The sequence below is a fragment of the Amycolatopsis sp. NPDC045836 genome, from assembly GCF_056431745.1.
Genome location: NZ_JBWKKF010000025.1, coordinates 1 through 102864, shown reverse-complemented (window position 1 = coordinate 102864; position 102864 = coordinate 1). Strand labels below are relative to the sequence as shown.

The 102864-nt window shown below is 71.2% G+C and carries 102 protein-coding genes; 38 read left to right on the top strand and 64 right to left on the bottom strand.

What is annotated here, in order from left to right:
* Positions 1–120: 120 nt before the first annotated feature.
* The 3 genes from AC07EG_RS34250 to AC07EG_RS34240 all read right to left on the bottom strand — a co-directional run bounded on the left by AC07EG_RS34250 (position 121) and on the right by AC07EG_RS34240 (position 2930).
* Positions 121–1599: a hypothetical protein gene (locus tag AC07EG_RS34250; RefSeq protein WP_478257397.1), complete on the bottom strand. Its 1479-nt coding sequence runs from the start codon at positions 1597–1599 to the stop codon at positions 121–123.
* Positions 1600–1610: 11 nt separating this feature from the next.
* Positions 1611–2015: a hypothetical protein gene (locus AC07EG_RS34245; protein WP_478257396.1), complete on the bottom strand. Its 405-nt coding sequence runs from the start codon at positions 2013–2015 to the stop codon at positions 1611–1613.
* A 132-nt stretch (positions 2016–2147) separates the two neighbouring features.
* The gene (locus AC07EG_RS34240) at positions 2148–2930 is read right to left on the bottom strand and encodes an ESX secretion-associated protein EspG (protein WP_478257395.1); all 783 of its coding nucleotides are present in this window, start codon (positions 2928–2930) and stop codon (positions 2148–2150) included.
* A 117-nt stretch (positions 2931–3047) separates the two neighbouring features.
* Here AC07EG_RS34240 and AC07EG_RS34235 point away from each other — a divergent pair, with 117 nt between their 5' ends.
* Positions 3048–3293, top strand: a complete 246-nt coding sequence (locus tag AC07EG_RS34235; RefSeq protein WP_478257394.1) for a hypothetical protein — start codon at positions 3048–3050, stop codon at positions 3291–3293.
* 138 nt (positions 3294–3431) lie between these two features.
* Here the strand turns inward: AC07EG_RS34235 and AC07EG_RS34230 are convergent, their stop codons facing one another.
* The gene (locus tag AC07EG_RS34230) at positions 3432–5393 is read right to left on the bottom strand and encodes a glycosyltransferase (RefSeq protein ID WP_478257393.1); all 1962 of its coding nucleotides are present in this window, start codon (positions 5391–5393) and stop codon (positions 3432–3434) included.
* An 85-nt stretch (positions 5394–5478) separates the two neighbouring features.
* Positions 5479–5913: a GtrA family protein gene (locus AC07EG_RS34225; protein WP_478257392.1), complete on the bottom strand. Its 435-nt coding sequence runs from the start codon at positions 5911–5913 to the stop codon at positions 5479–5481.
* A gap of 106 nt (positions 5914–6019) precedes the next feature.
* On the opposite strand from AC07EG_RS34225, the gene AC07EG_RS34220 reads away from it, so the two are divergent.
* From AC07EG_RS34220 to AC07EG_RS34200, 5 genes are read left to right on the top strand one after another with little or no spacing between them, the layout of a single operon-like run.
* Positions 6020–7402 (top strand): FAD-binding protein, encoded by a 1383-nt coding sequence (locus AC07EG_RS34220; RefSeq protein ID WP_478257391.1) that lies wholly within the window; start codon positions 6020–6022, stop codon positions 7400–7402.
* A complete protein-coding gene (locus tag AC07EG_RS34215; RefSeq protein WP_478257390.1) occupies positions 7399–8154 on the top strand; it encodes a decaprenylphospho-beta-D-erythro-pentofuranosid-2-ulose 2-reductase in 756 nt (251 codons plus the stop codon). The genes AC07EG_RS34220 and AC07EG_RS34215 overlap by 4 nt, the downstream gene beginning before the upstream one ends.
* A 1-nt stretch (position 8155) precedes the next feature.
* The gene (locus tag AC07EG_RS34210) at positions 8156–8632 is read left to right on the top strand and encodes a YbaB/EbfC family nucleoid-associated protein (RefSeq protein WP_478257389.1); all 477 of its coding nucleotides are present in this window, start codon (positions 8156–8158) and stop codon (positions 8630–8632) included.
* Positions 8633–8642: 10 nt separating this feature from the next.
* Positions 8643–10124 carry a WXG100 family type VII secretion target gene (locus tag AC07EG_RS34205; protein ID WP_478257388.1) on the top strand — a complete coding sequence of 494 codons (1482 nt, stop codon included), beginning with the start codon at positions 8643–8645 and terminating at the stop codon, positions 10122–10124.
* Entirely contained in the window at positions 10117–11361 is a 1245-nt protein-coding gene (locus tag AC07EG_RS34200) for a hypothetical protein (protein WP_478257387.1), read from the top strand. The genes AC07EG_RS34205 and AC07EG_RS34200 overlap by 8 nt, the downstream gene beginning before the upstream one ends.
* Positions 11362–11500: 139 nt before the next feature.
* Here the strand turns inward: AC07EG_RS34200 and AC07EG_RS34195 are convergent, their stop codons facing one another.
* From AC07EG_RS34195 to glf, 6 genes are all read right to left on the bottom strand, one after another.
* The gene (locus tag AC07EG_RS34195) at positions 11501–12424 is read right to left on the bottom strand and encodes a WXG100 family type VII secretion target (protein WP_478257386.1); all 924 of its coding nucleotides are present in this window, start codon (positions 12422–12424) and stop codon (positions 11501–11503) included.
* Between the two features lie 169 nt (positions 12425–12593).
* Entirely contained in the window at positions 12594–14156 is a 1563-nt protein-coding gene (locus tag AC07EG_RS34190) for a hypothetical protein (RefSeq protein WP_478257385.1), read from the bottom strand.
* Positions 14157–14220: 64 nt separating this feature from the next.
* A complete protein-coding gene (locus AC07EG_RS34185) occupies positions 14221–15741 on the bottom strand; it encodes a hypothetical protein (RefSeq protein ID WP_478257384.1) in 1521 nt (506 codons plus the stop codon).
* Between the two features lie 68 nt (positions 15742–15809).
* Positions 15810–16811 carry a decaprenyl-phosphate phosphoribosyltransferase gene (locus tag AC07EG_RS34180; RefSeq protein WP_478257383.1) on the bottom strand — a complete coding sequence of 334 codons (1002 nt, stop codon included), beginning with the start codon at positions 16809–16811 and terminating at the stop codon, positions 15810–15812.
* Positions 16808–17365: a phosphatase PAP2 family protein gene (locus AC07EG_RS34175; protein WP_478257382.1), complete on the bottom strand. Its 558-nt coding sequence runs from the start codon at positions 17363–17365 to the stop codon at positions 16808–16810. Before AC07EG_RS34175 ends, AC07EG_RS34180 begins: the two co-directional genes overlap by 4 nt.
* Entirely contained in the window at positions 17358–18584 is a 1227-nt protein-coding gene (glf, locus tag AC07EG_RS34170) for a UDP-galactopyranose mutase (protein WP_478257381.1), read from the bottom strand. The genes AC07EG_RS34175 and glf overlap by 8 nt, the downstream gene beginning before the upstream one ends.
* Positions 18585–18663: 79 nt before the next feature.
* On the opposite strand from glf, the gene AC07EG_RS34165 reads away from it, so the two are divergent.
* Positions 18664–20628, top strand: a complete 1965-nt coding sequence (locus AC07EG_RS34165; RefSeq protein ID WP_478257380.1) for a DUF6541 family protein — start codon at positions 18664–18666, stop codon at positions 20626–20628.
* Positions 20629–20906: 278 nt separating this feature from the next.
* On the opposite strand, the gene AC07EG_RS34160 is transcribed toward AC07EG_RS34165, so the two are convergent.
* A complete protein-coding gene (locus tag AC07EG_RS34160) occupies positions 20907–21800 on the bottom strand; it encodes an LLM class flavin-dependent oxidoreductase (protein ID WP_478257379.1) in 894 nt (297 codons plus the stop codon).
* Between the two features lie 79 nt (positions 21801–21879).
* Here AC07EG_RS34160 and AC07EG_RS34155 point away from each other — a divergent pair, with 79 nt between their 5' ends.
* Positions 21880–22695 carry a Cof-type HAD-IIB family hydrolase gene (locus AC07EG_RS34155; RefSeq protein ID WP_478257378.1) on the top strand — a complete coding sequence of 272 codons (816 nt, stop codon included), beginning with the start codon at positions 21880–21882 and terminating at the stop codon, positions 22693–22695.
* Between the two features lie 116 nt (positions 22696–22811).
* Here the strand turns inward: AC07EG_RS34155 and AC07EG_RS34150 are convergent, their stop codons facing one another.
* Entirely contained in the window at positions 22812–23546 is a 735-nt protein-coding gene (locus AC07EG_RS34150) for a lysophospholipid acyltransferase family protein (RefSeq protein WP_478257377.1), read from the bottom strand.
* Between the two features lie 45 nt (positions 23547–23591).
* Positions 23592–25247 (bottom strand): hypothetical protein, encoded by a 1656-nt coding sequence (locus AC07EG_RS34145; RefSeq protein WP_478257376.1) that lies wholly within the window; start codon positions 25245–25247, stop codon positions 23592–23594.
* Between the two features lie 221 nt (positions 25248–25468).
* Here AC07EG_RS34145 and AC07EG_RS34140 point away from each other — a divergent pair, with 221 nt between their 5' ends.
* Together AC07EG_RS34140 and AC07EG_RS34135 are read left to right on the top strand one after the other, a co-directional pair.
* Positions 25469–27439, top strand: coding sequence for a DUF6541 family protein (locus AC07EG_RS34140; RefSeq protein WP_478257375.1), 1971 nt, complete (start codon positions 25469–25471; stop codon positions 27437–27439).
* 65 nt (positions 27440–27504) lie between these two features.
* Complete coding sequence (locus AC07EG_RS34135; protein WP_478257374.1) at positions 27505–29427, top strand: DUF6541 family protein; 1923 nt, start codon at positions 27505–27507, stop codon at positions 29425–29427.
* Positions 29428–29685: 258 nt separating this feature from the next.
* Here AC07EG_RS34135 and AC07EG_RS34130 read toward each other — a convergent pair whose 3' ends face one another.
* The 8 genes from AC07EG_RS34130 to AC07EG_RS34095 all read right to left on the bottom strand — a co-directional run bounded on the left by AC07EG_RS34130 (position 29686) and on the right by AC07EG_RS34095 (position 37053).
* Positions 29686–30657 carry a lysylphosphatidylglycerol synthase domain-containing protein gene (locus AC07EG_RS34130; protein WP_478257373.1) on the bottom strand — a complete coding sequence of 324 codons (972 nt, stop codon included), beginning with the start codon at positions 30655–30657 and terminating at the stop codon, positions 29686–29688.
* Positions 30658–30686: 29 nt separating this feature from the next.
* Positions 30687–31934, bottom strand: a complete 1248-nt coding sequence (locus AC07EG_RS34125) for an acyl-CoA reductase (RefSeq protein WP_478257372.1) — start codon at positions 31932–31934, stop codon at positions 30687–30689.
* Positions 31931–32983: a LuxE/PaaK family acyltransferase gene (locus tag AC07EG_RS34120; RefSeq protein WP_478257371.1), complete on the bottom strand. Its 1053-nt coding sequence runs from the start codon at positions 32981–32983 to the stop codon at positions 31931–31933. Before AC07EG_RS34120 ends, AC07EG_RS34125 begins: the two co-directional genes overlap by 4 nt.
* On the bottom strand, positions 32980–34377 hold the full coding sequence (locus tag AC07EG_RS34115) for an AMP-binding protein (protein ID WP_478257370.1): 1398 nt from the start codon (positions 34375–34377) through the stop codon (positions 32980–32982). The genes AC07EG_RS34120 and AC07EG_RS34115 overlap by 4 nt, the downstream gene beginning before the upstream one ends.
* Positions 34374–35117 carry an SDR family NAD(P)-dependent oxidoreductase gene (locus AC07EG_RS34110; RefSeq protein WP_478257369.1) on the bottom strand — a complete coding sequence of 248 codons (744 nt, stop codon included), beginning with the start codon at positions 35115–35117 and terminating at the stop codon, positions 34374–34376. The genes AC07EG_RS34115 and AC07EG_RS34110 overlap by 4 nt, the downstream gene beginning before the upstream one ends.
* Positions 35114–35353: an acyl carrier protein gene (locus AC07EG_RS34105; protein WP_478257368.1), complete on the bottom strand. Its 240-nt coding sequence runs from the start codon at positions 35351–35353 to the stop codon at positions 35114–35116. Before AC07EG_RS34105 ends, AC07EG_RS34110 begins: the two co-directional genes overlap by 4 nt.
* A gap of 66 nt (positions 35354–35419) precedes the next feature.
* Positions 35420–36004: an HAD family hydrolase gene (locus AC07EG_RS34100; protein ID WP_478257367.1), complete on the bottom strand. Its 585-nt coding sequence runs from the start codon at positions 36002–36004 to the stop codon at positions 35420–35422.
* A complete protein-coding gene (locus AC07EG_RS34095; protein WP_478257366.1) occupies positions 35983–37053 on the bottom strand; it encodes an ATP-grasp domain-containing protein in 1071 nt (356 codons plus the stop codon). Before AC07EG_RS34095 ends, AC07EG_RS34100 begins: the two co-directional genes overlap by 22 nt.
* Before the next feature lie 198 nt (positions 37054–37251).
* Between AC07EG_RS34095 and AC07EG_RS34090 the strand changes: the two genes are divergently transcribed.
* Positions 37252–38358: a DegT/DnrJ/EryC1/StrS family aminotransferase gene (locus AC07EG_RS34090; RefSeq protein WP_478257365.1), complete on the top strand. Its 1107-nt coding sequence runs from the start codon at positions 37252–37254 to the stop codon at positions 38356–38358.
* Positions 38355–39317 carry a Gfo/Idh/MocA family protein gene (locus AC07EG_RS34085; RefSeq protein ID WP_478257364.1) on the top strand — a complete coding sequence of 321 codons (963 nt, stop codon included), beginning with the start codon at positions 38355–38357 and terminating at the stop codon, positions 39315–39317. The genes AC07EG_RS34090 and AC07EG_RS34085 overlap by 4 nt, the downstream gene beginning before the upstream one ends.
* A 356-nt stretch (positions 39318–39673) precedes the next feature.
* Here the strand turns inward: AC07EG_RS34085 and AC07EG_RS34080 are convergent, their stop codons facing one another.
* The 8 genes from AC07EG_RS34080 to AC07EG_RS34045 form a co-directional block, all read right to left on the bottom strand.
* The gene (locus AC07EG_RS34080; RefSeq protein ID WP_478257363.1) at positions 39674–40309 is read right to left on the bottom strand and encodes an acyltransferase; all 636 of its coding nucleotides are present in this window, start codon (positions 40307–40309) and stop codon (positions 39674–39676) included.
* On the bottom strand, positions 40309–41508 hold the full coding sequence (locus AC07EG_RS34075; protein ID WP_478257362.1) for a glycosyltransferase family 4 protein: 1200 nt from the start codon (positions 41506–41508) through the stop codon (positions 40309–40311). The genes AC07EG_RS34080 and AC07EG_RS34075 overlap by 1 nt, the downstream gene beginning before the upstream one ends.
* 38 nt (positions 41509–41546) lie before the next feature.
* On the bottom strand, positions 41547–42494 hold the full coding sequence (locus AC07EG_RS34070) for an NAD-dependent epimerase/dehydratase family protein (protein ID WP_478257361.1): 948 nt from the start codon (positions 42492–42494) through the stop codon (positions 41547–41549).
* Positions 42495–42532: 38 nt separating this feature from the next.
* Positions 42533–43672 carry a DegT/DnrJ/EryC1/StrS family aminotransferase gene (locus AC07EG_RS34065; protein WP_478257360.1) on the bottom strand — a complete coding sequence of 380 codons (1140 nt, stop codon included), beginning with the start codon at positions 43670–43672 and terminating at the stop codon, positions 42533–42535.
* A 106-nt stretch (positions 43673–43778) separates the two neighbouring features.
* Positions 43779–44507: an ESX secretion-associated protein EspG gene (locus tag AC07EG_RS34060; RefSeq protein WP_478257359.1), complete on the bottom strand. Its 729-nt coding sequence runs from the start codon at positions 44505–44507 to the stop codon at positions 43779–43781.
* A 12-nt stretch (positions 44508–44519) separates the two neighbouring features.
* Positions 44520–45740 (bottom strand): hypothetical protein, encoded by a 1221-nt coding sequence (locus tag AC07EG_RS34055; RefSeq protein ID WP_478257358.1) that lies wholly within the window; start codon positions 45738–45740, stop codon positions 44520–44522.
* On the bottom strand, positions 45737–46327 hold the full coding sequence (locus AC07EG_RS34050; RefSeq protein ID WP_478257357.1) for a DUF3558 domain-containing protein: 591 nt from the start codon (positions 46325–46327) through the stop codon (positions 45737–45739). Before AC07EG_RS34050 ends, AC07EG_RS34055 begins: the two co-directional genes overlap by 4 nt.
* Before the next feature lie 8 nt (positions 46328–46335).
* Positions 46336–46659: a hypothetical protein gene (locus tag AC07EG_RS34045; RefSeq protein ID WP_478257356.1), complete on the bottom strand. Its 324-nt coding sequence runs from the start codon at positions 46657–46659 to the stop codon at positions 46336–46338.
* 275 nt (positions 46660–46934) lie between these two features.
* On the opposite strand from AC07EG_RS34045, the gene AC07EG_RS34040 reads away from it, so the two are divergent.
* The 4 genes from AC07EG_RS34040 to lhgO all read left to right on the top strand — a co-directional run bounded on the left by AC07EG_RS34040 (position 46935) and on the right by lhgO (position 52733).
* The gene (locus tag AC07EG_RS34040; RefSeq protein WP_478257355.1) at positions 46935–47564 is read left to right on the top strand and encodes a DUF4360 domain-containing protein; all 630 of its coding nucleotides are present in this window, start codon (positions 46935–46937) and stop codon (positions 47562–47564) included.
* A gap of 160 nt (positions 47565–47724) precedes the next feature.
* Positions 47725–48357 (top strand): DUF4360 domain-containing protein, encoded by a 633-nt coding sequence (locus AC07EG_RS34035; protein WP_478257354.1) that lies wholly within the window; start codon positions 47725–47727, stop codon positions 48355–48357.
* Between the two features lie 84 nt (positions 48358–48441).
* Positions 48442–51525 (top strand): ATP-binding protein, encoded by a 3084-nt coding sequence (locus AC07EG_RS34030; protein ID WP_478257353.1) that lies wholly within the window; start codon positions 48442–48444, stop codon positions 51523–51525.
* Entirely contained in the window at positions 51522–52733 is a 1212-nt protein-coding gene (lhgO, locus tag AC07EG_RS34025) for an L-2-hydroxyglutarate oxidase (RefSeq protein WP_478257352.1), read from the top strand. Before AC07EG_RS34030 ends, lhgO begins: the two co-directional genes overlap by 4 nt.
* A 25-nt stretch (positions 52734–52758) precedes the next feature.
* Here lhgO and AC07EG_RS34020 read toward each other — a convergent pair whose 3' ends face one another.
* The 7 genes from AC07EG_RS34020 to AC07EG_RS33990 all read right to left on the bottom strand — a co-directional run bounded on the left by AC07EG_RS34020 (position 52759) and on the right by AC07EG_RS33990 (position 58459).
* Positions 52759–52938, bottom strand: a complete 180-nt coding sequence (locus AC07EG_RS34020) for a hypothetical protein (RefSeq protein WP_478257351.1) — start codon at positions 52936–52938, stop codon at positions 52759–52761.
* A gap of 57 nt (positions 52939–52995) precedes the next feature.
* The gene (locus tag AC07EG_RS34015) at positions 52996–53955 is read right to left on the bottom strand and encodes a DUF3558 family protein (RefSeq protein ID WP_478257350.1); all 960 of its coding nucleotides are present in this window, start codon (positions 53953–53955) and stop codon (positions 52996–52998) included.
* A gap of 4 nt (positions 53956–53959) precedes the next feature.
* Positions 53960–55225 (bottom strand): serine--tRNA ligase, encoded by a 1266-nt coding sequence (gene serS / locus AC07EG_RS34010; RefSeq protein WP_478257349.1) that lies wholly within the window; start codon positions 55223–55225, stop codon positions 53960–53962.
* On the bottom strand, positions 55218–56147 hold the full coding sequence (locus tag AC07EG_RS34005; RefSeq protein WP_478257348.1) for a haloalkane dehalogenase: 930 nt from the start codon (positions 56145–56147) through the stop codon (positions 55218–55220). The genes serS and AC07EG_RS34005 overlap by 8 nt, the downstream gene beginning before the upstream one ends.
* Before the next feature lie 33 nt (positions 56148–56180).
* The gene (locus AC07EG_RS34000; protein WP_153036696.1) at positions 56181–56630 is read right to left on the bottom strand and encodes a DUF350 domain-containing protein; all 450 of its coding nucleotides are present in this window, start codon (positions 56628–56630) and stop codon (positions 56181–56183) included.
* Positions 56631–56694: 64 nt separating this feature from the next.
* Complete coding sequence (locus tag AC07EG_RS33995) at positions 56695–57858, bottom strand: glutathionylspermidine synthase family protein (RefSeq protein ID WP_478257347.1); 1164 nt, start codon at positions 57856–57858, stop codon at positions 56695–56697.
* A 1-nt stretch (position 57859) separates the two neighbouring features.
* The gene (locus AC07EG_RS33990) at positions 57860–58459 is read right to left on the bottom strand and encodes a hypothetical protein (protein WP_478257346.1); all 600 of its coding nucleotides are present in this window, start codon (positions 58457–58459) and stop codon (positions 57860–57862) included.
* 97 nt (positions 58460–58556) lie between these two features.
* On the opposite strand from AC07EG_RS33990, the gene AC07EG_RS33985 reads away from it, so the two are divergent.
* The 5 genes from AC07EG_RS33985 (at position 58557) to AC07EG_RS33965 (ending at position 62771) form a co-directional block, all read left to right on the top strand.
* Positions 58557–59654, top strand: coding sequence for a septum formation family protein (locus tag AC07EG_RS33985; RefSeq protein WP_478257345.1), 1098 nt, complete (start codon positions 58557–58559; stop codon positions 59652–59654).
* Positions 59654–60004 (top strand): metallopeptidase family protein, encoded by a 351-nt coding sequence (locus AC07EG_RS33980; protein WP_478257344.1) that lies wholly within the window; start codon positions 59654–59656, stop codon positions 60002–60004. The genes AC07EG_RS33985 and AC07EG_RS33980 overlap by 1 nt, the downstream gene beginning before the upstream one ends.
* Positions 60005–60067: 63 nt before the next feature.
* Positions 60068–60538, top strand: a complete 471-nt coding sequence (locus tag AC07EG_RS33975; protein ID WP_478257343.1) for a YkvA family protein — start codon at positions 60068–60070, stop codon at positions 60536–60538.
* A 153-nt stretch (positions 60539–60691) separates the two neighbouring features.
* Positions 60692–62287 carry an alkaline phosphatase D family protein gene (locus tag AC07EG_RS33970; RefSeq protein ID WP_478257342.1) on the top strand — a complete coding sequence of 532 codons (1596 nt, stop codon included), beginning with the start codon at positions 60692–60694 and terminating at the stop codon, positions 62285–62287.
* Positions 62288–62360: 73 nt separating this feature from the next.
* A complete protein-coding gene (locus AC07EG_RS33965) occupies positions 62361–62771 on the top strand; it encodes a hypothetical protein (protein ID WP_478257341.1) in 411 nt (136 codons plus the stop codon).
* On the opposite strand, the gene AC07EG_RS33960 is transcribed toward AC07EG_RS33965, so the two are convergent.
* A complete protein-coding gene (locus AC07EG_RS33960; RefSeq protein ID WP_478257340.1) occupies positions 62768–63391 on the bottom strand; it encodes a DUF4232 domain-containing protein in 624 nt (207 codons plus the stop codon). The genes AC07EG_RS33965 and AC07EG_RS33960 overlap by 4 nt on opposite strands.
* An 81-nt stretch (positions 63392–63472) precedes the next feature.
* On the opposite strand from AC07EG_RS33960, the gene tenA reads away from it, so the two are divergent.
* Positions 63473–64156, top strand: coding sequence for a thiaminase II (gene tenA / locus AC07EG_RS33955; RefSeq protein WP_478257339.1), 684 nt, complete (start codon positions 63473–63475; stop codon positions 64154–64156).
* Position 64157: 1 nt separating this feature from the next.
* Here tenA and AC07EG_RS33950 read toward each other — a convergent pair whose 3' ends face one another.
* Together AC07EG_RS33950 and pheA are read right to left on the bottom strand one after the other, a co-directional pair.
* Positions 64158–64772, bottom strand: coding sequence for a histidine phosphatase family protein (locus AC07EG_RS33950; protein WP_478257338.1), 615 nt, complete (start codon positions 64770–64772; stop codon positions 64158–64160).
* Positions 64769–65677, bottom strand: coding sequence for a prephenate dehydratase (gene pheA, locus AC07EG_RS33945; protein WP_478257337.1), 909 nt, complete (start codon positions 65675–65677; stop codon positions 64769–64771). Before pheA ends, AC07EG_RS33950 begins: the two co-directional genes overlap by 4 nt.
* A gap of 86 nt (positions 65678–65763) precedes the next feature.
* Between pheA and AC07EG_RS33940 the strand changes: the two genes are divergently transcribed.
* The 3 genes from AC07EG_RS33940 to AC07EG_RS33930 all read left to right on the top strand — a co-directional run bounded on the left by AC07EG_RS33940 (position 65764) and on the right by AC07EG_RS33930 (position 67924).
* Entirely contained in the window at positions 65764–66375 is a 612-nt protein-coding gene (locus AC07EG_RS33940) for a macro domain-containing protein (protein WP_478257336.1), read from the top strand.
* Positions 66376–66530: 155 nt separating this feature from the next.
* Positions 66531–67463, top strand: a complete 933-nt coding sequence (coaA, locus tag AC07EG_RS33935) for a type I pantothenate kinase (RefSeq protein ID WP_478257335.1) — start codon at positions 66531–66533, stop codon at positions 67461–67463.
* 326 nt (positions 67464–67789) lie between these two features.
* On the top strand, positions 67790–67924 hold the full coding sequence (locus AC07EG_RS33930) for a hypothetical protein (RefSeq protein ID WP_478257334.1): 135 nt from the start codon (positions 67790–67792) through the stop codon (positions 67922–67924).
* A 3-nt stretch (positions 67925–67927) separates the two neighbouring features.
* Here AC07EG_RS33930 and AC07EG_RS33925 read toward each other — a convergent pair whose 3' ends face one another.
* From AC07EG_RS33925 to AC07EG_RS33910, 4 genes are read right to left on the bottom strand one after another with little or no spacing between them, the layout of a single operon-like run.
* Positions 67928–69415: a hypothetical protein gene (locus AC07EG_RS33925; protein WP_478257333.1), complete on the bottom strand. Its 1488-nt coding sequence runs from the start codon at positions 69413–69415 to the stop codon at positions 67928–67930.
* Between the two features lie 31 nt (positions 69416–69446).
* Positions 69447–70601, bottom strand: coding sequence for a hypothetical protein (locus tag AC07EG_RS33920; RefSeq protein WP_478257332.1), 1155 nt, complete (start codon positions 70599–70601; stop codon positions 69447–69449).
* Positions 70602–70644: 43 nt separating this feature from the next.
* A complete protein-coding gene (locus tag AC07EG_RS33915) occupies positions 70645–71367 on the bottom strand; it encodes a class F sortase (RefSeq protein ID WP_478257331.1) in 723 nt (240 codons plus the stop codon).
* A 1-nt stretch (position 71368) separates the two neighbouring features.
* Entirely contained in the window at positions 71369–71842 is a 474-nt protein-coding gene (locus AC07EG_RS33910; RefSeq protein WP_478257330.1) for an excalibur calcium-binding domain-containing protein, read from the bottom strand.
* A 119-nt stretch (positions 71843–71961) separates the two neighbouring features.
* On the opposite strand from AC07EG_RS33910, the gene AC07EG_RS33905 reads away from it, so the two are divergent.
* Positions 71962–72279 (top strand): nucleotide pyrophosphohydrolase, encoded by a 318-nt coding sequence (locus tag AC07EG_RS33905; RefSeq protein ID WP_478257329.1) that lies wholly within the window; start codon positions 71962–71964, stop codon positions 72277–72279.
* Here the strand turns inward: AC07EG_RS33905 and AC07EG_RS33900 are convergent.
* The gene (locus tag AC07EG_RS33900; protein WP_478257328.1) at positions 72257–74905 is read right to left on the bottom strand and encodes an AAA domain-containing protein; all 2649 of its coding nucleotides are present in this window, start codon (positions 74903–74905) and stop codon (positions 72257–72259) included. The two genes, AC07EG_RS33905 and AC07EG_RS33900, sit on opposite strands and share 23 nt — an antisense overlap.
* A gap of 191 nt (positions 74906–75096) precedes the next feature.
* On the opposite strand from AC07EG_RS33900, the gene AC07EG_RS33895 reads away from it, so the two are divergent.
* Positions 75097–75759 (top strand): DUF4328 domain-containing protein, encoded by a 663-nt coding sequence (locus AC07EG_RS33895; RefSeq protein ID WP_478257327.1) that lies wholly within the window; start codon positions 75097–75099, stop codon positions 75757–75759.
* 9 nt (positions 75760–75768) lie between these two features.
* Positions 75769–76398: a response regulator gene (locus tag AC07EG_RS33890; protein ID WP_478257326.1), complete on the top strand. Its 630-nt coding sequence runs from the start codon at positions 75769–75771 to the stop codon at positions 76396–76398.
* Here AC07EG_RS33890 and AC07EG_RS33885 read toward each other — a convergent pair.
* The 5 genes from AC07EG_RS33885 to cutA form a co-directional block, all read right to left on the bottom strand.
* The gene (locus tag AC07EG_RS33885; RefSeq protein WP_478257325.1) at positions 76395–77528 is read right to left on the bottom strand and encodes a GAF domain-containing sensor histidine kinase; all 1134 of its coding nucleotides are present in this window, start codon (positions 77526–77528) and stop codon (positions 76395–76397) included. The two genes, AC07EG_RS33890 and AC07EG_RS33885, sit on opposite strands and share 4 nt — an antisense overlap.
* A gap of 13 nt (positions 77529–77541) precedes the next feature.
* A complete protein-coding gene (gene cydD / locus AC07EG_RS33880; RefSeq protein ID WP_478257324.1) occupies positions 77542–80778 on the bottom strand; it encodes a thiol reductant ABC exporter subunit CydD in 3237 nt (1078 codons plus the stop codon).
* A 29-nt stretch (positions 80779–80807) separates the two neighbouring features.
* The gene (gene cydB, locus AC07EG_RS33875; RefSeq protein WP_478257323.1) at positions 80808–81815 is read right to left on the bottom strand and encodes a cytochrome d ubiquinol oxidase subunit II; all 1008 of its coding nucleotides are present in this window, start codon (positions 81813–81815) and stop codon (positions 80808–80810) included.
* Between the two features lie 241 nt (positions 81816–82056).
* On the bottom strand, positions 82057–83574 hold the full coding sequence (locus AC07EG_RS33870; protein ID WP_478257322.1) for a cytochrome ubiquinol oxidase subunit I: 1518 nt from the start codon (positions 83572–83574) through the stop codon (positions 82057–82059).
* 71 nt (positions 83575–83645) lie between these two features.
* Entirely contained in the window at positions 83646–83966 is a 321-nt protein-coding gene (cutA, locus tag AC07EG_RS33865) for a divalent-cation tolerance protein CutA (RefSeq protein WP_478257321.1), read from the bottom strand.
* A 150-nt stretch (positions 83967–84116) separates the two neighbouring features.
* Between cutA and AC07EG_RS33860 the strand changes: the two genes are divergently transcribed.
* Together AC07EG_RS33860 and AC07EG_RS33855 are read left to right on the top strand one after the other, a co-directional pair.
* The gene (locus AC07EG_RS33860; protein ID WP_478257320.1) at positions 84117–84716 is read left to right on the top strand and encodes a TMEM165/GDT1 family protein; all 600 of its coding nucleotides are present in this window, start codon (positions 84117–84119) and stop codon (positions 84714–84716) included.
* 134 nt (positions 84717–84850) lie between these two features.
* Positions 84851–85435 carry a DUF998 domain-containing protein gene (locus AC07EG_RS33855; RefSeq protein WP_478257400.1) on the top strand — a complete coding sequence of 195 codons (585 nt, stop codon included), beginning with the start codon at positions 84851–84853 and terminating at the stop codon, positions 85433–85435.
* On the opposite strand, the gene AC07EG_RS33850 is transcribed toward AC07EG_RS33855, so the two are convergent.
* Together AC07EG_RS33850 and AC07EG_RS33845 are read right to left on the bottom strand one after the other, a co-directional pair.
* Positions 85416–86042, bottom strand: coding sequence for an IclR family transcriptional regulator (locus tag AC07EG_RS33850; protein WP_478257319.1), 627 nt, complete (start codon positions 86040–86042; stop codon positions 85416–85418). The two genes, AC07EG_RS33855 and AC07EG_RS33850, sit on opposite strands and share 20 nt — an antisense overlap.
* Positions 86043–86049: 7 nt before the next feature.
* Positions 86050–86904, bottom strand: a complete 855-nt coding sequence (locus AC07EG_RS33845) for a hypothetical protein (RefSeq protein WP_478257399.1) — start codon at positions 86902–86904, stop codon at positions 86050–86052.
* Positions 86905–86988: 84 nt separating this feature from the next.
* Here AC07EG_RS33845 and AC07EG_RS33840 point away from each other — a divergent pair, with 84 nt between their 5' ends.
* Together AC07EG_RS33840 and AC07EG_RS33835 are read left to right on the top strand one after the other, a co-directional pair.
* Positions 86989–88161, top strand: a complete 1173-nt coding sequence (locus tag AC07EG_RS33840) for a homogentisate 1,2-dioxygenase (protein ID WP_478257318.1) — start codon at positions 86989–86991, stop codon at positions 88159–88161.
* Between the two features lie 59 nt (positions 88162–88220).
* Positions 88221–89009 (top strand): DUF2470 domain-containing protein, encoded by a 789-nt coding sequence (locus AC07EG_RS33835; protein ID WP_478257317.1) that lies wholly within the window; start codon positions 88221–88223, stop codon positions 89007–89009.
* Positions 89010–89013: 4 nt separating this feature from the next.
* Here the strand turns inward: AC07EG_RS33835 and AC07EG_RS33830 are convergent, their stop codons facing one another.
* Genes AC07EG_RS33830 through AC07EG_RS33820 form a run of 3 tightly spaced genes read right to left on the bottom strand, consistent with a single transcriptional unit; the run spans position 89014 to position 91068 of the window.
* Positions 89014–89505: a hypothetical protein gene (locus AC07EG_RS33830; protein WP_478257316.1), complete on the bottom strand. Its 492-nt coding sequence runs from the start codon at positions 89503–89505 to the stop codon at positions 89014–89016.
* Positions 89502–90560 carry a DNA polymerase III subunit beta family protein gene (locus AC07EG_RS33825; protein ID WP_478257315.1) on the bottom strand — a complete coding sequence of 353 codons (1059 nt, stop codon included), beginning with the start codon at positions 90558–90560 and terminating at the stop codon, positions 89502–89504. The genes AC07EG_RS33830 and AC07EG_RS33825 overlap by 4 nt, the downstream gene beginning before the upstream one ends.
* Positions 90561–90600: 40 nt before the next feature.
* The gene (locus tag AC07EG_RS33820) at positions 90601–91068 is read right to left on the bottom strand and encodes a PPOX class F420-dependent oxidoreductase (RefSeq protein WP_478257314.1); all 468 of its coding nucleotides are present in this window, start codon (positions 91066–91068) and stop codon (positions 90601–90603) included.
* A gap of 37 nt (positions 91069–91105) precedes the next feature.
* Between AC07EG_RS33820 and AC07EG_RS33815 the strand changes: the two genes are divergently transcribed.
* Positions 91106–91906: a CPBP family intramembrane glutamic endopeptidase gene (locus tag AC07EG_RS33815; RefSeq protein ID WP_478257313.1), complete on the top strand. Its 801-nt coding sequence runs from the start codon at positions 91106–91108 to the stop codon at positions 91904–91906.
* Here the strand turns inward: AC07EG_RS33815 and AC07EG_RS33810 are convergent.
* On the bottom strand, positions 91903–92670 hold the full coding sequence (locus AC07EG_RS33810; RefSeq protein WP_478257312.1) for a DUF899 family protein: 768 nt from the start codon (positions 92668–92670) through the stop codon (positions 91903–91905). The two genes, AC07EG_RS33815 and AC07EG_RS33810, sit on opposite strands and share 4 nt — an antisense overlap.
* An 86-nt stretch (positions 92671–92756) precedes the next feature.
* Entirely contained in the window at positions 92757–93275 is a 519-nt protein-coding gene (locus tag AC07EG_RS33805) for a DM13 domain-containing protein (RefSeq protein WP_478257311.1), read from the bottom strand.
* Positions 93276–93418: 143 nt separating this feature from the next.
* On the opposite strand from AC07EG_RS33805, the gene AC07EG_RS33800 reads away from it, so the two are divergent.
* Positions 93419–94597, top strand: a complete 1179-nt coding sequence (locus tag AC07EG_RS33800; RefSeq protein WP_478257398.1) for an arginine deiminase — start codon at positions 93419–93421, stop codon at positions 94595–94597.
* Positions 94598–95212: 615 nt separating this feature from the next.
* Entirely contained in the window at positions 95213–95764 is a 552-nt protein-coding gene (locus AC07EG_RS33795) for a ferritin (RefSeq protein WP_478257310.1), read from the top strand.
* Between the two features lie 64 nt (positions 95765–95828).
* Here the strand turns inward: AC07EG_RS33795 and AC07EG_RS33790 are convergent, their stop codons facing one another.
* From AC07EG_RS33790 to AC07EG_RS33775, 4 genes are all read right to left on the bottom strand, one after another.
* A complete protein-coding gene (locus AC07EG_RS33790) occupies positions 95829–96677 on the bottom strand; it encodes a hypothetical protein (protein WP_478257309.1) in 849 nt (282 codons plus the stop codon).
* Entirely contained in the window at positions 96674–97186 is a 513-nt protein-coding gene (locus tag AC07EG_RS33785; protein ID WP_478257308.1) for a SigE family RNA polymerase sigma factor, read from the bottom strand. Before AC07EG_RS33785 ends, AC07EG_RS33790 begins: the two co-directional genes overlap by 4 nt.
* Positions 97187–97395: 209 nt before the next feature.
* On the bottom strand, positions 97396–97746 hold the full coding sequence (locus AC07EG_RS33780; protein WP_478257307.1) for a DUF952 domain-containing protein: 351 nt from the start codon (positions 97744–97746) through the stop codon (positions 97396–97398).
* Positions 97746–98627 (bottom strand): DUF5926 family protein, encoded by an 882-nt coding sequence (locus tag AC07EG_RS33775; protein ID WP_478257306.1) that lies wholly within the window; start codon positions 98625–98627, stop codon positions 97746–97748. The genes AC07EG_RS33780 and AC07EG_RS33775 overlap by 1 nt, the downstream gene beginning before the upstream one ends.
* A gap of 150 nt (positions 98628–98777) precedes the next feature.
* Between AC07EG_RS33775 and AC07EG_RS33770 the strand changes: the two genes are divergently transcribed.
* The gene (locus tag AC07EG_RS33770) at positions 98778–99956 is read left to right on the top strand and encodes a cytochrome P450 (RefSeq protein WP_478257305.1); all 1179 of its coding nucleotides are present in this window, start codon (positions 98778–98780) and stop codon (positions 99954–99956) included.
* On the opposite strand, the gene AC07EG_RS33765 is transcribed toward AC07EG_RS33770, so the two are convergent.
* Both AC07EG_RS33765 and AC07EG_RS33760 read right to left on the bottom strand, forming a co-directional pair.
* The gene (locus AC07EG_RS33765; protein ID WP_478257304.1) at positions 99940–100887 is read right to left on the bottom strand and encodes a DUF4328 domain-containing protein; all 948 of its coding nucleotides are present in this window, start codon (positions 100885–100887) and stop codon (positions 99940–99942) included. The genes AC07EG_RS33770 and AC07EG_RS33765 overlap by 17 nt on opposite strands.
* 2 nt (positions 100888–100889) lie before the next feature.
* Positions 100890–101225 carry a rhodanese-like domain-containing protein gene (locus AC07EG_RS33760; RefSeq protein WP_478257303.1) on the bottom strand — a complete coding sequence of 112 codons (336 nt, stop codon included), beginning with the start codon at positions 101223–101225 and terminating at the stop codon, positions 100890–100892.
* 88 nt (positions 101226–101313) lie between these two features.
* On the opposite strand from AC07EG_RS33760, the gene AC07EG_RS33755 reads away from it, so the two are divergent.
* Both AC07EG_RS33755 and AC07EG_RS33750 read left to right on the top strand, forming a co-directional pair.
* Positions 101314–101934 carry an L-2-amino-thiazoline-4-carboxylic acid hydrolase gene (locus AC07EG_RS33755; protein ID WP_478257302.1) on the top strand — a complete coding sequence of 207 codons (621 nt, stop codon included), beginning with the start codon at positions 101314–101316 and terminating at the stop codon, positions 101932–101934.
* The gene (locus AC07EG_RS33750) at positions 101931–102470 is read left to right on the top strand and encodes a PadR family transcriptional regulator (protein WP_478257301.1); all 540 of its coding nucleotides are present in this window, start codon (positions 101931–101933) and stop codon (positions 102468–102470) included. The genes AC07EG_RS33755 and AC07EG_RS33750 overlap by 4 nt, the downstream gene beginning before the upstream one ends.
* Here the strand turns inward: AC07EG_RS33750 and AC07EG_RS33745 are convergent.
* Positions 102433–102864, bottom strand: a 432-nt coding sequence (locus AC07EG_RS33745) for a sodium:solute symporter family transporter (protein ID WP_478257300.1), incomplete at its 5' end; no start/stop codon positions are given. The two genes, AC07EG_RS33750 and AC07EG_RS33745, sit on opposite strands and share 38 nt — an antisense overlap.

Genomic DNA, 102864 nt, shown 5'->3' with positions numbered 1-102864 from the left:
CCCGATCCCGGTCACCCCGGTCGTCTGCGACTGCGCCTGCGCGACCAGCGGATTGCTCATCCGTCCCCCTTCAGCGACACCTGAAGGGTACGACGGACGCGGCGGTGCCCCCGGTTCCCGCTACTCGCCGATCACCGGTGGCGCGGTGCGCTGATCGGTGCCGAAGATCTCGTCCGGGTCGCCTTCGAGCAGGTACGCGGGCCGCGTGTGCTCCTGGTCCTCCTCGCCCTGACCACCGCGGGCACCGGCACCACCCATGCCGCCGCCCATCCCGGCACCGCGGCCACCGGCGGCACCCGGGCCGCCGAGACCACGTCCGGCGGCCTCGGCCGCACCGACCCCGCCCGGCTTCGCCAGGCCCGCGCCGGACGAAGCACCGCCACCACCGGGGCCGAAGCCACCGCCCAGGCCGGACCCGCCACCACCGCGGCCGATCTTGCTGTTGTAGTCACCGGCCCCGCCACCACCCGGGCCGAACTGCCCCATGCCGCCCATCGGCATCGGGGCGTACGGGCTGGTGTTCGCCGGGTTGGGGTTGCCGCCACCGCCGGGGTTGAAGGTCGGCGGCTGGTAACCCGCCGGATTGGTGTTCGACGGCAGCGCGCCGGTGCCGATCTTCGAGCCGTCCTGCAGCTGCGGCGGGGTCGGCACGGACCCGCCGCCGATGCTGCCCGCGCCACCACCGCCGACACCGGAACCACCGCCCACCCCGGAGCCACCGGCACCGGGGATGCTGCCCGCCGACCCGCCGGTGTACCCGGAACCGCTGGTGCCGTCGTTGCCGTTGCCGCCGGGCGGGGTGACCGAGCTGCCGCTGCCGTCGTCGAACTTCGGCGGCTCGGCGAACACCGGCTGCTTCGAGGCGGCCTCGTACAGCTCCTTGTCGTAGGCCGCCATCACGCCGGCGGCCTCGGTGTGCGCCTGCTGGCTCTGGTTGTAGGTCTCGATCGACCGGTTGATGTTCGAGATCAGGTCGAGCGGGTTGCTGCCCCACTTCTGCATCTCGGTGTTCCAGTCGAACGGGATCTCCTCGGGCATCTTGTTCTTCGCCCGGGTGGCCGCGTCGGCCTGCTGGAACATCACCTCCGAGGCCAGCTTGGCGTTCTCGGAGTTGCCGTCCGACCAGGTCGCGAGGCTGCTGAAGTACTTGCGCGCGGCGCTGGCGCCCTCACCCTCCCAGGCGCCCATGGACTTGTTCACCGCGTCGCCGAGCGAGGTGGCGAAGTCCTTGAAGTCCTTGTGCAGCTGGTGGTAGGCGTCGGAGACCTGGACGATCTGCTCCGGCCTGAGGTTGTTGGTCACGTAACCGGTGAGCTGGGCGTGGTCGTGGCCGAGGTAGTCGGCGTCGGACGGCTTGAGGCCCTCGACGTACTGGACGTCGTTGTTGGCCGTCAGCGTCTTGACGTTGTTCTCGCCCATCTTGTCGGCTTCGCTCTGGGCCTTCATCCTGGCCTGCATCTCCAGGATCGGGCCGAGCAGCCAGCTGTCCTGCGGCACCCCGTTGGCGGCCTGCTCCTGCAGGTAGGCGTCGCGCTGCGAGGGCGACATCTCCTGCAGTTCCTGCGGTGTCTTCGGCGCTGCGGGGGTCGGCGTGGTCATCTCGGTTCCCCTCAGACGTTGTAGGTGGCCACGTCGGACTGGGCCGTCGACTCGGTCTCGTCGTAGATGCCCGCGGCCCGCTGCAGCGCCTCGGTGGCCTGCACGAGCACCTGGTCGAACTGCTGGAGCACCACGTTCGCCGAGCCGGCCTCGTTGTCCGCGCCCTTCTGGTCGTGCGCGGCCACCACGTGCCCGTAGTCGTGGCTGCCCAGCTGCGGCACCTGGCTCAGGGTGGTGTTGAAGACCATCTGCGCCTTGAGGCGGTCGCGCATCTTGGTGATCGAATCGATCATCCCGTGCACGGCGCCCTCTTCGATCTTGAACCCGCCCGACTTGGCCGCGTCGACCAGCTTCTGGGTCTCGGCCCTGGTGGAGGCGATCGCATCGGCGTTCATCGAGCCCGCGAGCGGTTTCATGCTCAAGAATGCGCCTTCAGCGGGAATCATCCTTGCCACAACTCCTCAGTACCGACAGCTTGCCCACCGGGATTCTACTCAGCACTCCGACGACGGTGAATCAAGAACGGTTCCGCGTGCAAACGAGCGCGCTCACAGGTAGCCCTCGAGCTGCTGGTAGAGCTGCTGGGCGATGCGCGCGTTGTCGGCCGGGGCGTAGGTCAGCCACTGCTGGCCGTCGGCGGCCTGGCGCATGGTGCTGAAGTACCGGCCGTCCTCGTTGTCGAACCAGGCGATCGGCGCCAGGTTGACCGGGGTGCCGTCCGGCGCCCGGACGAAGGCGGTGAACTGGCCGATCCGCTTCTTCGGCTTTTCGAAGATGCGCTCGACCGCACGCAGTTGCGGTGGTGCCGAGGAGTGCGACCGCGGCGCGGCCACCCCGGCGAACGGGTCGTAGCCGTCCTCGCCCTGCCGCGGGCGCCGCTGCCGGGGCGCGGGCTTGGCGATGGTCACCGACTGGCCGGGTCCCGGCGGGGTCATCGGCAGCAGGTCGACGATGGCGGGCACCACGCCGGTCGGCCGCGACTCCTCGAACACCAGCAGGTTCTCGTCCTGGCGCACGACCACGCCGAACTGGCCGTTGGACGCCGACCGGGCGAACAACCGCTTGCCGCCTTCGAGCTGCGCGGCCGCGGTGATCGCCACCGGCGAACGGACGAAGGTGCCCAGTGCCATCTCCACGTCCCCGTCCAGCCTGCCGCGGCGCAGGATGCCGCGGGATTCGAGGTCGCGGAAGACCGCGTCGCGGATCTGGGCGCGCTGGGTGTGCGTGGTGCCGATGTGCGGGACCTGGAAGGGGAAGGGCGCGCGGCCGAGGCGGGTGTGTTCGAGCAGGATGTCCACCGCCGCCAGCGACAGCGAGAACGAGTGGGCCATTTCCTCTTCCCCCGTGAGCGCGGAAACCGGTCGCCACAGCACGTTAGCCCACCCGCGCTCTCCGCTGTCAGCGAACCGCCTTGTCCGCGCCCGATCAACGCTGCTGTGCTGGGCGGCATGAGCGAAACCCGCCCCGCCCTCGTCGTCCACCTGGCCACCGGCGGCGAGCCGCTGGTCTTCGCCCTCGAACCGGAAACCGATCTGGTGGAGTTCCAGAAGCGGCTGCGGCTGCAGCTGGAGCACGGTTCGGTGGACGCGGTGAAGACCAAGGAGGGCACCACCGTTTTCGTGCACTACGGCAAGGTGGCCGCCGCCCACGTCGAAGACCTGCAGCGCAAGGGCAAGGTCTTCGGGCTGCACTAGCCGCGCGAGCCGCTGGGGGTGGTTCGCGCGGAGCACGCCGCCGCGCGTGCCGGGTACAGCAGTTCGAGGCCGGGCCCGCGCAAAAAATCGCCCATGGACTCATGGCTGACCTGAGTCCATGGGCGATAAAGCGCTAGCTCACAGCTCGTAGAGGCGGGTCCAGTTCTCGCGGCTGGTGAGTTCGGGCATGGCCCGCCGGTACTGCTCCTGCACCGCGGCGCCCTCCTTCCGCAGGCGCTGCAGCACCTTGATGCCGCGCTTGCCCAGCTCGAACATGCGGTCCCGGTCGTACTTGCGGACCCGCACGCCCTCCTGCGAGGCATCGGTGACCACGGCGGTGTCGAACAGCGAGATGTGCCACCAGTTGGCCTCGTCGTTCGGCACCGCGCCGAGGCCGAAGCGGTGCTTGCCGAGCAGCCGGTCGATGATGCGCTTGAGCAGGATGACCCGCTGCAGGCTCGGCCGCGGCGCGGAGTTGATGATGCCGATGTCCGCCGACGCGATGCCCGGCACCTCGGTCGCCTTGTGCCGCTTGGTCTCCGGGTACTCCTCGCGGATCCGCCGGATCTCCTTCATCGCCGCGACGCCGCCGTCACGCAGGATCTCCGGCCCCTCGAGGAAGTCCTCGACCGCCTTGATCAGCGTCGCCGACAGCCCGTACTGCATGCCCAGCAGGTACCGGACCAGCTGCGCCACCAGCACGCGCGAGAGCAGGTTCAGGTTGAACGGGCTGTGCAGCGCCGCGGTGATGATCGAGTTGCGCAGGTTGAAGTACCGGTGCCACTCGTCCCAGTCCTTCCAGCCGAAGTCGGCGTGCCAGACGCCGGCCCCGGGCAGGGTGACCGTCGGGAAGCCCTTGCCGCGGGCGCGGTAGCTGTACTCCGCGTCGTCCCACTGGAAGAAGAACGGCAGCGGGTAGCCGATCTCCTTGACCACCTCGTACGGGATCAGGCACGACCACCAGCCGTTGTACCCGGCGTCGAGGCGGCGCTCCTGCCGGTTCGGCTTGCCGGTCTCCTCGTCCACGCCGAGCAGGTCGGCGGTGTTCAGGGAGTGCTCCACCGGCTGACCGGGCTCCAGCGTGTTCAGCCGCGCGTACTCGGCGCCGACGTGCAGCTGGTCCGGGTGCAGCAGGTTGAGCATCTGGCCGCCGACGATGATCGGGTTGGCGGCGCGGTTGGAGAACGCGGTCAGCCGGATCACCAGGTCCGGCTCGAGCAGCACGTCGTCGTCCATGAACAGCACGTTCGCGTGCTCGGTCTCGGTGTGCCCGGCGACCTCGTACAGGCCGCGGGTGAAACCGCCGGCCCCGCCGAGGTTCGGCTGGGTGATGTAGTGCAGCTTGTCGCCGAGGTCCTTGACCACCTGGGCGAAGCCGTCGCGGGTCTCCACCCGGTCGGTGCCCTGGTCGGCGACGTAGATCGCGTCGAGGGTCTCCAGCGAGCTGAGGTCACCGGCCAGCGCCTGCAGGTTCGACAGGCAGTCGTCGGCGCGGTTCATCGTGCAGATGGTGACCGCGGTCGGGCGGATCCGCTCCGGCGAGTCGACCGTCCAGCGCACGCGCTCCACGGTCAGCCGCTGCCCGGCCTCGGTGGACAGGTCCAGCCACAGCGCGCCGCCGTCGTAGAACTTGTCGATCTTGGCTTCCAGGCTGACCGCGGTGCCGTCCGCGCCGGTGATCTCGCGGGCGGTGACCGTGCGGTGCTCGCCGTCGAAGTCGGAGGCGCCGATGGTGAGCAGGCCGTCACCGGTGACGGTGGCCTCCACCCGCACGGTGTCCGCGGTGGTCCAGCGCTGCCAGTAGCTGGCCGGGAACCGGCCGAAGTAGGTGTTGCCGGAAACCTTCGCCGACGGCTCCAGGGTGACCCCCGCGCGACGGCGGGCGGCCACGCCCAGCGTCACCTCGGCGTAGAGGTCCTTCGAGACCACGTCGGACGGGCCGGCGAACAGGCCGCGCTGCGCCAGCAGCCGATCCTGGGGTGCGCGCTCGGAGAACACCGTCTGCTCCTCACCGGAAGCGTTCGGGCGGGTGCCGTTCGGCGCCGCCGGGTCCTTGACCGCCGCGCCGCCGGGCTGTCCGGCTACTGCTTTACCGGGCATTAATCCTCAGTCCTCCAAGGGGATTCCAACACGCGGTCACAAAGTACAGGTTGAGTCTGTGAAGTTTTCACAGACGGTCATCGAGTCACGACTTCTCGCGAAACACGACCCACTTGAGCATCACGAAGTTGATCGTCGTCGCCATGGCCTGGGCGATCACCCAGGCCAGCGCGACCTGCCAGCGGAATTCGGGGAGCAGGGACAGCGCCAGCGCGTTCGCGCCGACGTTGACGAAGAACGTGACCGTGTAGAGCAGGACGAAGCCACCGAGCTGCCCCGCCCCGCCGGTACCGGCCGCGGTGAAGGTGAACTTCCGGTTCAGGAAGTACGCGGTGGTGGTGCCCGCGACGAAGCTCACGGCCTTCGCCAGGTGCACCCAGGTACCGGCCTGCAGCAGCAGCCAGTACAACCCGGAGTCGACCAGCGCGCAGAAGCCGCCGATCAGCACGAACCGGACCAGCTGGCCCAGCAGTCCGGGCGAGGCCGATCGGGCCGGGACCGCTTCGGGCTCGGTTGCCACCACAGCGCTACCTCATCGACCTGGGATCACGGACGCCCGCCAGTGTAGAAGCGGTTCGTTAAAGGGCCGTGATGGGGCGGTGACTACCCTGGCTACCCTGGTCCGGGTGAGCCAACCGAGCCCGAAACCCCAGACCGAGCGGCGGACCCTGACCGGCTGGGGGCGCACCGCGCCGACCGTCGCCGAAGTGCTCAGCACCCCCGACGCCGAGCTGATCGCGAAGGCGGTGGCCCAGGCCGGTGGCCGCGGGGTGATCGCGCGCGGGCTGGGGCGCTCCTACGGCGACCCCGCGCAGAACGCCGGTGGCCTGGTGGTCGACATGACCGCGCTGGACCGGATCCACTCGATCGACCCGGACACCGCGGTGGTCGACGTGGACGCCGGGGTGAACCTCGACCAGCTGATGCGGGCCGCGCTGCCGCACGGGCTGTGGGTGCCGGTGCTGCCGGGCACCCGCCAGGTGACCATCGGCGGGGCCATCGCCAACGACATCCACGGCAAGAACCACCACTCGGCCGGCAGCTTCGGCAACCACGTGCTGTCGATGGAGCTGCTCACCGCGGACGGCCAGGTGCGCACGCTCACCCCCGACGGCCCGGAGGCCGAGCTGTTCTGGGCGACCGTGGCCGGCATCGGCCTGACCGGCATCATCCTGCGCGCCAGGATCGCGATGAAGAAGACCGAGAGCGCGTACTTCCTGGTCGACGCGGACCGCACCGGCAACCTCGACGAGACGCTCGAGCTGTTCACCAACGGCTCGGACCTCAACTACGACTACTCGATGGCCGTGCCGGACCTGATCACCCGCGACGAGCGGATGGGCCGCGCCACCTTCTCCCGCGGCTCGCTGGCCAAGCTGGACGACCTGCCGCCGAAGCTGCGGGCCAACCCGCTGAAGTTCGACGCGCCGCAGCTGCTCACCCTGCCGGACGTGTTCCCGAACGGCCTGGTCAACAAGCTGACCACCACCTTCGCCGGCAACCTCTGGCACCGCACGGTGCCGAAGAAGGGCGCCCGGGGCAAGATCCAGAACCTGACGCAGTTCTACCACCCGCTGGACATGCTCAGCGAGTGGAACCGCGGCTACGGTTCGAAGGGCTTCCTGCAGTACCAGTTCTCCGTGCCGTTCGGCGCCGAGGACCAGCTCAAGGGCCTGTGCCGGCGGATCGCCGAGTCCGGCCACTACTCGTTCCTCAACGTGTTCAAGCGGATGGGCGAGGCCAACCCGGCACCGCTTTCCTGGCCGTCGCCGGGCTACATGCTCAGCGTGGACTTCCCCATCCGCGGTGATCTCGGCCGCTTCTGCACCGAACTCGACGAGCACGTGCTCGCCGCGGGCGGCAGGCTCTACACGGCGAAGGACTCCCGCACCACGCCGGAGACCTTCGCGAAGATGTACCCGCGCCTGGAGGAATGGCGCAAGATCCGCAATTCCGTCGACCCCGAGGGCGTGTTCGCGTCCGACATGAGCCGGAGGCTGGAACTTTGATCGACGCCGTGGGAAACCCGCAGTCGCTGCTGCTGCTCGGCGGCACCTCGGACATCGCGCTGGCGATCGCCGACAAGTACCTCGGCGCCGCCCCGTTGCGGGTGGTGCTGGCCGCGCGCCCGTCCGAGCGGCGGGAAGCCGCCGCCCAGCGGCTGAAGAACGCCGGGGCGCAGGTGTCCACCGTGGACTTCGACGCCAAGGACACCGGGTCGCACCCGGCGGTCATCGAGCAGGCGTTCGCCGACGGTGACGTCGACGTCACCGTGGTCGCCTTCGGCCTGCTCGGCGACGCCGAAGAGGTCTGGCAGGACCACGCGAAGGCGGTCGAGCTGGCCACGGTGAACTACACCTCGGCGGTCTCGGTCGGCGTCGCGCTGTCGGAGAAGCTGAAGCAGCAGGGGCACGGCAAGGTGATCGCGCTGTCCTCGGTGGCCGGTGAGCGCGTGCGCCGGTCGAACTTCCTCTACGGCTCCACCAAGGCCGGGTTCGACGGCTTCTTCCTCGGCCTCGGTGAGGCGCTGGCGCCGTTCGGCGTGCAGGTCACCGTGGTCCGCCCCGGCCAGGTCAAGACCAAGATGACCGAGGGCATGGCCGACGCCCCGCTGACCCAGACCGCCGAGCAGGTGGCCGGGATCGCGGTCGACGCGGCCCGGCGCGGCAAGGACCTGGTGTGGGCGCCGGCACCGTTCCGGTTCGTCATGTCGGCGCTGCGCCACGTGCCGCGGCCGATCTTCCGGAAGCTGCCGATCTGACATGGGTGACGCCGAGGCGCGGCTGGACGCCACCATCAGGGCCTTCGAGCAGCAGGCCGCGAAGGCGAACGAGGTCCAGCAGAAGATCGGCGAGCTGCGTGGCTCGGCCCGCAACGCCGACGGCTCGGTGACGGTGACCGTCGCGCCGTCGGGTGCGGTGCTGGGCCTGCAGCTGGCCCCGCACGCCATGCGGAAGTCGCACACCCAGCTCCAGCAGGAGATCCTCGGGGCCATCCGGCAGGCCACGCAGCAGGCCGCGGCGCTGCTGGAGCAGACCGTGGAGCCGCTCCTCGGCGACCAGGCGGACAAGTTCAAGGAGGCGTTCAACGCGCACGCCGCCGTGCCGCCGCTCGGCCCCGGCGACCCGCCACCGCCGGAGACGCTGGCCGGGCCGGCGCAGCGATCGGCTCCGCCCCGGAACCGGCCGCCCGCCACCGACGTCGAAGACGACGAATTCGGCGGGCCGATCTTGAGGTGACGGGGGACGTATGACCGCGATGCGGGTGCACAGCGAAGCGTTGGTCGCGCACAGCGAGGGGTCGCGCGACGCCTCGGACAACTTCGGGCAGCTGGCGAGCCTGCTCGAACAGGCCAGGGTCAGCGACGACTGCTTCGGCCCGCTCGGCGAGGTCATGGCGTTCAAGTACTTCGACGCCCTAGAGGAGTGCCAGGGCCTGGCCACCCAGGCGAAGTCCTTCCTGGACGAGATCTCCGGCAAGACCACCACCGCCGCGGAGATCTACCAGAAGAACGACTCGGCCACCAAGGACGCGCTGGCCAAGCTCAAGGCCGATGTGGACAGCGCACCCGGCCCCGGCAGCCTCGCCGACCTCAACAGCGCCGGTGACAGCACCCGCAAGAGCTACTTCGAGCAGCACTCCGGGTACGGCAGCTCGGTGCTCAGCGCGGTCGGCGACGCCAAGCGCGCCAGCAGCCCGCCGGACGTGGCGATCGCCGCGGTGAACGCCCGGATGGAGCAGCTCCAGCTGGTCACCAGCCCCGGTCAGTCCTTCGTGGAGAACGGGCTGGGCTTCCTGATCGGCATCGTGATCAGCCCGCTGGTGGAGTTCGTGCTCGAACCGGCGATCGGCGACCCCGAGCAGATGCGCAGCACCGCCAAGGGCTGGGAGCAGGTCGCCCAGTGGGTGGACGAGGCCGGGCAGCACGAGAAGCAGCGCGCCGACGCCACCGCCGAAGCGTGGCAGGGCGAAGCCGGGGACAAGTTCCGCCGGCAGATGGGCGAGTTCGGTGAGGGCGCCAAGGCGTTCGCGAACGACCTGCGCGGGCTCAAGCAGATCCTGGAGATCGCCGCCGACCTGTTCGACGCCTTCGTCGAGATCGTCATCGACATCATCGCCGAGCTGGTGATGGGCCTGATCATCGAGTGGCTGGCCGCGCTGGCCGCCTCGTGGATCACCGCGGGCGCGTCCGTGGCGGCGGCCGGTGCGGCCACCACCGCGCAGGTGGCAGGCACCGGCGCCCGGCTCGGCATGAAGGTCAAGATGCTGCTGGGCAAGCTCAAGCCGTTGATCGACAAGCTCGAGGACATCCTGCAGGCGCTGCGCAAGGGCCCGCTGAACGACCTGGTCCGGCGCACCGAGAACCTGCGTGACGGCAACTGGTTCCAGAAGCGGCTGGCCGACCAGATCGACAAGAACCCGCTGGCGAAGATCGTCACCAAGGCCGATCCGGTGACCGGGGCGTCGAAGACCGGCAACAAGTTCGCCGGTCGCTACGGCCTCGGGGACGGCTCGGACGCGCTGACCGCGAACCTGGCCGAAGCCGGGCTGCGGGCGGCTGGCATGTCGGGCACCACCGCGATCGGCAAGGCGGCCTTCCGCGGCACCGTGGAGAACGTGCCGGGGCTGGCGGTGGAGCAGGGCATCAAGTACGGCTACGACCAGGCGGCGGACCCGTCCAGCGAAGCGGAGCGCCGCGAGGCGACCGACCGCGGGTTCACCCTTGAGTAACTACCTGCACCGGGCGCTGGGCGCGGGCGCGCACGCCCGCGCCCTCGTCTGCCGTCCGGGGGAAACGCTGCTGTGGGCGGGTTTCGCGCACACGCACTACTACGACATCGACCGGCTTTCGCCGACCGGCGAGCCGGGTGGCGGGGCGTTCGGGCGCCGGATCGCGGACTTCACCGGGGACGTGGTTTCCGCGGCGCTCGGCGGTTCCGACGAGGGGCGGGACAAGCCGCCACCCGCCGACGTCGTGGTGTTCGGGCCGCGAGCGGGGTGCCTGGCGCACCAGCACCTGAGCGCGCTGCCGTCGATCAGCCGGGTGCTGCTGCGGTTGTGGGTGCTGACCTCGGACCGGCTGGTGGTGCTCACCGAACGGCCGCCCGTGGTCGAGAACGCCCCGCCGCCGCCGGACGAGTCGTTGCTGGGCAAGGCTTCGCGGTTCGGCCGTGGCCTGGCGAAGTTCGGCAAGGACGTGGCCGCCATCGTCGCCGACAACCGCACGAAGTTCGGTGACAACGTCGAGGGCGAACCGGTGGCGCTCAAGGATTTTGTGCCCGCCGTGGAGGTTCCGGCCGCGCAGCTCGCCGAGCGGGGGCTGCGGGTGTCCTTCGCGGATGGTTCGGGCTTCGAGTTCGTGCGGGGGGTGGCCGGTTCGAACTGGGAGCTGCCGACCGCCGAATCCGAGCTGAAGATCGTCACCAAGGAGGTCGGCGGGCACTGGCTGCGGCCGGGTGAGCGGCTGGTGCTGGCGTGCGCCCCGATCAACGGTTACACCGGCGTCCGCCTCGGCGGTGCACTGCGGTTGCCGCACGAACCGCTGGGCGAGGTGCCGGAGGTCGAGCTGGGCAAGCTGAAGTGGCCGCGCCCGGCGGAGTGGACCAGCCGGAGCGACGGCGCGGACTGGGCCGACGACCCGACCGTCGCCTTCTGGGCCCACGCCACGCACCCCGGTCAGGACGCCGTGCGCTTCGCCGACCACCTGTCCCACACCCGCGGCGACGCCCGGCTGACCCTGACCACCCACCGAGCCGCCGTCCTGTACCCGACACGGCTGCTCGCGGGCGCCGACGGCGGCCCCCCTTTCACCGCTTTCAGCGAGGTGGAGGCGTCGCGGGTCCGGGGGGTTTCCGCTGCACGGGTCGGGTGGAGCGTGCCGTCGAGCCCGGTCATCCGGGTGGACTTCACGGACGGGTCGGTGCTGTTCGTCCGGGACCCGCTGACCAACCGCCGCCTCGGCGGCTGACCGTGCTGAGCCGATCGCCGGGCCGGCCCGTCCTGGCGCGGGCCGTCGGCGGCCAGCCGACTGGGTTTCGCCGGCGGTTCGGCCTCGTTCGTCCGCGACCCCCTCACCGTCCGCCGTCGCGGGAGGTGGATGCGCAGGGTCATTCGCGCGCCAGACCGAGGAATTCGTTCTGCTCGCGGTCGTACCGCTGGGTGAGGCCGTTGCCGTAGCGGTCCCACCAGTTCTGCACCTGACCGCCCTGGCGGGTGGTGGTGTCGCCGTAGATCTCGCGGTCGTAGGCCAGGCGCGCGTCGCGGAACTGCTGCTGGAACTCCTCCGAGGACATGCCCTGGATGTGCTGGATGGTTTCCGGGGTGAGCGTGCCGCTGCGCACGATGTCCGCGCCCGCCATCGAGTTCAGGATGGCCTGCACGCCGCCGACACCACGCATGTGCGCCCCCGACATGATCGCCGCCTGGACCCCGGCATCGGTGAAGTTCAGCGCGCCCGCCTGCCGCGCGCTGTCCGACATGTGGCGGGTGACCACGGCGATCTCCTCCGGGCTGCCCTGCCCGTGCAACCGCCGCGCCTCCATGATCTCGCGGTAGGCGGTGCCGTTGCCCTCGCGGAAGCCGTACGCCTCCTGCCGCCCGCCCTGCTCGCCCGACGCGCCCTCGGACCGCATGATCGACTGCACCACGCGGGGGTCGAGCTGGTCGGGGTTGCCCCCCGCGGCGGCCCCTCCGCCGCCCTGGGCCTGCGCCAGCTGGACCTCGCCGTTGCCGCCGCCGTAACCCTGCGCCGTGGCGCGGTCGGCGTCGTCGTAACCGTCCACAGCGGACTTCAGCTTCTCGGTCAGGTCCTCGATCAGGTTGACGAACCGGCTCAGCCCGCTGACCAGCTGCTGCTGCATGTTCGCGTTGGCCCCGGCCACCGAGCCGCCGATCTGCGCGAACGCCAGCCCGTCGAGCACCAGGCGGTCGAGGTCACGGGTGGTCTCCAAGGCCGTCGACCCGAGTTCGCGCACCGTGCTGGTGATGCTGCGGACTTCGGCGGGCTCGATCCGGTACTCTCCTCCGGCCACGGCGACTCCTCTCGATCCGGCTGGGCACGGTCGAGAATTCACCAAATCCCCGCTTGGCCGGACGGCCGAATTACCCACCGGCGCGGCGGCACATCAACCGATCGGCTGCGGGCCGTTCCACCGCCTCCCGATGCTTCCCGGTCGAATCGGCGAACTGGACCACCGAAGGTCACCAGGGCTGGTCCGCCGGGCGGGCGTTGGCGGCGCTGACCAGGTAGAGCTGTTGCGTGCCCGACCACGGTGAGGTGATGGTCCAGCTGGCCAGGGCCGTCGGGGGCGGGGTTTCGTGGGTCACTTCGAGGACCAGGTCGGTGTCCGCGGGGGCGACGGAGTGGTCGAAGAAGCGGAAGTTCAGGTCGATCAGCGCCTTGCCGATGGCGCTCGCCCGGCTTTCGCTTTCGGCGATGGCCGGGCCGACGGCACCGCGGTCGGAGAACAGGTCGACGATGGGGCAGTCGCAGGCATAGGCCAGTGCCCCGATCTCCCCCGCGCTGTGCACCTTCCGGCCCTGCGCGACCTGCGCCAGCTGCTCCCCGATCTCCAGGTACTGCGCCGACGCGGCGTGGTTGCTGGTCAGCGGGGCGTACTGCCGCGGCAAGCCGGGCGCCAGGTACACCGCCACCGCCACCGCGGCCACCACCGCCGTGCCCGCCAGGCCGACGCCGGCCAGCACCCGCTGCCGGAACGCTTCGCCGTCGACCGAGGCGACGGCGGCGGCCAGGAACACCGTGGTGGCGGCGATGCTCGGACCGTAGTACCAGTGGTACGGCGGCACGTTCAGCCAGGTGTAGGCCAGGTAATGGGCGAAACCGGCCAGGGCGAGCACCCCGAACGGCTGGATCCGCCGGGCGGTCTCGCTGCCGCGGGCCAGCAGCGCCAGCCACAGCACGCACAGCACCAGGGCCAGCGCGACCGGCAGGAACGACAGCACGGTCTGCGCCGGGTAGTCCTGGAAGTACAGCAGCGGCCCGTTCGTGAAGCTCCACTCGCCCCACGAGCGCTGCAGCGTCTTGATGATCAACGTGTCCGGCACGGCCGAGCCGAGGGCGAACCAGCTGAGGGTGAACCACGGCCCGGCGACCGCCAGCGCGGCGAAGAACGTGCGCCAGATCCCGGTCCAGAACGACCGCCGCCCGGCGAAGACGACCAGGGCCATCACCAGCAGGTCCAGCCGGATCAGGGCGAGCGCGCCGACCACCAGGCCGAGCGCGACCGGGCGGCGTTCGGTGGCGAAGACCAGCGCCCACACCACCCCGGCCGCCCCGAGCGCGATCTCCAGCCCGATCGACGAGATCAGCAGCGGGTTGATCGTGGTCAGCGCGACCGCCAGCGGTGCGAACCAGCCCGGCAGGCCGATCCGGTCGCCGAGGCGGCGCAGCCCGAGCGCCAGCAGCACCTGCGCCAGCACGAACAGCACCGCCGCCGCGGCCACCGCATCCCGCAGCACCACGGTCAGCGCGGCCAGTGACAGCACGTTCAGCGGTGAGGTGGCGGTGTTGGCCACGCTGTCCGCGATCAGCCCCCAGTGCCCGTGCAGCGCGAGGTTCTTCGCGTACGACAGCGTGATGTAGGTGTCGTCGATCAGGTGCGGCTCGGCCAGCGCGAACACCACCGTGGACACCGCCGCCACGCCGGCCGGGAAGCGCCAGAACCGGAGCGTGCGCGGGCCCGCTCTACCGGCCGAGTCCGGCGTCGTGACGGACTCGGCGGCAACGGGGAAGGTGGTGTGCATCGCAGAAGAGTGTAACCCCTACTGTGACCGGTCCGTTATCTGCTCGATATCGAGTCCGCGCCGCCTACGGCCGAGTGGCCGGGACCAGCGAAAAGTGCCCGACGCCCTTCGCCGCCGAGTGCACCGTCCAGCTGTCCGGGCCGGTGGCCGGGCCGCCGGCGTAACGCAGCTCGTACTGGATCGGCTCCGGCTTGATCGACCGGTCGAAGAACAGGTAGTTCACCCGCAGCGCGAAGCTGGTGACCGGGTTGGCCTCGGCGATCCGCTTCTCCACCTTGTCCACCACGCGACCGCGGTCGGAGAACTCGTCGACGATCTTGCACTCGCAGTAGTAGGCCAGCGTGCCGATCTCACCGGGGCTGGACACCGTCGCGCCGTTCAGCCGCTGCCCCAGCGCCTGGCCGACCCGCGCGTAGTCCGGCGCGCTCGCCCAGTTGCCGAAGATCAGCGGCGACTCCCACGGCACACCCGGCTTGGCGACCACCGCGATGTTGCCCAGCAGCGCCAGCCCGACCAGGCCGAGCACCAGCGCCGGCGGCCGCGACTCCAGCCGCTCCTGCTCCCGCGAGCGGGCCAGCCAGAACGCCACGATCAGGATGCCGGACATGCTCAGCGAGACGATCGGCGCGACGAAGTACCAGTGGTACGGGCCGACGCCCATCAGGGTGTAAACGCCGTAGTACACCACCCCGCCCGCACCGAGCGCGGCCAGCGGGCCGATCTTCAGAACCTTTTCCCAGCGCACCGCGAAGCGCACCAGGAACCAGCTGACCAGCACGAACAACCCGGCCAGCGCGGGGGCGAAGGCGATCGCGGTGACGATCTTGCGGCCGGTGAAGTACATCACCGGGCCGGTGAAGAAGCTCCACTCGCCGAACAGCCCGCCCTGGAGCTGCTTGATCACCAGCGTGTCCGGCACCGCCGAGCCGAAGGCGATCCAGCTGAACAGGTACCAGGGCCCGGCCACGGCCACCGCCGAGAGCACGGCCTTGACCAGCCCCCGCCGGATCGCCGCGGTGGAGAACGCCAGGACGAGCACAAAAACGACCAGGTCGAGCCGGGTCATCACGGCCAGCCCGGAGACCACCCCGAACCAGACCGGGCGGCCCTCCACGGCGAACACGGTGAGCAGGATCAGCACCGCCGGGATCAGCAGCACCTCCAGCCCGATCGCGGAGAGCACGAACGGGTTGAGCAGCACCACCGCGATGCCGAGCACCCCGGCGAACGACGGCAGCCGCAGCGCCGCGACCAGGCGCATCCACGCCCAGCCGAGGACCGCCCCGGCCACCACGGTGACCAGGCCCAGCGCGAGCACCGGGTGCGCGTCACCGAAGATCCGGGTGAGCAGGGTGGCCAGCGCCAGCAGCAGGATGTTCAGCGGGGAGGTCGCCGAGTTGGCGTGCTCCCCGGCGATCAGGCCCCACTCGCCGTGCACCGCGAGGTTCTTCGCGTACGCCAGGGTGATGTACGCGTCGTCGGTGAGGCTGTCCTTGACCACCAGGAACAGCGCCGCGGTGGCGACCACCGCGAACACCGGCAGCCACCAGGCCGCCCGCACCCGATCGCGGACGGAGGTGGTCACCTCAGCTGCTGACGAACCCGCCGAAACCGGCTCCACCGTCTGCCCTATCGACATGTGCGTTCTTCCGTTTACAAGTAGTAGGCCAAGCCCAGCGTGACGACCCAGGTCACGCCGAGAACCTGCAGCACCCGGTCGCTGAGCGCGATCTCCTCCGGCTCACCGGCCTTGCCGCCGTCGACGTCGACGGCGTAGCGCAGCACCGCGACCACGAACGGCACCATCGAGACCACCGGCCACACCGAACCGTCGGCGCGCTCCCGCAGCTCGAACGCCCACAGGCTGTAGGACATGATCAGGATGGCGGCCGAGGTGGCCCAGACGAAGCGCAGGTAGCTCGCCGAGTACTTCTTCAGCGAGGACCGGATCTTCGCCCCGGTCCGCTCGAACAGCATCACCTCGGCGTACCGCTTGCCCGCCACCATGAACAGCGAACCGAACGCGGTGACCAGCAGGAACCACTGCGAGAGCGCGATGCCGGCGGCGACGCCACCGGCGATCGAGCGCATCAGGAAGCCCGAGCCGACGATGGCCAGGTCGATCACCGGCTGGTGCTTGAGCCCGAAGCAGTAGCCGAGCTGCACGGCCTCGTAGACCCCCAGCACGATGGCCAGTTGGGGGCTGGCGATGAAGGAGATCCCGAGGCCGGCGGCGAAGAAGCCCACCGCGGCGGCGTAGGCCACCGGCACCGGCACGATCCCGGCCGCGATCGGCCGGTTGCGCTTGGTCGGGTGGGCGCGGTCGGCCTCCACGTCGATCGCGTCGTTGACCAGGTAGATCGACGACGCCACCAGAGAGAACGCGACGAAGGCGATGGCCGCGTCGAGCAGCACACCACCGTTGCCGAACTGGGCCGCGGTGAACGGCGCGGCGAAGACCAGGACGTTCTTCACCCACTGGCGCGGGCGGGCGGTCTTCAGCACGCCGAGCGCGGTGCCCATCGGACCGCGGCCCTTGGCCGGCGCGACCGGCTCCGGTTCCGGCGCGTCCTCGGCCGTCTCCAGTTCCTCGGACAGGACCGGCTTCTCCTCGGTCTTGTCCTTCTCGTCGGTTCGCTCGGTTGCTTCACTCATCTTTGCTTCAGCTTCCGTCGGATGAGACCGCCGACGACCCCGCCCAGCGCCGCTCCGGCGAGCACGTCCGTCGGGTAGTGCACGCCGAGCACGAGGCGTGAGGCCAGCATCGGCGGCACGAGTGCAGGCACGAGGTTACGCCCGGTCAATCCGGAGTAGAGCACCGCCGCCGCCGTGGTGGAGGTGGCGTGCGAGGACGGGAAGCTCAGCTTGCTCGGGGTGCCGACCAGGACCTCGACGCTCGGGTCCTCCGGCCGCGGGCGGCGGACCACCCGCTTGACCGCGATCGACGCGGCGTGCGCACCGACCACGCCCGCCGCCGCGACCAGCCAGTCCTTGCGCCGGTCGCGGTCCACGGCGGCGCCGAGCAGGCCGAGCGCGAACCAGCCCGCGCTGTGCTCACCGAAGTGGCTCAGCCCGCGGGCGGCCTTCACCGTGGCCGGGCGCTTGAGCACGCCCTGCGCCCTGGCGAGCAGGGCCACCTCGGCGGCGGGCCGGTTGCGCGGGGCGTCCACCCGCGGGTCGGCCACCGACTCCGGCTGGTGCTCAAGCATCGAGCGACCCGTCGAGCGGGGCACCGTCGGTCAGGTGCGGGGCGATCTTGTTGTCGAACGCGGACAGCGCCGAACCGATCGCCATGTGCATGTCGAGGTACTTGTAGGTGCCGAGGCGGCCGCCGAAGAGCACGTTGCGCTCCTTGGCCTCGACCTTGGCCAGCTCCCGGTACTTCTCCAGCTTCTCGCGGTTCTCCGGGGTGTTGATCGGGTAGTACGGCTCGTCCTTCTCGTCGGCGAACCGGGAGTACTCGCGGAAGACCACCGTCTTGTCGGCCGGGTAGTGCTTGCGCTCCGGGTGGAAGTGCCGGAACTCGATGATCCGGGTGTAGGGCACTTCCTGGTCGTTGTAGTTGACCACCGAGGTGCCCTGGAAGTCACCGGTCGGCACGACCTCGGACTCGAAGTCGACCGTGCGCCAGGTGAACCGGCCTTCGGAGTAGCCGAAGTAGCGGTCGAGCGGGCCGGTGTAGACCGTGGGCGTGCCGGCCGGGATCTGCTCGCGCACGTCGAAGTAGTCGACGTTCAGCCGCACCTCGATGTTCTCGTGCTCGGCCATCTTCTCCAGCCACGCGGTGTAGCCGTCGACCGGCAGGCCCTCGTAGGTGTCGTTGAAGTAGCGGTTGTCGAAGGTGTAGCGCACCGGCAGCCGGGTGATGATGTTGGCGCCGAGGTTCTTCGGGTCGTTCTCCCACTGCTTCGCCGTGTAACCGCGGATGAACGCCTCGTAGAGCGGGCGGCCGATCAGCGAGATCGCCTTCTCCTCGAGGTTCTGCGCGGCCTCGGTGTCGAATTCCGACGCCTGCTTGGCGATCAGCTCGCGCGCCTCGTCCGGCGTGTGCGACTTGCCGAAGAACTGGTTGATCAGCGCCAGGTTCATCGGCAGCGGGTAGACCTGCCCCTGGTACTTGCCGAACACGCGGTGCTGGTAGCCGGTGAACTCGGTGAACTGGTTCACGTACTCCCACACCCGCTTGTTCGAGGTGTGGAACAGGTGCGCGCCGTACTTGTGCACCTCGATCCCGGTTTCCGGGTCGGGCTCGGAGTAGGCGTTGCCGCCGAGGTGGCTGCGGCGCTCGAGCACCAGCACCCGCTTGCCCAGCTGGGTGGCGGCCCGCTCGGCGACGGTCAGGCCGAAGAAACCGGACCCAACCACGATCAGGTCGTAACCGGCGAATTCGTGTTCAGTAACCTTGACGGGGTTCGTCTGCGCGCTCACGGGCGTCGAGGGTACTCACGTACCGGGGACGGACCTCGCCCCGCCCACGACCAGGGCCCGATGAGGACCGTAGGAAGCCGTGCCAACACCGGATACGTTCTGGACCTATCTCAGCACGATCAGTGTCTACCTGATCGTGCTGGCGGTGCCCGGCGGGTTGATCGGGATCGGCGCCGGCCTGCGGGGCTGGGCGCTCGCCGGGCTGGCCCCGGTGTTCACCTACTTTTCCCTCGGCTCGGCCGGGCCGTGGCTGTCGATGGCCGGGCTGCCCTACCACACCGCCACCGCCGCCGCCTTCTCGCTGCTGATCGCCGGGCTGGCCTACGGCGTGCGGGTGCTGGCGCGGGCCCGGGGCTGGGTGTCGGCGGCACCCGAGCCGAAGCGCCTGCACTGGACCAAGAAGGCCCACGCGGCGGTGGTCGCCTGCGTGCTGCTGGCCACCGCGTTGTCGATGATCGTGGTGCTCTCCGCGGCCGACGGCACCAACTCGGTCTTCCAGCGCTGGGACACCGTCTACCACGCCAACGGCATCCGCTACATCGCCGAGACCGGCGACGGCTCGCTGGTCGGCATGTCGACGATCAACTGGTACCCGGACGGCTCCTTCTACCCGAACGCCTACCACCTGGTCGGCGCGCTGGTGTACTCGATCACCGGGGCCACCATCCCGGCCGTGCTGAACGGCATCACCGTGCCGATCGCCGGCATCTTCGCGCTCGCGCTGGCCGCCACCATCCGCCAGTTCGGCGGGCGCGCGGCGTTCGCCGGCAGCGCCGCCATCGTGGCCGGTGCGGCCACCACCGGCGCCTACGAATCGGTGTCGAGCGGGCTGCTGCCGTTCGCGCTGGGCATCGTGCTGACCCCGCTGGCCGCGGTCGCGCTGCAGCGCTTCCTGACCCGGCCGGACGTGGAGTCCGGCATGGTGTTCGCGCTGACCGTCGTCGGCCTGCTGCTGGCGCATTCGAGCGCGTTGTTCGGCGCCGTGCTGTTCACCCTGCCGCTGCTGCTCCAGCGCTGGTTCCGGCGCGAGGGCGTCTGGTGGCGCGACCTGCTGCGGCTGGTCCCGGCCGGGGTCGCCGCCCTGGTGCTGGCGGCCCCGCAGATCCTCGGCGCGATCGCCTTCACCTCCAGCTCGTACCCGTACATCCCGTGGGCCTCGGACATCCCGGTGTCCTCGGCGCTGGCGCAGCTGCTGACCTTCCGGCAGGTGCTGCAGGAACCGCAGATGGTGCTGTGCGTGCTGCTGGTCGCGGGCATCCTGACCGCGCGGGCGCTGGGCTCGATGCGCTGGGTGGCCTTCTCCGCGCTGCTGCTGTCCGGCACCTTCGTGCTGGTCGCCTGCTACGGCGCCCTGCCGTGGGTGATCTCGTTCTCCCGGCCGTGGTGGAACGACCGGTACCGGCTGATGTCGCTGGCCGCCATTCCGCTGTGCCTGCTCGCCGCGCACGGGCTGGCCGAGCTGCAGCGGCTGCTGGCGAAGGTGGCGGCCGGCTGGGACTGGGTCAAGGCGCGGCCGCGGCTGCCCGCCCGGATCGGCGTGGCCAGCGCGGTGCTGCTGGTCAGCGTGCTGGCGGTGGGCACCAACGGCTTCTACACCTCGGCGAACGCGACCGCGGTGGCCTACGCCTACCACAACGGGCCCGAGTCGGCGGGCCGTCCGGTGCCGGTGACCGACTTCGAAGTCGACGCCATGCGGGAGATGGGCAAGTTCGCCGTGCCCGGCGAGAAGGTGCTCAACGACCGGCTGGACGGCACGGCCTGGCTGTTCGCCATCTCCGGGGTGCGGCCGGTGGCCGGGCACTACGACCCCGGCGTGGCCCCGCCGGACGCCACCTACCTGGCGAACCACTTCCGCGAGTACGACACGAACCCCGAGGTGCGGGCCGCGGTCGAGCGGCTGAACGTGCACCACGTGCTGCTGGGCTCCGGCACCATCAAGGTGGAGGTGATGCGGGCCCCCGGCCTGCGCGACCTCGACGGGCTGCCGTTCCTGGAGAAGGTCTACTCGAACCCGGACGCCTCGATCTACCGCATCCGGCGCTGAGGCCCGAGAGACCTCCGTGTGGCGGGCCGCCCCTTGCCCGTGGTGCCACACGGAGGTCACCTCGCCCCCATTCACCCCCGGGGTGGTCTCATCCGCTTGTACAGATGACTCCCGGGAGCGGTAATCGGTTTCCTCCTCGACCAAGTGTCACCCGATCGAGTGAATCTGATCAGGGCTCGGACAGCGTGGGTGTTCTTGAGCCGACGACGGCGGGAGGCCGCCTCCACCGGTGATCACGTGGTGTTCGGAGCCGGGCGGGCTCGATCGACCGGACCCGGTCAGGAGCTCTTCGCCTGCAGCACCGGCAGCACGTCCGCAGCGACCTCCTCGAGCACCGCTTCCCGGCCCTCGTACCAGCTGCTCGACCGCGGCCAGTGCGACACCACGTCGGTGAAGCCCAGTTCGCCCGCCCGCCCGGCGGCCTCGGTGAAGGCGTCCACGCTGGTCAGCGAGTACACCGGTGCCGCGTCGAGGCTCAGGTAGCGGTCGATCGAGTTCCGGTCGCGACCGGTCGCGTCCAGCGCCTCGTCGAACTTCGCCACCGCCTCGGCCACCGCCCGCCACCACTCGGCCTGGTCGCCGGTCTTGCGGCCGGTGGTCACCCAGCCGGAGCCGAACCGCGCGGCCACCCGCATGGTCCGCGGCCCGTTCGCGGCGACCAGGAACGGCAACCGCGGCCGCTGCACGCAGCCGGGCAGGTTCCGCGCGCCGCGGGCGGTGAAGTACTCGCCGGGGTAGTCGAACTTGTCCTGGGTGAGCAGGCCGTCCAGCGCTTCGACGAACTCGGTGAACCGGTCGGCGCGCTGGCGGTCGGTCAGCTCGGCCTCGCCGATGGCGACCGCGTCGTAGTGCGCGCTGGTCACCCCGGCGCCCACGCCGAGCAGCGCGCGGCCGTCGGAGATGTCGTCGAGGGTGATCAGCTCCCGCATGAACGGCACCGGGTGCCGGGCGATCGGAGAGGCGACGAGCGTGCCCAGCCGGATCCGCGAGGTGACCGTCGCCGCGGCGGTCAGCGTGGGGATGGCGCTGAACCAGGGGCCGTCCACCAGTTCGCGCCAGCCGAGGTGGTCATAGGTCCAGGCGTGGTCGAAGCCGTACTCCTCGGCCGCCCGCCACTTCGGCTCGGCCGCCCACCAACGATCTTCGGGAAGGATCACAATGCCTACTCGCACCAGCTCAGCGTAGGGGCGCAGCGGTGGGTGACCATGCCGGGTCGAGCCCGGATCAGGTGCCCTCTGGAAAACTGGCGGCGTGGAGAAACCCCTGCTGATCGCCTCCGACATCGATGGCACCCTGCTCTCGCCGCTGGCCGACCTCACCGCCCGCACGCTCGCCGCGATCCGGCGCGCCTCGGCGGACGGCGTGCCGGTGGTGCTGGCCAGCGGCCGTCCGCCGCGCTGGATCCCGCCGGTCGCCCACCCGGCCGGGCTGACCGGTTACGCGGTGTGTTCGAACGGTGCGGTGATCTACGACATCGGCAAGGACGAGGTGGTCGAGGTCCGGGGGCAGCTGGAGCCGGTGCAGCTGAACGACTTCGCGAAGGAACTGGAGAAGGCGATCCCGGACAGCCGGTTCGCCGCGGAACGCGTCGGCAGGCGGGCGGTCGACCCGGACACCCACAACTACGTCTACGAGACCGGCTACCACAACCCGTGGGGCGACGGGGAGGGCTTCTCCGTGCCGCGGGCGGAGACGCTGGGGCACCCGGCGGTGAAGCTGCTGGTGCGGCACGAGGGCATGACCTCGGGTGAGATGGCCGAAGCCGCCAAGGCGGTGCTGGGGGACGCGGTCGACATCACCTTCTCGTCGAACTCGGGGCTGATCGAACTGGCCGCGCCGGGCATGACCAAGGGCAGCGGGCTGGACTGGGTGATCGACCGGCTGAACGTGCCCGCCGAGCGCGTGATCGCCTTCGGCGACATGCCGAACGACATCGAGATGCTGCGCTGGGCCGGGCACGGCGTGGCCATGGCCAACGCGCACCCGGCCCTGCTGGAGGTCGCCGACGAGGTCACCGCCCCGAACTCGGAGGACGGGGTGGCCCAAGTCCTGGAACGCTGGTTCTGAGTCCTTGGTCTCGGCTCCGCCGAGACGGTGAGGTCGCTTTTGAGCCACTGACTGGAGCAGACACTGGCCGCGGCCGGGGGCCGAGTCCAGCGCCTGCTCCAGTCAGTGGCGCGACCTCACTCCCGGCGGGCGTCCAGTTCGGCGGCGGCTTCCGGGGTGGGGGCGGTGCCGCCGAGGTGGACGGGCAGCCACCAGCGGTCGTCCTCCGAGGCGGGTTGTTCCGGGTAGTCGGCCTGCACCCGTTCCAGCAACGCGCTCATCCGCGCCCGCAGGTCCTTGGTGAGCACCTCCGCGTCCTCCTCCGGCTTCGGCCGGAACGGCTCGCCCGCCCGGATCAGGATCGGCACGTGCCGCTTGGTCAGCGTCCGCGGCCGCCCCTTCGTCCACAGGCGGTGCGTGCCCCACAGGGCCATCGGCACCACCGGCACCCCGGCCTCCGCGGCCATCCGCACCGCTCCCGACTTGATCTCCTTCACGGTGAACGACCGGCTGATCGTCGCCTCCGGGAACACGCCGACCACCTCGCCCGCCCGCAGGCGCTCCACCGCCTCCCGGTACGAAGCGGCCCCGGCCGAGCGGTTCACCGGGATGTGGTGCATGCCACGCATCAGCGGTCCGGCCACCTTGTTCGCGAAGATCTCCTGCTTCGCCATGAACCGCACCAGCCGCTTGGCCGGTTGCGCGCCGAGCCCGCAGAAGATGAAGTCCAGGTAGCTCACGTGGTTGCAGGCGATCACCGCCCCACCGGTGGCCGGGATGTGCTCGGCCCCGTCCACCCGCAGCTTGTTGTCCAGCACGCGGAACATCAACTTGGCCGCCAGCACGACGGGCGGGTACACCAGTTCAGCCATACCGGCCAGGTTACGCGACCGTAGGTTACTTTCCGGTTCCGCCGGTCACGGGCAGGGCACGTAGGTGAACCGCGGGTCCACGTCCAGCCGCTCGATCAACCGCAGCGCCTGCTCGGCCCGCGGGTACACGGCGATCCACTGGTCGGTGCCCTCGCGGCGGAAGGTGGCCACCGTGTACAGCGCGGCGTAGGCGGGGTCGGCCCCGCAGCGCTGGCGGTCGGCGTAGCCGCTGCCGGTGGTCACCGCCAGCGCGGGGCGCCTGCCGTTGACCACGTAGTCGTAGTCGTTGGCGATGTGCCCGACCGGTCCGAGCGACTCGTCGCGGTGGCCTTCGCGGGCGATGTGCTCGTCGGTCAGCCCCAGCACGTCGACCACCACGATCTTGGTGCCCGCCCGGTAGGACAGCGCGCCGTTGGCGTAGGTGCTGATCACCGTGCCGGGCAGCAGCCGCTCCCCGAGCCACGAGCCGATCTCCTCCATCTGCGCGATCTTGTGGCGCCAGTCACGCATCAGCGGCAACGCCGCCGGGCTCGTCGCGGAAACCAGGAACGAGAGCAGGCACAGGCCGAGCGCGACCGCGGGCACCAGCTTCCCGCCCACCGGCTGGGTGCGCGGCCGCGGTGACGGCACGGCCCCGGTCACCACCCCGTACGCGGCGACGGCGGCCACCGAGAACAGCACCGGGACCGGCGCCAGCAGCCGCCACGCCGGCATCCAGTCCCCACCCGCGTAGGTCATGAACAGCAGGTACGCACCGCCGAGCGCGAAGATCAGCCACACCGAGGACCGGGCGCGGCGTTCGGCGTCGGGCAGCTCCCGGCGCCGCCGCAGCATCGCCGTCACCGCGGCCACCGCGATCAGCAGGTAACCCTGGTGCACCAGGCCGAACGAGGACAGGTAGTGCCAGCCCTGCCCCAGCTGCCAGCCGACCGAACCGCCGAGCTTGGCCGCGACCGCGTTCGGCACCAGGTGGCCGTAGTAGGTGACGCGCCAGGCCGTCCACGGCACCACCAGCACCAGCGCGCCCAGCGCGTACCCGGCCGGGCCCCACCAGTTGACCCGGCCGCGGGCGGCGGCGTTGACCAGCCACAGGCCGGCCACCACGGCCAGCACCAGGCCGTCCGGCCGGGTCATCGTGGCCAGGGCGACCACCACCCCGGCCACCACCGCGCGCCCGGCCGCCAGCGCGTGGCACATCAGCAGCACGAGCAGGATGAACAGCGGGGTCTCCAGGCCGGACGGGCCGTAGGCGGCCAGCCCGGTCGCACCGGCGGTGAGGATCGCGGCGGCGACGCCCAGCCCCGGCGTTTCGGCGACGATCCGGTTCACCGCGGCGTACGCGGCGAGCACGCAGCCCAGCGCGCAGAGCACACCGAGCACCGACGCCGTGTGCACGATGTCGAAACCGAACAGCGTCTTCGGGATGGCGACCAATACCACCCAGAGGAAGTTCGAATAACCCTCGACGCGTTCCCCGGCGTTGAACACCGGGCCGTGCCCTTCGGCGATGTTCTGCGAATACCGGAAACCGATGAACGCGTCCTCGGCAACGGTGGCGAACAGCAGTTGGTGAACCAGCGACAACGCGAGCGTCACGGCCAGCGCGGCGACCCGCCACGCCCTGACCGCGTTGATCCGCCGCCAGGCCGCGAGCACGCCGACGGCGAGCACCAGCCAGGCGCCGAGGACTACGTAGACCACCAGACCCTCACCCTCCGCGCTGCACCGCCCCCATCCGGTGGGTCACGTAAAGGTATCGAACAACAACCTGGAACGTTTCACATAACCCGTTCGAGGCAACCGCGTCACCCGCCCGAGCGTGAAGCAGGGGTATCGCCGGAGAAATCGGGGTGTTTCGGCGGACACTCGAATTTCCGTATCCCGCCGGACGCCCCGGCGGCCTCACCACGTGCGGGTGTGCTGTGCCCATTTCGACTTCGGCTTGGTCCACGGTGTGGCCGGTCTGCGGATTCCTGCTGGTGCTGGGTGCCCCCGGCCTGCTCATCGGCGCGGCGGCCGGCCTGCGCGGCTGGCGGCTGGCCGGGCTGGCGCCGCTGCTCGGGTACGCCGTCGGGGGTGTCTTCGGGCCGCTGCTGCCGCTGGTCGGCCTGCCGTTCAACGGACTCACCTTCGTCGCGGGCACGCTGCTGCTCACCGCGCCGGCCGCGGCGGCCCGGCGCTACCGCCGTCCGGAAGTGGTCCACGAACGGGTGTGGACCGCGCGGGCGCACGCGGGCGTCGCGGCCTGCCTGCTGCTCGCCGCCGGGATCAGCGCGTACGCGGTGTACACCGGTCTCGGCGGCATCAACGCCATCTCGCAGGGGTTCGACGCGCCGTTCCACGCCAACGGCATCCGCTACGTCGCCGAATCCGGCGACAGCGGCCTGTTCGGGCTGGGCTCGCTGCACTGGTACGACGACGGGTTGTTCTACCCGAACGGCTACCACCTGCCCGCCGCCCTGGTCCTCCAGCTCACCGGCGCCACCGTGCCCGCCGTGCTGAACGCGCACACCATGCTCACCGGCGGACTGCTGGCGCTGTCCACGGTGACCGTGGTCCGGCACTTCGGCGGCCGGGCGGTGCTGGCCGGGGCGTGCGCGCTGACCACCGTCGGGGCCACGATGGTCACCTACGGCGCGTGGAGCAGTCCGCTGCTGCCCTACACCCTGGCCGTCGCGCTGACGCCGCTGATCGTCGTCGCCGGGCACCGGTACCTGCTCCGGCCCGCGCTGGACACCGGACTGGTGCTCGCCGCGGGCGCGGTGGCGCTGCTGGCCATCCACTCCAGCGCGTTGTTCGGCGGCCTGCTGTTCGTGTTGCCGCTGCTCGTCCAGCGCCGGCGCACGGCCGGTCGCGACCTGCTCGCCCTGGTACCGGTGCTGTTCGGCGGCGCGCTGCTGGCGCTGCCGCACCTGCTCGGCGCCCTGCACCTGGCCGGGAACTTCACCTACACCGGCTGGACCGCGAACACCACGCCGACGCAGGCCGTCGGCGAACTCCTGCTGTTCTCCCACAATTCACTCGACCCGCAGGTGCTGCTGGCCGCCGCGCTGGTGGTCGGGCTGATCGGTCTCCGGCGGCTCGGTGAACTGCGCTGGATCGCCGGCTCGGCCGCCCTGTTCGGGCTGCTCTACCTGGTCGTGGCCACCTCGGACCACCCGCTGGTGATGGCGGTTTCCCGGCCTTGGTGGGACGACAAGTTCCGGCTGGTCGCGATGGCCGGTCTCGGCCTGTGCGTGCTCGCCGGGCACGGCATCGCCGAGGTGCAGCGGGGGCTGCGGGAGGTCGGCGGCCGGTTCGCGCCGCGGGTCGCCGGTGCGCTGGCCGCGGTGGTCGTGCTCGGCGGTTTCCTGGTGCTGTCGCAGGGTTCGTACCTGCGCAACAACGCCGACTACGTGGCGTTGACCTGGGGGAACACCGCCCGCCAGCCGAACGCCGTCGTGGTGGTCACGCCGAACGAGGCCGCCGCCATGCTGGAACTGGGCAAGCGCGCGCAACCCGGTGACTGGGCGATGAACGACTGGTTCGACGGCAGCGTGTGGACCTACGCCATCAGCGGGGTCCGCACGGTCATCGCGCACGACGAACGCGCCGGGCGGCAGGCCGACACCGAACTGCTCACCCAGCACTTCGGCGAGTACCGCACGAACGCCGAAGTCCGGGCCGCGGTCGACCGCCGCAACCTGCGGTGGGTGCTGGTGACGGCCAAGAGCCACGAGGCGAACTCGATCCCGCGTTCCCCCGGCCTCGCCGACCTGGACGGCCTGCCGTTCCTGGAGGTCGTCTACCGCAACCCCGACGCCACGCTGTACCGGATCCACCGCGGGGAGCAACCGGAGGAGACGGTCGCCGCGGCCGCATCCCCCGGTTCGGGTGAACCGGACGCTGGCTAGGCTCCACCGCAGATCCAGCGCGGAACCACCTAGCCGGGGGAAGTGTGCCCACCAGTACCAGCCCAGTGTTCGACGTCCTCACCATCGCGCTGTACGCGCTGGTCATCTTCCTGCCGGGGCTGCTGACCGGGTTCGCCGCCGGGCTGCGCGGCTGGGTGCTGGCGGGCCTGGCCCCGCTGTTCACCTACGCCATCGGCGGGCTGGCCGGGCCGTGGCTGGCGGCCATCGGGCTGCCGTTCAACGTGCTCACCTTCGTCGTCGCCACGGTGGTGTTCACCGGGATCGCCTTCGGCCTGCGGTGGCTGGTGCAGCGGCGGTCGCGGGTCGAGGCGGACGCGCCGTTGTGGGCCCGCGCCGGACACCTCTCGGTGCTCGCCTGCCTGCTGTTCGCGGTGGCCGTCGGCATCTTCACCGTCTGGCGGGGCCTGGTCGAACTGGACGCGATCTCGCAGGGCTTCGACGCCGTCTACCACGCGAACGCCATCCGGTACATCGCCGACACCGGCGACGGCAGCCTCTTCGGCACCAGCCTGACGAACTGGTACGCCGAGCGCGGCGGATTGTTCTACCCCAACGCCTACCACCTCGTCGGCACGGTCGCCTACCAGCTCACCGGCGCCTCGATCCCGGCCATCATGAACGCGAACACCCTGCTGCTGCCGGGATTGCTGGCGCTGTCGCTGGTCACCGTGGTGCGCGAGTTCCGCGGGCGCGCGGTGCTGGCCGGTTCGGTGGCGCTGGTGGCGATCGCGCCGACCGCGGTGATGTACCAGTCGATGTCCCGCGGGCCGCTGCTGCCGTTCCTGCTCGGGCTGGCGCTGACCCCGCTCGGCACCGTCGCGCTGCACCGGTACCTGGTGCGCCCGGCCATCGACACCGGCCTGGTCTTCGTGCTGGCGGCGGTCGGCTTGCTGACCGTGCACTCGTCGACGTTGTTCGCCGGGATCGTGTTCGCGCTGCCGATGCTCATCCAGCGGTGGCTGGTGGCGCGGCGGTGGCGGGCGGTCGGGCGGGACCTGCTGGCGCTGCTGCCGATCGGGGTGGCCAGCGTGGTGGTCGCGGCGATGCAGTTGTTCGGCGCGATCGGGCTGGCCAGCGGCGACGTGCCGTACTGGGGGTGGCCGAGCCAGGGCACCACCGGGTCGGCGCTGGGCACGCTGCTGAGCTTCCAGCACGACATGGCACGGCCGCAGATCTGGCTGGCGGGCGCGTTGTTCCTGGGGCTGGTGTTCTTCGCGCGGTTGAACGGGCTGCGCTGGATCGGCGGCACGGCGCTGGTCTCCGGGCTGCTGTACGTGGCCGTGTCCTCGTCGAACCACCCGCTGGTGATGGCGATCTCCCGGCCGTGGTGGGACGACCCGTACCGGTTCGTGTCGATGGCGATGGTGCCGCTGGTGGTGATCGCCGGGCACGGGCTGGCCGAACTGGCTTCCTGGCTGAAGGAGCGGATCGCCGGGTGGCGTTCGCCGTCGTGGCTGGCGCCGGTGACCGCGGTGGTGGTGCTGGCGGGGTTCGTCGGCATCACGAACGGCCTGTACACCGGGGCGAACACCGGCTGGGTGACGCCGGGGTACGGCAACGGACCGGGGGTGGACAAGCACAAGCTGGCGGTCAGCCCGGACGAGGCGCAGGCGATGCTGGAGCTGGAGAAGCGCGCGCAACCGGGCGACTGGGTGATGAACGACCGCTTCGACGGCGGTGCGTGGGTCTACGCGATCAGCGGCGTGCGGGGCGTGGCCGGCCACTACGACCAGGCCCTGCCCCCGGCCGACGCGCTCCTGCTGGCCGACCGCTTCCGCGACTACGACACCGATCCGGCGGTGCGCGCCGCCGTCCAGCGGCTCAACATCCGGTGGGTGCTGGTCGGCCAGTACGGTTACCCGCCGGAAGCCACGCGGCAGAAGGGGCTGGTGGGGCTGGACGGGAAGCCGTTCGTGCGGCTGGTCTACCGGAACGCGGACGCTTCGCTGTACCAGCTGGTCCCGTAGTCCGAGCCGGAGAGCCCTTCCGGGCGGAGCGGTTCGCTTCGCCCGGCTGGGGTAGCTCAGTTCGCGCCCGTGCTCCCGCCGCCGCGCCGGGGTCGCGGATGGGCAATTCCGCTGCCCGGATCAGGGGGCCATCCAGCCAACCCGGAGGACCTGCTTCCACCCGAGTTGTCCACAGGGGTGGGGATGGTTGGGGACAACTGGTCTCGCCTGGTCAGCGGCGGTATTCGGAGCCACCGGCAACCGAGTACCCCACAGGGGTCACACCGCGCGGCGGGCCTGGAGACGGGCGGTGAGCGCGGCACCGCCGGCGGTGATCAGGTCGGCCACGGTGAACATCACCCGGGAGGCGACGGCGAACGCCAGTGCCTGCGGGCCCGAGATCGCGGTGGCGGTGAGCACGGCGACCATGGCGAACTCCCGCGCCCCCACCCCGCTCGGCAGGATGAACGCGAAGGTGCCCGAGGTCATGGCGATCGCCATGGCGCCGATGCACAGCACAAAACCGCCGAAACCGGGGGCGCCCACCGAGTTCGCCAGCAGCCACAGGTGCAGGCCCTGCAGCGCGTACACCAGCACCAGCGCGCCGAAGACCTTGCCGATCAGCTTGTACGACAGCCGGTGGTCCAGCGGCGGGCGGCGCAGGATGCGCAGCACCAGCGAGGTGCCCCAGGTCAGCACGCGCGGGTGCAGCGCGGTGAAACCGACCGGCAGCAGCACCAGCAGCCACCAGGCGTACGGGCTGTTCGCGAACACCGCGGGCATCGCCAGGATCGACAGCACCAGCGCGGCCACCACGCCGACGCCCAGGTGGATCAGCGACGCGGTGAAGATGCGGGCCCGCGCCAGGCCGGCCTTGCGGCCCAGCTCCATCTGCAGCAGGTACGCCCACACCGAACCGGGGATGTACTTGCCGAGCGAGCCGACCAGGTTGATCTGCGCACCCCGCGCGTACCCGATCGGCTTGCCCAGCTCGTCGACGATGATCTGCCAGGCGTACACCCCGACCGCGATGCTGCTGACCAGCGCGACCAGCGAGAGCGCCGAGGACAGCCACGGGATGCCCTTCATGGTCACCCAGAACTCGTCCCAGCTGGTGATCAGCGAGCGGGCGGCGAAGAAGATGACCACGGCGATCGCCAGCCAGCGGGCCGCGTCGAGCAGCTTGGCCTTGGTCGACTTGGGGCCCTTGGCCACCTCGGCAGCGGTCTGTTCGGGCTCGACGGTCGTCATCGGTCGTCGTGTCTCCTCGTCGGGCGTGCTCACACCTGAACACTCACCAAGCGGCTGAACTCGGCCAGCAGGTCGTAACCGTCCCACACGGCGGAGAAGCTGAGCGCCGACCCGAACGGAACGATTCGGTCCACGCCGCGTCCCGCCAGTTCGGTCGCGAACTCAACCAATTCCTCGCGGCCGAACCCGAATTGGCTGACGGTTTGATCCTTGCGCACCACGATCGGCACCAAGTCGGAAAGGGTACGCACACTGGCCGAGCCGAACGTGCCCGCCCCCAGCCATTCCCGCGGCAGCGCGGAGGGCTCGGTCAGTTCCAGGGTGGCCACGGCGTTGCCGTCGAAGGTCATCCGGCTGATCAGGCCGTCGACCGCGGCACCGTAGGCCGACACCCGCTTCTGCACGGCCATCGCCGGTTCGGTGACGTGCTGCTTGGCCGCCAGCACCTCGCCGAGCAGCCGCCGGAACTCGACGCCCGCGGCCTCCGCCGCCGCGGCGTCGCCGACCCAGAACACCGCACGCGGTGACGAGCAGGCGGCCTGGTCGAACCAGTACGAGTCGTTGTAGAAGCCCTCCGCCGCCGCCCGGCGCTCGGCGTCCGAAGCCGCCTGCCAGCCCGCGACCGAGACCACCGCGAACGAGGACCGGTCCGGGAAGGTCAGGTCACGGGCGTGCGGTGCGAGCGGGTACTGCCGCAGCGCCTTCACCGAACCGTCGCCGCCCCAGATCACCCGCAGGTCGGCGGCCAGCGACAACGCGCCGCTGATCTCGTCGCTGCGGTCGTAGGTGATCATGCGCTGGGTCTGCGTGATCAGCCGCGCGGTGTCGGCGTCCACCTCGGACAACGCGGCGTTGAGAGCGGAGAGCACTTCTTCGGCTGCCCCGGCGGAACGCGACGAAACCCGGACCACGTTGGAATTGCCCGCCAACGCGGACAAAGCCCACGAATAGACGAAAATGGTGTCCACATTGGCCGGTGGCACGTGGAAGACCAGCCCGCGCGGGAAGCGCAGGGCCTCCCCGGGGCCCGCGTCGGACAGCCGCGCCAGCGCCTTCTGGATTTCGGCCTTGCGCAGGAAGAACCCGAGCGAAGCCAGTTCCGGGTAACGCCGGGCCACCGCGGGCGCGAGCAGTTTGCGCGCGAACTTGGTGAGGAATTCGATGACGCGCGGGTCGCCGACCTTCAGGCGGCCGCCGTCCGGCTCGGCCCGCAGGCGCGAGACCAGGTCACCGACGGCCACCGGGTCACCGAGCGGGAAGCGTTGCGTGAGGCTCATGCCGCCTGCCCCGAGAAGGTGTCCGAGCAGCCGCGGGCCTCGGCCTTGGGCAGCCTGCCCAGCACCGAGAAGTGCTTGCCGGGCCAGTCGCCGTCGTCGATGCCGTTGTACACGCCGAGGTCCTCGGTCAGCAGCACGTGACCGGGGTAGGAACGGGGCAGGGTGCTCACCACTTCGATGACGCCCGGTTTGCCGACCGGTTGCTCGGCCCAGGTCTCCGGATCGCGGATCACCACGTCGGCGAAGTCCGGGCAGTACAGCGAGCCACCGGACGGCCCCTCCAGGAACACCGTGCCGATCTGCTCGATCATGCCGTAGTAGTTGTAGATCCGGTGCAGGCCGGTGTCCTCCCGGAACCGCCTGCGGAACTCCTCGTTGTCCACCGAGCGGTCGATCAGCTTCTTCCAGCCGCCGGAGTGGATCAGGATGCCGTTGGACAGGTCGAGGCCGTGGTCCCTGGCCACCTCGTACAGGTAGAGCCAGACCATGAAGGTGAAGCCGAAGATGAGGAACGGCTGGTCGCCGTGGCGGTCCAGGAAGCCCTTGACCGCCTCGACGTCCGGCTGGTCGTGCTCGTCGAGCACGTAGACGTGCTTGCGGCCGAAGTTGGCCATGCCCAGCACCCCGGCCCCGCGGGCGGAGAACGAGCGGCGGTTCTTGATGATGCCGACGGTGTCCACCATCAGCATCGGCAGCCGCTCCCCGCCGAGCACCGTCTGGAGGGTGGCGCCGAGCTGCCTGGTCTGCGCGCCCGCGGCCTCCTTGTCCAGGTAGATGCGCGAAGCACCGGACCCGGTGGTGCCGGACGAGGTGAGCGTCTTGAACACCTCGGCGTCCGGCACGCTCTTGAGGTCGTGCGTCTTGAACATGCGGACCGGCAGCCAGGGCAGTTCGGCGATCGAGCCGAACTCGGCGTCGCGGGCGATGCCCAGCGAGGACAGGATCCGGTCGTACCCGGCCGAGTTGGCCCGGTGGTGGGCGGTCAGCTCGGCCAGCTGCGGCAGCAGCGTGGCCTCCCGCTCCGCCTGCGACAGGGTGAACACGCTCATACCTGGCTCTCCAGCGTCCGATAGTCGATCTTGCCGCTGGCCAGCAGCGGCACGGTGTCCAGAGGACGCACGTCGAAGCCGCTGGTGTGCAGGTGCAGCCGCTCCGACAGGGCGCGGGACGCCGCCTTGCAGGCGTCCCGATCGGCGCCTTCGGCGAAGAGCACGACCTTGTCCCCGGCCGCGACCGCCGCCACCACGTCGATCCCCACCGAGGCAGAACGCACCGCCTGCTCGAGATCATCCAGGCTGACCCGGTTGCCGAAGACCTTGCCGATCCGCTTGAGCCTGCCGGTGATGAACAGGAAGCCGTCGGCGTCGAGGTAACCGAGGTCGCCGGTGGCCAGCTCACCACCGCATTCGTCGCCCGCGGCCAGCTCGCCCTCGTTCTCCGCGTACCCCATCATCACGTTCGGCCCGCGGTAGAGGACCTCACCGACGATCTTCGGGTGCGTGGTCTCCTCGCCGTCGTCGCGGCGGATGGTGAACCTGCCGCCGGGCAGCGCCGGGCCGACCGAGCCGAGCTTCTCGGCGAGCCGGTCGGCGGGCACGGTGGAGATCCGCGGCGCGGCCTCGGTCTGGCCGTACATCACGTACATCCGGCCGCCGACCGCGCGGATCTTGTCGTTGAACTCGGTGATCAGCTCGCTGCGGAGCTTGCCGCCCGCCTGGGTCAGCGTGCGCAGGCTGGGGTAGCGCTCCGGGTCGAACTTCATCCGCCGCAGCATTTCGTAGTGGTAGGGCACCCCGGCCAGCGAAGTGCACTTGTGCTCGTTGACCGCGTCCCAGAAACCGCGGCCGAGCACCCCGGACGGCTCGACCACCACGGTCGCGCCCCGGACCAGGTGCGAGTTCAGCACGGACAGCCCGTAGCTGTAGTGCAGCGGGAGGCTGGTCGGCGCGACCTCGTCGGCGTCGATCTCCAGCACCTCGGCGATGGCCTCGGCGTTGGACAGGATCGCCGCGCGCGAGAGCCGGACGAGCTTCGGGTTGCCGGTGGACCCGCTGGTCGGCAGCAGCACGGCCAGGTGCGGGTGCGGTTCGACGCCGTCGAGCGCCTCCCGGACCCAGTGGCCGCCGGTCAGCGCGTACCCCGCGGGAGCCGGGGTGTCCGGCGCCTGCAGCACGGCGGCGGGCCGGAACCGGTCGACCAGCCCGGCCAGCACGTCGGCGTCCAGCGCCGGGTCGATCAGCGCGACCGCCCGGCCCGCCTCGAACGCGGCCAGGTAGCGGAGCACGCTGTCCACGTCGACCGAGGTGCGCGCGAACAGCACACCCGGCGGCAGCAGTTGCAGGCCGGCGGCGAGCCGCGCGACCTCGTCGGTGAGTTCCGGCCCGGCCAGCGTGCGGCCCCCGGCCGCGTCGACCAGCCGAGCGCCCGCACCCAGCAGCGTCACAGCACCAAGCCCCCGTCGATGCCCAGCACCTGGCCGGTGATGAACGAGGCCTCGTCGCCGGCCAGGAAGCGGATCGCCGCGGCGACCTCCTCGGCCCGGCCGAGCCTGCCCAGCGGGGTGTGCTCCGCGTTGGCCGCGCGAACCTCGTCGCTCAGGCTCTCGGTGAGCGCGGTCTCGATCACGCCGGGCGCCACGGCGTTCACCCGGATGCCGGAGCGGCCCAGTTCCTTCGCCGCCGACTTCGCGATGTTCGCCACCGCGGCCTTCGACGCCGCGTACACGGTCTGACCAGCGCTGCCGTACTCGCCGACGACGGAGGCCAGCACCACGATCGAGCCGGTCTTCTTCCGCATCATCGCGCGCGCGGCGGCCTGCACCGTGTGCAGCGTGCCCGCCACGTTCGTGGCCAGCGTGCGGTCGACGTCCTCGGCCCGGATCATGCCGAGCAGCCCGCCCTCCATGATCCCGGCGTTGGCCACCGCGATGTCGAGCTGCCCGTGTTCCTTGGCCACCCCGCGGACCAGCGAGGCGATCGCCTTCGGCTCGGTGACGTCCAGGGCGAGCCCGTGCACCTCGCCGTCCACCGAGCCGGCTGCTGCTGCGGCCTTCTTGGCGGCGGACTCGTCACGCCCGGTGAGCACCACGGTGGCGCCCGCCTCGGCGAGCGCCCGGACCGTGGCCAGCCCGATGCCGCGGGTACCGCCGGTGACCAGTGCGACCTTTCCCGAGAGCGTGCTCACGCCTGCTCCCGCAGCTCCTCGACCATGTCCACGGCCACCTTGAAGCTGCTCATGTCGATCACCTGGTCGGTGTCGAACTGCACGTCGAACTCGTCCTCGATGGCGGCGACCAGCGCCATGTGGCCGACCGAGTCCCACGCCTCGATGTCGCGGTACTTCAGGTTCTCGACGTCGACCCCGTCATCGAGCTGGAGCGCCTCGACGAAGACTTCCTTCAGCTTGTCCTGCACAGCCATGTCTACCTGGCACTTCCTTCTCGAACGGAGCCGATGACCACCGACGACGGTACCAACCCCGGCGGGTCAGCCCGCCAGCGCGGGCAGCAGCTCACTGAGCGTTTCGATGTAGGTGTCCGCGCCCTCCGGGCGGAACTTCAGCGACTCGTTGCGGACGATCACGCTGCGTGCTCCGGCGGCGTGCGCGGCCTCCACGTCGTGGTAGGTGTCGCCGACCAGCACGGCCCCGTCGGCCGTGACGCCGTAGTGCTCGAGCACGGCGTGCACGCCCTCCGGGTCCGGCTTGAGCCGGGCGACGTCCTCCCGTCCGATGACGAACAAGCCGTCCGCGAGGTTGCCCAGCGCGTCGAACACGCAGTGCCGTGAGTTGCGGGTCACGACCGCCAGCGGGTACCGGCCGGTCAGCGTTTCGAGCAGCTCACGGGCACCGGTGGTGAACTCCCCGCGCGGCACCGACTCGCGTTCGTAGCGCGTGACGGTGTCCAGCCCCTCGGTGTCGCCTTCGTCGAGGTACTGCTGGAACAGCGGCCCCAGCTTGGCGTCCGGGGCGAGCCCGAGGTCGGCCCGCAGGCCGGCGAAGTCGACCGGCAGCCGGAACAGCGTGCCGTCGAAGTCGAACGCGAGCGCGCTCAGATCTGCTTGGCGGCCCATTCGCCTTCCTTGACCAGCTGGTAACCCATGTCGATCATCCGGACCCAGTACAGGTCGTCCGGCAGCGGGTTGTGGACGGCGGGCTTCTCGGTGAGCTGGTTGCCGAGGCCGAGCTGGATGTACATGTCGGGCATGTTCAGCCCGGCGTGCGCGAAGAAGTTGCTGGTGGTGAAGAAGCGGCCGACGTTGATCTCGGTGACCATCGGGACGCCCTGGCCGTTCTCCTTCATGTCCACGCAGAACACCCCGCTCGGCTTGGCCGAGACCGCGCGGACGGCCGCCTCGCCGATCTTGTTCACGTCGTCGCGGTTGACCGTCTTGGCCACCGACGGCGAGCTGCTCTGCCCGCTGGGGGTGAGGTTGCCGAAGATGTACTCGATGCGCGAGCGGGCCTGCGAGGTGATCAGCTCACCCTCGTGCCACAGGCTCTGCCAGGCGAACTCCTCGCCGGGCAGGTACTCGCTGGCCATGAAGTCGCCGTAGTCGAGGCCGCGGAACCCGCGCCAGTAGTCGATCCAGGCGTCGCCCTGGTAGTAGGAGTTGATCGGCAGGCTGCCGCGGGAACCGGCGCCGCGAATGGCCCGCAGCCACACCCGCGGATTGATCTTGAGCAGTTCTTCCAGCGCGCCCTTGAGGTCGGCCTGCGAATCGATCTTGATCGCTTCCGGAACGGAAACGCCGTTGGCCTTCATGTGCGCGTTGAAGGCCATCTTGTCGTGGCACAGCGCGACCGCGCCGGCGTCCGGCAGGAACGTGGGCGCGTCCAGCCGGTCGCGGTTCTCGGCGAGGAAACCGACCTCGACGTCCGGCTGCGGGTGCACGAAGTCGATCTTCTCGGCCGCGATGACGCGGTTGATCGCGTCGGCGTAACCGGGGTCGGAGACCGGCGGCACCAGGTACTTCGCGTCGACGTCGAGCAGCTGGAGGTGGTACGGCTTGATGTCGGTGCCGACCACCGAGTACTCGTTCGGCGAGACGGCGAGCGCGTCGCGGAAGTTGTAGGCGGCGGAACCACCGGCGCCGGTGATCAGAATGCGTGCACTGCTCATTTTGTGTGTTTTCGCCCTTTAGTGTTCAGGCCCGCGCACCAGGGCCGAGGCGGCAGCGGGGAGCCACTTGCGACCGGCGGGTATCGTGACGCCCGCGTCAGTGCCAGCACCGGTGCCGACCCAGGGGGCTACTAGCCATGCCGAGGCACGACTGTACCTGACGCGCCGGAAGTGTCCGCCGAGGTGAAAGACTGCTGCATGATCCCCATTACCGTGGTCGACGTCCGCGATGCGGAGGACCTGGTCGTCGAAGTGCTGCGATCCGGCGCCATCGCGCAGGGCCCGATGGTGAAGCGATTCGAGGAAGCGTTCGCCGCCGTCTCCGGCACCAAGCACGCGGTGGCGGTGAACAACGGCACCACCGCGTTGGTCGCCTCACTGCAGGTGCTCGACCTGCAGCCGGGTGACGAGGTCATCACCTCGCCGTTCACCTTCGTCGCGACGCTGAACGCCATCCTGGAAGCGGGCGCGACGGTGCGCTTCGCCGACATCCGGCGGGACGACTTCGCCGTCGACCCGGACGCGGTGGCCGCGGCCATCGGCCCGCGCACCAAGGTGCTCATGCCGGTGCACCTCTACGGCCAGACCGCGGACATGGGCAAGCTGGCGCCACTGGCCGCCGAACGCGGGTTGCACCTGGTGGAGGACTCGGCGCAGGCCGTCGGCGCGAGCTTCGAGGGCCGCCGGTCCGGTTCGTTCGGGCTGGGCTGCTTCTCGCTGTACGCCACCAAGAACATCACCACCGCCGAGGGCGGCGTGATCACCACGGACGACGACGGGCTGGCCGACCGGCTGCGCGTGCTGCGCAACCAGGGCATGCGCGCCCGCTACCAGTACGAGGTCGCCGGGCACAACTACCGGATGACCGACCTGCACGCCGCCGTCGGCATCCCGCAGCTGGAGAAGCTGGACACGATCACCGCGGCCCGCCAGCGCAACGCCAAGCGGCTGACCGAGGGCCTGTCCGGCACCCCGGGCCTGGAGCTGCCGCAGGTGCTGCCCGGCCGCGAGCACGTGTGGCACCAGTACACCGTGCTGGTCGGCCCGCACGCGATGCTCTCGCGCGACGAGCTGGCCGCGGCGCTGACCGAGCGCGGCATCGGCAACGGCACCTACTACCCCAAGGTCGTCTTCGACTACGACTGCTACCGCGGGCACGCGCTGATCCCGGACGCGGACCTGGCGAGCGTGCCGGTGGCCAGTTCGGTGGCCGCGCAGGCGCTTTCGCTGCCGGTGCACCCGAAGCTGTCCGAGGACGACCTGGACAAGATCATCGAGACGGTTCGCGAGGTGCTGGGGGCATGACGCACCGCATCGCCCTGATCGGCACCGGCACCATGGGCTCGCTGCACGCCAGGGTGCTCTCGCAGAACGAGCGCGTGGAGCTGACCCGCGTGGTCGACCCGCGCGAGGACGTCGGCCGCGCCGCCGCCGAGCGCTTCGAAACCCGGTGGACGCCGGAGATCGGCGATCTGTCCGATGTGGACGCCGTGGTGCTGGCCGCGGCCACCGAGGTGCACCACCCGCTGGCGCTGGAGGTGCTCAACCAGGGCAAGCCGCTGCTGGTGGAGAAGCCGGTGTCGAACAGCCTGGAGGCTTCGCGCGAGATCGTCGAGCTGTCCGCGGCCAAGGACATCCCGCTGATGTGCGGGCTGCTGGAGCGGTACAACCCGGCGGTGATGACCGCGCGGGCGCTGGTGCAGGAGCCGATCCACCTGATGGCCAGGCGGCACGGCCCGTACGCCCCGCGCATCAAGACCGGGGTGGCCTGGGACCTGCTGGTGCACGACGTGGACATCGCCATCCAGTTCTTCGGCGGGCAGACCCCGGCGCGGGTCACCTCCGGTGCGGGGTACTTCCACCCGTCGTCGGTGGAAGGCGCCGAGGACACCATCGAAACGGTGCTGACCTTCCCGACCGGGCTGGCCACGGTGTCGGCTTCGCGGTTGGGGCAGCGCAAGGTGCGTTCGCTGGTGGTGTCCGAACTGGACCGGCTGATCGAGATCGACCTGCTGCGCCGCGACGTGACCATCTACCGGCACGTCTCGCACGACGCGGTCACCCCGGACGGCCTCGGTTACCGGCAGCAGACGGTGATCGAGATCCCGGAGCTGGTCACCGCCCGCGAGCCGCTGGCCACCCAGCTGGACCGGTTCGTCGACCTGCTCGAAGACAAGATCGACGCCAACGCCGAGCGCGACTCGATCCTGCCGTCGCACCAGGTGGTCGCCACGGTGAAGGACACCGCCTCCACCCCGGCCTGATCCCCCGTCGAGGGCCCTGCTCGCATCCGCGGGCAGGGCCCTCCTCTTGCCGTAGAACTGACTCTTCGGCGCGCGGGAGAACCCCGGCCGGGGTGGTTTGACCGGCGACGACGATTCCGCTGTTCCGAAGCGGAGGTTTCCGCCGGGCCAGGCGTGCGAGTGGGCGGGCGGTGGTGGCCAAGGTGCTGTGCGAAGGCAGCGAATCGGTGCCGTTCAGCGCGGTCACCGCCCACGGCTGGCCGGTGGAGGAGTCGGCGCTGTCCTGGGCCCGGCCGGCGAAACGCCCCACCGGCCCGGACGACCCCCCGCACGGCCGACCGCCCCCGCGAGCCGCTGACCGCGGAGGCGTTCGCTGGTTACTCCTGCGGGTCGCTGAAGTCGCCGGCGGGGGCGCCCCAGGGGCCCACCGCCATGCCGCGTTCTTCGGCCAGTGCGCGCCGTCGCTCGTTGTCCTCGCGGACCCGCTTGACCTCGCTCTCGATGTACTCGTCGTCGTAGCGCTGGAACACCCGCGCCGGGTTGCCCGCCACCAGCGAGCGCGCCGGCACGTCCTTGGCCACCACCGAGTTCGGCTGCACGGTGGCGAAGTCACCGATGGTCACCCCGGCCATGATCACCACCAGCCCGCCGATGAAGCAGCCCTTGCCGATCTTGACCGGCTTGCGCTCGATCAGGTCGCTGCCCGAGTGGTTCTGCAGCGTCATGTTCGCCAGCCAGCTGGAGTGGGTGAACACCAGCGTGTTCACCCCGATGCTGGTGTGCTCCCCGATCTCCATGCCACCGGAGGCGTCCAGGATGGCGCCCTCGCCGATCCAGCAGTGCTCGCCGATCTTCAGGTTCTCCGGGCTGACGATCTTCGCCCGCTGCCGGATCCGGGTGGTCTCCGGCAGGCCGAACAGCTTCGCCCGCTCGGCGTCGTTCATGTACTCCCCGACCAGTTCGGTCAGGATCTGCGGGCGCAGCCGGTTGCTGCGTTCGTCGTCGAAGAACATCAGGGGGTTTTTCCGCTCGACTCGGCGATGAGCTTCTCGAAGGTGCGCAGGTGCTCGTCGGTGACCACGTCGAGGCCGAAGTTGTCCCGGACCATCGCGCTCTGCCGCTTGGCCAGCTCGGCGCGCTTGACCGGGTCGTCCAGCAGGTCGATCACCGCTTCGCCGACCGCCTTGGCGTCGTCCGGCGGCACGATCAGGATGTTGTCGCCGTTGCGCAGCTCGATGCCGGGGTAGTTGTCCAGCGTGGTCGAGGTGATCGTCGCCGTGCCGGAGAGCATGGCCTCCAGCGAAGCCGTGCCGCAGCCACCGTTGAGGTCGTGCGTGACGATGTCGGCGGCGGCGAAGTACGACGGCACGTCGGCCTTGGGCACCGCGCCCTTGACGATGAACCGGTCGGCGATGCCCAGTTCCTCGGCGCGCTTGATGAACGCGTCGTGGTACACCCGGCCCACCACGATCACCTTGGTGTCCGGGTGCTTCTGCAGGATCGCCGGCATGGCGTCGACCAGCGGCATCCGGTCGCGCAGCGGGATCACGTGACCGAGCGAGACGATCAGCGGGGCGTCGCCGATGCCGTTCTCCTCGCGCACGTCCTTGGTCAGCGGCTTCTCGAAGTGCGCGGTGTCCACCGCGATCGGGAAGTAGTCCGAGTTCGCGTCGCTGGTGCCGTAGCGCTTGACGCAGTAGTCCACGCCCAGCTTGTCCAGGATCACGTACCGCGGCTTGATGACGCTCAGGATCGGCCGCACCAGGAGCGCGTCGAGCATCCGGAACACCGAGCTGTACAGCTTCTTGTCGCTGATCAGCAGGGTGTGGATGGTGACGACCACCGGGATGCCCCGGCGCCGCGCGTACAGCCCGACCATCCAGGACAGGTCGAAGAACTGCCCGTGCAGGTGGATCACGTCCGGCCGGAACGCGTCCAGCATCTTGAACAGCTTCCGCCAGTTGCCCGGCCGGACCGACGCGAAGGTCATGTCGAAGTCGATCGACAGGCCCAGCTGCGGCATCTTCATCGCCGGGAGGCGGACCACGCGGTAGCCGTCGCGCTCCTCCTCCGCCGGGGCGTCCTGGTAGGCGGCGGTGATCGCGAGCACGTTGTTGCCGCTGGCCGTGTACTGCTCGGCCAGCGACGCCGACATGTGCGCGCTGCCCCCCACCCGCGGCGGGAAGAAGTTGTTGACCACGACGATGTTCATCGAGCGCCCCTCTGCCGATCCGGCCGGTGGTAAGCCCATCAGCCGGCGGCCTGGCTCATGTGCAGCTTGACCAGGTCGTGCATGCCCTGCTCGACCGGGATGGTCGGCTCCCAGCCGAGCACCTCCTTGGCGCGGGTGATGTCCGCGGCCCGGCGGGAGACCAGCACGTCGCGCTCGTTGAACTGCGGCTCGACCTGCACGCCCACGGCGTCGATGAGGATCTTGGCCAGGGTGGCGATGGAGGTGTCGATGCCGGTGCCGATGTTGATCGGCAGGTTCGACCGCTCCGACTCCAGCGCGGCGACCACGGCACGGGCCAGGTCGTGCACGTGCACGAAGTCCATCGACTGCTCGCCCTTGCCGTCGATGATCGGCGGCTGGCCGTTGCGCAGGCGGGTGATGAAGTGGTTGATCACCGAGGTGTAGTACGCCTCGCTCTTCTGGCCGGGGCCGTACACGTTGAAGAAGCGCAGGGCGTTCCAGGACAGGCCCTTCTGCCGCTCGTAGAAGCCGAGCAGGTCCTCACCGGCGCGCTTGGTGATGCAGTACGGGGTGAGCGGGCGGAGCTTGTCGTCCTCGTGCATCGGCAGCCGCTCCGGGTCGCCGTAGACCGAGGCGGTGGAGGCGAACACCAGGCGCTGCACGCCCTCGTCCGCGGCGGCGGCGAAGACGTTGTGGTTGCCGGTCATGTTGATGTCCACCGACTCGTGCGGGTCGGCGATCGACTTGTTGATCGACACGGTGGCGAAGTGCACCACGTGCGTGCAGCCGCGCATGGCCTCGCGCACCGCACCGCCGTAGCGGACGTCCTTCTCGACCAGCTCGAGGTTGCCGGTGGCGGCCCACTCCTCCATGCGGGGGCGGTCGCCGCGGGTCATGTTGTCGAAGGCGCGGACGAAGTAACCGCGCTCCATCAGCATCGGGATCACGTGCCCCGCGATGAAGCCGCCGGCGCCGGTGAACAGGACCGTCTTCTTTTCGGACATGGTGTGCGATTTCTCCTGTGCTGGTTCGTCCGCTGGGATCAGGAAAGCTGGGTGACGACCTCGGTGACCGCCTCGATCACCCGGGTGACCTCGTCGTCGGTGAGGTTCGAGTGCATCGGGATGGCCAGGTGCCGCTTGAACGCGTCCGCCGACACCGGCAGCTGCTGGCGCTGCCCGTAGATCGGCTGGACGTGCGACGCGTAGGTACCGAAGTTGCAGCCGATCCCGCGCTCGCGCAGCCGCAGGGCGACCTTGTCGCGGCTGATCTCGGGCGCGATGGTCAGCACGTAGGCCTGCCACGGGTGCTCGCGGTCGGGCAGCTCGACCGGCACCTCGACGCCGTCCAGCGAGGCGAAGCCCTCGTGGTAGCGCTTCGCGGCCGAACGGCGCACGGACAGCAGGTTCGGCAGGCGGTCCAGCTGGACGTTCATGATCGCGGCCTGCACGTCCGACATGCGGAAGTTGTAGCCCAGCTCGTGGAAGGTCGGGATGGGCAGTTCGTCGCTGCCCTCGCGGCTGAACGCCGGCTCGATGCCGTAGGTGTGCAGCTTGCGCGCGTGCGCGATGAGGTCCTCGCGGTCGGAGACCAGCGCCCCGCCCTCACCGGCGGTGATGCCCTTGCGGCCGTGGAAGGAGAAGGCGGCGAGGTCGGCCAGGCTGCCCGCCGGGCGGGTCCGGTAGGTGGCGCCCGCCGAGCAGGCGGCGTCCTCGAACAACCACAGGCCGTGCTTGTCGGCGAGGGCGCGGTACTCGTCGAAGTCACCCGGCTGGCCGAACACGTCGACGGCCAGGATGCCGACGGTCTTCGGCGTGATCAGCGACTCGATCGAGGCCGGGTCGGCGCTCCAGATGTCCGGGCGGATGTCGGCGAACACCGGGGTGGCACCGGCCTGCAGCACGGCGTGACCGGTGGCCGGGAAGGTGTAGTCGCCGACGATGACCTCGTCGCCCGGCTCGACCCCGAGCACCTTCAGGCCGAGGAACAACGCGGTGCCGCAGTTGCTGGTCGCCAGCGCGTGCCGGGTCCCGACCGCGGCGGCGAAGCGCTCTTCGAACTTGCGGCAGGTGGGGCCAGCTCCGGCCAGCCATCCGGACCGGAAGACCTCCGCGACCGCGGCTAGCTCTTCCTCCCCGACGGTCGGCTGGCCAAGGACGATCGGATTGGAGCTGTCAGACATACCTCTCCCATTGCACGAGGACGGGTCGCAGTGTATTAGAGCGGTGCTCGACTGCTCGCAACCCCGTACCTCGACGCATCGAACCAGGGGAAGGTTGCCCGGAGTGTCACAGGTCGCGCCGGAGCTGGTCCAGCAGGCGGATGACGTCGGCGGCCGAGGCGGGGGCCAGTTCGATCCGCTCGTCCGAGGGCAGCGGGACGACCTTCATCGTCCACCGGCCGTCGGCGTTGTCGTAGACGCGGACCGGGTGCGGGCTGCGCCGCCGGGTGCCGCGCTCGCGGACCTCGGCGTAGAACTCGGCCACGCCGTACTGCGGCAGCGAGGCCACCCGCTGCGCGCGCCGGACCTCGGCGCTGGGCACGACCAGGTCGTTCACCGCCAGCAGCTCGCTGCGGAGCACGCTGATCGGCTGCTCGCGGGGTTTGCGCCAGTCGGAGAGCACGTCGGCGAGCAGGGCGCTGAGGTCCTCGCGCCAGAAGGTGCGGATCCAGACGTCCTCGTCCTCGCGGGCGGCGATCAGGCCGAACCAGGGGCAGCGGGCGGCGAGCACCCCCATCGGACGGCGCTCGCCGGCGTGCGAGACCCAGCCGTAGCGGGCTTCGGGTGGGGTGCTGAGCAGGGTGGCGACCGCGTGGAGGTCGGGTTCCTCCTGGTCGGGGCGGCCGCCGTAGCGGGCGCGCTCCTGGTCGAGCACCAGCTTCGCCCGGGCGCGCTCGGCGTCGTCCAGCCACACCGGTTCGGGCGCCAGCACCACGTGCGGCTCACCGCCGGTGACGTCGGTGACCAGCGCGGCGAGCCGGTCGGCGAGGAAGTGCTCTGGCTCGGCGAACCACACGGCAGACCCCGGTCAGCCGCCGATGACCGGCGGGGAGACCGGCAGGCCGGTGCGGGGATCGGTGATCTTCTCGCCGTCCTCGCCGGGCTGGAAGTGCTTGTCCTCGGGAACGCCGTAGCGGCGCTCGTGTTCCTCGTCGTCGTTGCCGCGAGCGGCGGCGGGGGTGGTGGCGATCGGCGTGACGCCCCTCGCCGGGCCGGTGGGCTGGGGGGCCGGTCTGCTGCCGGTGGGCTGGGGTGCTCTGGTGGCGGGCGCCGGGGTGGGTGGGGCGGGTGCCGGGCGTGGGCCTTGGCGTGGTCCTGGGCCTGAGCCCGGGCCTGGGCCTGGGCCCGGGGCCGGGGTGACCGTGGTGCCCGGGACCGGGGTGACCGTGGTGCCGGGGGCCGGGCTCGGGCTGCCGGGGGCCGGGGTGCCCGGGAGCGGGGTGCCCGGAAGCGGAGTGCCGAAGGCTGGGTTGCCCGAGGCTGGGTTGCCCGGGGCCGGGGTGGCCACGGCGGCCTGGGTGCCGGCCCCGGGGCCGGTCTCGGGAGCGGCGCCTCCGGTGCCATCGGACTCGGTGCCGCCGGGGGCGGCCGGGGTGTCGGGGGTGGACTCAGCCGGGCCGGGTGCCGGGGTGCCGCTGGGGTCAGCGTCCTCGGGGGTGTCCGCTGTGGAGGCTGCCTTGTCCACTTTGCCCGGTCCGGTGCCACCGGTCTCGGGAGCCAGGCTGATCGACACGGCCGGCGGGGCGATCTGGCCGTAACTGGTCGGCATCATCTCGGTGTTGTAGGCGCTGTGGTTGGCCCACAGCTCCATCGCCGCCACGTTGCGCTGCGCCACCGCGGAGGACTCGGTGACGAACTGCTCGTACCCGGCACCGGCCGAACCGAGGGTGATCACGTTCGCGATGCTCGACGGCGCGGGCGGGACCGGTGGTACCGGCTCGACGGTGTTCTTCACCAGCCAGAACGACTCCACCTGGCGGCGCAGCAGGTCCTGGGCGAGGTCCAGCGCCTCGGCCGCCGCCAGGTGCTGCTCGGCCAGCGGCCCGGCCCCGCGCTCCGCCGCCCCCGCCGCGTCCCCGGTCCACCCCTGCTCGAACGCCGCCGCCACCCCCGCGATGGCCGCCGCCAGCTCCCGGTACTCGGCCACCACCCCGCTCAGCACCTCCTGGGCCGCCACCAGCGACCCCGGCCCCGGCGCGTTGGCGAAGTGCTCGTAGATCTGCTGCCCGTTCATCGCGGTCACGGTCAAGCCCCCTCCTTGATCGTCTGCAGGATCGCTTCGGCCACGTTCTTCGCCCCGAGGCAAGCGTCGTTGTCTTCGGTCGTGTGCACCGAGACGTCGAAGAAGAGCTGGTCGGTGATCGCCACGGCGATGCCGCAGTCCCCCTCCGCACGCAGGTCGGTGATGTCCAGGTAGACGGCCGGATAGCCGTCGACCTCGGTGGGCTCGAAGTAGCCGTAGTCCCACCAGCCGACGTCGTTGAGCGCGTAGAGGTTGCTCAGCCCGGTGTTCACGCTGGTCAGGTAGGACACGCCGGGGCTGGTGTGACCCAGGCCCACGTTCCAGATGCAGCCGGTGCCCCTGTCGTCGCTGTTCACCCGGCTGGAGGTCACGTTGAACTCGGCCTGCTGGGCGGCGGTGAGGCTGGCGCAGGGGTCGTTGACGTACTTCGTCGCGTCGAGCGGTTCGGCCACCGGGGGCGCTTTGGTGTGTTCGCCCGCCGGGGCCTCGATGACCGGCCGCGCCTCGGGCAACGCGCGCCCGGGCACCGGCGTACCGCACGCCCCGACGGTGACGGCCGAGGCCAGGGCGAGCAGGCACCCGGCGTTTCGCACCCGCGAGTTCATTCCTCGAACACCGCTCCGGTGTTGTTCTCCTCGGCGAGGTAGTTGCCCGAGGCCGCCCACAGGTTGGTCACGTAGGTCGCGGCGTAGTCGGCCATGGCCGCGCTGTGCTGGGCGGCCGAACCGATCGAGAGCACCGTGGCTCTCACCTGCTCCCTCGCGGGGTCGTCGTCCGCGGGTGGCCCGATTTCCTGCTGCGCCCGGCGCAGCAGGTGCGACTGGCCGCGGATGCGGTCGCACAGGTTCTCGAATTGGCGGATCCGGTCGGCCATCGCTTCGGCGTCGAAGCTGTACCCGCCCGCCATCGTTTCCCCGCCCCTCAAGATCGAATTCTTGGAATTCGCTCGACTACCACAGGTGAACACACCATTACTGGGTTGTCAATTGCACTAGTCCCGAATTAATGCACGAACCGTTCATACGTACGTGAGATCCGGTGGACCACAGCGACACCCCCGAACGGCCGCGGTGGACATGATTTCGATGCACCAAGTGCAGAACATGGCCCCGTTCAGCGGAGTGCGCCGCGAACCGGCCCCGATACCCTGAACCACCGCCGCCACGATTAGTCGTTCAAGACGCATCAGAAGGGTGCATCATGTTCACTGCGCTGGCTGCCAGTGCCCTCGCCCTGTCGGCGATAACCACCCCGAGTTCCGCGGAGCCGGCGGACGCCCCGCCGGACCACGTGACCATCAGCATCGTGACGGTGAACGGATCGGGCTGCCCGGCCGGCACCTCCGCGGTCGCGGTGTCGCCCGACAACACGAACTTCACCGTCACCTACAGCGATTACCTCGCGCAGACCGGCGTCGGCGCCACGCCGACCGAATTCCGGAAGAACTGCCAGCTGAACCTCCGGGTGAACTACCCGCAGGGGTTCACCTTCGGCATCGCGCAGGCCGATTACCGCGGCTTCGCCCACCTCGCCAAGGGCGCCTACGGTTCCCAGCGCGCCAACTACTACTTCCAGGGCAATTCGGCCAATGCCACCGCGGTGCACCCCTACAGCGGCCCGTACAGCGACAACTGGCAGGCCACCGACAAGACGGACTTCGCCTCCATTGTGTACGCACCCTGCGGCGAAGTGCGCCACCTCAACGTGAACACCGAACTGCGGGTGAGCGTCGGCACCTCGGACCCGAAGGCCACCACCAGCTTCATGTCGATGGACTCCACCGACGGCAACGTCGACACCAAGTACCACTTCTCCTGGAAGAAGTGTTGAAAACCAACCCCTTCTGACCGAAGGCCCCACCCTGCCCATTTTCGAAACGGTGCCAACCGAATAAGAAAGGCACCCGTTTAGCGGAATTGCGGTAGCGGGACCGGCGCTAACATTCAGGAACCGCCGCCACCTGGAGTTGACTCCCCGGAAAGGTGTGCACATGTTCAGCGCGCTGGCCGCTACCGCATTGGCAATGTCAATCGTTTTTCCGCCGGGTGGTGCCCCCGGCACCACCCCACCGCCCGACCATTTCACGATCGACGTGGTCACCGTCAACGGTTCCGGCTGCCCGGCCGGCACCGCCGCCGTCGCGGTGTCCCCGGACAACAAATCATTCACCGTGACCTACAGCGATTTCCTGGCCCAGGTCGGGGTGGGCGCGGCGCCGACCGACTTCCGCAAGAACTGCCAGCTCAACCTGCGGATCAACGCCCCGTCCGGCTTCACCTACGGCATCGCGCAGGCCGACTACCGCGGCTTCGCGGCACTGGCGAAGGGCGCCAGTGGCACCGAGCGGGCGAACTACTACTTCCAAGGCATGTCCCCGACCCAGTACATCAGCCACAGCTACAACGGGCCGCTCGAGGACAACTGGCAGGCCACTGACCAGACCGAACTCGTTTCCGTTGTTTACGCACCCTGCGGCGAGAAAAGACATTTCAACATCAATACCGAACTACGGGTGAACGTGGGCACCTCGGACCCGAAGACGACGACCAGCTTCATGACCATGGACTCGACCGACGGCGACTTCTCCACCACCTACCACTTCGCCTGGAAGACCTGTCCATGACCTAGAGCCGCTGGGGGGCGGGACATCGGCGGCGTTTCCCGTCCCCCCAGCACCTTCCCGGCCGCCCGGGGAGAGGATGTGCCGGTGCGCTTCGGCATCCTCGGCCCGACGGAGGTCCGCACCGCCACCGGCAGCCGCCTGCCGGTGGGCGGACCGCGGGTGCGCGCCCTGCTCACCCTGCTGCTGCTCGACGCGGGCCGCGTGGTCCCCGCCGAGCGGCTGCTGAAGGACCTCTACGGCGACCGGGCACCGGCCAATCCGGCCAACGCGCTGCAGTCGCAGGTTTCGCGGCTGCGGCAGGCCGGGGTGGCGGTGGAACTGCTGCCCGCCGGGTACCGCCTCGCGGTGGACCCGGTGGACGTGGACGCCCACCGGTTCACCCGGCTCGCGGACAGCGGCCGCCGCGCGCTGGCGGCCGGTGACCACGCCGGGGCCGCCGCGCGGCTCGGGGACGCGCTGGCGCTCTGGCGTGGACCGGCACTGGCCGACGCCCCGCTGGCCGGGGCCGCCGCGGCCCGGCTGGAGGAACTGCGGCTGGCCGCGCTGGAGGACCGGATCGACGCCGACCTCGGCACCGGGGCGCACCGGACGCTGGTCGCCGAACTGGGCGAGCTGGTCGCCGCCCACCCGTTGCGGGAACGCCTGCGCGGGCAACTGGTCCGCGCCCTGCACGCCGGTGGCAGGCGGGCCGAAGCACTGGCCGCCTTCGAGGACGCGCGTCGCACGCTCGCCGAGGAACTGGGCGTCGACCCGTCACCGGAACTGGCCGCCATCCACCTCGAAGTGCTGCGGGCCGAGAGCACACCGGAGGCACCGCGTCCGGCGCTCCCGGCCGCGCTGACCAGTTTCGTCGGCCGCGACGACGACCTGCGGCGGGTGACCGGGCTGCTCGGCGCGGGCAGGCTGGTCACCCTCACCGGCCCCGGCGGCGCGGGCAAGACCCGGCTGGCCGTCGAGGCGGCCCGCGGCTGGCCCGGCGAGGTGTGCCTGGTCGAACTGGCGCCGATCGACACCGAGGTGGCGCAGGCCGTGCTCAGCGCACTCGGCCTGCGGGAGTCCAGCCTTGCCGCCGATCGCCCGGCCACCCCGCCCGCCGATCGGCTGGTCGCCGCGCTCGCCACCAGGAACCTGTTGCTGGTGCTGGACAACTGCGAGCACGTGGTGGACGGAACGGCTCGGCTGACCGCCCGGCTGCTGGCCGCCTGCCCGGCGGTGCGGGTGCTGGCGACCAGCCGGGAGCCGCTGGCGGTCACCGGCGAGCACACCTGGGCGGTGGCCCCGCTGCCGGTGCCGCCGCCCGGCCTGGCCCCGGCGGACGCGCTGGCCTACCCGGCGGTGCGGTTGTTCGCCGAACGGGCCGCCGCGGTGCGCCCGGGGTTCACCGTCGACGAGCGGACCGCTGGCGACGTGCAGCGCATCTGCGCAGCGCTGGACGGGCTGCCGCTGGCCGTCGAACTCGCCGCGGCCCGCGTGCGCTCCCTGCCGCTCGGGGAGATCGCCGCCCGCCTCGACGACCGGTTCGCCCTGCTCTCCCGGGGCGACCGGACCGCGGCTCCCCGCCACCGCACGCTCCGCGCGGTCGTCGAATGGAGCTGGGACCTGCTCGCCCCCGAGGAGCAAACGCTGGCGCGACGACTGGCGGTGTTCGCCGGCGGAGCCGAGCCGACCGCCGTCGCGGCGATCTGCGGACCGGGGGAAGCCGGTGAACTGGCCGAGAAGTCACTGGTCGACCTGGGTGCCGACGGCCGGTACCGGATGCTCGAAACGATCAAGGCGTTCGGCGCCGAGAAGCTCGCCGAAGCCGGGGAGACCGAGCAGCTGCGCCGCGCGCACGCCGAGCACTTCCTGGCCTTCGCCGAGGAAGCCGAACCCCGCATCCGCACGGCGGGCCAGCTCGACTGGCTCGCCCGCCTGGACGCCGACCACGAGAACCTGCTGGCCGCGCTCCGCTGGGCCACCGACGCCGACCCGGTGCTGGCGCTGCGGCTCGTCGCGGCCCTGTGCACGTACTGGTGGATGCGCGGACGCCGGTTCGAAGGCTCGGTGCTCAGCCGGGACGTGGCGTTGCGCATCGGGCCGGAGCCACCGCCGGGCCTCGACGACGAGTTCGTGCTGTGCGTGGCCAACGCCGCCGCCGGACTGTCCTCGGCCGAACCGCTGGAACCGCACCTGGCCGTCGTCCGCCGGTTCGCGCGCGACTGGTCCCGGCCACCGCGGCAGCCGATGGTCGCCATGGTGGTCGGCCTGGTGGCCGGCCCGCCGGAGCCCGGCACCCCGGCCGACCGCGCCGGCGAGGCGGGCTTCTCCGACGACCCGTGGAGCCGGGGCCTCGCGTTGATGGGCACCGGGCTCAAGCACATGCTCCAGGGCGACAACGACACCGCCGAACGGCTGCTGCGGGCCGCCGTCACCGCCTACCGCGACCTGGGCGAACGCTGGGGCCTGGCGCTGGCGCTGAGCCACTACGCCCTGCTGCTCGGCAGGCGCGGCGACCTGGCGGCCTCGGTGGAGCTGTCCGACGAGGCGCTCGCGCTGACCGAGTTGCTCGGCGCCACCGACGACACCACCGAACTGCTCCACCAGCGGGCCGACCGGCGCCGGTGGTTCGGCGACCTCGCCGGGGCGGAGGCCGACTACGACCGCGCCATCCAGCTCGCCCGGCGCGCGGGCACCCCGGAAGCGCTGGCCTCGGCGTACCTCGGACTGGCCGAGATCGCCCGGTTGCGCGGCCGGTTCGGCCTGGCCCGCGAACTGGTGGCGCGATCGCGGGCGGCGTGCCCGGCCAGCGGCTTCACCCAGGAGATGATCCGGGTGCAGCTGCTGGTCACCGAAGGCCGGATCGACGAGGCGACGGGGTCGGTGGACGACGCCGTGCGCCGCTACCGGGAGGCGCTCGCCGCCCCGGTCAGCGCCCGTGACCACACCGCGGCGGCCGACGCGGCCGACGGGCTGGCCGGGATCGCCTGGCGGGCGGGTGAGCCGGAACGGGCGGCGTTCCGGCTCGGGGCCGCGGTCGCGTTGCGCGGGGTCGCGGTCGCCGGTGACCCCGAGGTGGCACGGCTCGCCACGGCCGTTCGCGAGTACCTCGGCGACGAGGGGTTCGACCGCGCCTACGCCCGTGGTCAGGCGCTGAGCCCGCCACTGGCGCTCACCGCCGCCGGGGCGTGACCGGTGCTCCCGTACGCTGGCCGACCGTGCGGAAGAACGTTGTTGTCATCGGCGGCGGGATCATCGGACTGGCCACGGCGTGGGAGCTGACCCGCCGCGGCGAGCGGGTCACCGTGCTGGAGAAGGAAGACCACTGGGCCGCCCACCAGACCGGGCACAACTCGAACGTGGTGCACGCCGGGCTGTACTACAAGCCGGGCTCGTTCAAGGCGCGGATGTCGGTGGCGGGCAACCGGTCCATCGTGGACTTCGCCAGGGAGAACGGCGTCGGCGTGGAGGTCTGCGGCAAGCTCGTGGTGGCCACCTCCGAGGACGAGCTGCCCGCGCTGGGGGTGCTGGCCCAGCGCGCCGAGGCCAACGGCGTGCCCGCCAAGCTGGTCAGCGCGGACGAGGCCCGTGAGTACGAGCCCGAGGTCGCCTGCGTCAGCGCGCTGCGGGTGGAGTCCACCGGCATCATCGACTTCCCCGGCGTCTGCCGGGCGCTGGTGCGCCTGCTCGAAGCAGCCGGGGCCGACCTGCGGCTGAGCACGCCGGCGCTGGGCATCCGCAGCCGGAACTCGAAGGTGGAGGTGGCCACCGGCACCGAGGTGCTGCGGGCCGACGCGCTGGTCAACTGCGCCGGGCTGCACTCGGACCGGATCGCGCGGCTGGCCGGGCTGGCGCCGAAGGCCCGCATCGTGCCGTTCCGCGGGGAGTACTACGAACTGCGTGAGGACCGCCGCCACCTGGTGCGCGGCCTGATCTACCCGGTGCCGGACGCCTCGCTGCCGTTCCTCGGCGTGCACCTGACCCGGATGCTCGACGGCAGCGTGCACGCCGGCCCGAACGCCGTGCTGGCGCTGCGCCGCGAGGGGTACCGCTGGGGCGACATCTCGCCCGCCGACCTGGCCGAGGTGGCGCGCTTCCCCGGCGTGTGGCGGCTGGCGAAGAAGTACGCCTACCCGATCGGCCTGGACGAGGTGCGGCGGTCGTTCTCGAAGAAGCGGTTCGCGAACAGCCTGGCCAAGCTGGTGCCCGCGGTGCAGCCGGAGGACATCGTGCGGCACGGTTCGGGGGTGCGGGCGCAGGCGCTGCTGCCGGACGGCTCGATGGTCGACGACTTCCTCATCGAAACCGCGCCGAACCAGGTCCACGTGCTCAACGCCCCGTCACCGGCGGCCACCAGCGCACTGGAGATCGCCAAGCACGTGGCCGATCAGGTCGCGTGAGGTCGCGTGGGGGCTCAAAGCGACCTCACCGGCTCGGCGGAGCCGAGACCGAGTCACGGTAGTCCAGTTCCTCCGCCGTGCGGTCCGGTGCGACCATCACCACCAGCAGGTCGAGCTCGCTGCCCCCGGACAGCGGGCTCGGCGGCAGCATCAGCTTCGGGTTCGCCTTCTCGCCCACGCCGGGCTTCAGGTCCAGCCGCTGCACGTGCTCGGGGGTGAGCAGGGCACCGGGGTCGTCGGCGACCGGCTCCGGCGAGCGCCTTCACGACCGGGGCAGTTTCGGCGCGACCAGCGGTGCGGCGGCCCTGGCCAGCTCGCACGTCCGATCCGCGGCGACGAAGTTGCTCGACATGATCGCCACGTGCGACGTCTCCGAGGTCGCGGTCACCACGCGGCACATGCCGTCGATGTCCGCCGGTTTGTCGTAGACCTGCCACGGTCGGCCACCCAGGTCCTCTTCGGCGTCCGGCTGCTCGTCCCCCGCCGACTCCGCCACCGACTGGTCGTGCTGGAAGGTGACGGTGATGTCCTCCCGGCCCCCGCTCTCGTCGGCGGGTGACCACTGGCAGCCGTCGCCGGTCTCGCCCGCCTCGAACGGCTTCACGCTGGACGCCAGCAGGCCGATCTGCTCGGCTTCGGCCGTGGTGAGCGTGGCGCACGGGTCCTTCCCGAGCAGCGGCGACGGCTGCTTCTGCGGTGGCGGCGGCGCGGGCTGGCCACCCGGCAGCTTCCCGGCGACGAACGGCGCGGCCAGCTTCGCCACCGCGCACGGGTCCCCCGAACCGGAGAAGTCGCTGCTGCCGATCCGCACCCAGTGGCCGTCCGGGAACTCGACCACCAGGTCGCACAGCGAGTCCAGGACGACGCCCTGGTACACCTGCCACGGCAGGCCGCCCGCCTCGAACGAACCGGTCGCCGACGTGCCCGCCAGGTACTCGCGCACGGTGATCTCCGGGGTGCTGATGCCGACGTCGAGACCGCCGCCGCCGTCGACCGTCCACCGGCAGCCGTGCGGGATCTTGCGCCGCACCTCGGCCGGGGTGTACACGGGCTCGGTCAGCTCCAGGAACGCCAGCTGCTCGGCGGTGAAGAGCTCACACGGCTGGAGCGCGGCGACCCCGGTGCGCACCGGGCCGTCCTGCGCCGGCCGCGCGTTGCCGCCGACCTGGCTGGTGCAGGCGGTCAGCAGCAACGCGGCGAGCAGGGCGGTCCGGCGGAGCATGCGCTCACCGTACTGGGGTCAGCACCTCGCGGCCGCCCAAATAGGGGCGAAGGGCCTCGGGCACGCGCACCGAACCGTCCGGCTGCTGGTGGTTCTCCAGGATCGCCACCAGCCACCGGGTGGTGGCCAGCGTGCCGTTGAGCGTGGCGGCGGTCTGCGGCCTGCCGTTCTCGTCGCGGTAGCGCACGCCGAGGCGCCGCGCCTGGAACGTGGTGCAGTTCGAGGTCGAGGTCAGCTCGCGGTACGCCCGCTGCGACGGCACCCACGCCTCGCAGTCGAACTTCCGCGCCGCCGAGGTGCCGAGGTCGCCGGTGGCGGTGTCGATCACCCGGTACGGCACCTCGATCTTGGCCAGCATCTGCTCCTCCCAGTCGAGCAGCCTGCCGTGTTCGGCCTCCGCGTCCTCGGGACGGCAGTAGGTGAACATCTCCACCTTGTCGAACTGGTGCACGCGGATGATGCCGCGGGTGTCCTTGCCGTACGACCCCGCTTCGCGGCGGAAGCAGGACGACCAGCCGGCGTAGCGCGCCGGGCCGTTCGACAGGTCCAGGATCTCGTCGGCGTGGTACCCGGCGAGCGAGACCTCCGAGGTGCCGACCAGGTACAGGTCGTCGTCGCGCAGCCGGTAGACCTCCGACGAGTGCGCGCCGAGGAACCCGGTGCCCGCCATGATCTCCGGGCGCACCAGCACCGGGGTGATCATCAGCGTGAAGCCGTTCTCCGCCGCCTGCGCCGACGCCATGTTCAGCAGCGCCAGCTGCAGCTGCGCGCCGATGCCCTTGAGGAAGTAGAACCGCGAACCGGACACCTTCGCGCCGCGCTCCATGTCGAGCGCGTCGAGCCCTTCGCACAGCTCCAGGTGGTCCTTGACGTCGAAGTCGAACTCCCGCGGCGTGCCGACGTGCTTGAGCACGGTGAAGTCGTCTTCGCCGCCCACCGGTGCGTCGGGGTGCACCACGTTCGGCACCAGCCGGTGCAGCTCCTCGAACTCCTCCGAGGACTGCGCCTGCTCGGCTTCGGCGGCCTTCACCTGCGCGGCCAGCTCCTTGCCCCGGGCCAGCAACGCGTCGCGCTCGTCGCCCTTCGCCCTGCCGATCTGCTTGCCGAGCTGCTTCTGCTCGGCGCGCAGGGAGTCGGCACCCGCGATCGCGGACCGGCGGCGGGCGTCGAGGTCGAGCAGTTTGCCGACCACGCCCTCGTCCTCACCACGGGCGCGCTGCGAGGCACGCACGGCTTCCGGGTCTTCGCGGAGTGTCCTGGGGTCAATCACGAGAGGTGAGGGTAGTCGCAGGCCCGGCGACGAAGCCCGCCACCACCCGCCCCAGTTCGGCGCCGGCGTCCTCCTGGAGGAAGTGCCCGGCCCCGCGGATGGTCGGGTGGTCCAGCCCGGCCGCGCCCCGCAGCTTGCGCACCTCGGGTTCCCAGGCGGCGGTGATCGGGTCGCCGTCGGAGAAGGCGGACAGGATCGGCAGGTCGGCGGTGCTCAGCGTGGCCAGCGCCAGCCGGTTCGCCGCGCTCGCCGGGTTGTCCGGGGTGATCGGCACCAGGCCCGGCATGGCACGCGGACCGGCCTTGTACATCTCGTTGGGGAACGGCGCGTCGTAGGCGGCGCGCTCGGCCTCGGTCAGCTCCGTCCGGGTCCCGGCCTGGACGAACCGGGCGATGTCCATGATCGGCGCGGTTTCCATCGCCCGGCGGAAGGCGTGCCACGGCTCCGGCATGTCCTGGTCACCGGTGGGCAGGCCGGTGTTCGCGGCCACCACCCCGGCCACCCGGCCGAGGTTCTCCGCGGCCAGGCGCAGGCCGATCAGCCCGCCCCAGTCCTGCCCGACGAGGACCACGTGCCGCAGGTCGAGCGCGTCGAACACGAGCGAGCGCACCCACTCCACGTGCCGGGCGTAGGTGTGGTCGACGATGTCGACCGGCTTGTCGGACCGGCCGAAGCCGACCAGGTCCGGCGCGATCGCCCGGATACCGGCGTCGGCCAGCACCGGCAGCACCTTGCGGTAGAGGAACGACCAGGTGGGCTCGCCGTGCAGCAGGAGCACCGGCGGACCGTCCGGCGGACCCGCCTCGACGTAGGCCATTCTGACGATGCCACCGGCGGGGTCGTCCAGGTCCGCGTAGAAGACGGGGAAGTCGAAGTCGGGCAGGTCCGTGAACCGGTCGTCCGGTGTCCTCAGCAGGCGCACGCCTCCCACGCTAGTGGACGGCGGCGCCCGTTTTCAGCTGATGCCGACGGCCACCACCAGGCCGAGCGCGAGGTGCGCGGCGGCCACCACGACGCTGGCCGGGGCGAACTTCTCGCTCTCGATGGTGGAGCCGACGTCGATCCGGGTGGCCCACTCCAGCAGGCGCACCGCCAGCACCTGGACCACGATGCCGAGCAGGCCGTAGACCAGCGAGGTGATCAGGCCCTCGGTCAGGTCGCTCGCCGAGTTGAAGATCGCCACCACCACGATGAACGCCATCGACAGCAGCCCGGAGGCGGTGACGATGACGGCGTTCGGCAGCCCGCGGCGGACCAGGTCGGACAGCTTGCCCGGGGTGGTCCAGTCGATGGCGTAGAAACCGATGAGCATCAGCAGCAGGCCGATCACGCCGTAGAGCAGGATGGCGCCGATGCCGCGGACCAGGTCCGAGCCGAAGGTCTCGGACAGGGCGAGAGTCGTCACTGGTACTCCCAGGTGCTAGGGCGGGTGATCAGCGCGGATTGTGCCCGATCACCCGATTCGCGCTCTACTCGGGGATGCGGTGGGGGATGAACGCGGCGCCGTCGTCGGTGACCAGGCCCGCGGTTTCGCGGATGCCGAGCCCGGCCGCCTGGTCGCCGACCACCCACGCGCCCAGCGCCGGGCGGTAGCCGTCGAACTCGGGCAGCGGGTCGAACGCCTGGTAGACGTAACCCTCCGCGCCGTAGACGCCGCCGGTCTGGGTCTCGTAGCCGGTGGCCACGATCTGCACGTTGGCGCCCTCGCGGCCGAGCTTCGGCTTGCGCACGTACTCGGTGAGCAGGCCGGGGTCGTCGTTGAACGCGGGCAGCAGGTTGGGGTGCCCCGGGTAGTTCTCCCAGAGGATCGCCAGCAGCGCCTTGTTCGACAGCAGCATCTTCCACAGCGGTTCGACCCACAGCGTGCGCGGCAGCGACTCCACCGCGTACCGGCCGAACTCCTCCTCGACCACCCATTCCCACGGGTAGAGCTTCACCACGGTGTTCATCGGCGCCTCTTCGAGGTCGACGAACCGCTTGAGCACCGGGTCCCAGCCGATCTCCTCGATCGCCAGGCCGACCGTGTCCAGGCCCGCTTCGGCGGCGGTTTCCTGCAGGTAGGAGGTGGTGATGTGGTCCTCGCCGGTGGGGTCGGCGGTGGACCAGCTGAAGTGCAGCTCCTTCGACGGCAGCAGGTCACCGACCTGGCCCCAGCGCTCGACCAGCTTCTCGTGGATGGAGTTCCACTGGTCGTCGTCCGGGAAGACCTCGGTCTTCCAGTACCACTGGACCACCGCGGCCTCGAGCAGCGAGGTCGGGGTGTCGGCGTTGTACTCCAGCAGCTTGGCCGGGCTCTTGCCGTCGTACCGCAGGTCGAACCGGCCGTAGACGTGCGGGTCCCGGCGCTTCCACGACTCGGCGATGTGCGGCCACACCCACTCCGGGATGCCGAAGTCGCGGTAGCGCTCGGTGAGCACCACGTTGTCCACCGCTTCCAGGCACATCGAGTGCAGCAGTTCGACGTCGGCCTCGACCGAGAGCACCTCGTCCATCGGCAGCACGTAGTGCACCGACTCGTCCCAGTAGGGGCGTGACTGGCCGCTGCCGTACCGCGCGGGCGTGCCGAAGACCAGCCCCTGCTCCTCGACGGTGCGCTGCCAGTTCCGCCGGGGCGTGCTGGTTTCCCTGTGCAAGTCAGGAGCCCCCGCTCTTGCCGTTGCTCGAGTTGCTGATGCCGAAACCACCGCGCTGCACGGACTTGCCGGACTTGGTGGTCACGTTGGCGTTGGACGGCGCGGTGTACGAGCCGCCGCTGATCTTCTGGCCCGGGGCGCCGGTCCCACCGTAGTTGTAGTGGTACTGGTTGTAACCGCCGCCGGGGATCGGGATGAACATGAACCCGCCGCTGTAGTACCCGCCGTGGCTGCGTGCGTAGTTCTCGTCGCAGTAGTCGTCGTTGTCCACCACGGTGCCGTCCGCGGTGACGCAGGTCGCGGTGACCTCGTCCGGCGTCGCCGCGATGTACCAGGCGGCCACCATGCCGACCAGGCCGACGGTGACCCCGCTGCCGATCAGCACCTTCCGCTTGGTGGAAGCCTTGCGCTCGGCCTCGGCCCGCGCCTGCTGCTCGGCGATCTCCCGGTCACGCTGTTCGGCGAGCGCCTGCCTGCGCGCCCGCTGCTCGGCCAGGGTGGGTTCGCGGGGGGTGGTGGTCTCCGCGTCCTGGAAGCGCATGGAACCGCGCTTGGGCTGCTGGTCGGGGGGCTGCGCCCCTCCAGGTGTGTTCTCCGTCATCGAGCGCTCCGTAACCGCTGGCCAACCGCACTTCGCACCGCCCACACTAGTCACCCGAATGCTGGCGCATCCGCGGGACGCAGGCATCATGGAGTAGATGTCTGCAGAATCGGAACGGTTCCGTTCCCGGATCGAGCGCCTGCGCACCTGGCTGCTCATGGCCGGGGTGTCGCTGGGCGCTGTCGTCGCGCTCTCGCTCAACGTGCTGTTCTCCTGGGGCAACGACGACATCACCGGTGGTGGCGGCGGTGGCCGCTCGGAGGCCGAACTGGCCGCGCGCGAGGCGTTCCACTCCCCGCCCGGCAGCTGCCTGAACTGGGAACTCCCGGACGCGAGCGACGCGAAGAAGGTCGGCTGTGAGCAACCGCACCTGTTCGAGGTGATCGGCGTGATCGACGTGGCGCCGCAGTTCCCGCCCGGCGTGCCGTCGCCGGACCTGGCGCAGTGGCGGCAGCTGGGGCAGGAGCGGTGCGCCGAGACCGCCGAGACGTACCTGAAGAAGCCGCTGGACCCGGTCGGCAAGCTGTCCGTCGGCGTCCTCCACCCCAGTGACGAGGAGTGGGCCGAAGGTGACCGCCAGTTGCGCTGCGGTCTCCAGTGGGCCGCGCCCGGCGGGCAGCTGCAGAAGCTGACCGGGACCGCGGCCGAGGAGGACCAGTCCAACGTCTGGCAGGTCGGCACCTGCCTGGCGCTGACCGGCAAGACCGTCGGCGACCCGATCGACTGCGCCCAGCCGCACGCCTACGAGATCATCGGCCTGCTGGACCTGGCCGACAAGTTCGACGGCGACGAGGTGCCGTCCGAGGACGACCAGAAGACCTGGCTGGACACCGAGTGCAGCCGGATCGCCGAGGAGTACACCGGCGGCACCGACCTGACCGAGAAGAAGCTGATCCTGACCTGGGACCTGCGTGAGGCGGAGAGCTGGGAAGCCGGGTCGACCAAGGTCAACTGCAAGGTCGGCGCGAAGCTGGAGGACGGCAGCGGCCTGGCCCCGGTGACCGGCAGCCTGCACAGCGACGGCCAGGCGCCGAAGACCTCCGCCGCCACCCCGGAGCCGCCGCCGACCTCCGCGGTGCCCGCCGACCCGAACGCCGGCAACGAGCCGCCGTCGGACAACCACGAGCAGGTCCCGCCGTCGGGCGCCGAATCGCCGCAGCCGCCGGACCAGCCACAACCCCCGCCGGGGAACTGATGCCGGTCGAAATGACGCTCGCCAGGTTCGAGGAACTGGTCGCCGAAGCACTGGACGAGGTACCGCCGCAGTTCGCCGCCGCGATGGACAACGTGGTGGTGCTCGTCGAGGAGTACAACCCCGACGAACCGGACATCCTGGGGCTCTACCACGGGATCGCGCTGACCGAGCGCACCTCCGACTACGGCGGGGTGCTGCCCGACCGCATCTCGATCTACCGGCAACCACTGCTGGCGATGTGCTCGTCGGAGGCCGAGGTGGTCGAAGAGGTGCTGGTCACCGTGGTGCACGAGATCGCCCACCACTTCGGCATCGACGACGCCCGCCTGCACGAACTCGGCTGGGGCTGAGCGGTTCCACCTAGGGGATCTGCCCGATGACCGCACCCGTCCGCATCCGGGACAATGGGGGACATGACCGGCATTTTCTGGATCGACACGGTGTTCGGCCTGGTGCTCGGCCTGTTGCTGCTGTGGCCGGCCCTGCTGCTCGCGCTGGTGGTGTGGCGGCCGAAGGGCGGCCTGCTGCCCGAGGCGGTGCGGTTGCTGCCCGACGTGCTCCGGCTGCTGCGCCGGATGGCCGCGGACAAGAGCCAGCCCGCCGGGGTGCGGGTCCGGATCAGCCTGGTGTTCGCCTACCTCGCCTCGCCGATCGACCTGGTGCCCGACTTCGTGCCCGCGGTCGGCAGGCGGGACGACGCCATCCTGGCCACCGCGGCGCTGCGCTCGATCGCCCGCCAGGTCGGCATGGCGCCGATCCACCACCACTGGACCGGCAGCCCGCAGGGTTTCGCCGTGCTGCGCGAGCTCTGCGACCCCGAGGTGATCGCCGCCCGTGAACCGGACTACGCCGAACGGCCGACCAAGCCGACCCAGTACCCGTAGCCACCGATCGTCCGAATTGGACGGTGTACAGGAGGCGGGGGAACCGGGGGGCTGGCACGCGCGCCGCGGCCGAGGCATCGTTTGCGGCGAACGTGGGAAACCGCCGCGCAGTGCGACGCGTTTCCGGCGATCCGGTGAGGAGCGGACGAGAAGATGACCGAGTTGGTGCTTGGCCCACAACTGCGGCACGTGAACGAAGATTCCGCCACCATCTGGGTGGAGACCGACGGTCCGTGCACGGTGGGCGTGCTCGGCACCAGCACCCCGACCTTCGAGGCGGGCGGCAGGCACTACGCGCTCGTGGTGCTGACCGGGCTCGAACCGGGCACCACCACCCCGTACCAGGTGCGGCTGAACGACGAGGTGGTCTGGCCACCGGCCGGCTACACCCGCCCGCCCAGCCGGATCCGCACGCTGTCCGAAGAGGACACCCGCTTCCGGATCGTCTTCGGTTCCTGCCGCAAACCGCGGGAGATGCCGTCGATCGGGTACGACGCGCTGATCGCCTACGCCCGCCGGATGGCCGAGCAGGACGAGTCCGAATGGCCGGAATCGTTGCTGCTGCTGGGAGACCAGGTCTACGCCGACGAGACCACCCCGCAGATGCAGGAGTGGCTGAAGACCCAGCGCGACACCAGCGAGCCGCCGGGCACCGAGGTGGCCAACTTCGAGGAGTACGCGCGGCTGTACCACGAGGCGTGGAGCGACGAGTGGCTGCGCTGGCTGCTGTCCACCGTGCCGACGTCGATGATCTTCGACGACCACGACGTGCGGGACGACTGGAACACCTCGCACACCTGGCGCGAGCAGATGGCCGAGAAGGACTGGTGGCCCGAGCGCATCCAGGGCGGGCTCGCCTCGTACTGGATCTACCAGCACATCGGCAACCTCTCCCCGCAGGAACTGGCCGAGGAGCCGATGTTCCAGCAGGTCGTCAAATCCGGGGTGGACAACCTGCCGGCGCTGAAGGAGTTCGCCGAGGAAGCCGACAAGGAGGCCGACGGCCAGAAGGGCGCCCGGTGGTCCTACCGGCGTGACTTCGGCCCGGTGCGGTTGCTGGTGATCGACACCAGGGCCGGCCGGGTGGTCTGCCACGAGGAACGGTCGATGGTCGACGAGGAGGAGTTCCAGTGGATCGAGCGCAACGCCGAGGGTGAGTTCGACCACCTGCTGATCGGCACTTCGCTGCCGTGGCTGCTCCCCCATTCGCTGGCGCACGTGCAGTCCGCCAACGAGGCCGCCTGCCGCCGCCCCGGCTGGCGCGGCAGAGCCGCCGAATGGCTGCGCCAGGCCGCCGACCTCGAGCACTGGTCGGCCTTCCGCCAGTCCTTCGACCGGCTGTCCGAGCTGATCACCCGCACCGGCCGGGCCGAGCGGGGACCGGCGTCGATCTCGGTGCTCTCCGGTGACGTCCACCACGCCTACATCGCCAAGGCCGGGTACGACCCCGCCGTGCCGGCGGCGGTCCACCAGGTGGTCTGCTCGCCGCTGCACAACTCGGTGCCGTGGCCCATGCGGCTGGTGTTCACGGTCGGCTGGTGGCGGTGGGCCGCGAAGGTGGCGAGCCGCTTCGCGCGGCGCGCCGGGGTGCCACCGCTGCCGCTGAGCTGGCGGCGGGAGTCCGGACCGCACTTCGGCAACGCCATCGCCACCATCGACGTCGACGGCCGCGAAGCGGTGGCGTTCCTGGAACTGTCCGGTGAAGCGGGGCTGACGCGCATGCCTGCGGTCCGGCTCACCGAGGGCTGACCCGGGCACGGGAAGATCTCAACCCGGCCGGACGCCTGTACACGCAGGTCAGCGGGTGCTCCAATACCCCATCGTGGGCGATGACGAGCCGGGCACCGCCGCCCAGCTGTCCAGGGCGCAGGTGCTGGCGGGCGCGATCGGCTTTGCGCTGGGTGCCGCGGTGCTCGGCACGCTCTGGGCCGCCTCGGGTTCGGGGAGCGGGGCCGCCGCCGACGCGCGGGCGGCCTGCGCCGCGCTGGAGCGGATCGGCGAGCTGCCCGAACCGGTCGGTGGACGGCTCAGCGGCAGCAGCCTCGCCCCCGGCACGCTGGACCGGCTGGCCGCGGCGAAGTCGTTGTCCGAGGCCGCGGCCGAGCAGCAGCCCGCCTACGAACCACTCGCCGACCACCTCGACGGGGTGCACCGCATGGTGGTCAGCCTCAACTTCGACGCCGGCGGCCGCCGGCACCTCGACCGGGCGACCGCCATCTGCAACCGGACCTAGCCGGTGATCGTCTTCACCGTCAGCTGGTTGCCGGGGATCTGCTCGTTCGCGCAGCCGGTGCCCTCGAACGGCACGATCTTGTAGGCCGTCTCCTGCGGCGGGTAGACCTTGAGGCCGCTCACCTGCGTCGGCTGGCAGGCGGCGGGGTCGTAGTTGCCCACCTGCACGAACCCGACGTCCGCGGTGGCCTTCTGCCCCGGCGCCAGCTCGATCGGCTCCCCCTTGGTGCCCTCGCGGAAGGCGGCCGGGCCGACCTGGTGCTCGTCGCCGCCCGCGGCGTAGGAGACGCCCGGGAAGCCCTGGATGGTGCAGGTGCGCGTACCGGCGTTGATGAACTCCAGCTGCCGGTAGACGGTGCCCGCGGCCCCTTCCGAATCGCCGAGGGTGATGGTCAGGTCGCCGACCTTGCACAGCTCGTCGCCGGCGGCCGGCGGAGCTTCGCGTTCCGACGTGCCGGTCTCGGTGGTGGGCGGTGGTGTGGTGGTTTCCGAGGTCGCCGCGGCCGTGCTCGGGGTGTCCGCGGCCGGAGCGGCCGACTGCGGTGCTTGGCTACCGCAGGCCGCCAAGCCGAGACCCAGCGTCGCGAAGGTCGTCACGGTGACCCAGTTGCGTATTTTCATCTTGTCTCGCCTCCCCGTTACCAGGTGACTACCCAGTAGACGTGCGAACCACACGCCGGGTTGCGCCGGTAGGTTGGTCGCATGCCCGGATTCTGTGACGAAGCGTGGCGGCGCACGGCGAAACTCCAGCAATCCGTGTTGGCCCACCCGTTCAACGAGGAGCTGGCCGCGGGCACCCTTTCGCGTGAGCGGTTCCAGTTCTACCTCGCCCAGGACGCCCGGTACCTGATCGGCTTCGGCCGGGCGCTGGCGGTGGCCGCCACCCGTGCGCCCGACCCGGCGGACCTCAGCTTCTTCGCCGGTGCCGCCCGCGAGGCCGTGGTGGTCGAACGGGCGCTGCACGAGGGTTACTTCCAGGAGTTCGGGTTGAGCGAGGCCGACCTCGACGCCATCGAGACCTCGCCGACCTGCCTGGCCTACACCTCGTACCTGCTCGCCACGGCGCAGTCGGGCGGCTACCCGGAGCTGATCGCCGCGCTGCTGCCGTGCTTCTGGATCTACCAGCACGTCGGCGAGCACATCGTGGCGCACCAGGACCGGGGCGCGGACAACCCGTACCAGGCGTGGATCGACACCTACGCCGACGACGAGTTCGCCGCCGCGGTCACCAGCTGTCGCGGAGCGGTGGACCGGGCCGCCGCATCGGCTGACGAGCGGACCCGATCGAGCATGTTCGCCGCGTTCACCCGGGCGTGCGAGTACGAGTGGCTGTTCTGGGACTCGGCGTACCGGCTGGAGCCCTGGCCCACCGCTCACCTGCGGTGATTCAGACCTCGGTGTCGACCCAGCGCAGGCAGTGCCAGCCGCCGTCCACCGCTTCCAGCACCACGACGCCGGTGTTCGGGATCAGGCTGGCGTCGGCCAGCTCGGGCCGCACGTTGTCGCACAGCCATTCGGCGGCCAGCCGGATCGAACCACCGTGGCCGACCAGCACCACCACACCGTCGGCGTCCGCGGCCTCGTGCCGGTCCCGCAGTTCGGCGACCGCCTTCTCGTAGCGCGTGCGCACCTGCGTGCCGCTCTCCCCGCCGGGCAGCGGCACGTCCAGGTCGCCCTGCGTCCACGCGTGCATGACCCCGGCGAACACCTTCAACGCCTCGTGGTCGGACCGGTCCTCCAGGTCGCCGACGAAGATCTCCTGGACCCCTTCGACCGGCTGCACCCGGAGGCCGAACTTCGCCGCCACCGGTGCCGCGGTCTGCTGCGCGCGGGTGGCGAAGGAGGCGTAGACCGCGCGCACCGGCTCGTCCGCCAACCGGACCGCCAGCTGTTCGGCCTGGTCCCGGCCGAGTTCGGTCAGCGGCGGCCCCGGCAGCGCGGTGTTCAGCGTCCTGAGCACGTTCGCCTCGCTCTGCGCGTGCCGGACCAGGTACAGCTTCACGCCAGTTCTCCTCTCCGGACCGCGGCCACCCAGTCCACGGCTCCGGTGAAATCGTCGTTCGCCGCGCCCGGCTGGATGGTGGCGGCCACGCGGTCGGCCCTCGGGTGCGAGCCGAGGAAGCGCAGGCCGGAGCAGCGCCGCCGCAGCGCGGCCAGCGCGTCGCCGATGCGCGGTTCCGAAATGTGCCCCTCGAAGTCCATGAAGAACAGGTATTCGCCGAAGCCCCCCTTGGTCGGCCGGGCGTCCAGCCGGGTCAGGTTGATGCCGCGGGTGGCCAGTTCGGTGAGCAGCTCGGCCAGCGTGCCGGTGCGGTTCGCCGCGGCGGCGACGATCGAGGTGCGGTCCGCGCCGGTCGGCTCGGGCAGCGCACCCGGCGGCCGCAGCAGCAGGAACCGGGTCCTGGCGTCGCGCACGTCGGCGACCTCGGTGGCCAGCACCTTCAGCGGGTAGTGCTCGGCGGCCACCGGTGCGGTCACCGCCGCGTCGAACTCGCCGTCCCGCACCCCCACCGCGGCGGCGGCGGTGGACGCGGACGCCACCGGCCGCGCGTGCGGCAGGTTCACCTCCAGCCACTGCCGCACCTGCGCCAGCGCGTGCGGGTGGCTGGCCACCGTGCGGACGTCGGCGGCCTCACCGCGGGCCAGCACGCTGAAGTGCACCGGCAGCAGCGCTTCGGCGACGGCGACCAGCAGCTCCTGCTCGGCCAGGCCGTCGAGGGTCGCGGTGACCGGGCCCTCCACCGAATTCTCCACCGGGACGCAGGCCGCGTCGGCCTCCCCTTTGCGCACCGCCGCGAGCGCCGCGGGAATGGTTTCCACCGGGAGCAGTTCCTCGTCGGTGGTCAGCGTGCGGGCAGCCTGCTCGGTGAAAGTCCCCTGCGGGCCGAAATAGGCGATTCGAGACACCCCGCCAGGCTACGCACCCACTTTCACTCGCATAGCCGGTAGGCCGGGCGGTTACGCGTGCCGACATTTTTTGCGATGCTGTGGGCGTGACCGCACATCCGGGCACACACGCCGGCCGCCAGAGTTCGCCAGCCAGTTCCTCCGCGAGCAAACCCGAACTGGTGTTGTGTGCCGTCGACGAGCCCCTCGCCCGCGCCTGGTCACAGGTGGTGGACACAGTGGACGGTCCGGTCCGGGTGCACCGCGGGTCGGTGCTCGACGTGCCGGCCGAGGCCGTGGTCAGCCCGGCCAACTCGCACGGCTGGATGCGCGGCGGCATCGACGCGGTCTACTCGCGGGCCTTCCCGGAGGTCGAGCAGCGCGTACGCAGTGCGGTGCTCGCCTACCACGGCGGGGAGCTGCCGATCGGCGAGGCGCTGGTGGTGGCGACCGGCGAGCCCGCCCCCGCCTGGCTGATCAGCGCGCCGACCATGCGCGAGCCGGGGGAAGCCCTGCCGCCCGACACCGTGCACCCGTTCCTGGCCGCCCGCGCGGTCTTCCGGTTGTGGCGCGACGGGCACTTCGAGCACGGCGGTGAGGTCCGGCACGCGGTGGGCACGATCGCCATGCCCGGCCTCGGCACCGGCGTCGGTGGCGTGGCCCCGGACACGTGCGCGCGGCAGGTTTCCGCCGCCTGGGCGGAAGTCTTCCCCCACTGACGCCCAGCTCAGCGGCCATTCGGCGGACCACACCCCGCCCGGGGTGGACTTCGTCACAGCGCAATCGCCCTCGGTAAGCCCTACCGTTAGATCGACGTTGTCACCCACGTCGATTTGATGCGGCGCAGCCGGCCTCGACGCCGAGGGGAGTGCGGATGCCACGGGTTCGTGAGCTAAGCCCCTATGTGGAGCTACACCGCGAGCAGTGGCGGGAGCTGCGCAGAGCCACTCCGCTGCCGCTGACCGCGGACGAGCTGCTGCGCCTGCGGGGGCTCGGGGAGCAGGTCGACCTGGCCGAGGTGGCGGAGGTCTACCTGCCGCTGTCGCGGTTGATCAACCTGCAGGTCGCCGCCCGCCAGCGGCTCTACGAGGCGACCACCACCTTCCTCGGCGAGGACTGCCGCGGCACCAAGGTGCCGTTCGTGATCGGCATCGCCGGCAGCGTGGCGGTCGGCAAGTCGACCACCGCGCGCATCCTGCGCACCCTGCTCGCCCGCTGGCCGGACCACCCGCGCGTGGACCTGGTCACCACCGACGGCTTCCTCTACCCGCGGGTGGAGCTGATGCGGCGCGGCATCATGCACCGCAAGGGCTTTCCGGAGAGCTACGACCGGCGGGCCCTGCTGCGCTTCGTCACCGAGGTCAAGTCGGGTGCCGAACGGGTCAGCGCGCCGGTCTACTCGCACCTGGCCTACGACATCCTGCCCGGGCAGGAGCAGGTGGTGGAGCAGCCGGACATCCTCATCATCGAGGGCCTGAACGTGCTCCAGCCCGGCCCGCGGCTGACCGTCTCCGACCTGTTCGACTTCTCCATCTACGTCGACGCGCACACCGACGACATCGAGCGCTGGTACGTCGAGCGGTTCCTGAAGCTGCGGCACACCGCCTTCGCCGACCCGGCCTCGCACTTCCACCACTTCGCCGGCCTCCCGGACGACGAGGCCCGCGCCGAAGCCCGGCACCTGTGGCACACCATCAACGAACCGAACCTCATCGACAACATCAAGCCCACCCGTCCCAGGGCCACCCTGGTGCTGCGCAAGGACGCCGACCACTCCATCAACCGGGTCCGCCTGCGAAAGCTGTGAGCGCTGTCCCGCAGGGGTCACCAGCCGAGGAGCTGCCGGTTCCCGAGGTGGGCGACGGGGTGTCCGACTGCCCAGCGCAGCCGGTTTTCCCGGAAAGCACATTCGGCACACCAGCAACTACTTCCCCGTTTTCCGATAACGGTGGGTGATTCCCCGGGCGCGAACTGACGCTGTGTCTTCGGCGAGTCTTCGGCGAGTCTTCGGCGATCGGCCGATCGGACGAGGTGTTCGCAGGTGCACTAACCGGTTGGCCGATACCGGGCAGCGCCCGCCGAAGCGACCCTGGAGTCGGAAATACACATCCTGACCAGGGAGGGGGCGCGCCCGTGTTCACCACCATCATGACCTGGGTCGGCGCGATGTTCGGAGTCGCGGTGCTGCTGGTGATGGCCGCCGGTGCATTTTTTGTCGATTTCGAGGACGCCGCGGGCGAACGCAAGGTCAAAAACGGCGAATCCTGACCCTCAGGTGAGCCGGGTCAGCGCTCGCCGATAGCTCTCGATATCCAGTGCGATTGCGCCGTCGCTTTCCGGCCGCGCGTTTTCCAGCAACACCGTCCGCAACCGTTCCAGCACGGCCTGCCGATCGGCGCCCCGCGCCCGCAGCGCCCGCGCCGCCGCCCACACCTCGGGCGGATCACCGTCCCACAACTGGTGCACCACCATCGCCTTGGTGCCCAGCAACTCGGCCGATGCCGGGTCCAGTTCCTCGTTGGCCACCGCTTCGTGCAGTTCGGGGTGCTCGCCGAGCACCAGCAGCACCCGGTCGTCGAAGTCGGCCGGGTCGAGGTCGACCTCCTCGTCACCGATGGTGGTGCTCACCTCGGGCAGCGCGAACCGCCGCCGCTCCAGCAACTCGGCCAGCTCGTCCTCGTCGGCGTCCTCGGCGTCGCCGGTGTAGGGATCGCGGTCCTCGAAGAAGCCCGCCGCCAGTTCGAGCAGTTCACCGAGGGCGTCCTCGGACAGCTCCCGCTCGGCGGCCCGCCAGCGGATCCAGCTCTCCAGCAGCTCCGGTGACAGGTCCTCGGGCAGTTCGTCGGCCAGCAGTTCCAGCAACTCCGGCCCGACGTGCATCTCCCAGCGCGGCTCCACCTGCCGGGCGAACTCCACCAGCCACTCGACCAGCTCGCGGTTCTCTTCGTCGTCCTCGATGTCGGGGTGCGCCGCGAAGAACCGCCCGGCCGCCGCCTCGACGTCGACCTCCGCGTCCTCCAGATCCGGCGGGACCTCGCCGAGCAACCGCTGCCGCGAGACGAGCAGGCCCTCCAGCTCGGCCTGCTCGGTGGTCAGCACCAGGCTGCGCAGGTAGGCGTCGGAAATCAGCTTCCGCGCCTCGTCCCCGGAAATCCGCTGCAGGCTCGCTTCCTCGTCCAGGTTCGCCCGCAGCTCGGCGAGCACCTCCTCGGGGTTCTCGACCAGCTCCAGCTCGTCGATCTCCCCGCCGAGCCCGATCACCAGCAACAGCCCGTGGTCCGCGGTCTCCGGCCGCTCGAACACGCACAGCAGCACGTGTTCCTCGTCGAACCGGTCCCGCCGCAGCCAGCTCGCCCCCGGTTTCGCCCAGCCGATCAGGTCGGCCCAGGCCGGCGGCTCGACGCCGGCGGCCATCAGCTCGCGCATCGCCGCGTCGGCCCGGTCCGCCGTCTCACCGTCGACGGCGAACTTGCGCAACCCGGCCAGCAGGTTCGCCGCGCCGGGGCCGGATTTGCGGCGGGCGTAGGCGATCAGCTCGAGCAGTTCCTGCTCGGCCGCGCCCCCGTCCTCCGGGTCGAGCTGCGGGACCGCCACCGCGGAGGCCATCAGCTCCACCTCGAGCAGGTCCGGCTGCGGCGGCAACGCCGCGAATTCGGCCAGGATCCGCCGGTGCGCAGCGTTTTCCACCGCGGCACGCGCCGGTGGCTTCTTCTTGCCACCGGTGGGCTTCTTCTTGCGACCACGGCTCACTGGGCTCATGCGGTCATCGTGTCACGCGGGACCGACAGTCTCAGCGCTGGGCTTTCGGCAACGCTATCCGCGCGTTGCGGATTTCCGCGATCAACCGGGTTTTCCGCTTGTGCTCGGCGACCAGCTCCGCCAGGTATTCGGTGAAGTCGCCGGAAACCCCGGCCCGGCGGTACAACCCGCGCAGTTTCCGCAGTTGCTTGGCCGCGTGCCGGTAGTGCCCGGCGTCGCCGCGGGCGATCAGTTCGGCGACGTGGTCGCGGTAGACCGGCAGCACGTCGGCCGGGTGCTCGCGCTCGTGGAATTCGGCCACCCGCAAGCGATCCGCGAGCGACGCATCACTCCTACGAGTGAACTCCCAAGCCTCTTCGTACTTTTCCGCTTCCAGCAATTCCTCGAGATCCGGCGGATTCGGTTCGTCCGGCACCGGCACCGGCACCGGCACCGGCGCTTCGGCGGGCTCGCTCACCTGCGCCCGGACCACCGGCCCCTTGCCGCGCACCAGCGCTTTCGCGGCGTGCGCGATCGCTTCGCTGTGCCGCCCGGCGTCCCGCAGCACCCGCACGATGCGCAGGTTCACCTCGCGGCTGGGCGGTTTCGCGGACAGGATCGCCACCAGCGCGTCGACGTCACCGGAGAGCTCGGCCAGTTCCTCCCGCAGGCGCGCGGCGACCGCCGACCGCCGCGGGTCCCCGTCGGCCACTTTGTCTACAAAGGACTTTATCCGCGCGAGCCCCTTCTCCCCCAGCGACTTCCCGAACGCCCGCAGGTCGAGCACCGGCCACCCGGGACGGTCGAAGGCGACGCTGAGGATCCAGTCGGCGAGCGCCTCCGGCGGCGGCGGGTGCGCCACGCAGGCCCGCGCGTACAGCGCCACCGCCCGCCGGAGCTGCCCGGCGGTGTCCTCACCCCTGGCGAACGCGTCGCCGATCTTGTCCATCGCCCGCTTGGCCAGCGGCGCGAGATCGGCCCGCGTCCCGGCGTCGAGCAGCCGCTGCAACGTGTCCAGCACCGGCTCGATGCCGTGCTCGTCCCCCTCGGTGCCCTGCGCGTCGGCCAGCTCGACCGCCCGCGCCCGCAGGCGTTCCCCCAGCTCGGGATCGCGCTCGGCCTGCTCGTGCAGCAGCGCGGCCAGGGTGGGCACGTCCAGCGAGCACAGGTGCTCGAGCAGACCGGGGGGATCGGGGTGCGCAGTCATCGGGTCACATTGTCGGGTACTGGGCCGAACGCATCGCCCAGGATCACCGGAATGCCGTAGTCGGCTTCGTCCGGAGGGCCTCGGTGAACCGGCCGAAGGCGATCACGTTGTCCGCGTACTCGCGGGCATCGCGGTCGAAGGCACCACCGCAGGTGATCAACCGCAGTTCCGGCGACGCGGTGTCGCCGTAGACCTCCGCCGTCGGGAACGCCGACTTCGGGTGCCGCTCGACCCGGTAGACGGTGAACACCGCGCTGATGCCGTCGCCGCGGTGCACGGTGACCCGGGTGCCGACCGCGAGTTCGGCCAGCCGCGAGAACACCCCGGGCACGTGGTTGTAGTCCACGTGCCCGGCGATCACCGCGGGCCCGACCTCACCCGGCGTCGGCCCTTCCACGTACCAGCCCGCGGTCGCGGCGTCCCCCGGCACCTGCAGCGAACCGTCCGGCTGCAGGCCGAGGTCGACGATCTGTCCGGTGTGGACACCGATTTCCGGGATCTCCAGCCAGCCGGGCTTCCCCGGCGGCAGCACCTTCGCGTCGAGGCGTTCGGCGGTCACCTCCGGCACGCTCGGCGGCGCGGGCGCGGCGGCCAGCGTGGAGGTGGCCGAGGTGGGCAGCGGGGTTTCCACCACCGGCGTGACCGCGGAGAACGGCGCGGGCCGCTCCTCCGGGGTCGGCAGCGCGAACAGCACCACCCCGACCGCGATGACCACCACCAGCGCCGAACCGCAGGCCCCGGCGATCTTCCAGTGCGTGCGGTCCATCTCAGCGACCGGCTCTGCGGCGGGCGGCGAGCACCACCGCGGCCCCGCCGCCGAGCAGGGTCAGGCCACCGAGCCCGGCGAGCGGGCCCAGCGCGGAGCCGCTCGCCCCGGCACCGGTGTCGACCCCGCCCGAAGGCGTCTTCTTGACCTGCCCGGACGGTTCCCCGAAGTGCGATTCGCAGGCGTAGCCGTCGTCATCGGCGTCCAGGTCGTGCGGATCGCCGAGGTCCTTCACCAGCTCGGCCTGCGCGTCGGCCTGGGTGGCGAAATCGGCGCAGTCCTTGTCCTTCGCCTTCGCACTGGTGCTGGTCGTTTTGCTGACCGAAGACGAAGGCGGCGTGCTGCTGGACGGGGAGGAGGATTCGGTCGGCTGGCGACCGGCGGGCAGTTCGCCGGCGAACGCCGGAGCGGCGCCGAGGGCGAACAACGTGGTGCCGGTCAACACGGCTCCGGCGGCGAGGCGGAACGAGCGCATGGGGGTGGTCCTCCGGACGGCGATCTGGGGGCGGGATCCCGGATGGTTCCGTTTATCGCCGGGTGGTTCGGGGTGTTACGCACTCGAGCGGGTGACGACGGGCGTGGTAGGCAGTGCCGGTGACCCTCGAAGACCTGATCCGGCGGCTCCGCGAGTTCGCCGACGCGCGTGACTGGGAACCGTTCCACACCCCGAAGAACCTGGTGATGGCGTTGTCCGGCGAAACGGGTGAGCTGACCTCGCTGTTCCAGTGGCTGACCCCGGAGGAAGCGGCCGACTGGCGGTCCGATCCGGACCTCGAGGCGAACGTGCTCGACGAGATCGCCGACGTGACGCTCTACCTGGTCCGGCTGGCCGACGTGCTGGGCGTCGACCTGTACGAGGCGGCCAACGCCAAGATCGACCGCAACGAACTCAGATTCCCCCGAAAGAGTTAACGCGCTTCCGGCCGGTGCGGGGTGCGGGCACCGGCACCTCGTGCCGCTGCTCCTCGGTGGGCAGGTCCGCGAGCAACCGCCTGGCGAACCGCGGTGCCTCGCGGACGACCACCACTTCGGTGCGCTCGCCCTGCACCGGCAGGTGCGTGGCGCCGAAGAGGACGGTGCGCCGGTCGAGCACCGCGATCTTGCGGTGCGCCGTGCGGGCCCGGACCACCTTGACCCCGCGGCTGCGCAGCGCCCGGATCAGCGGATTGCCGTCCGGCCGCAGCACCGCCCGCACGTCCACCCCGCGTTCGACGGCGACGGAGATGGCGGAGAGCAGGTCCGGCACCTCCTGCTCGGTCCACGGTGCCCACAGCCACACCGATTCCCGCGCCCGCCCGAGGTGCTGGGCGATTTCCGTGGTGGGCACCGGGGCGAGCAGGTCGGCCGCCTGCCGCACCTCGACGGCCTGCTGCAGGCGCAGCGCGTTGACCGCGCCCAGCGGGCTGCCGATCGGCGCGGTTTTCACCGCACCCAGGTCGGTGACCAGGTAGAGGCGCCGGCCGGCGGCCGCCGCGCCGGCGGTGAGCAGGGTGCGCTGCGTGGCCTCGGTGGCGCTGAGCAGGTCGACCGCCACGGCGTCGAACCTCCGTCCGGCCAGCGCGCGGGGCGTGCCCGCCGTCGCCGAGAACGCCGGGTCGGTGTCCCGCACCGCGGCCAGCTGCACCCCGAGGCGACGCGGGTAGCCGGTCAGCAGGGCGAAGGTCTCGTCCCGGCCGCCGTGGACCTCGGTGAGCCGCCCGGCCAGCAGGCCGTCGATCGGGGACCAGCCGGTGGCCCGCAGGTGCGGGCGGCACAGTTCCGGCAGGGCCAGCGTGTCGACCAGCACCACCTCCACGCTCTTCTCACCGCCGTCGAGGAAGCCGTAGGCGACCGCGTTGGCGAGGGTGCGTTCACCGGTGTACTGCCGCCGCAGCACGACGCAGCGGCGCTGCGCCTCCTCCGGGGTTTCGATGCCGCAGTGCGCGAAGACGTCGGTGGCCAGCCAGGTGCGCACCACCTGGGTCTCGGTCAGCTTCGCAGGCCGGACGTCCGGACCGGACTGGCGGAAGTCGCCGAACAACACGGCTGTTTCGCTCGCCCTGGCCGTCGCCAGCAGCAGGTCGGCCAGGCGCGTCGCGGCGGCCCGGTCCACCAGCACGACGTCGAACACCCGGTCCGGGATCGCCTCGGTGACCACCACCCGCGCTTCGGCGAGGTGCTGCGCCTCGGCCTCCCGGTGCCGCTGGAAGGTCTGCTCGGTCAGCCACACCAGCCGCTGCTCCAGCCGCTTCCGCCGGGCCGCGCGGTCCTCGGTGCCCGCCCGCAGCGCCTCGCGTTCGGCGTGCAGCTCGGCCAGCGCGCGGCGGGTCTGGTCGGCGTGCCGTTGCCTGTCCTCTTCGGACACAGCACCCTGGGCCCGCGCCTTGAGGAGGCGCCGCCGCAACGCGATCACCCGCAGGTACACGTCGCTCTCCACCCGCGCGGCTTCGTCCAGCGCCCGCTCGGCGACGGCCAGGCGCTCGTCGAGCCGCCGGATGTCGGCCTCGGTGACCGGGTGCGCGGCGCTGAGGTGCTCCTCGATCAGTTCGCCGAGGCGGGCCTGCTCGTGGAGCAGGCGCCGATCGGCCGGTTTCACCTTGAACAGCTCGCGTTCGGGCGTGAGGCGTTCGAGTTCGGTGATCAGCTCGGCGGCCTTCTCCAGCCGGCCGCGCTGGTACTCGACCTGTCCGCGCGCGACGCGGGCGTCCCGCAGCGCCGCCTGGGTCTCCTCCAGCCGGGCCGTGGCCACGCGGTGCGTTTCGGTGAGCTCGGCCAGTTCGCCTTCCAGCTCGCCGATGCGCGCCTCGTGCTCGATGCGCCGGGCGAGCGCCTGGAACTCCTCGTGGTCGTACCCGGCCAGCTGCTGGTCCACAAAGGACATCCGGGCGACGGTCCGGTCCAGTTCGGCGAGGTCGTCGAGCACGGCGGTCAGCTCGGGTTCGGTGGCTGGCGGCTCCGGCGCGAACTTCGCGGTCAGCTCGTCGTCGGCGGTCAGGACCAGCACGCTCTTGCCCGCTCCGGCCAGGTCTTCGACGGCCTTGGCCAGCACCCGGGTCGCCCCGGTGCCCGGCGGCGCCCACACCAGGCGGAGGCCGGGCGTCACGCACGCGCGGTACGCCTCCCGCTGCTCGGCGTTGAACTCCTCCGGCGCTTCACCACCGGGCACGGCGTCCAAGGCACCGGCGGCGAGCCGATCGGCCAGCGGCGCCCCCTCGACGGCGCCCAGCGCGTCAGCCACCCGCCGGCGCAGCTCCCGGGGCGACCGGACCTCGGCCCACACCCGATCACACCCGGCGGGCAGCACCCCGGCGACGCGCACCCGCAACACCCCGGCACGCAGGCTGTGCGCCTCGACCGGCACGGACACCCCACCCGCCCGCCCGGCGACGCAGAGCCGCACCAGGTGCTCGCTACCGATCCACCGCCCCCGCAGGTCGGCGGCGAACCAGCCGCCGGCCAGCGGCCGCACCTTGCCGAGCACCTGCCAGCCCCCGCCGTCCCTGGCGTGCCCCAGCTCCACGACCACCGCCCGGGCGGCCTCGTCCCGCCAGTCCGCCATCCCGCTCCCGTCCGCGCCACCGATCCTCGACCACCGAGTAAACCAAGAGTGCGAACGGATGCACGCAGAGTAGCCCGAAGGGGCTATGCCCACCCGGCCGGCCCGATCCGGAGCCACGGTGAAACACCACCGCCGTTTCCCGCGATGACCAGGCAATCCGGCGGCCGGCCGGCGTCTTCTGGGGGGAAGCCATGTCCGAACAGCAGTTGCCCACCCGCCCGGTGCTGCCGTTGCGCGGGCACGCGCGGGCCGCGAGCGCGCTCATCGCGTCGTCCGTGCTGGCCAAGGTGGCGGTGACGGTGGCGGGCTGGCACACCTCCTCGGTGGCCGAGGACTACATCGCCGGCACCGCCGGGCTCACCATCGCCGACCTCCACGCGGCCGAGGACCGCAACACGCTGCTCTTCGCCGCCTACGCGGTGGTGACGCTGGTCGCCGCCGCGTTGTTCATCCGGTGGAGCCACCGCGCCCGCCGCAACGCCGAGGCCCGCTGCCCCGCCCGGCACCGCCGCACCCGCGGCTGGGTGATCGGCGGCTGGTTCTGCCCGGTGGTCAACTTCTGGTTCCCCGCCCAGGTGCTCTCGGACATCGAGAAGGCGAGCCGTCCCGAAGCCGTGGTGGAGACCGAGCTGAACGACCTCCGCGGCAGCCCGCTGATCGGCCGGTGGTGGGGTGCGCTGGTGGCGAGCCTGCTGCTGGACCAGTACGTCGGCCAGATCGTGCTGCGCACCGTCTCCGCCGCCACCCTGCGCCAGGCAGCCACCCTGACCACGGTCGCCACCGCCCTGCAGACCGTCGCGGCGGGCCTGGCCGTCCTGATCGTCCACCGCGTCACCGCAGCGCAGGCGGCGTAACCTCGAGGCGTGCCCATCCAGGTTCTGCTCGTCGACGACCACGAGGTGGTGCGGCGCGGGCTGCGTGATCTGCTCGGTGACGAACCGGACATCGAGGTGGTCGCCGAGGCCGGTGGGGTGGACGAGGCGCTGGCCGTGGCGATGCACCTCGAACCCGACGTCGCCGTGGTGGACGTGCGGCTGGGTGAGGGCAGCGGCGTGGAGCTGTGCCGCGAGCTGCGGTCGCGGCCGAACCCGCCGCAGTGCCTGATGCTCACCGCCTTCGACGACGAGGAAGCGGTCGTCGGCGCGATCATGGCCGGGGCGTCCGGGTACCTGCTGAAGCAGGTGCGCGGGCAGGACGTGGTCAACGCCGTGCGCGAGGTCGCCGCCGGCCGGTCGCTGCTCGATCCGCTGACCACGGCGAAGGTGCTGGACAAGATGCGGCACCCGCCGGAGGACGAACTGGCGGCGCTGACCGAGCGCGAACGCGGCATCCTCGAGCTGATCGGCGAGGGACTGTCCAACCGGGAGATCGCCGAACGGCTGTTCCTGGCGGAGAAGACGGTGAAGAACTACGTCACGTCGGTGCTGGCCAAGCTCGGCATGCAGCGGCGCACCCAGGCGGCGGCGTGGATCGCCCGCCGCGAGAAGCACTAGAGCGGGAGGTCGAACGCCACCAGCGTGCCCAGGCTCGGCGACGAGTTCAGGTAGAACTTGCCGCCCGCGGTGCCCGCCCGTTCGGCGAGGTGGCGCAGACCACGCTTCGCCACGTCCTGCGGAACGCCGGAACCGTTGTCCCGCACCCGCAACCGGATCTCGCTCGTGTCCCGGTACAGCGTCACCCGGCATTCGCTGGCGCCGGAGTGCCTGACCACATTGGACAGCGCCTCCCGCAGGGCGGCGCGGATGTGGTCGGCGCGTTCGGCCGGGATGTCGGCCAGTTCACCGGAAAGCTCCAGCGTCGGCGGGAAACCGAGGAGTTCCCCGGCGATGCGGACCTCGGCGCGCGCCGATTCGGCGAGATCGGTTGCGGGCAGCTGCTGCTGCTCCGGTTCGGGTGAGCGCAGCGCACGCACCGTGCCGCGGATCTCTTCGATCGTCTCGTCGAGCTGGTCGATCGCCTCGCCCAGCCGTGCCTCGTCGGCCCGCGCGAAGCGCTTGCTCATGCGCCGCCGCACCCGGTCCAGTTGCATCCCGGCGGCGTAGAGGCGCTGCACGATCACGTCGTGCAGCTCGCGGGCGATGCGCTCGCGCTCCTGGTACAGCGTCACGCGGCTGCGGGCGTTGGCGCCTTCGGCCAGCGCGAGCACCACGCCCGCCTGCGTGGCGAAGGCGGTCAGCACCTCGACGGTCTCCTCGGAGAAGGGCTCGCTGCCGTGCTCGCGGTAGACGGTGAGCACGCCGAGCCGCCGGCCACCGCTGCCGAACGGCGCCGCCGCGAACGGGCCGAACCGGCCGAGTTCACGCGGCACGTAGGGCGCGGTGCGGGGATCGGTGGTCACGTCGGCGGTGACCACGGACTCGGCGCCCTGCGCGACCCGGCCGGCGGCGGATTCGGCGGGCAGCACCAGGCCGAGCACGTTCTCGCCGAGGGTGCCCGCCACCGCTTCGACCACCACCCCGCCGTCCTCGGCACGGGTCATCAGCAGGCCCAGGTCGGCACGCGCGAGTTCGGCGGCGTGCCGGACGACGGAGCCCAGCACCGCCGCCGGGTCGTCGCCGGACAGGGCGGTGGTGGTGATCTCGGTGGCGGCCGAGAGGGCGCGCGCGGCAAGTGTGGGGTCCATCAGCGTCAACAAGTTAAACACCGCTCAGCGACAGCACGCGCACTCGCCCGTCGCGCACGTCCAGGTGGACGTCCGCGGCGGCGGCCTCCTCCAGCCGGTGCGTGACCCAGACCACGGTCTTGCCGCGCAGCACCTCCGCGAGCCGCTCGCGGACCTCGTGCGCGGTCTGCTCGTCGAGGTGCGCGGTGGGCTCGTCGAGCAGGACGAGATCACTGCTCTCCGCTTTGAGCAGCGCTCTCGCCAAGGCCACGCGTTGCGCCTGGCCACCCGACAGCCCCGAACCGCCGCTGCCCAGCAGCGTTTCGAGGTCCACGTCGGGCAACCCGGCGACGTCGAGCGTCTCGCGCAGCCGGTCGGCAGTCGCGTGTGGATCGGCGAGGCGCAGGTTCTCGGCGACGGTGGTCGCGACGAGACCGGGCTCCTGCGGGGCCCAGGCGACCTCGCCCGGCATGCGCGCGCGCCCGCGTTCCGGCGCCAGGAAACCCAGCAGCAAGGCGAGCAGGCTCGACTTGCCCGCCCCGGACGGGCCGGTGATGGCGACCTTCGCCCCACGCGGAACGGTCAGCGTCACCCCGCGCAGCACCGGTTCGGGCGCACCCGGCCAGCGCAGGTCCACGTCGGTCAGCTCGATGTGGTCGGTGTGCTCGGCCGCCGGGCCGTCCGGTGCGGTGAGGACCGCGGCGAGCCGGGTGCGGGCGCGGCGCAGTTCGTCCCGGTGCTGGGCGACCGGCGGCAGTTGCAGCAGCACCTCCGCCAGTGCCAGCGGCACCAGGGCGACCACCGGCGCGAGCACCGGGTCGAGCGTGCCGGCGAAGGCAGATCCGGCGGCGGCCACGGTGGACGCGACCGTCGCGCCACCCATCGCGAGCACCACCAGCGCGTCGGCGGCACCGGCGCCGAACGCCTGCCGGTGCGCGTCGCCGGTGAGCCGGTCGTCGGCGAGCGCGAGGGCGCGCCGGTGCCGGCGGAAACCGCCGAACGCGAGCAGTTCCGCGGCGGCTTCGAAGAGGGTGAGCACGCGGGCCGCGACGTCACGGCGTCCCTCGGCCAGCGCCGAGGTCGAGCGGCGTTCCAGCGCGAGCGCGAGCGCGGGTACGAGCAGGCCCGCGACCAGCGCCGCCACCGCGAGGTACAGCCCGGCGACCGGCAGCACGGCGGTCTGCACGGCGACCGCGCCCGCCACCACCAGCACCGCGACCAGCGGCGGCGAGACCACCCGCGGCAGCAGGTCGCGCACGGTGTCCACATCGGACACCAGACGGCGCTGGCCCTCGCCGTGGCGCAGGGCGGCGGTGCCGACCGGGCCGATGCGCACCAGCGCCCGCCACAGGTCGGCGCGCAGGCGGGTGGCGGTGCGGAAGGCGCCGTCGTGCGTGGCGAGCCGCTCGACGTAGCGGAGTCCGGCGCGGGCCAGGCCGAAGGTGCGCACGCCGACCACCGCGACGGTCAGCGTGAGGATCGGCGGTTGCTGGGACGCCTTGGCGATCAGCCAGCCGGAGGTCGCGGTGAGCGCGATCCCGGCGAGGAACGAAGCCGCCCCGAGGGCCGCTCCCTTGAGGAAGGAGCGGTCGGCGAGCGCGCGCAGCGGCAGCGGCCGGGCTTCGCGCTCGACCGGCGCGTCCGCCGCGATGGTGCTTTCCCCGGGTTCCTCGTCGGTGAGGACCTTCGACCGGTCGTGCGCGGCGATCACCACGGCCGCCCCGGTGGCGGCGACCTGCTGGACCGCCTTCAGCACCCGCCGGGCCGATGCCCCGTCGAGGTGGGCCGTCGGCTCGTCGAGCAGCAGGAGCCAGGCGCCGTGCCGGGCCCGCAGCAGCGCCCTGGCCACCGCCACGCGTTGCCGCTGCCCAGTGGACAGGTGACCGAGTGGCTGATCCACTTGGCCACTCAGCCGCAGGTCCGCCAGGACCTCGTGCAACTCGGCCTCGGACGGTTCCTCCTCGCGGTCGGCCAGCGCGAGCCGGAGTTCCTCGCGGACCGTGCCGCCGGTGAACGCGGGTGACTGCGGCACCCAGGCGAGCTGGCGCCGCCAGTGCACGAGGTCGGCGCCGTCGAGCGGCTGGCCGCCGACGGTGATCGTGCCGGACTCCGGTCGCACGAAGCCGAGCAGGGTGGCGAGCGTGGTGGACTTCCCGGCACCGCTCGGCGAACGCAACCAGGTGATCTCGCCGGGCCGGGCGGTGAACGCCTCGCCGTCCGGCGCGAACCCGCTCCGGCGGCGGACACGGAGGTCGCACACCCGGACCTGTCCTTTGCGGACCTTTCGGGCACCGGGTTCCGGCGCCGGTTCGGCCAGGACCCCGGTGACGCGGCGCACCGCCTCGACGCCGTCTTCGCTGGCGTGGAAGGCCGCGCCGGCGGCCCGCAGCGGCTGGTAGCACTCCGGCGCGAGGATCAGCACGCCCAGCCCGATGGCCAGCGTGAGGTCGCCGGAGACCAGCCGCACGCCGATCACCACGGCGACCAGCGCAACCGAAAGCGTCGCGGCGAGCTCCAGCACGAAGGCCGACGAGAACGCCACGCGCAGGGTCTTCAGGGTGTCGCGGCGGTGGCGGTCGGAAATCCGGCGCACCACGCCGGCCTGCGCCTCCGCCCGGCGGAACGCGGCGAGCACCGGCAGCGCGCGCACCAGTTCGAGCAGCCGCCCGGACAGGCGGTGCGTGGCGTCGGTGGCGGCGGCGACCCGGTCCGCGGTGTACTTCCCGACCAGGATCGCGAACACCGGCAGCAGCGGCAGCGTCACCGCGATGAGCACCGCCGACGGCCAGTCCGCGAAGAGCACCGCGGCGCCCGCGCCGAGCGGGACCACGGCGGCGGTGACCAGTGCGGGCAGGTAGGTGGTGAAGTAGGCGTCGAGCGCGTCGAGGCCGCGGGTGGTCAACGCGGTCAGCTCGCCGGTGCCGCGGGCGGCGATCCACTCCGGGCCGAGCGCCGCGGCGTGGTCGACGACCTTGGCCCGCAGCTCCTCCTTGGCCCCGGCCGCGGCCCTGGCCGAGACCACCCGCACCGCCCAGCCGACCAGCGCGCGTCCTCCCACGGCGCCGAGCAGCCAGGCGGTGCGGCCCCCGATCCCCGCGTCGCCCCCGACGATCGACGCGAGCACGGAAGCGAGCAGGAACGCCTGCGCCACCAGCAGCGCGGCGTTGGCCGCGGCGAGCACCGCGGCGAGGAACAGGGCCCGGCGCGCCGCTGGCGAAAGGGAGGGCAGCGCGCCGAGCGGACCCGGCCGCACCGTGTCCACTTTGGACATCTTGGCGGGAAGGGTGGTGCGGCCGGGGGTCATGGGGTGTGCACCGGCGGGATGTGGCGGGTGCCGATGCGCTTGCGGAACACCCAGTACGTCCAGCCCTGGTAGACCAGCACGGCCGGGGCGCCGAACGCGCCGACCCAGGTCATCACCTGCAGGGTGTACGGGCTGGAGGCTTCGCCCGCCACGGTGAGCGTGTTCGCCGGGTCACCGGTGGACGGGAGCACGTCCGGGTAGAGCGCGCCGAACAGGGTGATCGCGGCGGCGGCGATCAGCACGCCGAGCGCGGCGAAAGCCTGCCCTTCGCGGTCGGCGGCCAGCCGGAGCCACGCCACCACGGCCGACAGCACCGCGACGGCAAGCGTCACGACCGTCCACAGTGCACCTTCACGGAGCTGGACGAGGGTGAGGAACGCGAGCATCGGCAGCAGCGCGAACGGCAGCACCTTGAGCGCCACGGACCGGGCGTGGGCGCGGAACTCGCCCTCGGTCTTGAGCGTCAGGAACGCGGCGCCGTGGACCAGGGAGAAGCCGGCGAAGGCGAGCGCGCCGAGCAGCGTGTCCCAGCGGACCGCTTCGAGCGGACTGCCGATGCGGTTGCCGTCGGCGTCGAGCGGGAGGCCGAGCACGGTGGTGGCCAGCAGCAGCCCGACGCCGAGCGGCGGGAGCCACGAGCCGAGCACGATCACCCGGTCCCAGGTGCGGCGCCAGCGGTCGGAGTCGACCTTGCCGCGGTACTCGAAGGCGACACCGCGGCCGATCAGCGCCAGCAGGATCACCAGGACGGGCAGGTAGGCGCCGGAGAGCAGGGTCGCGTACCAGCCGGGGAAGGCGGCGAAGGTGGCGCCGACCGCGACGATCAGCCACACCTCGTTGCCGTCCCACACCGGCCCGATCGTGTTGATCATGACGCGGCGCTCGGTGTTGCCGCGGCCGAGCACCGGCAGCAACATGCCGACGCCGAAGTCGAAGCCCTCGAGGAAGAGGTAGCCGAGCCAGAAGACCGCGATGATGACGAACCAGAGCGTCTCCAGGTCCATCTCAGAACACCTCCGCCGGCGGTCGTGTCAAGAACGATGTGCCACGTGAAACCTGTTTTCCCCAAGTTGTGCACAACGAAGGCACTTGTCCACAGAACCCTGTGGACAACCCCGTCGACGGGGCGAGGCGGTTACGCTGTTGCAGGGGACGCCCCCCTGGGAGCGGTGGGGGCTGTGTTCGGGTGGGCTGTGGACGGGTGGTCCCGGTCATCGGGGGTCGTGTGGTTGCCATGGGGTGCCTTCAGTAAGCGAAAGACAGGGCTTTGTCGTCGGAGTCGTCGGAGTCGTCGGCGTCGTCGGAGTCCGAGTCGTCGGCGGGCTTGGCGGGTGGGGGCATGACGCCGTCGACGCCACCGCGGACGTACTTCCGGAGCAGGAAGACCTCGACCCCACCCAGGGCCAGGTAGATCGTGGTCAGCGCGATCAGCGACGTCCACACCTCGCCGGTGCTCAGGTTCGAGACGGCCGTCGCGGTGAACATCCAGACGCCGTCGACGCCGGTGGGGTTCGGGACCACGACGAACGGCTGCCGCCCCATTTCGGTGAAGATCCAGCCGGCGCTGTTCGCCACGAACGGGGTGACGATGCCCAGCAGCATCAACCGCGGGAACCACGGGCTCGCCGGGATCCGCCCCCGCCGCGTCAGCCACAGGGCCAGCACGCCGAGCCCCGCCGAGATGGCGCCGAAGCCGATCATCACGCGGAAACCCCAGTAGGTCACCGGCAGGCTGGGCACGTAGTCGATGGGCTGCCCGGCCAGTTCGCCGAGCCGCGGGTCGTCCGGGTAGTTGGTGCCGTAGCGCGCCTGGTACTCGGTGACCAGGTCCTCCACGCCCTTGACCTCGGTGGAGAAGTCGTTGTGCGCCAGGAACGACAGCAGCGCCGGCACGGTGAAGGTCTTGACGTCCTCGCACTCCGCGTCCGCCACGTCGCCGATGGCCAGGATCGAGAAGCTGGCGGGCGCCTCGGTGTGGCACAGCGCCTCCGCCGAGGCCATCTTCATCGGCTGCTGCTCGAACATCAGCTTGCCCTGCACGTCACCGGTGATCGCCAGCGCGGCGAAGGCCACCACGCCGACCCAGCCGCCGAGCCGGATCGACGAGCGCCACACCGCGCGGTGCTCGTCGTCGGCCGCGCGCTTGCGCCACAGGTGCCAGGCGGCGACGCCGACCACGAAGGCCGCGGCCACCGAGAACGTGCCCGCGACGGTGTGCGGGATGGCGGCCAGCGCGGTGTTGTTCGTCAGCACCGCCCAGATCGAGTTCATCGTCGGCCTGCCGTCGACGAACTCCACGCCGACCGGGTGCTGCATCCACGAGTTCGCCGCCAGGATGAAGTACGCCGACGCGACCGTGGCCAGTGAGAACGCCCAGATGCAGGCCAGGTGCACCTGCTTCGGCAGCCGGTCCCAGCCGAAGATCCACAGGCCGAGGAAGGTGGACTCGACGAAGAAGGCGACCAGGCCCTCCATCGCCAGCGGGGCCCCGAACACGTCGCCGACGAAGCGGGAGTACTCGCTCCAGTTCATCCCGAACTGGAACTCCTGCACGATGCCGGTCACCACACCCATGGCGAAGTTGACCAGCAGCAGCTTGCCCCAGAACTTGGTCATCTTCAGGTAGCGCGCGTTCCCCGTGCGCACCCAGGCCGTCTGCATCCCGGCGACCAGCAGGGACAGCCCGATGGTCAGCGGGACCATCAGGAAGTGGTAGACGGTGGTGATGCCGAACTGCCACCGCGCGAGTTCGAGTACTTCCACGCCCTCGACTCTGCTCGCGGGCGCGGGCGCTCAACAGTTCAACTGGTCCTGATCACCCCGGGACCTAGGTCCTAACGTGTTTCCTCCCCGACCCAGGACAAGTAGGCCGGGCTGCCGCCGGTGATCGGCGTCGCGATCACCTCCGGGGTGTCGTAGGAGTGCCGTTCGAGCAGGTGCGCGGTCAGTTCCTCGACCCGGCGGCCGGTGGTCTTGATCTCCACCCGCCACTCCTGGCCGGTCTGCACCGCGCCCTCCCACCGGTAGACGCTGGTGATCGGCCCGAGGACCTGCGCGCAGGCCCCGAGCCGGGCTTCGACGGCGCCGGCGGCCAGCGCCCTGGCCGCCTCCTCGCTGTCGGTGGTCGTGGACACGACGACGTTCTCGGCAGTCATGAAACCAAGGTACCCGGTCGGGGAAGAAATTATTTAGGCGTGGCGAAATTCAATTGACCCGGCCGCTCAACTCCCGATTCGCGATTCCCATCTGCTTCCCTCCGCGGAATTGCCCCTTTATCGTTGAAGTGAAAGGGGTGAACCAACGCGATGTCTGCTGCTCTACTGGCGCTGATCAGCACGTTCGGCCTGGTCTTCGCCGTCGAACTGCCGGACAAGACGCTGGTCGCCACGCTGGTGCTGACCACCCGCTTCCGGGCCTGGCCGGTTTTCGCCGGGGTGACCGCCGCGTTTGCCGTGCAGAGCACGATCGCGGTGTTGTTCGGCAGCGTGCTGACGCTGCTGCCGGAATCACTGGTGTCCGGAATTGTCGCGGTGATGTTCGGCGTCGGCGCGTTCTTCCTGCTCCGCGAGGGCTTCGCCCCGGCCGCGGACGGCGAGGAGGACGCCGCCCGCATCGGTCCGGGGCCGGTCACCTTCCTGCGGTCCGCGATGACCTCCTTCGGTGTGCTGTTCGCCGCCGAGTGGGGTGACGCCTCGCAGCTGGCCACCGCCGGGCTCGCCGCCCGGCTGGAGCAGCCGGTCGCGGTCGGCATCGGCGCCTTCTGCGCGCTGGTCGCGGTGGCCGGGATCGCCGTGTTCATCGGGCACAAGGTGCGCAACCGCATCCGCCCGAAGCTGATCCAGCGGGTGGCGGGCTTCGTCTTCAGCGCGTTTGCCGTGGCCGCTCTCTGGCAAACCTTCGCTTAGCCCGGAGCGAAGCAGAAGATCTCATTCGCATAACATGACTCGCTCGTGTCTGTGGAACGAAGTCGAGGTGAACGCGAGTGAGCACGCTGCCGACCAGGGCACCCGGGCTGGCCGGACGGCTGGCGCTGGCCGGGATGGGGCTGGCCGTGTTGATCGCCGTTCACCTGCACATCCGGCTCTCCGCCGAGGTCAGCCCGCTGTGGCGGACGCTGTCGGAGTACGTGAACGCGGGGGCCGCGCCGATCTTCGGGGTGATGTGCCTGGCGCTGGCGGCCGGTTCGCTGGCGCTGCTGGTCGGTATCGCCAGGGCCCGGCGCGGTGGGGCGGTGCCGGTGCTGCTCGGGCTGTGGTGCGCGGGACTGGTGGCCTGCGGCCTGTTCCCGGTCGACCCCGACGGCACGGCTCGCACGCTGAACGGTCAGCTGCACAACGGCGGGGCGGTGCTGGCGTTCGTGTCGCTGCCGCTGGCGGGCTGGCTGCTCACCCGCCGCTCGAACACCCGCTGCCCGTGGGAGCCGCGGCGGACCACGATCCGGCGGCTGTCCGTGGCCAGCGCGGCCACGCTGGTCGTGGTGCTGGCCAGTTTCGCCTGGATCATGAGCACGGGCCCGTCGGACCCGGTGGTCACGCTCGGCCTGTTCGAACGCGTGCTCTTCGCCGTCGACCTGGCTCTGCTGCTGACGATGACCCGCCCGCTGCTCAGCTCAGGACGCCGGTGAGGGCCGCTGCCGCTTCCACCACGCGCGGGCCGACGGTGGCCGTGTCCAGCGGGTCCAGCGAGATCACGCCGATGCTGGCGCGCAGGCCCGGCAGGCCGCGCACCGGCGCCGCCACGCCCGAGGCGCCGGGTTGCAGCTCGCCGCTGGTGGCCACCCAGCCGGGTTCGCCGCGCAGCGTGATGGCCTTGCCCGCGGCGCCTGCCGTGATCGGGTGGCGGCTGCCCACCCGGTAGGCCACGTGGAAGTTCGTCCACGACGGTTCGACCACGGCGATCGCCTGCACCTGCTCCCCCTCGGCGACCGACAGGTGCGCGGTGGCGCCGACGGCCTCGGCGAGGTCGCGCAGCACCGGCTGGGCGGCCTGCCGCAGCTGCGGCAGCACCTGCCCGGACAACCGCAGCAGGCCGACGCCGAGGCGCACCTTCGAGCCGTCCCGCCAGACCAGCCCGCGTTCGGCCAGCGGCACCAGCAGCCGGTAGACCGCCGGGCGGCTGGCCCCGATGGCGACGGCCAGCTCGGAGATGGTCGCGGCCTCGCTGCCCGCGTCCGCCACCGCCTGGAGCAGCGCCAGTCCCCGCTCGAGGGTCAGCGACCCCTCGCGGCTCATCTGCCGCTCACAGCAGGCCCAGGCCCTTCAGGTCGTCCACCGATTCGTGCAGCGTGGCCGAGGCGTAGGAGCCGAACAGCTCGCGCACCGCCTTCGCGGCTGGCTCGGACAACGCGGTGACCTCCTTGGCCAGCGCCGCGCCGTCGGTCTCCTCCAGCGCCGCGCGCACGTCCTTGCCCGACAGGCAGCGGGCCGCGGCGACCAGCAGGTTGAGGAAGCCGTGGTGGGCGAAGCCGGTCTCGGCGTCCGCGTGCCGGACGGCGCGGTGCAGGCTGTTGGTCGCCTTGAAGGAGGCGCCGGTGTGCGCGCTGACCACGGCGAGGAAGTCGGCCACCTCGTCCACGCTGGGGAAGTTCTCGCTGGACAGCCCGCCGCAGCGGATCTTCGGCCGGCTGCCGTGCTCGATCACCTTGCGCACGCCGTCCAGCCAGCCGACGCCGCGGCGCGGCTCGACCACCCGGATGACGTCCTCCGGCACGAACTCGGACACCCGTTCCAGCCACACCTCGTCCACGTCCGACGGCGCGGGCATCTCGACCATGCGCAGGTCGAGCAGCTCGTCGCGGGACTCCACGATCGAGATCGCCTTCGGCACCCCGCCGAGACCGGTGTCGATGATCAGCGACAACGGCAGCGGGGTCTTCGGCTTGATCTTGATCAACTCGGTGATCAGCTCCGGCAGCCTCGACGCCTGGCACAGGAACAGGCCGACGAGACCCGCGTGCGCACCAGCCCTGGTCGCCAGGTACGAGCGCAGGGCGTCGGGCATCGCGGCGTCCGCTGGCGGGAAGAGCGCGGAGTCGTCGACCAGCCTGGCGAACAGGGGCGGGATTCCGCGGGGGCCGGGGGGCGGGAGTTCCACAGCGCTTGACACGACTGACACGCTAGTAGCGTACGACATAAGGACAAACACGTCCGTAAAACGGACACGTTTCTGGAGGGGCCCGTGCCTTACTACCGCCGAGTCGGGGAGATCCCGCACAAGCGGCACACCCAGTTCCGCTCGCCGCAGGGCGGCCTCTACGCCGAGGAGCTGATGGGGGTCGAGGGCTTTTCCGCCGACTCCGCCCTGCTGTACCACCGCCACCTGCCGACGGCGATCGTGGACGCGGTCGCGGTGCCGGACGACCGCGGTCCGCTCCAGCCCAACCACCCGCTCAAGCCACGCAGCTTCCGCACCCAGGACCTCAAGTTCACCGCCGACGCCGACGCGGTGACCGATCGGCGGCGGTTGTTCGGCAACGCCGACGTGACCATCGGCTTCGCCGTGGCGACCGTGCCGAGCCCGCTGTACCGCAACGCGGCCGGCGACGAGCTGTTCTACGTCCACGGCGGCAGCGGCACCCTGGAGACGATCTACGGGGCGCTGGAGATCGGCGACGGCGACTACGTGGTCATCCCGACCTCGTGCACCTACCGCGTGGTGCCGCGCGAGCCGCTGCGGCTGCTGACCATCGAGGCCCGCGGGCACATCGGCCCGCCGAAGCGGTACCTGTCGAACAAGGGGCAGTTCCTGGAGCACTCGCCGTACTGCGAGCGCGATATCCGCGGCCCGTCGGCACCGATGCTGGCCGACGGCGAGGACGTGGAGGTGCTGGTGCGCCACCGCGCCGGGCTGACCCGCTACACCTACGCCCACCACCCGTTCGACGTGGTCGGCTGGGACGGCTGCCTGTACCCGTGGGTGTTCAACATCGACGACTTCGAGCCGATCACCGGCCGCGTGCACCAGCCGCCACCCGTGCACCAGACCTTCGAAGGCCCGAACTTCGTGGTGTGCTCGTTCTGCCCGCGGAAGGTGGACTACCACCCGGAGTCGATCCCGGTGCCGTACAACCACGCGAACGTCGACTCCGACGAGCTGATGTTCTACGTGCGCGGCAACTACGAGGCACGCAAGGGTTCCGGCATCGGCGTCGGCTCGCTTTCCCTGCACCCGTCGGGTTTCACCCACGGCCCGCAGCCGGGAGCGGCGGAGGCGTCGATCGGCGCGGACTTCTTCGACGAGACCGCGGTCATGGTGGACACCTTCGCGCCGCTGGACCTCGGCGAGGCGGCGGACGCGTCGGAGGACCCCGGTTACGCCTGGACCTGGTCGGGACGCGGGCCGGGGAGCTGAGCTCCCGGGTTCCCAAACCGGAGTCGGCAGGTTAGCCTCACCTAAGTAGGAGGTGGACCTTGACCGAGCCCACGACCACGACGCGCCGCCCGCCGGCTCCGGACCCCGCCGAGCGCGCCAAGACCATCGCGTCGCGCGACTGCCCGGCGACCCTGGTCCCGTCGGTGGACCGCGGTGAGCACGACGGCAGCCGGGTCACCCCGGTGCTGCACCACGTGCACGCCAGCGGCAGCGTCAGCCTCCTGCTGCCCGACGGCCACCCGCTGGTCCGGACCGCGGCGGAAACCGAACGCGGCGAGTTCGGGGTCGTGCTCGAACTCGCCGACCACGCCCCGGTGCCGCTGCGCGAGCCGATCCGCGGCCTGCTCTGGATCACCGGGTTCCTGCGCCCGCTGGACCCGCCGGCGGCCAGGGCGCGGGCCGTGGCGATCGCCGTGGACCGGCCGGACCACCGGCTGCTCGACGTGAACCACGGGCTGACCATGCTGCGCCTGACCCCGGCGTCGCTGGTGCTCGCGGACGCCGACGGCACGCACTCGCTGCGGCCGCACGTGTTCAGCGCCGCGTCGCCAGACCCGTTCCACGGCTACGAGGCGCGCTGGCTGCAGCACCTGGAGACCGAGCACGCCGACGTGGTGGAGCAGCTGGGCAGGCACCTGCCGGAGGAGCTGCGTGGCGGGCTCATCCGCCCGCTCGGGCTCGACCGGCACGGCCTGCGCCTGCGGGTCGAGTCCACCACGGGCGACCACGACGTGCGGCTGGCGTTCTCGCAGCCGGTGGACAGCCCGCCGCAGCTCGCGGTGGAGATCCGCCGGCTGGTCGGCTGCCCGTTCCTGGCCGGGGGCTAGCGCCTCACCGCCCGGTGCCCGGCGCGGAGGCCCGGCGGGTGGTGTCCCGGGCGGCGATGGCCCGGCCCACCTCGCGGATGGCCGAGCGCAGGGTGTCTCCGTACGGGCCATCGGGCAGCGCCCAGGTGCGCTGCTCGGCGTGGCCGATGTGCTCGGCCGCGGCCTCGAACGCGCCGAGGCGGCGCAGGTCGTCGGCCAGGTTGAGGTGCAGGCTCGGGTAGAAGCCCGCCACCTGCAGCCCGGCGTGGTGCTGCTGGGCGCGATCGTCGGTGAGGGCGTCGGCGGCGTCGAGGGCGCGGACGTTCCACACCAGCGCCTCGGCCGGTTCGTCGCAGAGGTCGGCCAGGTAGTGCGCCAGGGTGCAGCGGTGGAACGGGTCGCCCACCGCGCCGATCTCCTGCCAGAGGGCCAGCAGGTCGCGCCGGGCCGGTTCGGCTTCGCCGTCGCGGCCGCGGACCACGGCCGCGCTGATCGCTTCCATCGTGGGGTCGGTCATGGTTGTTCCTTTCGACAGGGCATGACGAGGGTGGTGAGGTCGCCGTCGTCGGCCGACCGGACCGTGGCGGGCTGGTCGGGACCGCGGAGGTCGAGCATCAGGTCGGCGCCGATCGCCTGGCTCAACGCCGGGTACAGGGTGGTCAGCTCGAACCAGAGCGTCAGCTCGCCGCCGGTCGCGGAACCGTCGAGCGGCACTTCGCCGTCTTCGAGCAGCAGGCTCGGCCGCCCGCCGGACACCCGGAACCCGGCCGTTTCCGCCGCGTGCTGCTCCAGCCCGCGCATGACCTGCTGCTTCCCGACCGTGACGCGGTGCGTCACCGGTGGGAGCGAGCCGAGCAGGAGCCGGTGGTCGGGGAAGTCCCCGGGCAGCAGGCGGCAGTGCGAGACGGTGTCGTCGGCCAGCCGGAGGCCGGCGGTCCGCTCGCCCGCTTCGATCGTCACGACCGGGCTGCGCCGGAGCTGGGAACTCAGCGCCCGCAGGTCGTCACCGGCGAGGGTGCCCGCCCAGGAACCGGTGGGCGGCCGGGTGGGCACCACCGTGCGCAGGGCGAGCCGGTACCGGTCGGTGGCGATCAGCGCCAGGGAACCGTCGCCGGCTTCCAGGCGCACCCCGCCCAGCACCGGGTGGCCGGGGTCGTGGACCGTGGTGGCCAGCACCTGGTCGGCCGCCGCGGCGAGCACGGGTCCCGGCAACGCGCAGACCGTGCGGCGTGGTCCCTGGCCGAGGGCGGCCTTGAGGTTCGCGGCGGCTCGCCGGACGCCGGTGGCTTCCGCGGTCACCTTGGCGACCTGTTCGTCGATCAGCCGCGCGGCTTCCTCCGCGTCCGCGGTGAAGAACGCGCCGATGACGGGCAGCGGCATCCCGATCTCGCGCAAGGCACGCAGCTGGGTGGCACGAGCCAGTTGCGCTTCGCCGTAGAGCCGGTAGCCCGTCCACGGGTCGACGCGGTCGGGGTGGAGCAAACCGGCGTCGTCGTAGAACCGCAAGGCGCTCGCCGTCAGTCCGGCGCGCTTGGCGAACGCGCCGATCGGCATCAGTTCCGGGTCGGTCACCCGGCCATCGTGGGCCTTCGACCGGCTCGAAGGTCAACTCTCAGTCGTCGGCGAGTTCCGGCGGGAAGCCGCCGGTGGCGATCGGGCCCCAGCGCTCGACGGTGATCCGCACCAGCGACTTGCCCTGCTTGCGCATGGCTTCGCGGTATTCGTCCCAGTCCGGGTGCTCACCGGAGATCGCGCGGAAGTAGTCGACCAGCGGCTCCACCGCCTCGGGCAGGTCGAGCACCTCGGCCGTGCCGTCGACCTGCACCCAGGCGCCGTTCCACTCGTCGGAGAGCACGCAGACCGACGCGCGGCGGTCGCGGCGGAGGTTGCGCACCTTCGCCCGCTGCGGGTAGGTGGCGATCACGATGCGCCCTTCGCCGTCCACCCCGCAGGTCACCGGCGACAGCTGCGGGCTGCCGTCGGCCCGCCGGGTGGTCAGGATGCCGTGGTGGCGGGGCCGCAGGAACTCGACCAGTTCCGCGCGCTCGACGGGGGTGTTGGTCGCGATGGTGCGTGGCATGACCGCGACGCTATCCCCCACCGGGTAGCTTGCGCGAATGCGCTCCTGGTTGATCAGCGACCGCCCGGCCTGGCCCGAGGTGGTCACCGATCCGGCCGAACGCCGGACGCTGAAGTTCGAGCTGCTGATCGTGTTCGGCATCACGCTCGGGCTGTCCGGGGCACGCAGCCTGCTGTCGCTGCTGGACTCGCTGCTGCGCCCCGAACCGCTGAACGAGCAGCAGGTCGCGCTGAACGTGCCGCAGGCCGCGGCCGGGCTGATCGACCTGCTCAAGCAGCTGCTGAGCGCGCTGCAGCTGGTCGGCTGGGGCGCGCTCGGGGTGTACCTCCTCTACCGGGGCGGGGTGAAGCTGGCGCGGGTCGGTTTCGACCGCACGCGGCCGCGGCGCGACCTGCTCTGGGGAGTCGGGCTGACCGCGTTGATCGGCCTCCCCGGGCTCGCGTTGTACTTCGCCGCCTGGCGGCTGGGGTTCAACCTCGCCGTGCAGCCGTCCACGCTGACCGAGTCGTGGTGGCGGCCGATCACGCTGACGCTCTCCGCCTTCGGCAACGCCTTCGCCGAAGAGGTCCTCGTGGTCGGCTACCTGCTGACCCGGCTGCGGCAGCTGGGCTGGCAGGAGGGCTCCAGCCTGCTCGCCGCAGCCGTGCTGCGGGGTTCGTACCACCTCTACCAGGGGTTCGGCGGGTTCGTCGGCAACCTGGTGATGGGGCTGGTGTTCGGGCGGCTGTGGCAGCGGACCAACCGGCTGTGGCCGCTGGTCGCCGCGCACACGCTGCTCGACGTGTTCGCCTTCGTCGGGTACGCGCTGCTGCGCGGCAAGGTGTCGTTCCTGCCCTAGTGGCAGTCGCCGTGCCGCCCGAGGGTCTGCTCCGGGGTCGCACCGGGGCGGGTCCACTGCGGCACGGGACGGCTGTCCGGACCCCAGGTGGCGGTTCCGTCGGCGGCCGAACGCCAGTACCAGCACGGGTTGTCCCCCTCCGGCCAGCCGTCCGGCTTGTCCTCCCACGCCTCGCCGCGGCCGTAGGGCGTCATGTCGAGCAGGCCGAAGGAGCCGTTGGCCGCCTCGTTGCCGCGGCCCGTGGTGGAGTAGGTGAGGAAGGTGCGCTCGCCGTCGCGCAGGAAGCAGGACAGCGAGGCCATGGCGCCGCCGACCGGCGCGGGCACGTCGCGCACCGAGTACCAGGGGTCGGTGTAGCCCATGAACTCCACGAAGGGCGCCACCTCCGCCCACCGGCCCCTGGTCACGACGGCGAACGAGACCCCGCGGGCGCCGAGGTAGACGGCGGTGTCCCGCAGGTGCCAGACCATGTTGGTGCAGCCCTCGCACTGCCCCTGGTGGGGTGCGCCCTCATGCCACATGTGCTGGTAGACCACGAGTTCGCCGCGGCCCCGGAACAGGTCGAGGAACGGGACCGGGCCGTCGGCGCCGACCACCTCGACCGTGCCGTCGAACTCCACCATCGGCAGCCGCCGCCGGGCCGCCGCGATGGCGTCACCCTCGCGGGTGTGGGCCTTCTCGCGGACCAGCAGCTCGTCGCGCGCGGCCTGCCAGGTGGCCAGGTCGACCACGGGCGGGCGGCCGGGCTGGGAGGGGTTCGGCACGGTTCTCTCCGTTCTTCGCGATTGCTCCGGACACCGAACCTACGAACGGACCCGCGCCGGAACGACTCCCACGGTGCTCTTTTTTTCTAGAGATCGAGCGGCGCGGAGCCGAAGGCGACGTTGAACCGGTCGCACCAGATGACCACGCTGCGCAGGCCGCTCAGGTCGGCGCCGGCCGGGATGGCGTAGTTCTGGTTGCCGTCGGTGCCCTTGATCTTGCCGAGCTGGACCACGGCGCCGTCGTCGTACTTGTCCCAGTCGCCGCCCGCGGTGGCTTCGCTGAGCCACACGTGCACGTCGGGGCCGTCGGAGGTGGAGAAGCCTTCGAGCCGCAGCACGCGGTTGCCGTCGCCGAGGTCGAGTACCCTGGCCTGGCCACCGGTGTCGTGCTCCTGGCTGACGAACGCGCCGGCGGCCAGCTCCCGCGGTGGCGCGGGGGTGGCGGACGTGGCGGTGGTGGCGGTGGTCTCCACAGCGACCGGCAGCGCCTCTTCGACGGTGCTGCGGGTGAACGCCTTCCACGGCTGGAAGGCCCACAGCCCGGCGGCCAGGGCGACCACGGCGGTCACGGACAGGACCAGCACGATCTTCTTGGTGCGCGACATGCGTCCACCCTGGGCCAACGGTGTGCCCGGCACCAGGCTCGGAGCGCTTACCGAAGCATTACCGCCGCCGGGTTGATTAGTCTCAGCAGGTGACCGTCGAGCAAGCGACTTCCGAGACCGTGTCCGAGGCGCCGGCGCCCCTGGTGGAGAGCGAGGTGGGGCCGCTGCGCTCGGTCCTGCTGCACCGGCCGGGGGCCGAGTTGAAACGCCTGACGCCGCGCAACAACGACCAGCTCCTGTTCGACTCGATCCCCTGGGTGGACCGGGCGCAGGAGGAGCACGACGCGTTCGCCGAGGTGCTGCGCGGGCGCGGGGTCGAGGTGCTGCTGCTGGCCGAGGTGCTGCGCAGCGCGCTCGAGGACCCGCGGGCCCACACCGCCGGCGTGCACGCCGCGGTGGACGACCGCAGGCTCGGCACCGACCTGGCCGACGCCCTGCGCTCGCACCTGTCCTCTGTGGACGCCGCCACCCTGGCCGAGGTGCTGATGGCCGGGATGACCTTCGAGGAACTGCCCGCCGCCGAAGGCGCTTCGCTGGTGCGGATGATGAACCACCCGCGTGACTTCGCCGTCGACCCGCTGCCGAACCTGTTGTTCACGCGGGATTCCTCGGCGTGGATCGCCGACCGCGTGGCGATCTCGTCGCTGAGCATGCCGGCGCGGCGCCGGGAGACCGCGGTGCTGGACCTGATCTACGCCTATCACCCCCGGTTCGCGCGGGCCGCGCGGGCCTACGGCGCGCATTCGGCGCCGATCGAGGGCGGGGACGTGATGCTGCTGGCGCCGGGTGTGGTGGCGGTCGGGGTCGGGGAACGGACTTCGGCGGCCGGTGCCGAGTCGCTGGCGCGCTCGGTGTTCGCCGACGACCTCGCGCACACCGTGCTGGCGGTGCCGATCGAGCAGTCGCGGGCCACCATGCACCTGGACACGGTGTGCACCATGGTCGGCACGGACGCGGTGGTGATGTACCCGCTGGCGCGGGATTCGCTGGTGGCCTACACGCTGCACGCGGGCGAGGACGGGGTGAAGGGCCCGGAACCGTTCCTGACCGCGGCGGCCAAGGCGATGGGCATCGACCGCCTGCGCGTGATCGACACCGGCCTGGACCCGGTGACCGCGGAACGCGAACAGTGGGACGACGGCAACAACACGCTGGCCGTCGCTCCGGGCGTGGTGGTCGGGTACGAACGGAACGCGGAAACGAACGAGCGCCTGGAAGCCGCCGGGATCGAGGTGCTGCGCATCGCCGGCTCGGAACTGGGCTCGGGCCGCGGGGGACCGCGGTGCATGTCGTGCCCGGTGCTCCGTGATCCCGTGACCTGACGGCGGGCCCGGGGGTTCGCGGCCCACGTTCATTCGTGCGGACAGCCTTGGCCCGTCCATGATCCGGAAGGTGGTGTGACCGAGCCTGACGGCATCGGGGGACCGCACTGTTCGGCACGGTCACCAGCCATGGAACGCTGCTGTGGTGGTCGAGCAGCGCACCGCCGACCCCGGGCGAAAGCCGACACCGCGACGCATCCATCGCTGATGCAGTCCGCACCCGGTCGACGCTGATCAGCTTCGACGACGAATGGCCGGCGAGGCCCGAATCGGCAACCGCACCTACGGAACCGTGCCCCCGCTACCCACTGCCGACACCCCGAACAAGCCCACGCCGCGGCTCGACACCCACATAGGTACCCCCGCCCGCCCTGGGGGGCGGCCCCTGCAACCACCCTACCCCGAACCCGCCCCGAAGAGGCTGGTCAGCGGCATCCTGTGGATGATCCGGCTCCCTGTGGACAACCCGGACCACGGCACGCAGGTTAGGCACACTTCAATAAGGCAAGGCTCAATTAAATTAGTTCCACCTTCTTTTGCGAATGGTAACCTAATGCGGCGCGGATCACCAGAACAAAATGGAGAAGTTCGTCATTCTGGGTTATCGTGGAATGCATGGCCCTCACCAAGAAGAATCCGCGTTCGAAGTTCTACGAGCTGCTCCAGCAGCAGGTGCACAACGAGTTCAACGCCTCGCAGCAGTACATCGCGCTGGCGGTCTGGTTCGAGAGCGAGGACCTGCCCCAGCTGGCCAAGCACTTCTTCCGCCAGGCCAACGAGGAGCGCAACCACGCGCTCGCCCTGGTCCAGTACATGCTGGACACCGACCACCACGTCGAGATCCCCGGCACCGGCGAGGTCCGCAACGACTTCACCGAGGTGCGCGAGCTGGTCGAGCTGGCCCTCGAGCAGGAGAAGGAGGTCGCGGCCGACATCAAGACGCTGGCCAAGGCCGCCCGCGACGAGGACGACTACATCGCCGAGCAGTTCGTCCAGTGGTTCCTCAAGGAGCAGGTCGAGGAGATCTCCGCGATGTCCACCCTGCTCACCATCGTCAAGCGCGCCGACGGGAACCTGTTCGAGATCGAGAACTGGCTCGCCCGTGAATCGGTCGGTGACGGCGGTGGCGACCCGACGATGCCCCCGGTGGCCGGCGGCGCCATCTGAGCGCCCCGAGGGCTGAGCAAGGAAACGAGCCCGGGTTCCTCCCCCAGCGGGGAGGGACCCGGGTTCACTCGTAGCAGTCCTGCAGGCTGTCGTCGAGGTAGATGTGCTCGATGACCGAGGATTCCCCGACCACCACGCGGTACCGGTAGCCGTTGCCGATGGGCACCACGTCGCCGTTCGGCCCGGGGGTCGCCTCCGGGTAGGCCGCCTGCAGCTGATCGCGGGTCGCCCCGGTGCCGATGCCCTCCGGGGTGGTCACGTCCGCGGACGGGTTGATGTAGACCACGCCGCGGGTCGGCGAGACCACCACGGAACCGCCGCTGGGCACCCCGGCGCCGCTGAAGTAGTAGGTGGCGCAGCCGCCGTCCAGCCCAGCGCCGCCTTCCGGGGTGAAGCTGATCCCGGCCGACGACGCCTCTTCCACCGTGGTGTTCAGCCGCAACTTGCCGTACCCGCCGGGGCCGATGATCGGCGCGGACAGCGGGGACTGCGAGGCGGCGGGCAGGTCGGACCGCTGCGGGGTCGGTGGTGCCGGGGACAGCTGGCCGTGGCCGGGCACGGGCGGCGCCGCCGGTGTCGGCGGTGGCCCGGACGACGGGTGGGCCGGCGGGGGCGCCGGGACCACCGTGGCGGTGGGCCCGATCTGCAGGCTGGGGTCCAGGCCGGGTGGGTGGGCCACCGGCGGCGGCACCTCGGGCCGGAACGCGCCCCCGGTCAACGCGAACCCACCGGCGACCAGCGCGACCACGCCGAGCGCGCCACCGGCGACGGACAGCCGGCGGCGGCGGACGCGACGCCGCTTCGCCCCGGCGACGATCAGCGATCCGGCGTCCGGCGCGGGACGCAGTTCGAGGCGCTCGTCGTCGAACAACCGGCGCAGCTCGCCTGCCAGTTCGTCGTCGTCCGCGCTCATACCGCTTCCCTCCCTCCGCTTTCCTCGGCCGTGGCCGCCATCTTCAGCCTCAGGGAGGCGAGCGCCTTGCTCGCCTGGCTCTTCACCGTGCCCTGGCTCACCCCGAGTGACGCGGCGATCTCGGCTTCGGACAGTCCTTCGTAGTAACGCAGCACCACGACGGCGCGTTGCCTCGGTGGCAAAGCCCGCAGCGCCTGCCACAGCGGTTCGTGCTCGAACGGGTCGGCGTGCTCGAACGGCTGGGCGTCCGGGATGTCGGCGACCAGGTTCTCCCGCTTGGTCCGGCGCCACCGGCTGATGTGCGCGTTCGCCATCGACCGGCGGATGTAGGCCATCGGGTCGCCGGTCTTGCGCTGCACGTGGGTCCAGCGGGAGCCGATCTTCTCCAGCACCGTCTGCACCAGGTCGGCGGCGTCGTGTGGGTTGCCGGTCAGCGCGTGGCCGTAGCGCATCAGGCCGGGCAGGTTGGCCGAGACGAACTCCCCGAAGTCAACGAGGTCGCCCGGCACCGCCAATCCCCTCTCCTGGCGCGCATCGACGACTCGGTCCTCGGCCAGCGAAAGCACTGGCACCACCGGCGCGCACGCGGTCACCGTATCGCCTCCAATCCCGGTGAGCGCTCTCGACCGTTCCCCACCGACTGACTCACGCATCCGCACCCCCGCAGGTTGTCCCCCGGTTGGCTCAGACGCGCGAACGGGTGAACAGTTGCGGGGTGTTATCGGTTCGCGACCGCCGGTGGGAGGTGGAAGCGGCCGTCCGGGCCGGGCGGGAACGCGTGCACCGCGACCACCGCCGCGCGCGGGATCGGGCCGTAGACGTGCGGGAAGCGGACACCGGCGGGGTGCGGTGGGACGCCGTCCTCCCAGCGCACCGGCACGCCGAGGCGGGCCGGGTCGATTTCGAGCAGCACGAGGTCGGTGCGGCCGGCGTAGAGGGCGTCGGCGGGCAGGTGCGCGGTGCCGAAGTCGGAGCAGTGGATGAAGCCGGTGTCGTCGAGCGAGGGCGCGCGGTAGTCGCCGCCCCCGCTCGCGACCCAGTCCTGCTCCGCGCAGATGTGCAGCAGCACTAGCGAATGGTGATCTGGCGGCCGATCAGGCCGTCGCGGGCACGGCGCTCGGCCGCGTTCAGCGGCTCGTCGTCCAGGGAGGCCAGTGCCTTGTCCAGCCGCTCGCCGAGCTGCTTGGCCGGTTCGGCCCACTCACGGGCGTGCGCCTCGGGGTCGAGGTCCCAGACCGGCACGAGCAGGCCGTGCGCGCGGAACGACCCGGCGTACCGGGAGTCCTCGCCGAGGCCGATCTCACCGGCCGCGGAGAGCCGGGCCAGCGCCTGGAGCACCTTGCCCTCCGGCTCGGGGCGCACCCAGCGCAGGTGCGCCTTCTCCCCGGCGTCGACCCAGTAGGCGCCGGTGCCGAGGCGCTCGGACGGCATGATCGCGCCGTTCGCCCGCTCCAGCGACAGCGCCACCTCACCTTCGGCCTCGGTGTCTTCGGGCAGCCACCACGAGAAGTCGGTGTGCATCCGGACGTCGAACTCGGCGGCCGGGTCGAGCAGGTCCTGCAGGCGCTCACCTTCGCCGCCGGGGGTGATGGTGTCGGGCACGGAGAGCACGTCGCCCTCCTTGGCCTCCAGCGCCCAGCGCACCGACCGGCCGATGTCACGGCTGACGTCGGTGGAGCGGGTCTGCACCTGGAGCCCGACGAAGGCCTGGCCGTCGGCACGGACGAACGCGGCGGCGGCCATCGGCAGCACCGTGCCGAGCACCACCTTGCGGCCGCCGGACTCCTTGAGCGGCAGCTCGACGGTCGCCGAGGGCACGAACTCGCGCAGCGCGATCAGCTCCGGCTCCGCGGCGAGCCCTTCGAACGGCTGGCCGATGAAGACCTCGCGGACCTTCTTGGGCGCCCCGTCCTTCTTCTTGGGCCCCTTCTTGCGCGCCGCCTTGCCCACTGGTTCCTCCTCGCGATTTCAGTGGGCCGACGGTACCGAACGGACCCGCTCGGCGGGTGTTCGACCCGAGGAACGCGGCGAGGTGCACCGGCACGGAGGACTGGGCCTGATGGACCGGTGCCGCCACACCATGAGGGTTACAGTCGGCGGGTGTTCGACCCCGCTGATCCGGCTTTCCTCGCGAACCCGTATCCCCACTTCGCCGAGTTGCGTGAGCGCGGCGAAGTGCACCGGCACGAAGGGCTGGGGCTGGCGGTCGCCGTGTCGCACGCGGCGGCGTCGGCGGTGTTGCGCCACCGGTCGCTCGGCCGCATCTGGCGGGACGCGACCCCGGCCGAGCAGTTCGTCTCGTTCAACCTGCTGCACCGCAACTCCCTGCTGGAGAACGAACCCCCGGCGCACACGCGGCTGCGGCGCCTGGTCTCGTCGGCGTTCGCGCGTGGGCACGTCGAGCGGCTACGCCCGCGGGTCGAGGAGATCGCCCGCCGGCTGGTCGACCGGCTGGCCACGCGCATCCGTGACGAAGGCACCGCCGACTTCCTCGCCGAGGTCGCCCAGCCGCTGCCGGTCGAGGTGATCGCCGAACTGCTGGGCGTTCCGGAAAGCGACCGGCCGCAACTGGTCCCGTGGTCCAACCAGATCGTCAAGATGTACGAGTACGGCCTGCCGGAGGACAAGCGCGCGGCGGCCGAGCGGGCGGCCGGGGAGTTCGTCGGCTACCTGCGTGAGCTGTCGGCCGAACGCGCCGCGAACCCCGGCGACGACCTGATCAGCGATCTGGTCCGGGTGCGCGACGACCACAACGGCAGGCTCTCCGACGACGAGCTGGTCGCCACCGCCGTGCTGCTGCTGATGGCCGGCCACGAAGCCACGGTCAACGTGCTCGGCAACGGCCTGCGGGCGCTGCTGGACCACCGGGAGCAGTGGGCGGCGCTCGGCGCCCATCTCGACACCGCCGTGGAGGAGGCGATCCGGTTCGACTCGCCGTTGCAGTTGTTCGAGCGGACCGCCACCGAGGACGTGGAGATCGCCGGGTTCCGCCTCGGAGCCGGGCAGAAGATCGGGGCGCTGCTCGGGGCCGCCGCCCGGGACCCCGAGGTGTTCGACCAGCCGGACGACTTCGACCTCCGGCGGTCGCCGAACCCGCACCTCGGTTTCGGCGCGGGCATCCACTTCTGCCTCGGCGCACCGCTGGCCAGGGTGGAGATCGCCGCCGCGTTCCGGGCGCTGACCGCGTTGCCGGACCTCGAACTGGCCGGGGAACCACCGCGCCGCCCGGAATTCGTAATGCGCGGTTACCGGGAACTGCTGGTCAGCGGGGTGCGGTAGCCGGGCGAGTCGGGCGCAACTCCGGGTCCGGGGCGCCGGTCACCTTGAGCACCCGCAGGCGGCGCAGCCGGTCCTCACCGACCGGCGCCAGCAAGCCGGTCATCCGGCGGACCAGCAGCGCGGTGAGCACGGCCAGCGCGGCGGCGGAACCGTCGGTCAGCACGGCCAGGAACACCCCGTCGGCCTGCGCCTGGACCCCGTCACGCAGCCGCCAGACCACCGAGACCAGCAGCAGCACGCCGTTCAGCAACCAGGCACCCCACCAGGCGAGCACCAGCCGCGACGGGCGCGGGCGCTCGGTGCGGGGCCGCCGCAGCACGGCGTGCTCGGTCTCGGCGACGATCGACCCGGCCAGCACCAGGTTCGGGCCGGGCACGAAGAACCCGGCGACCACCTGCCACGGCGGGCGGGCCGGGCGCTCGCCCAGCTCGTCGGCGGCGACCACCCGCGCGACCAGCAGCCACCACAGGCTGATGCCCGCGGCGAACAGGGCCAGCACGAAGGTCAGCAGCGCGCCGGTGAGCACGAACGCGTCGGAGGTGCCGACGACGTCGGCGTCGAGCGCGGCGTCCCGGCTGAGCAGCAGCAGCACGTACCGCCAGCCCTCGGCGAGCGCGGTCAGCGTGGCGAACGCGGCCAGCACCCACAGCAGCATGGTGGCGTTGCGGTAGAGCGCCCGCAGGCGTTGCGCCGGGCGCGGGGCGTTCGACGGGGTGCCGGGTACCGCGGTCGGCAGGCGCCACACCACGTTCGGAAAACCCCAGCGCGGTGGCACCCGGTAGGCCGGGGGGCCGTGGTAGCGGTGGTCGACCGCCCGGCGGCGCGGGGGCGGGCCGTAGGGCGGGGTCGCCACCCAGCGCACCCGCGGCCGGACCGGCGCGGGGTGGTGGTGGTGCTGGTGCTGGGGTGGCGGGTGGTACCGGGGGTGCACGCTCAGACCACCTGCGGCTCGGCGCCCTGGTCGGTGACCATCGGCAGGCCGTGCGCCTGCCAGGACTCCATGCCGCCCGCCACGTTGACCGCCTCGCGACCCTGGCGGTTGAGCCAGAGCGCGACGTTGGCCGAGCGCACCCCGCTGCGGCAGATCACGTACAGCGGGTCGCCGGCGGGCAGCTCGCCGAGTCGTCCCGGCAGCTGGCTCATCGGGATGTGCACGGCTTCGGGGGCGTGCCCGGCAGCCCACTCGTAGTTCTCACGCACGTCGAGCAGGGCGAACTCACCCGGTAGCTCGGGCACGTCCACAGTGGGCACTTCAGCGGGGTTCACCACGGCACCATGCTCGCACGAAGAGGCGTTCAGCGCGTGTGAACAGGGCCGCCCTCGATTCGATAGACAAACTTGTCTATCCTCAGCGGGCATGACCGATCTGAACGATCCGAGGAGCTGGTTCGTCGAGCCGTTCTACGCCGCCCTGCTCGACGGCGTACCGGACGCGGCAGCCGTCCGCGCCCAGCTCGAACGCGAGACCGAGGACCTGCTCGACCAGACCGAAGACCTCGTCGTCGACGAGGCCGCCCGCAGCCACCTGGTGCTCACCGCCCACGCCGTGGCCGCCTACCGCTGGCTCCAGGGCCGCGTGCCCGATCCGCTCGAAGCCGTGCGCGGGGCCGTGGTCGACCAGTTCGGCGACTGGCTGGCCGACACCGTGCGCGCCGAACTCGACCGGGCACCCGATCCGTTCGCGGCCATGGTGGCGAACGTGCGCGAGCAGGAGAAGTCCTTCTACGGCAAGGGGTTCGCCTGGGAACGGGTGACCGACGACAACCACGCCTACCTCGCCCGCGCGCACCGCTGCGTCTACCACGACGCGAGCACCCGGCTCGGCGCGCCGGAGCTGACCGCCGCGGTGTGGTGCGAGTGGGACAAGCCGATGCTCGCCGCGGTCGACCCGGAGCGGCACGGCCTGCGTGCCGACCGGCCGGTGACCATCGGCTACGGCTGCGACCACTGCGACTTCGCCTTCGAGCGGACGAAGTGAACGTCCGGCTGCTGGTGCTCGCGCTGCTCGCGGAACGGCCGAGGCACGGTTATGAGATCCGCAAGTGGCTGGTCGACAGCCACGCCGAGAAGTGGGCGGCGGTGAAGCCGTATTCGGTGCACCACGCGCTGACCCAGCTCGCCAAGGAGGAGCTGGCCACGCTGGACCGGGTCGAGCCGACCGCCCGGCGCGACCGGTCGGTGTACGCGATCACCGACGCCGGTCGCGAGGAGCTGCGGCGGCTGACCCGCAAGCTGTGGGGGCAGCTGCCCAACGCCTATCCGGCGAGCGTGTACCTGCTGCTGACCTTCGCCGACGTGCTCCCGGCCGACGAGGTGCGCTCGCTGGCCGGGTCGCTGGCGCACGCGTTGCGGGCGCAGCTGGCCGACTGGGAAGCCGGCCAGGCGGCGAAAGCACCCCTTCCGCCGCTCTGGCAGGCGATGTTCGACAACGGCCGGGCGCACCTGCGTGCCGACCTGGAACTGGTCGAAGCGGTGCTCAGTGCGGAACGGCTTTCTCCGCTCCCGCCCCGGTGAGGGAGCGGACTTCCATTTCGGCGTATTTGTCTTCGTTGTGTTCCTTGGACAGCACGGTGCCCAGCCAGCCGAGGAAGAACGAGAGCGGGATGGAGACCAGGCCGGGGTTCTGCAGGGGGAACCAGTGGAAGTCCACGCCCTTGATCATCGAGTTCGGCAATCCGGACACCGCCGGGGAGAAGACGATCAGGATGACGGTGACGGCGAGGCCGCCGTAGATCGACCACAGGGCGCCGGAGGTGTTGAACCGCTTCCAGAACAGCGAGTACAGGATGGTGGGCAGGTTCGCCGAGGCCGCCACCGCGAAGGCCAGGGCGACGAGGAAGGCGACGTTCTGGTCCTTGGCCAGGATGCCGCCGACGATGGCGACCGCGCCGATGACCAGGGCGGTGAT

Coding starts and splice junctions, on each gene's coding strand:
- AC07EG_RS34250 (WP_478257397.1), bottom strand. CDS start 1,599: ATGACCACGCCGACCCCCGCAGCGCCGAAGACACCGCAGGAACTGCAG.
- AC07EG_RS34245 (WP_478257396.1), bottom strand. CDS start 2,015: ATGAAACCGCTCGCGGGCTCGATGAACGCCGATGCGATCGCCTCCACC.
- AC07EG_RS34240 (WP_478257395.1), bottom strand. CDS start 2,930: ATGGCCCACTCGTTCTCGCTGTCGCTGGCGGCGGTGGACATCCTGCTC.
- AC07EG_RS34235 (WP_478257394.1), top strand. CDS start 3,048: ATGAGCGAAACCCGCCCCGCCCTCGTCGTCCACCTGGCCACCGGCGGC.
- AC07EG_RS34230 (WP_478257393.1), bottom strand. CDS start 5,393: ATGCCCGGTAAAGCAGTAGCCGGACAGCCCGGCGGCGCGGCGGTCAAG.
- AC07EG_RS34210 (WP_478257389.1), top strand. CDS start 8,156: ATGGGTGACGCCGAGGCGCGGCTGGACGCCACCATCAGGGCCTTCGAG.
- AC07EG_RS34205 (WP_478257388.1), top strand. CDS start 8,643: ATGACCGCGATGCGGGTGCACAGCGAAGCGTTGGTCGCGCACAGCGAG.
- AC07EG_RS34190 (WP_478257385.1), bottom strand. CDS start 14,156: ATGCACACCACCTTCCCCGTTGCCGCCGAGTCCGTCACGACGCCGGAC.
- AC07EG_RS34180 (WP_478257383.1), bottom strand. CDS start 16,811: ATGAGTGAAGCAACCGAGCGAACCGACGAGAAGGACAAGACCGAGGAG.
- AC07EG_RS34175 (WP_478257382.1), bottom strand. CDS start 17,365: ATGCTTGAGCACCAGCCGGAGTCGGTGGCCGACCCGCGGGTGGACGCC.
- AC07EG_RS34150 (WP_478257377.1), bottom strand. CDS start 23,546: ATGGCTGAACTGGTGTACCCGCCCGTCGTGCTGGCGGCCAAGTTGATG.
- AC07EG_RS34130 (WP_478257373.1), bottom strand. CDS start 30,657: ATGACGACCGTCGAGCCCGAACAGACCGCTGCCGAGGTGGCCAAGGGC.
- AC07EG_RS34125 (WP_478257372.1), bottom strand. CDS start 31,934: ATGAGCCTCACGCAACGCTTCCCGCTCGGTGACCCGGTGGCCGTCGGT.
- AC07EG_RS34120 (WP_478257371.1), bottom strand. CDS start 32,983: ATGAGCGTGTTCACCCTGTCGCAGGCGGAGCGGGAGGCCACGCTGCTG.
- AC07EG_RS34105 (WP_478257368.1), bottom strand. CDS start 35,353: ATGGCTGTGCAGGACAAGCTGAAGGAAGTCTTCGTCGAGGCGCTCCAG.
- AC07EG_RS34100 (WP_478257367.1), bottom strand. CDS start 36,004: ATGGGCCGCCAAGCAGATCTGAGCGCGCTCGCGTTCGACTTCGACGGC.
- AC07EG_RS34095 (WP_478257366.1), bottom strand. CDS start 37,053: ATGAGCAGTGCACGCATTCTGATCACCGGCGCCGGTGGTTCCGCCGCC.
- AC07EG_RS34090 (WP_478257365.1), top strand. CDS start 37,252: ATGATCCCCATTACCGTGGTCGACGTCCGCGATGCGGAGGACCTGGTC.
- AC07EG_RS34085 (WP_478257364.1), top strand. CDS start 38,355: ATGACGCACCGCATCGCCCTGATCGGCACCGGCACCATGGGCTCGCTG.
- AC07EG_RS34080 (WP_478257363.1), bottom strand. CDS start 40,309: ATGTTCTTCGACGACGAACGCAGCAACCGGCTGCGCCCGCAGATCCTG.
- AC07EG_RS34075 (WP_478257362.1), bottom strand. CDS start 41,508: ATGAACATCGTCGTGGTCAACAACTTCTTCCCGCCGCGGGTGGGGGGC.
- AC07EG_RS34070 (WP_478257361.1), bottom strand. CDS start 42,494: ATGTCCGAAAAGAAGACGGTCCTGTTCACCGGCGCCGGCGGCTTCATC.
- AC07EG_RS34065 (WP_478257360.1), bottom strand. CDS start 43,672: ATGTCTGACAGCTCCAATCCGATCGTCCTTGGCCAGCCGACCGTCGGG.
- AC07EG_RS34040 (WP_478257355.1), top strand. CDS start 46,935: ATGTTCACTGCGCTGGCTGCCAGTGCCCTCGCCCTGTCGGCGATAACC.
- AC07EG_RS34035 (WP_478257354.1), top strand. CDS start 47,725: ATGTTCAGCGCGCTGGCCGCTACCGCATTGGCAATGTCAATCGTTTTT.
- AC07EG_RS34015 (WP_478257350.1), bottom strand. CDS start 53,955: ATGCTCCGCCGGACCGCCCTGCTCGCCGCGTTGCTGCTGACCGCCTGC.
- AC07EG_RS33990 (WP_478257346.1), bottom strand. CDS start 58,459: ATGACGGAGAACACACCTGGAGGGGCGCAGCCCCCCGACCAGCAGCCC.
- AC07EG_RS33985 (WP_478257345.1), top strand. CDS start 58,557: ATGTCTGCAGAATCGGAACGGTTCCGTTCCCGGATCGAGCGCCTGCGC.
- AC07EG_RS33980 (WP_478257344.1), top strand. CDS start 59,654: ATGCCGGTCGAAATGACGCTCGCCAGGTTCGAGGAACTGGTCGCCGAA.
- AC07EG_RS33975 (WP_478257343.1), top strand. CDS start 60,068: ATGACCGGCATTTTCTGGATCGACACGGTGTTCGGCCTGGTGCTCGGC.
- AC07EG_RS33970 (WP_478257342.1), top strand. CDS start 60,692: ATGACCGAGTTGGTGCTTGGCCCACAACTGCGGCACGTGAACGAAGAT.
- AC07EG_RS33960 (WP_478257340.1), bottom strand. CDS start 63,391: ATGAAAATACGCAACTGGGTCACCGTGACGACCTTCGCGACGCTGGGT.
- tenA (WP_478257339.1), top strand. CDS start 63,473: ATGCCCGGATTCTGTGACGAAGCGTGGCGGCGCACGGCGAAACTCCAG.
- coaA (WP_478257335.1), top strand. CDS start 66,531: ATGCCACGGGTTCGTGAGCTAAGCCCCTATGTGGAGCTACACCGCGAG.
- AC07EG_RS33925 (WP_478257333.1), bottom strand. CDS start 69,415: ATGAGCCCAGTGAGCCGTGGTCGCAAGAAGAAGCCCACCGGTGGCAAG.
- AC07EG_RS33920 (WP_478257332.1), bottom strand. CDS start 70,601: ATGACTGCGCACCCCGATCCCCCCGGTCTGCTCGAGCACCTGTGCTCG.
- AC07EG_RS33915 (WP_478257331.1), bottom strand. CDS start 71,367: ATGGACCGCACGCACTGGAAGATCGCCGGGGCCTGCGGTTCGGCGCTG.
- AC07EG_RS33910 (WP_478257330.1), bottom strand. CDS start 71,842: ATGCGCTCGTTCCGCCTCGCCGCCGGAGCCGTGTTGACCGGCACCACG.
- AC07EG_RS33900 (WP_478257328.1), bottom strand. CDS start 74,905: ATGGCGGACTGGCGGGACGAGGCCGCCCGGGCGGTGGTCGTGGAGCTG.
- AC07EG_RS33895 (WP_478257327.1), top strand. CDS start 75,097: ATGTCCGAACAGCAGTTGCCCACCCGCCCGGTGCTGCCGTTGCGCGGG.
- AC07EG_RS33885 (WP_478257325.1), bottom strand. CDS start 77,528: ATGGACCCCACACTTGCCGCGCGCGCCCTCTCGGCCGCCACCGAGATC.
- cydD (WP_478257324.1), bottom strand. CDS start 80,778: ATGTCCAAAGTGGACACGGTGCGGCCGGGTCCGCTCGGCGCGCTGCCC.
- cydB (WP_478257323.1), bottom strand. CDS start 81,815: ATGGACCTGGAGACGCTCTGGTTCGTCATCATCGCGGTCTTCTGGCTC.
- cutA (WP_478257321.1), bottom strand. CDS start 83,966: ATGACTGCCGAGAACGTCGTCGTGTCCACGACCACCGACAGCGAGGAG.
- AC07EG_RS33860 (WP_478257320.1), top strand. CDS start 84,117: ATGTCTGCTGCTCTACTGGCGCTGATCAGCACGTTCGGCCTGGTCTTC.
- AC07EG_RS33855 (WP_478257400.1), top strand. CDS start 84,851: ATGGGGCTGGCCGTGTTGATCGCCGTTCACCTGCACATCCGGCTCTCC.
- AC07EG_RS33850 (WP_478257319.1), bottom strand. CDS start 86,042: ATGAGCCGCGAGGGGTCGCTGACCCTCGAGCGGGGACTGGCGCTGCTC.
- AC07EG_RS33830 (WP_478257316.1), bottom strand. CDS start 89,505: ATGACCGACCCCACGATGGAAGCGATCAGCGCGGCCGTGGTCCGCGGC.
- AC07EG_RS33820 (WP_478257314.1), bottom strand. CDS start 91,068: ATGCCACGCACCATCGCGACCAACACCCCCGTCGAGCGCGCGGAACTG.
- AC07EG_RS33815 (WP_478257313.1), top strand. CDS start 91,106: ATGCGCTCCTGGTTGATCAGCGACCGCCCGGCCTGGCCCGAGGTGGTC.
- AC07EG_RS33805 (WP_478257311.1), bottom strand. CDS start 93,275: ATGTCGCGCACCAAGAAGATCGTGCTGGTCCTGTCCGTGACCGCCGTG.
- AC07EG_RS33795 (WP_478257310.1), top strand. CDS start 95,213: ATGGCCCTCACCAAGAAGAATCCGCGTTCGAAGTTCTACGAGCTGCTC.
- AC07EG_RS33790 (WP_478257309.1), bottom strand. CDS start 96,677: ATGAGCGCGGACGACGACGAACTGGCAGGCGAGCTGCGCCGGTTGTTC.
- AC07EG_RS33755 (WP_478257302.1), top strand. CDS start 101,314: ATGACCGATCTGAACGATCCGAGGAGCTGGTTCGTCGAGCCGTTCTAC.